This window comes from Bradyrhizobium sp. (assembly GCF_035570375.1).
Taxonomy (GTDB): Bacteria; Pseudomonadota; Alphaproteobacteria; order Rhizobiales; family Xanthobacteraceae; genus Bradyrhizobium.
In genome coordinates, this window is the sequence record NZ_DATMLW010000123.1 from 1 (window position 1) to 84284 (window position 84284).

78 protein-coding genes, 2 tRNA genes and 5 pseudogenes are annotated in these 84284 nt (G+C 62.5%); 51 read left to right on the top strand and 34 right to left on the bottom strand.

The window, feature by feature from the left end; genetic code table 11:
* The coding region (locus tag VNX23_RS12485) for a PhoH family protein (protein ID WP_325630427.1) at positions 1 to 993 on the top strand (993 nt) is incomplete at its 5' end.
* A gap of 120 nt (positions 994 to 1113) precedes the next feature.
* Here VNX23_RS12485 and VNX23_RS12490 read toward each other — a convergent pair.
* Positions 1114 to 1275, bottom strand: coding sequence for a hypothetical protein (locus VNX23_RS12490; protein ID WP_325630429.1), 162 nt, complete (start codon positions 1273 to 1275; stop codon positions 1114 to 1116).
* Positions 1276 to 1387: 112 nt separating this feature from the next.
* Here VNX23_RS12490 and ybeY point away from each other — a divergent pair, with 112 nt between their 5' ends.
* From ybeY to VNX23_RS12525, 7 genes are all read left to right on the top strand, one after another.
* A complete protein-coding gene (gene ybeY / locus VNX23_RS12495; protein ID WP_325630430.1) occupies positions 1388 to 1891 on the top strand; it encodes an rRNA maturation RNase YbeY in 504 nt (167 codons plus the stop codon).
* Position 1892: 1 nt separating this feature from the next.
* A complete protein-coding gene (locus tag VNX23_RS12500) occupies positions 1893 to 3008 on the top strand; it encodes a hemolysin family protein (RefSeq protein ID WP_325630432.1) in 1116 nt (371 codons plus the stop codon).
* Positions 3005 to 4618 carry an apolipoprotein N-acyltransferase gene (lnt, locus tag VNX23_RS12505; protein WP_325630434.1) on the top strand — a complete coding sequence of 538 codons (1614 nt, stop codon included), beginning with the start codon at positions 3005 to 3007 and terminating at the stop codon, positions 4616 to 4618. The genes VNX23_RS12500 and lnt overlap by 4 nt, the downstream gene beginning before the upstream one ends.
* Before the next feature lie 185 nt (positions 4619 to 4803).
* Positions 4804 to 5220 carry a helix-turn-helix transcriptional regulator gene (locus VNX23_RS12510; RefSeq protein WP_325630435.1) on the top strand — a complete coding sequence of 139 codons (417 nt, stop codon included), beginning with the start codon at positions 4804 to 4806 and terminating at the stop codon, positions 5218 to 5220.
* A gap of 141 nt (positions 5221 to 5361) precedes the next feature.
* Positions 5362 to 6495, top strand: a complete 1134-nt coding sequence (locus tag VNX23_RS12515; protein ID WP_325630437.1) for a M20 family metallopeptidase — start codon at positions 5362 to 5364, stop codon at positions 6493 to 6495.
* Positions 6492 to 7235, top strand: a complete 744-nt coding sequence (gene trmB / locus VNX23_RS12520; protein ID WP_325630438.1) for a tRNA (guanosine(46)-N7)-methyltransferase TrmB — start codon at positions 6492 to 6494, stop codon at positions 7233 to 7235. Before VNX23_RS12515 ends, trmB begins: the two co-directional genes overlap by 4 nt.
* 168 nt (positions 7236 to 7403) lie before the next feature.
* Positions 7404 to 7703, top strand: coding sequence for an SMI1/KNR4 family protein (locus VNX23_RS12525; protein ID WP_325630440.1), 300 nt, complete (start codon positions 7404 to 7406; stop codon positions 7701 to 7703).
* A 134-nt stretch (positions 7704 to 7837) separates the two neighbouring features.
* Here the strand turns inward: VNX23_RS12525 and VNX23_RS12530 are convergent.
* Positions 7838 to 8913 (bottom strand): annotated as a pseudogene (locus VNX23_RS12530) (DUF2336 domain-containing protein).
* A 374-nt stretch (positions 8914 to 9287) separates the two neighbouring features.
* Between VNX23_RS12530 and rimP the strand changes: the two are divergent.
* The 8 genes from rimP (at position 9288) to pnp (ending at position 19557) form a co-directional block, all read left to right on the top strand.
* On the top strand, positions 9288 to 10028 hold the full coding sequence (gene rimP / locus VNX23_RS12535) for a ribosome maturation factor RimP (protein ID WP_325630442.1): 741 nt from the start codon (positions 9288 to 9290) through the stop codon (positions 10026 to 10028).
* 3 nt (positions 10029 to 10031) lie between these two features.
* Positions 10032 to 11642 carry a transcription termination factor NusA gene (nusA, locus tag VNX23_RS12540; RefSeq protein ID WP_325630443.1) on the top strand — a complete coding sequence of 537 codons (1611 nt, stop codon included), beginning with the start codon at positions 10032 to 10034 and terminating at the stop codon, positions 11640 to 11642.
* A 22-nt stretch (positions 11643 to 11664) separates the two neighbouring features.
* The gene (locus tag VNX23_RS12545; RefSeq protein WP_325630445.1) at positions 11665 to 12390 is read left to right on the top strand and encodes an RNA-binding protein; all 726 of its coding nucleotides are present in this window, start codon (positions 11665 to 11667) and stop codon (positions 12388 to 12390) included.
* Between the two features lie 9 nt (positions 12391 to 12399).
* Positions 12400 to 15000 (top strand): translation initiation factor IF-2, encoded by a 2601-nt coding sequence (gene infB, locus VNX23_RS12550; protein ID WP_325630447.1) that lies wholly within the window; start codon positions 12400 to 12402, stop codon positions 14998 to 15000.
* 181 nt (positions 15001 to 15181) lie between these two features.
* A complete protein-coding gene (rbfA, locus tag VNX23_RS12555) occupies positions 15182 to 15616 on the top strand; it encodes a 30S ribosome-binding factor RbfA (protein ID WP_325630449.1) in 435 nt (144 codons plus the stop codon).
* A 3-nt stretch (positions 15617 to 15619) separates the two neighbouring features.
* Positions 15620 to 16711: a tRNA pseudouridine(55) synthase TruB gene (truB, locus tag VNX23_RS12560; protein ID WP_325630451.1), complete on the top strand. Its 1092-nt coding sequence runs from the start codon at positions 15620 to 15622 to the stop codon at positions 16709 to 16711.
* Positions 16712 to 16713: 2 nt separating this feature from the next.
* Positions 16714 to 16983: a 30S ribosomal protein S15 gene (gene rpsO / locus VNX23_RS12565; RefSeq protein ID WP_325630453.1), complete on the top strand. Its 270-nt coding sequence runs from the start codon at positions 16714 to 16716 to the stop codon at positions 16981 to 16983.
* A 420-nt stretch (positions 16984 to 17403) separates the two neighbouring features.
* Positions 17404 to 19557 (top strand): polyribonucleotide nucleotidyltransferase, encoded by a 2154-nt coding sequence (gene pnp, locus VNX23_RS12570; RefSeq protein WP_325630455.1) that lies wholly within the window; start codon positions 17404 to 17406, stop codon positions 19555 to 19557.
* Positions 19558 to 19640: 83 nt separating this feature from the next.
* Here the strand turns inward: pnp and VNX23_RS12575 are convergent, their stop codons facing one another.
* Positions 19641 to 20609: an ABC transporter substrate-binding protein gene (locus VNX23_RS12575; RefSeq protein ID WP_325630457.1), complete on the bottom strand. Its 969-nt coding sequence runs from the start codon at positions 20607 to 20609 to the stop codon at positions 19641 to 19643.
* Positions 20610 to 20889: 280 nt separating this feature from the next.
* On the opposite strand from VNX23_RS12575, the gene VNX23_RS12580 reads away from it, so the two are divergent.
* On the top strand, positions 20890 to 21351 hold the full coding sequence (locus VNX23_RS12580) for a GNAT family N-acetyltransferase (protein WP_325630459.1): 462 nt from the start codon (positions 20890 to 20892) through the stop codon (positions 21349 to 21351).
* Positions 21348 to 21943 (top strand): annotated as a pseudogene (locus VNX23_RS12585) (glutathione S-transferase family protein). Before VNX23_RS12580 ends, VNX23_RS12585 begins: the two are co-directional and overlap by 4 nt.
* A gap of 81 nt (positions 21944 to 22024) precedes the next feature.
* Here VNX23_RS12585 and fabI read toward each other — a convergent pair.
* The 3 genes from fabI to fabA form a co-directional block, all read right to left on the bottom strand.
* Entirely contained in the window at positions 22025 to 22828 is an 804-nt protein-coding gene (gene fabI, locus VNX23_RS12590; RefSeq protein ID WP_325630461.1) for an enoyl-ACP reductase FabI, read from the bottom strand.
* A 141-nt stretch (positions 22829 to 22969) separates the two neighbouring features.
* The gene (gene fabB, locus VNX23_RS12595) at positions 22970 to 24193 is read right to left on the bottom strand and encodes a beta-ketoacyl-ACP synthase I (RefSeq protein ID WP_325630463.1); all 1224 of its coding nucleotides are present in this window, start codon (positions 24191 to 24193) and stop codon (positions 22970 to 22972) included.
* A 49-nt stretch (positions 24194 to 24242) separates the two neighbouring features.
* Entirely contained in the window at positions 24243 to 24773 is a 531-nt protein-coding gene (fabA, locus tag VNX23_RS12600) for a 3-hydroxyacyl-[acyl-carrier-protein] dehydratase FabA (RefSeq protein WP_325630464.1), read from the bottom strand.
* A 351-nt stretch (positions 24774 to 25124) separates the two neighbouring features.
* Here fabA and irrA point away from each other — a divergent pair, with 351 nt between their 5' ends.
* Positions 25125 to 25616, top strand: coding sequence for an iron response transcriptional regulator IrrA (gene irrA, locus VNX23_RS12605; protein WP_325630466.1), 492 nt, complete (start codon positions 25125 to 25127; stop codon positions 25614 to 25616).
* Between the two features lie 132 nt (positions 25617 to 25748).
* Here irrA and VNX23_RS12610 read toward each other — a convergent pair whose 3' ends face one another.
* Positions 25749 to 26276: an SH3 domain-containing protein gene (locus VNX23_RS12610; protein WP_325630468.1), complete on the bottom strand. Its 528-nt coding sequence runs from the start codon at positions 26274 to 26276 to the stop codon at positions 25749 to 25751.
* 311 nt (positions 26277 to 26587) lie between these two features.
* Between VNX23_RS12610 and VNX23_RS12615 the strand changes: the two genes are divergently transcribed.
* A complete protein-coding gene (locus VNX23_RS12615; RefSeq protein WP_325630470.1) occupies positions 26588 to 27589 on the top strand; it encodes a D-glycerate dehydrogenase in 1002 nt (333 codons plus the stop codon).
* Positions 27590 to 27592: 3 nt separating this feature from the next.
* On the opposite strand, the gene VNX23_RS12620 is transcribed toward VNX23_RS12615, so the two are convergent.
* Positions 27593 to 28513, bottom strand: a complete 921-nt coding sequence (locus VNX23_RS12620) for a LysR family transcriptional regulator (RefSeq protein WP_325630472.1) — start codon at positions 28511 to 28513, stop codon at positions 27593 to 27595.
* Positions 28514 to 28633: 120 nt separating this feature from the next.
* Here VNX23_RS12620 and VNX23_RS12625 point away from each other — a divergent pair, with 120 nt between their 5' ends.
* The gene (locus VNX23_RS12625) at positions 28634 to 29638 is read left to right on the top strand and encodes an aldo/keto reductase (protein ID WP_325630473.1); all 1005 of its coding nucleotides are present in this window, start codon (positions 28634 to 28636) and stop codon (positions 29636 to 29638) included.
* Positions 29639 to 29753: 115 nt separating this feature from the next.
* Here the strand turns inward: VNX23_RS12625 and VNX23_RS12630 are convergent, their stop codons facing one another.
* Positions 29754 to 30554, bottom strand: coding sequence for a molybdopterin-synthase adenylyltransferase MoeB (locus VNX23_RS12630; protein WP_325630475.1), 801 nt, complete (start codon positions 30552 to 30554; stop codon positions 29754 to 29756).
* A 132-nt stretch (positions 30555 to 30686) separates the two neighbouring features.
* Here VNX23_RS12630 and VNX23_RS12635 point away from each other — a divergent pair, with 132 nt between their 5' ends.
* Positions 30687 to 32039 (top strand): serine protease, encoded by a 1353-nt coding sequence (locus VNX23_RS12635; protein ID WP_325630476.1) that lies wholly within the window; start codon positions 30687 to 30689, stop codon positions 32037 to 32039.
* A gap of 9 nt (positions 32040 to 32048) precedes the next feature.
* Here VNX23_RS12635 and mutM read toward each other — a convergent pair whose 3' ends face one another.
* Entirely contained in the window at positions 32049 to 32951 is a 903-nt protein-coding gene (gene mutM, locus VNX23_RS12640; RefSeq protein WP_325630478.1) for a bifunctional DNA-formamidopyrimidine glycosylase/DNA-(apurinic or apyrimidinic site) lyase, read from the bottom strand.
* A 571-nt stretch (positions 32952 to 33522) separates the two neighbouring features.
* Here mutM and ubiE point away from each other — a divergent pair.
* The 12 genes and pseudogenes from ubiE (at position 33523) to VNX23_RS12700 (ending at position 52010) form a co-directional block, all read left to right on the top strand.
* Positions 33523 to 34284 carry a bifunctional demethylmenaquinone methyltransferase/2-methoxy-6-polyprenyl-1,4-benzoquinol methylase UbiE gene (ubiE, locus tag VNX23_RS12645; protein WP_325630479.1) on the top strand — a complete coding sequence of 254 codons (762 nt, stop codon included), beginning with the start codon at positions 33523 to 33525 and terminating at the stop codon, positions 34282 to 34284.
* A complete protein-coding gene (ubiB, locus tag VNX23_RS12650) occupies positions 34281 to 35855 on the top strand; it encodes a 2-polyprenylphenol 6-hydroxylase (RefSeq protein ID WP_325630481.1) in 1575 nt (524 codons plus the stop codon). The genes ubiE and ubiB overlap by 4 nt, the downstream gene beginning before the upstream one ends.
* Before the next feature lie 58 nt (positions 35856 to 35913).
* Positions 35914 to 37344, top strand: coding sequence for a bifunctional phosphopantothenoylcysteine decarboxylase/phosphopantothenate--cysteine ligase CoaBC (gene coaBC / locus VNX23_RS12655; RefSeq protein WP_325630482.1), 1431 nt, complete (start codon positions 35914 to 35916; stop codon positions 37342 to 37344).
* Entirely contained in the window at positions 37341 to 37799 is a 459-nt protein-coding gene (dut, locus tag VNX23_RS12660) for a dUTP diphosphatase (RefSeq protein WP_325630484.1), read from the top strand. Before coaBC ends, dut begins: the two co-directional genes overlap by 4 nt.
* A 318-nt stretch (positions 37800 to 38117) precedes the next feature.
* Positions 38118 to 40640: a PAS domain-containing sensor histidine kinase gene (locus tag VNX23_RS12665; RefSeq protein ID WP_325630486.1), complete on the top strand. Its 2523-nt coding sequence runs from the start codon at positions 38118 to 38120 to the stop codon at positions 40638 to 40640.
* A complete protein-coding gene (gene tsaE, locus VNX23_RS12670; protein ID WP_325630488.1) occupies positions 40637 to 42160 on the top strand; it encodes a tRNA (adenosine(37)-N6)-threonylcarbamoyltransferase complex ATPase subunit type 1 TsaE in 1524 nt (507 codons plus the stop codon). The genes VNX23_RS12665 and tsaE overlap by 4 nt, the downstream gene beginning before the upstream one ends.
* Before the next feature lie 97 nt (positions 42161 to 42257).
* Complete coding sequence (locus VNX23_RS12675; RefSeq protein ID WP_325630489.1) at positions 42258 to 42575, top strand: PilZ domain-containing protein; 318 nt, start codon at positions 42258 to 42260, stop codon at positions 42573 to 42575.
* A gap of 275 nt (positions 42576 to 42850) precedes the next feature.
* Positions 42851 to 43573 carry a nucleotidyltransferase family protein gene (locus VNX23_RS12680; RefSeq protein WP_325630491.1) on the top strand — a complete coding sequence of 241 codons (723 nt, stop codon included), beginning with the start codon at positions 42851 to 42853 and terminating at the stop codon, positions 43571 to 43573.
* A 220-nt stretch (positions 43574 to 43793) separates the two neighbouring features.
* Positions 43794 to 46937, top strand: coding sequence for a double-strand break repair protein AddB (gene addB / locus VNX23_RS12685; protein WP_325630492.1), 3144 nt, complete (start codon positions 43794 to 43796; stop codon positions 46935 to 46937).
* Positions 46931 to 50453: pseudogene (addA, locus tag VNX23_RS12690) on the top strand (double-strand break repair helicase AddA). The gene addB and the pseudogene addA overlap by 7 nt, the downstream one beginning before the upstream one ends.
* Positions 50454 to 50523: 70 nt before the next feature.
* On the top strand, positions 50524 to 50844 hold the full coding sequence (trxA, locus tag VNX23_RS12695; RefSeq protein ID WP_325630494.1) for a thioredoxin: 321 nt from the start codon (positions 50524 to 50526) through the stop codon (positions 50842 to 50844).
* Between the two features lie 155 nt (positions 50845 to 50999).
* Positions 51000 to 52010 (top strand): ATP-dependent DNA ligase, encoded by a 1011-nt coding sequence (locus VNX23_RS12700; protein ID WP_325630496.1) that lies wholly within the window; start codon positions 51000 to 51002, stop codon positions 52008 to 52010.
* Positions 52011 to 52025: 15 nt separating this feature from the next.
* Here VNX23_RS12700 and VNX23_RS12705 read toward each other — a convergent pair whose 3' ends face one another.
* The 3 genes from VNX23_RS12705 to trpA form a co-directional block, all read right to left on the bottom strand.
* Positions 52026 to 53306 (bottom strand): bifunctional folylpolyglutamate synthase/dihydrofolate synthase, encoded by a 1281-nt coding sequence (locus tag VNX23_RS12705; RefSeq protein ID WP_414642986.1) that lies wholly within the window; start codon positions 53304 to 53306, stop codon positions 52026 to 52028.
* 56 nt (positions 53307 to 53362) lie between these two features.
* The gene (accD, locus tag VNX23_RS12710) at positions 53363 to 54304 is read right to left on the bottom strand and encodes an acetyl-CoA carboxylase, carboxyltransferase subunit beta (RefSeq protein WP_325630497.1); all 942 of its coding nucleotides are present in this window, start codon (positions 54302 to 54304) and stop codon (positions 53363 to 53365) included.
* 119 nt (positions 54305 to 54423) lie between these two features.
* Positions 54424 to 55260 carry a tryptophan synthase subunit alpha gene (gene trpA, locus VNX23_RS12715; RefSeq protein ID WP_325630499.1) on the bottom strand — a complete coding sequence of 279 codons (837 nt, stop codon included), beginning with the start codon at positions 55258 to 55260 and terminating at the stop codon, positions 54424 to 54426.
* A 75-nt stretch (positions 55261 to 55335) separates the two neighbouring features.
* On the opposite strand from trpA, the gene VNX23_RS12720 reads away from it, so the two are divergent.
* On the top strand, positions 55336 to 55680 hold the full coding sequence (locus VNX23_RS12720; protein WP_325630501.1) for an endonuclease domain-containing protein: 345 nt from the start codon (positions 55336 to 55338) through the stop codon (positions 55678 to 55680).
* A gap of 82 nt (positions 55681 to 55762) precedes the next feature.
* Here VNX23_RS12720 and trpB read toward each other — a convergent pair whose 3' ends face one another.
* The 8 genes from trpB to aroA all read right to left on the bottom strand — a co-directional run bounded on the left by trpB (position 55763) and on the right by aroA (position 64356).
* Positions 55763 to 56980 (bottom strand): tryptophan synthase subunit beta, encoded by a 1218-nt coding sequence (trpB, locus tag VNX23_RS12725; protein WP_325630502.1) that lies wholly within the window; start codon positions 56978 to 56980, stop codon positions 55763 to 55765.
* A 152-nt stretch (positions 56981 to 57132) separates the two neighbouring features.
* Positions 57133 to 57810, bottom strand: a complete 678-nt coding sequence (locus tag VNX23_RS12730) for a phosphoribosylanthranilate isomerase (RefSeq protein WP_325630504.1) — start codon at positions 57808 to 57810, stop codon at positions 57133 to 57135.
* 182 nt (positions 57811 to 57992) lie between these two features.
* Positions 57993 to 58385, bottom strand: a complete 393-nt coding sequence (locus tag VNX23_RS12735) for a LapA family protein (RefSeq protein WP_325630506.1) — start codon at positions 58383 to 58385, stop codon at positions 57993 to 57995.
* Between the two features lie 199 nt (positions 58386 to 58584).
* Positions 58585 to 58890, bottom strand: a complete 306-nt coding sequence (locus VNX23_RS12740; protein ID WP_325630508.1) for an integration host factor subunit beta — start codon at positions 58888 to 58890, stop codon at positions 58585 to 58587.
* A 173-nt stretch (positions 58891 to 59063) separates the two neighbouring features.
* Positions 59064 to 60044, bottom strand: a complete 981-nt coding sequence (gene sppA / locus VNX23_RS12745) for a signal peptide peptidase SppA (protein ID WP_325630509.1) — start codon at positions 60042 to 60044, stop codon at positions 59064 to 59066.
* A 313-nt stretch (positions 60045 to 60357) separates the two neighbouring features.
* Positions 60358 to 62061 carry a 30S ribosomal protein S1 gene (rpsA, locus tag VNX23_RS12750; RefSeq protein ID WP_325630511.1) on the bottom strand — a complete coding sequence of 568 codons (1704 nt, stop codon included), beginning with the start codon at positions 62059 to 62061 and terminating at the stop codon, positions 60358 to 60360.
* A 274-nt stretch (positions 62062 to 62335) separates the two neighbouring features.
* The gene (cmk, locus tag VNX23_RS12755) at positions 62336 to 62974 is read right to left on the bottom strand and encodes a (d)CMP kinase (RefSeq protein ID WP_325630513.1); all 639 of its coding nucleotides are present in this window, start codon (positions 62972 to 62974) and stop codon (positions 62336 to 62338) included.
* On the bottom strand, positions 62971 to 64356 hold the full coding sequence (gene aroA / locus VNX23_RS12760) for a 3-phosphoshikimate 1-carboxyvinyltransferase (protein WP_325630515.1): 1386 nt from the start codon (positions 64354 to 64356) through the stop codon (positions 62971 to 62973). Before aroA ends, cmk begins: the two co-directional genes overlap by 4 nt.
* A 285-nt stretch (positions 64357 to 64641) precedes the next feature.
* Here aroA and VNX23_RS12765 point away from each other — a divergent pair, with 285 nt between their 5' ends.
* The 6 genes and pseudogenes from VNX23_RS12765 to VNX23_RS12790 all read left to right on the top strand — a co-directional run bounded on the left by VNX23_RS12765 (position 64642) and on the right by VNX23_RS12790 (position 67860).
* Complete coding sequence (locus tag VNX23_RS12765) at positions 64642 to 65064, top strand: TIGR02300 family protein (protein ID WP_325630517.1); 423 nt, start codon at positions 64642 to 64644, stop codon at positions 65062 to 65064.
* Between the two features lie 135 nt (positions 65065 to 65199).
* Positions 65200 to 65275 (top strand) — tRNA-Ala (locus tag VNX23_RS12770).
* A 179-nt stretch (positions 65276 to 65454) separates the two neighbouring features.
* A pseudogene (locus VNX23_RS12775) lies at positions 65455 to 65692 on the top strand (GIY-YIG nuclease family protein).
* A 48-nt stretch (positions 65693 to 65740) separates the two neighbouring features.
* Positions 65741 to 66946 (top strand): CaiB/BaiF CoA-transferase family protein, encoded by a 1206-nt coding sequence (locus tag VNX23_RS12780; RefSeq protein WP_325630519.1) that lies wholly within the window; start codon positions 65741 to 65743, stop codon positions 66944 to 66946.
* A gap of 175 nt (positions 66947 to 67121) precedes the next feature.
* Positions 67122 to 67547, top strand: coding sequence for an Hsp20 family protein (locus VNX23_RS12785; protein WP_325630521.1), 426 nt, complete (start codon positions 67122 to 67124; stop codon positions 67545 to 67547).
* 49 nt (positions 67548 to 67596) lie between these two features.
* Complete coding sequence (locus VNX23_RS12790) at positions 67597 to 67860, top strand: DUF1150 domain-containing protein (protein WP_325630523.1); 264 nt, start codon at positions 67597 to 67599, stop codon at positions 67858 to 67860.
* A gap of 97 nt (positions 67861 to 67957) precedes the next feature.
* On the opposite strand, the gene ptsN is transcribed toward VNX23_RS12790, so the two are convergent.
* From ptsN to VNX23_RS12830, 8 genes are all read right to left on the bottom strand, one after another.
* Positions 67958 to 68419: a PTS IIA-like nitrogen regulatory protein PtsN gene (gene ptsN / locus VNX23_RS12795; protein WP_325630524.1), complete on the bottom strand. Its 462-nt coding sequence runs from the start codon at positions 68417 to 68419 to the stop codon at positions 67958 to 67960.
* A gap of 307 nt (positions 68420 to 68726) precedes the next feature.
* Complete coding sequence (hpf, locus tag VNX23_RS12800) at positions 68727 to 69329, bottom strand: ribosome hibernation-promoting factor, HPF/YfiA family (RefSeq protein WP_325630526.1); 603 nt, start codon at positions 69327 to 69329, stop codon at positions 68727 to 68729.
* A 70-nt stretch (positions 69330 to 69399) separates the two neighbouring features.
* Positions 69400 to 71031 carry an RNA polymerase factor sigma-54 gene (gene rpoN, locus VNX23_RS12805; RefSeq protein WP_325630528.1) on the bottom strand — a complete coding sequence of 544 codons (1632 nt, stop codon included), beginning with the start codon at positions 71029 to 71031 and terminating at the stop codon, positions 69400 to 69402.
* A gap of 129 nt (positions 71032 to 71160) precedes the next feature.
* Positions 71161 to 72150, bottom strand: coding sequence for an LPS export ABC transporter ATP-binding protein (gene lptB, locus VNX23_RS12810; protein ID WP_325630530.1), 990 nt, complete (start codon positions 72148 to 72150; stop codon positions 71161 to 71163).
* 185 nt (positions 72151 to 72335) lie between these two features.
* Positions 72336 to 73133, bottom strand: a complete 798-nt coding sequence (locus tag VNX23_RS12815; protein ID WP_414642985.1) for an LptA/OstA family protein — start codon at positions 73131 to 73133, stop codon at positions 72336 to 72338.
* Between the two features lie 4 nt (positions 73134 to 73137).
* Positions 73138 to 73890 carry an LPS export ABC transporter periplasmic protein LptC gene (lptC, locus tag VNX23_RS12820; RefSeq protein ID WP_325630531.1) on the bottom strand — a complete coding sequence of 251 codons (753 nt, stop codon included), beginning with the start codon at positions 73888 to 73890 and terminating at the stop codon, positions 73138 to 73140.
* A gap of 210 nt (positions 73891 to 74100) precedes the next feature.
* The gene (locus VNX23_RS12825; RefSeq protein ID WP_325630533.1) at positions 74101 to 74727 is read right to left on the bottom strand and encodes a ribonuclease D; all 627 of its coding nucleotides are present in this window, start codon (positions 74725 to 74727) and stop codon (positions 74101 to 74103) included.
* Between the two features lie 149 nt (positions 74728 to 74876).
* Entirely contained in the window at positions 74877 to 75035 is a 159-nt protein-coding gene (locus VNX23_RS12830) for a hypothetical protein (RefSeq protein ID WP_325630535.1), read from the bottom strand.
* Positions 75036 to 75201: 166 nt separating this feature from the next.
* On the opposite strand from VNX23_RS12830, the gene VNX23_RS12835 reads away from it, so the two are divergent.
* On the top strand, positions 75202 to 75450 hold the full coding sequence (locus VNX23_RS12835; RefSeq protein ID WP_325630536.1) for a hypothetical protein: 249 nt from the start codon (positions 75202 to 75204) through the stop codon (positions 75448 to 75450).
* A gap of 208 nt (positions 75451 to 75658) precedes the next feature.
* Positions 75659 to 76063 carry a hypothetical protein gene (locus tag VNX23_RS12840; protein ID WP_325630538.1) on the top strand — a complete coding sequence of 135 codons (405 nt, stop codon included), beginning with the start codon at positions 75659 to 75661 and terminating at the stop codon, positions 76061 to 76063.
* A gap of 107 nt (positions 76064 to 76170) precedes the next feature.
* Here the strand turns inward: VNX23_RS12840 and VNX23_RS12845 are convergent.
* Positions 76171 to 76257, bottom strand: a tRNA-Leu gene (locus VNX23_RS12845).
* 178 nt (positions 76258 to 76435) lie between these two features.
* Between VNX23_RS12845 and VNX23_RS12850 the strand changes: the two genes are divergently transcribed.
* Positions 76436 to 77404: a complex I NDUFA9 subunit family protein gene (locus VNX23_RS12850; protein WP_325630540.1), complete on the top strand. Its 969-nt coding sequence runs from the start codon at positions 76436 to 76438 to the stop codon at positions 77402 to 77404.
* Between the two features lie 153 nt (positions 77405 to 77557).
* On the opposite strand, the gene VNX23_RS12855 is transcribed toward VNX23_RS12850, so the two are convergent.
* Positions 77558 to 78364, bottom strand: a complete 807-nt coding sequence (locus VNX23_RS12855; protein ID WP_325630541.1) for an undecaprenyl-diphosphate phosphatase — start codon at positions 78362 to 78364, stop codon at positions 77558 to 77560.
* 234 nt (positions 78365 to 78598) lie between these two features.
* Here VNX23_RS12855 and VNX23_RS12860 point away from each other — a divergent pair, with 234 nt between their 5' ends.
* Complete coding sequence (locus VNX23_RS12860) at positions 78599 to 79291, top strand: glutathione S-transferase family protein (protein WP_325630542.1); 693 nt, start codon at positions 78599 to 78601, stop codon at positions 79289 to 79291.
* Between the two features lie 54 nt (positions 79292 to 79345).
* The gene (gene queG, locus VNX23_RS12865) at positions 79346 to 80491 is read left to right on the top strand and encodes a tRNA epoxyqueuosine(34) reductase QueG (RefSeq protein ID WP_325630544.1); all 1146 of its coding nucleotides are present in this window, start codon (positions 79346 to 79348) and stop codon (positions 80489 to 80491) included.
* 6 nt (positions 80492 to 80497) lie between these two features.
* Here the strand turns inward: queG and VNX23_RS12870 are convergent, their stop codons facing one another.
* The gene (locus VNX23_RS12870) at positions 80498 to 81223 is read right to left on the bottom strand and encodes an alpha/beta hydrolase (protein WP_414642987.1); all 726 of its coding nucleotides are present in this window, start codon (positions 81221 to 81223) and stop codon (positions 80498 to 80500) included.
* Positions 81224 to 81526: 303 nt separating this feature from the next.
* Between VNX23_RS12870 and infC the strand changes: the two genes are divergently transcribed.
* A complete protein-coding gene (infC, locus tag VNX23_RS12875; protein WP_325630557.1) occupies positions 81527 to 82066 on the top strand; it encodes a translation initiation factor IF-3 in 540 nt (179 codons plus the stop codon).
* A 105-nt stretch (positions 82067 to 82171) separates the two neighbouring features.
* Here infC and VNX23_RS12880 read toward each other — a convergent pair whose 3' ends face one another.
* The gene (locus VNX23_RS12880; protein WP_325630546.1) at positions 82172 to 82561 is read right to left on the bottom strand and encodes a hypothetical protein; all 390 of its coding nucleotides are present in this window, start codon (positions 82559 to 82561) and stop codon (positions 82172 to 82174) included.
* On the opposite strand from VNX23_RS12880, the gene VNX23_RS12885 reads away from it, so the two are divergent.
* The 3 genes from VNX23_RS12885 (at position 82560) to rplT (ending at position 83505) form a co-directional block, all read left to right on the top strand.
* On the top strand, positions 82560 to 82691 hold the full coding sequence (locus tag VNX23_RS12885) for a hypothetical protein (protein ID WP_325630547.1): 132 nt from the start codon (positions 82560 to 82562) through the stop codon (positions 82689 to 82691). The genes VNX23_RS12880 and VNX23_RS12885 overlap by 2 nt on opposite strands.
* Before the next feature lie 178 nt (positions 82692 to 82869).
* On the top strand, positions 82870 to 83070 hold the full coding sequence (gene rpmI / locus VNX23_RS12890; protein WP_298259510.1) for a 50S ribosomal protein L35: 201 nt from the start codon (positions 82870 to 82872) through the stop codon (positions 83068 to 83070).
* Between the two features lie 75 nt (positions 83071 to 83145).
* Entirely contained in the window at positions 83146 to 83505 is a 360-nt protein-coding gene (gene rplT / locus VNX23_RS12895; RefSeq protein WP_325630549.1) for a 50S ribosomal protein L20, read from the top strand.
* Positions 83506 to 83536: 31 nt separating this feature from the next.
* Here the strand turns inward: rplT and VNX23_RS12900 are convergent, their stop codons facing one another.
* A complete protein-coding gene (locus tag VNX23_RS12900; RefSeq protein ID WP_325630551.1) occupies positions 83537 to 83935 on the bottom strand; it encodes a hypothetical protein in 399 nt (132 codons plus the stop codon).
* 161 nt (positions 83936 to 84096) lie between these two features.
* Between VNX23_RS12900 and VNX23_RS12905 the strand changes: the two are divergent.
* Positions 84097 to 84284: pseudogene (locus VNX23_RS12905) on the top strand (phenylalanine--tRNA ligase subunit alpha); the annotation flags it as partial.

The following is an 84284-nucleotide window of genomic DNA, read 5'->3' on the forward strand; positions in this document are numbered from 1 at the left end:
CAGGTTCCGCCCGAGACGCAAGTCGTCATCGACTTCGACGACAATCGCGCGGCTTCCGCCCTCGTCGGCCCCTACGGGCAGAACCTCGCGCAGATCGAGCGCCGGCTCGGCATCGTCGTCGATTCCCGCGGCAACCACATCACCATTGCCGGCTCGCGCGATGGCTGCGACGCGGCGCGGCGCGTGCTGGAAACGCTCTATGCGCAGGCGGTGAAGGGCCAGGACGTTGCCCAGGGCGACGTCGAAGGTGCGATCCGCGCCGTGATCGCGCAGGGCTCGCTGTTCGAATACGACGCCAAGGCGGCGAAGTCGGCTTTCGAGATCATCAATCTGCGTAAGCGCCCGGTGCGGGCGCGCACCGCCGCGCAGGACTCCTACATCCGCGCGCTGAAACGCCACGAGCTGGTGTTCGGCGTCGGTCCCGCCGGCACCGGCAAGACCTGGCTCGCGGTCGCCCATGCCGCGCAACTATTCGAGCGCAAGGAAGTCGACCGTATCATCCTGTCACGGCCCGCAGTCGAAGCCGGCGAGCGACTAGGCTTCCTGCCGGGCGACCTCCGCGAGAAGGTCGATCCTTACTTGCGGCCGATCTACGATGCGCTTTACGACGTCATGGATGCGCGGATCGTCGAACGCGCGCTGCAGACCGGCGAGATCGAGATCGCACCGCTCGCCTTCATGCGCGGCCGCACGCTGACCAATGCCGCCATCATCCTGGACGAGGCGCAAAACACCACCTCGATGCAGATGAAGATGTTCCTGACCCGGCTCGGCGAGAACAGCCGCATGATCGTCACCGGCGATCCCTCCCAGGTCGACCTGCCGCACGGCCAGACCTCGGGTCTGGCGGAAGCGGTCAGGCTGCTCGACGGCGTCGAGGGTATTTCGCAGGTGACTTTCACCGCCGAAGACGTCATCCGCCATGAGCTGGTGGCGCGAATCGTCGCGGCCTATGAAGGAGTGCCGCAGCGCTCGGCAACCCGCAAGACTTGATGCCCAAAACTGCCGCTAGTGTCCCGATTCCAAAGTTCGCATCATTTTGCGGGCACCTCGTTTGCGAACTTCGGAATCGAAAGGACACTAGTAAGCCATTGTTTCTAGTGTGGCTTTGGTTCAGAAGTCCGCATGACCGAACTTGCGGCAATAATGATGCGGACTTCTGAACGCCACACTAGTGCCGCCGATTTGAAGTTCCTGCAGCGCAAGCGGCAAGCTCAATCCAGGAACTTCAAAATCGAGAAGCGGCACTAGAGCCATAGGTTTGCTGGTGCCCATGACTTTCCGAAATTCGTGAAAAGTGGTTGCTGCGATGGTAGACGAACTTCGGAAAGCGGGCACCAGAAGTGCACGGGGAGAGAATTCCCGTCGCGAACAGAATTCCGGACCGATGGCACAATCTGCCGTTCCCATATCGGAGGTTCTCGTCGTCGCCGAATGCTGGCAGACCGAGCCGGACTCCGAGGCCGTCATTCACCGCGCGATAGCGACCGCTGCCGGATTGGTCGCTGCCGATGTCGGAGAGACCGAACTCGCTATCATGCTGACCGACGACGCCGGCATCCGCACACTGAACAGGAACTGGCGCGGCATCGACAAGCCGACCAACGTGCTGTCGTTTCCCGCGCTGCAACCGACCGGCCCGCGCGGCCACACGGATGCGCCGCGCATGCTGGGCGACATCGCCATTGCCTACGAGACGACGCGAAGGGAGGCCGACGAGGAACAGAAGCCGTTCGACCATCATCTCAGCCATCTTGCGGTTCACGGTTTCCTGCATCTGGTCGGTTACGACCACGAAAAAGACGAAGAGGCCGGGACGATGGAAGAGCTCGAGCGGGAAATCCTCTCCCAACTCGGCATTCCCGATCCCTATGCGGAACGGATGGGCTGAGATGACGGACTCAGAACCGGTCCACGACAATCCGCGCACGACGCGCAACCTGCCGGCGGTGGTGCAGGAGGGCGAGGTCATGCGACCTGCGGCCGAGAATTGGCTCGCTCGCGCGATCCGCACCCTGTTCGGATGGAAACCGGGATCGGTCCGCGACGACCTTCAGGTCGTGCTCGATGCCAGCACGCCGGACGAGGTAGGCTTTTCGGCCATCGAGCGCACCATGCTGCGCAACATCCTTTCCCTGCATGAGCGCCGCATCGCCGACGTCATGATCCATCGCGCCGACATCGTCGCGGTCAAGCGCGACATTCCGCTCGGCGAACTGATGAGCCTGTTCGAGAGTGCGGCGCATTCCCGATTGGTGGTTTACAACGAGACCCTGGATGATCCCGAAGGCATGGTTCACATCCGCGATCTCCTGGCGTTCATGACCGCACGGGCGCGGAAAGCCGAGACCGGCAAGGCCAAACGCAAGAAGCCTCTCCCTGCGGGTCTTGACCTGCGCGCCGTCGACCTGGCGCTGCCGCTTTCGCAGGCCGACATCATCCGGAAACTCCTGTTCGTGCCGCCCTCAATGCGGGCGATCGATCTGTTGGCACAGATGCAGGCCTCGCGCATTCACCTGGCGCTGGTCGTCGACGAATATGGCGGAACCGACGGACTGGTCTCGATCGAGGACATCGTCGAGCAGATCGTCGGCGAGATCGACGACGAACATGACAGCGACGAGCCGCCGGCCATCGTACGGCAGGCGGACAATTCCTTCATCGCCGACGCCCGCGCCAGCCTCGATGACGTCCGCTCCGTCATCGGCGAGGAGTTCGTGACCGGTGAAGCCGGCGAGGAGGTCGAGACGCTGGGCGGCTTTCTCGTGACCCATGTGGGCCGGCTGCCGGTGCGTGGCGAGGTCATTTCGGGTCCGGGCAATTTCGAGATCGAGGTGCTTGACGCCGATCCGAGGCGCGTCAAGCGGCTGCGCATTGCCCCGCGCAAGGAGCGCAGCCCGCCTCGTACCCAGCGCGAGAACCGCCGCCGCGAATCCGCGAGCGACAGCGGATCGGCGCCAACCGGCAACCCTGCGAACCCGCCGAACGATGGAGCCGGCTCGTCGTGAGCGGCGCAAGCAGACTCCGCGCGGCCGGCCTTGCGATCATTCTGGCATGGGGATGGAAACGCGCGACCATCGCGCTGCTCGCCGGGGCGCTGTCGGCGCTCGCGATGGCGCCTTTCAATGCCTGGCCGGTGCTGTTTGCGACCTTTCCCGTCGTCGTCTGGTTGATCGACGGCGCGGGCGGCGGGCGGCTGCGCGGCGTGCCGGCCGCCGCGATCGCCGGATGGTGGTTCGGGCTCGGTTATTTCGTGTCGGGACTGTACTGGATCGGCTACGCCTTCCTGGTCGATGCGCCCACCTTCGCTTGGCTGTTGCCGTTCGCCGTGCTCGGCTTGCCCGCTTATCTTGCCCTGTTCACGGCGCTGGGCTTCGGGCTCGCGCGGCTACTCTGGGCGAAAGACGGCTCACGGGTGATAGCACTTGCGGCAAGTCTGACCGTCAGCGAATGGCTGCGCGGCCATGCGCTCACCGGCTTTCCATGGAATGCGTTCGGCTACGCGCTGACCGAGCCGCTGGCTCTGGCGCAGGCGGGCTCGCTGATCGGACTGTGGGGCATGACCTTTCTCGCCGTGGCGATCTTCGCAAGCCCGGCCATGTTGATTGAGGAAGGTTCGCGCGAGCGCAAGCCGTGGATCGCCCCTGCGTTGGCCCTGATGTTGCTGCTTGTCATGGGAATTTTTGGCGCGGTACGGCTGCAGACACAGCCGACCAGAATGCTTGCAAATGTCAAGCTGCGCATCATGCAACCCAATCTGCAGCAGGACGTGAAGTTCAACTACGCCGCCAAGGCGGAGGTGATGAGGAAATATCTGGCGCTGTCGGATCGCGCATCCACCCCGCAATCCACAGGCGTGCGTGACGTCGGCATTCTGATCTGGCCGGAATCGGCCTTCCCGTTTTTTCTGACCCGCGAAGCCGACGCGATGGCGCAGATCGCCGATCTGTTGCCCAAGGGGACAGTCCTGATCACCGGTTCGGTACGTGCGCCGGACCTGCCGCCGGGCACGCGGGTGACCCGTGCCTATAATTCGATCTACGTCATCGATCACGATGGCGGGGTGCTGTCGGTTTACGACAAGTTGCATCTGGTGCCGTTCGGCGAATTCCTTCCGTTCCAGCACTTGCTGGAAAAAATCGGCCTGGAGCAACTCACCAGGGTTCAGGGCGGCTTCATTCCCGGCACCAGACGGCGCACCATGGAGATTCCGAATGCGCCCCGGGCACTACCGTTGATATGTTACGAGGCTATCTTTCCCGGTGACGTTGTCGATCGCGGCGACCGCCCGGGCTGGATCGTCAACCTCACCAATGACGGGTGGTTTGGAATTTCAACGGGTCCCTATCAGCACCTGCAGCAGGCGCGATTGCGCGCGATCGAGCAGGGATTGCCGGTGGTTCGTGCAGCAAATACAGGCATATCCGCGGTGATCGATCCATGGGGACGGATCGTCGCGCGGCTCGGCCTCGGGCTCGAAGGCGTACTCGACTCCGGCCTGCCTGCGGCCATCCCGCCGACGATCTACGCACGCACCGGCGACATGCCCGTCGTCATCGTCATCATTGCTGCGCTGCTGTTGATTGCTGGACGCCGCTTTGCCGATCGATTCGCCTGACGATGACGCCGGTCCGCGGTTTGGGATGCGGCCAAAAGCTTAAACCACGCAAATCCGCCTGTTGACAGACCGACGGTGCAATTCGCATTCTGGCCCCATAAGGCAAAATAGCCCTCGGCACACCGAGGCAATCATCCGTCTTTTTGCTTCATCGCGCTAACGCAAAATCCCAGGGAGTGTCGACGATGGCGACCAAGGCGCCCAACCCTGTTGACAAATATGTCGGCAGTCGGGTGCGCATGCGCCGCATCATGCTCGGGATGAGCCAGGAGAAGCTCGGCGAAGCGCTTGGCCTGACGTTTCAGCAAATCCAGAAATACGAGAAGGGGACCAACCGGGTCGGCGCAAGCCGGATTCAACAGATCTCGGAAATACTTCAGGTGCCGGTGTCGTTCCTGTTCGAGGGCGGACCCAGCGGAACGCCCTCCACCGGAGGATTTTCCGAGGGGAGTTCGCCCTCCTATGTCTCGGATTTTCTCGCGACCTCGGAGGGGCTGGCGCTGACCCGCGCGTTTACGCGCATTACCGATGCCAAGCTTCGGCGCAGCATCGTGGAGTTGGTCGAACAGATCGCGGCGCGCGAACAGCCGGAAAAGCTCTGAAATCAACCATTCGCTTCGAACCCCCGAACAGCGCGAACCCGATCCGGGCCGGCTGTTGCCCGTCGGACAATGTTGCTATTGAACACGCGAGTTCGATGGCCGCGCGTCCAAAGGCCGCATGTCAATTGCAAAAGGCTGGAAATGCTGACCACGTCCTCCAACCCCTTCGATGCGAAAACCATTCTCGATGGCATCCGCCGCTGGGTCGAGATCGAAACTCCGACGGAAGCACCCGACCACATCAACAGGCTCGCGACCCTGGTCGCGGACGGCTATCGCGGACTGCCGGTCGCGATCGAGCGGGTCGCAGGGCGTTCCGGCTGCGGCGACCACCTCATCGTGCGGTCGTCATGGGGGCAGCAGCGCCCCGGAATCCTGGTGCTGAGCCACCTCGACACGGTTCATCCGCTTGGCTTCATCGAGCGTCTGCCGTTTCGCCTGGAAGGCGACAGTGCCTTCGGCCCCGGTATCTATGACATGAAGGGCGGGGCGTATCTGGCGTTTCACGCCTTCCGACTGCTTTGTGGGAAAGGCGAGCGACCGCCGCTTGGCGTGACCCATCTCTACGTCTCGGACGAGGAGATTGGCAGCCCGACGTCGCGCGCGATGATCGAAGCGGAGGGACGCAAGGCAAAATACGTGCTCGTGACCGAGCCCGCCCGCGACGGCGGCAAGGTCGTCACCAGCCGCAAGGGGGTGGCGCGCTTCGAGGTCTTCGTCAAAGGCGTTCCCGCCCATGCCGGCACGCGACCGGAGGATGGCCGCAGCGCGATCCGCGAACTCGCCAACGTCATTCAGACACTTCAGGCCATGAACGACCTCTCGCGCGGCGTAAGCGTCAATGTGGGCGTTGTCAGAGGCGGCACCAGGCCGAACGTGATCGCCGAGGAGGCCTATGCCGAGGTGGACATGCGCCTTCCATCGATTGCGGATGCCGACGAGATTATTCCGAAAGTGTTGAACCTGGCCTCGCAGACCGATGGCGTCGGCATCAGCGTGACGGGTGGATTGAATCGTCCGCCATATGAGAAGAGCAACGCCGGAGCGGCCCTGTTCGAGCACGCCAAAATGCTTGCCGCCGAGCTCGCCTTCGAGCTTTCGGACACTTTCACCGGCGGCGGTTCCGACGGCAATTTCACCGCAACCCATACGGCAACGCTCGACGGCCTCGGCGTCGACGGCCGGGGTGCTCACACCCATTACGAGCAGCTGTATATTTCATCGATCGAACCGAGGGCGCGGCTGATGCATCTCCTCTACCAGACGCTGCGATGAGCGCGGCGATCCGCAACCCCGAAAATCACGATGCCCGGTCCGGCGAGGATATCGCCGCTCGCAGGCCCGGCTCCTTCTTTGGCCGGCGCAAGGGTCACCGCTTACGCGCGCATCAGGCCGATTTGATGGAACATCTGTTGCCGCGGCTTTCCCTGAACATTGCCGGTCCGCCGCCGGCCGAAATCATTCGCCTGTTCGATGCGCCGGTCGACAATGTCAGGCTGGAGATCGGATTTGGCGGCGGTGAGCATCTGAGTGCCGAAGCGCGCGCCTTTCCCGACACCGGCTTCATCGGCTGCGAGCCCTACGTCAACGGCATGGCGAAGATCCTGGCAGCGATCGAGCAACACAACATCACAAATATCCGGCTGTTTGCAGGAGATGCGGCCGAGTTGCTGGCGTGGATGCCAAAACACTCGCTGGCGCGGATCGACCTTATCCATCCGGACCCATGGCCGAAACGGCGGCACTGGAAGCGGCGCTTCGTGCAGGACGCGACCATCAAAGCCATGGCGCGTGTGCTCAAAGCCGGGGGCGAGTTTCGTTTTGTCAGCGATATCGACGACTATTGCGGCTGGACGCTTTCGCATTTTTCGCGCTCGCCCGACTTCGTATGGACCGCGGAGCGTGCCTGCGATTGGCGCGAGCCATGGCCGAATTTCACGATGACGCGATACGGACTTAAAGCCGAACGCGAAGGTCGGCAGGCCACCTATCTGCGGTTTCGGCGCGTCGGCTAGCCCTTGAAATGAAAATGGAATCAAGGCTAACAGTCACTCGAAAGCCCGGAGATTGTGCGGCGTGCCTTTCAACCTCGACGAGCGCTTCATCGCCGCGGCGGAGCAAAAGCTCGGGGCGTCGCTACCCTATTCATATCGACAAGCAATGATGACGGATAACGGGGGGAGGTGTTTGCCCACGATGATGTTTGGAATTTGCATCCCATCCTGGATGCGTCCGATCGCAAGCGTGTGAAACGCTCCTGCAATGATATTTTGCGCGAGACCGCGTTGATGCATGATTGGCGAGGCTGGCCGGAAAACGCACTTGCTATAGGTAGCAACGGCGGCGGCGACAGATTAGTTCTGCTCAAGGTGAACCGACGCTATGAGCCTACCATCTATGTGTGGCTTCAGGACTCACGCGAATTGGTGGCGGTGGCAGACAGCTTTTCAGACCTGGAGCGCTTCCGGCCGAAGACTCCCTAGATCATGATGCGATTGAGCGGAATCGCTTCATGATCTCATCTCTTTGTTTGAGCATGATTTCCGCGCAAATGCCTTTCCGCGTTTGTCGCGAGGGAAAACCGGTTTCCACTTTTCCGGATCGTGCTCCAGGGTAGCTACGGCCGGCCCTTCCAGTAGTCGAGCATCCGCTCCGCGGTCGAAGGCATGAGATGCGCAAAGTTCGACCGCACGTTCTCGATGTCGGTTGGCGAAGCGATCCGGGTCGGCCCCAGCTGGAGCAGAACCAGGGCGCGCACGGTTGCCCATTGCAGTCCGATCGCCTTGCCGACGATCAGGATCGGGTCGTGACGCTCGCCGCCCATCAGACGATCGAGCGTTGCGATCTGCACACCCGACATCGCCGACAAGGCCGCCACCGTTTCCTCATATCTGTACTCCTTGGCAAAGCCGAGAAGCGCCGCTTCGTTCAGGTTGCCGGCGCGATGAAGCGCAAGCACGGTGCGTTGCGCAGGCACAAAATCCGTGCCGCTGTCGATCCCGCTGTCGCCGCCGGCAATCTCGCTCATCGCCCGGCCGATGGCGGCTTGCCTTTCGGGCGCGGCCATTTCGAACATGCGGCGGCGGACAACCTCGATCGAACCCGCCAGGAGTTCCCTGAGCAACCGATCCGGCAGATCTTCGCGCTGGCCGAGCTTGAGCGTCAAAACGCCATCGGTGCCGGCACGCCTGATCAACGCGGAATATCCGCTGCTTGAAAAAAGCGCTCCCGCATTGGCCGCCGTGCGCCTGACGACGTCGCGGTCGCCGCGGCGAAGGATCACGTCGGTAAGGCCGGCAGACAGCGTCGGCCGCTCCGTGATCGCCATGAGATGCCCCTGACCTTTCATGCGCGCGATTTCGATCAGCATCTGCTGATCGAGCGCAGGCGAACGCCGCAACACCGGGGCGGCGACCGACAGCTCGTCCTCGCGGGCGAGTTGGCCGAGCAAGATTTTGGGTCCATTGGCAAGCGCGGAAAGTTGCCAGGCGAGATCGGCGCGGGCAACAATCCCGGTGTGCGGCACGAGATCGATCAGGACCCGGTCGAACAGTTCGACATGATCCGGCTGGAAAGTCGCGGCTCCCTGCACCAGCAGTTCGGCGATCCGGCGGACCGCATCCGCCAAGCGCCTGGGATCGCCTGCCTGACGATTTCATCGAGACCGGGGATCAAGGAAGCTGCGACCGACATGAAATTCACTCAAACCCGGCGCCGTCTGCGGGTTTTCGAGCAATCTAGGCGGGCGTGGTGAAGGAAGAGTTAGGCTTGAAATCGGCCCTTTCGGATGCGCCCAAAATCGCGGTCCGCGCGTTTGCCGGGCCTTGCCGGAGCTCTGAAAAAACGCTATATCAGCGGCAACTTATAGTTCTCATACGATCGCGTATTGAGAGTGGGCCCCCCGGGACCCGCTCTTTTTTATTACCCGAACGGGCCCGGCGAAAGCTAAGCGCAAGGGACCGGCTCGGGCACACCGGCGGGACCCGAGCGCTTTTTGGCCCGCCCAACGCAAAGCCGTCAGAACACCGCATTCGAGACCGCCAAAAAGGCAACGTTTGACACTGGAAATGACCGATCCAACCGCTGGTTCCGTGGACATCGAGCTGCTTGCCGAGCCGCGCCTCGTCATCGAGCCGGGTGTGGCGGCGCGGGTGTCGGCGATCGCCACTCCAGTCCTGCAGGGAATGGGGTACCGGCTGGTGCGGATCAAGATATCGGGCGAGGCCGGCTGCACCGTCCAGATCATGGCGGAGCGGCCCGACGGCTCGATGCATATCGAGGATTGCGAGGCGATCTCGCGGGCGTTGTCGCCGGTGCTCGACGTCGCCGACCCGATCGACCGTGCCTACCGGCTGGAAATTTCCTCGCCCGGAATCGACCGGCCGCTGGTGCGGCGCTCCGATTTTGAGCGCTTCGTCGACCATCTCGTTAGAATCGAAATGGCGATCGCTCATCAGGGCCGCAAGCGGTTCCGCGGCACGCTGGCTGGCGTCGAGGGCAATGCCGTTCGGCTGCATCGCGACGACGCGAAGGCAGGCGAAGAAAGCGATATTCTTCTTGTGATGGAGGAGATCGCGGAGGCGCGGCTCGTGCTCACCGACGAATTGATCGCGGAGTCGATGCGGCGCGGCAAGGCCGCCGAGCGGGAACTCAAGCGCAGCCTCGGATTAGAGCCGCCGCCCGCCGCGCATGTCCGCAATCGCACGACAAGACCGGCGAAGAAACCGGTTCCGAACAACAGCAAACAGCATCGCCTCGCCGCGGAAAGAGCACGCAGAGGCGAAATCGATCCTGATAGAGGAGACTAAGCCATGGCAGTCAGTGCCAACAAACTCGAATTGCTGCAGATCGCCGACGCGGTCGCGCGCGAGAAATCGATCGACCGCGGCATCGTGATCTCGGCCATGGAAGACGCCATCGCCAAGGCGGCGCGCGCCCGCTACGGAAGCGAGACCGACGTCCACGCCGAGATCGACGCCAAAAAGGGCGAGCTTCGACTGTCGCGCCACATGCTGGTGGTCGAGAACGTCGAGAATTCGGCCAACCAGATTTCACTCGAGGATGCCCGCCGCGCCAATCCGGGCGCGCAGATCGGCGACACCATCGCCGACACGCTGCCGCCGCTGGAATATGGCCGCATCGCCGCGCAATCGGCCAAGCAGGTGATCGTGCAGAAGGTGCGCGAAGCCGAGCGCGACCGGCAATATCAGGAATTCAAGGACCGCATCGGCGATATCGTCAACGGCATCGTCAAGCGCGTCGAATATGGCAGCGTCATCGTCGATCTCGGCCGGGGTGAGGCCATCATCCGTCGCGACGAGATGCTGCCGCGCGAAGTGTTCCGCAACGGCGATCGCGTCCGCGCCTATATTTTCGACGTGCGGCGCGAAACGCGGGGGCCCCAGATTTTCCTCTCCCGCACCCACCCGCAATTCATGGCGAAACTGTTCGCGCAGGAAGTTCCCGAGATCTATGACGGCATCGTCGAGATCAAGGCGGTGGCCCGCGATCCCGGCTCGCGCGCGAAGATCGGCGTGATTTCGCGCGATTCCTCGGTCGATCCGGTCGGAGCCTGCGTCGGCATGCGCGGATCGCGCGTGCAGGCGGTCGTCAATGAATTGCAGGGTGAAAAGATCGACATCATTCCCTGGTCACCGGATATTGCAACCTTCGTCGTCAATGCTCTCGCACCCGCCGAAGTCTCCAAGGTGGTGATCGACGAGGACCGCGAGCGGATCGAAGTCGTGGTTCCCGACACCAACAACCAGCTCTCGCTGGCGATCGGCCGGCGCGGGCAGAACGTGCGCCTCGCCTCGCAGCTGACCGGATGGGATATCGACATTCTGACCGAGCAGGAGGAATCCGAACGCCGTCAGGCCGATTTCGAAAACTCCACGCGGGTTTTCATGGAATCGCTCAATGTCGACGAAGTCGTCGGCCAATTGCTCGCCTCGGAAGGCTTTACCTCGGTTGAGGAACTGGCGCTGATCGATGTCAGGGAACTGGCCGGCATCGAAGGCTTTGACGATGAAACCGCCAACGAGTTGCAGAATCGCGCCAGGGAATACCTGGAACGGCTCGAGACCGAACTCGAGAACAGGCGCAAGGAACTCGGCGTTGACGATGCATTGAAGCAGGTGCCCGGCGTAAGTTCGAAGATGCTGGTGAAATTCGGCGAGAATGACATCAAGACGCTGGAAGATCTGGCCGGCTGCGCTACCGACGACCTCGTCGGCTGGACCGAACGCAAGGAAGGCGGCGAGCCGACCAGGCACGCCGGCATTCTCGACGGCAACGAAGTCTCGCGCAACGACGCGGAGAACATGATCATGCAGGCGCGCGTTCTGGCCGGCTGGATCACCCAGGCCGATCTCGACAAGACGACCGAGGGGGCCGAGGCCCCCGAAGGCCAGCCGGCCTGATCATTGGAGCCATGCCTTCCCGATGCTCGCGCTTGCTGACCTCGAACTCGATCATGGGCCGCGGACGGATAAGTCCGCGACCATGCGAATGTGCGCGGTCAGCCGAAAAGTGCAGCCGATCGGGGAACTGATCCGGTTCGTGGTCGCTCCGTCCGGCGAGGTGATCGCGGATCTGAAACGCAAGCTTCCCGGCCGGGGGCTTTGGGTTTCGGCCAGCCGCCAGGCGGTTGCGGAAGCGGTCCGGCGTCACCAATTCGAGCGGGGATTCAAGCGCGACGTGCGCGTGGCGCCGACGCTTGCCAGTGACACCGAAGCCGTGCTGGAACGTTTTGCGGTCGAGGCTCTCGCTGTTGCCGCCAAGGCGGGACGGGTGGTTTCCGGTTTTGCCAAGGTGGCCGACACGCTCGGGCGACAGGGACCAATCAGGGCTCTGATCCACGCTTCCGACGGCGCCGCCGAGGGAATTCGCAAATTGGACGCCATGGTCAGGCAAAATGGCCAAAATCGCGACAAAAAGGCGGATATCCCCGTGGTTAACGCGCTGACCTCGGAACAATTGGATTTGGCACTTGGCCGCTCAAATGTGATACATGCTGCGCTGCTCGCGGGCCCCGCGAGCAGCACCTTCCTGTCGCGCAGCCATATGCTGGTCCGATACCGGATGGCGGGCGACGACGGAGCGGCCGGCAAGCCGGCCAAGAATTCGCCGACACACACTGTGCAGACACGCACGATGAGAGAAGATTAGGACTGCTGAATGGTTGATACGAAAACCCCTGGCGACAAGACACTCAGTGTCCCGACCAAGACCTTGACGCTCAAGCCGCGCGTCGAGACGGGCACCGTGCGCCAGAGCTTCAGCCACGGCCGGACCAAGCAGGTCGTGGTGGAGAAGCGCGGCAAGCGCCGGGTCGCCGGAGAGGCGCCTGCCGCGGAGACGCATGCACCGGAACCGGTGGCGGTCAAGGCGGCAACGCCGGCCCCGGCACCGTTGACCCGCGCCGCGCCCCCTCCGGCGGCGCCTCGCAGAAATTCCGGTTTGGTTTTGCCCACGCTCACCGAAGACGAGCGCACCGCACGCGCCAGCGCGCTGGCGGATGCAAAGCTGCGCGACATCGAGGAGCGGCGGCTCGCCGAAGAGGAAGCCAAGCGGCGCAGCAGCCGCGAAGGCATCGAACAAGCCGAGCGCGAAGCCGCCGAGGCGCGCCGCAAGGCCGAGGAAGAACGTCACCGTCAGGACGAGGAGGCCAAGCGAAAGGCTGAGCTCGAAGCCAAGAAGCGTTTTGGCGAGGCCGAGGCCCAGCCGCAACGTCCGGTCCGCCCCGCGATACCCGTGGCGCGGGCGCCCGGGATTGCCGCCGACATTTCCGACGAAGACGAGGGACCGCGTCAGGTCAGGCGCGGCGCCGGCGGCGCTGCCCGCTCGGCCACCGCCCCGAAGGCGGCCAAGCCCGCGCCGCAGAAGCAGCGCGGGCGGCTGACGCTCGTCACCGCACTCAATGCCGACGACGTCCGCGAGCGCTCGATCGCCTCGTTCCGCCGCCGTACCCAACGCCTGAAGGGACATCAATCGAACGAGCCGAAGGAAAAGCTCGTTCGCGAGGTCGTCATTCCGGAAGCCATCACGATCCAGGAACTCGCCAACCGGATGACCGAGCGCGCCGTTGACGTCATCAGACTGCTGATGAAGCAGGGCGCCATGCACAAGATCACCGACGTGATCGATGCCGATACCGCGCAGCTGATCGCCGAGGAAATGGGCCACACCGTCAAGCGCGTCGCCGCGGCCGACGTCGAGGAGGGCCTGTTCGACGTCGTCGACAACTCTACCGATACCGAGCCGCGTTCGCCGGTGGTGACCGTGATGGGCCATGTCGACCACGGCAAGACGTCGCTGCTCGACGCGCTTCGCCACGCCAATGTGGTCTCCGGCGAAGCCGGCGGCATCACCCAGCATATCGGCGCCTATCAGGTGACCTCGCCGGAAAGCGGCAAGAAAATCACCTTCATCGACACGCCCGGTCACGCCGCGTTTACCGCGATGCGCGCCCGCGGCGCCAAGGTGACCGACATCGTTGTGCTGGTGGTGGCCGCCGATGACGGCGTCATGCCGCAGACGGTGGAGGCGATCAATCACGCCAAGGCGGCGAAGGTGCCGATGATTGTCGCCATCAACAAGATCGACAAGCCGGACGCCAGGCCCGATCGCGTTCGCACCGAGCTGCTGCAGCACGAGGTCCAGGTCGAATCGCTTGGCGGCGAGGTTGTCGACGTCGAAGTCTCCGCCAAGAACAGGACCAATCTCGACCGGCTGCTCGAGATGATCGCGCTGCAGGCCGATTTGCTCGACCTCAAGACCAATTCGTCGCGCCCCGCCGAAGGCACCGTGATCGAAGCCAAGCTCGACCGCGGCCGCGGTCCGGTCGCGACCGTGCTGGTGCAGCGCGGAACCCTGCGGGTCGGCGACATCGTGGTCGCAGGCGCCGAGATGGGCCGCGTGCGCGCGCTGATTTCCGACCAGGGCGATACGGTGGAGGAGGCCGGTCCTTCGGTGCCGGTCGAGGTGCTCGGCTTCAACGGGCCGCCGGAGGCGGGCGATCGCCTCGCGGTGGTCGAGAACGAAGCCCGCGCCCGTCAGATCACGAGCTATCGCGCGCACCAGAAGCGCGAGAACGCCGCCGCCAGCATTTCCGGAATGCGCGGCTCGCTCGAACAGATGATGTCGCAGCTCAAGACGTCGGGCCGCAAGGAATTCCCGCTGGTCGTCAAGGCCGACGTGCAAGGCTCGCTGGAAGCGATCCTCGGCTCGCTGGAAAAGCTCGGCACCGAGGAGGTCGCCGCCCGCATTCTGCACGCAGGTGTCGGCGGCATTTCGGAATCCGACGTGACGCTCGCGGAAGGCTTCAACGCCGCGATCATCGGCTTCTCCGTCCGCGCCAACAAGGAAGCGGCGGCGGCAGCCAAGCGCAACGGCATCGAAATCCGCTACTACAACATCATCTACGACCTCGTGGATGACGTGAAGAAGGCGATGTCCGGCCTGCTCGCGCCGACGCTGCGCGAGACCATGCTCGGCAACGCCCAGATCCTGGAAGTGTTCAACATTTCCAAGGTCGGCAAGGTCGCCGGATGCCGCGTCACCGACGGGACCGTGGAGCGCGGCGCCAATGTCCGCCTGATTCGCGACAACGTCGTCGTGCATGAAGGCAAGCTGTCGACGCTCAAGCGCTTCAAGGACGAGGTGAAGGAAGTGCAAGCCGGTCAGGAATGCGGCATGGCGTTCGAGAACTACGGTGACATGCGGGTCGGCGACGTTATCGAGTGCTATCGCGTGGAATCGATCCAACGCAGCCTGTAAGTCCAAATCTTGCGAAGCGCGTGGTTTTTATTGACTGAAAATGCAGCGTCATGGCCGGGCATAGGCGAGCGAAGCGACGCCGTTCTTCGAACGGCTACCGGCCATCCACGTCTTGGCCAATTCAACAGGAAAGATGTGGATGCCCGCGACAAGCGCGGGCATGACGAATCGAGAGACGACGATGCCCCGCCACCAGAAAAGGAGTTCCGCCGCCGGCGGCTCGCAACGCCAATTGCGCGTCGGCGAGATCGTGCGTCACGCCATGGCGGACATCCTGGCGCAGGGCAGCACCCATGATGTCGAGCTCGAGGGCCACATCATTACCGTTCCCGAGGTGAAGATGTCGCCGGACCTCAAGCTCGCGACGATCTTTGTCATGCCGCTTGGCGGACGCGACACGCAAAGAGTGCTCGCGGCGCTCGAGCGCAACAAGAAGTTCCTGCGCGGCGAAATCGCGCAGCGCGTTAACCTGAAATTTGCCCCCGATATCCGCTTCCGGCTCGATGATCGATTCGATGAAGCGGAGCGCATAGAGAAATTGCTGCGAACGCCGGCGGTGCAGAGAGACCTCGCGCCAGACGCGCGCCGATCCGGCTCGCACGAATCCGATGAGTGATTGATGATCATGACGAGCGCAAACAGCCTGATCCAACCACCGACCGGCGATTCGGACGAGCTTGCAACAAACCATTCAGCGCGCCGTGAGGGCGATCACGCCCCTGCGGGCAGGCAGCCACGCCACCACAATCAGCCGCGCCGCGAAAAACGCGACGTCCACGGTTGGGTCGTGCTCGACAAGCCGATCGGCATGACCTCTACCCACGCGGTCGCGATCGTGAAGCGGCTGTTCCAGGCCAAGCGCGCCGGACACGCCGGCACGCTCGATCCTCTTGCCTCGGGCGGACTGCCGATCGCGCTCGGCGAGGCCACCAAAACCGTCCCATTCGTGATGGATGGCCGCAAGCGTTATCGCTTCACCGTGGCCTGGGGCGAGGAACGCGACACCGACGACACCGAAGGCCGCGTGGTCAAAACCAGCGAGATCAGGCCATCTGCGGAAGCAATTTCGGCCCTGTTGCCGCGCTTCACCGGCGTGATCGAACAAATCCCGCCGCAATATTCCGCAGTCAAGGTCGAGGGCGAGCGGGCCTACGACCTGGCACGTGACGGCGAGAGGGTCGAGCTGAAACCGCGCCGCGTCGAGATCCACCAATTAACCCTTGTAGAACAATCAGATAGCAGTCATTCCGTGTTCGAGGCCGAGTGCGGCAAGGGAACCTATGTCCGCGCGCTGGCCCGCGATATCGGGCGGATTCTGGGCTGTTTCGGTCACATCTGCGCGTTGCGTCGGACCGTCGTCGGCCCGTTCGGCGAAAACGACATGATTCCGCTGGAACAGTTGGAGGCTTTGTGCGATAGAGCCGCGTCCGGCGAGGGCAGCCTCGCCGACGCGCTGTTGCCCGTTGAGACCGCGCTGGACGACATCCCGGCACTGGCCGTCACACGGGCGGATGCGGCAAGGCTCCACAGGGGCCAGGCCGTTTTGTTGCGCGGACGGGATGCGCCCAATTGTAGCGGCACAGTCTATGTCACGGTCGCAGGCCGGCTTTTGGCCCTCGCTGAAATTGGCAATGGCGAACTCATCCCCAAGCGCGTGTTCAACCTGACCGGGCTGACTGCCAGTCCGGCTCGCAACAATGAAAGTGTCTGACGATGTCGATTACCGCCGAACGCAAAGCGGAAGTCATCAAAACCAATGCCAAAAAAGCCGGCGACACCGGCTCCCCCGAGGTTCAGGTCGCGATCCTCTCGGAACGCATCAACAACCTCACTGACCATTTCAAGAGCCACGTGAAGGACAATCATTCGCGTCGGGGCTTGCTGAAAATGGTCGCGACGCGCCGTTCGCTTCTCGATTATCTCAAGAGGAAGGACGAGGCGCGTTACCTGGCGCTGATCGAAAAGCACAACATTCGGCGCTGAGCTTCGCGCGCGCATGTTTGCGCGCGTGGTTGCGCGTGGTTGCGAAAATGGCGGCTTTTCGGCCTTTCGAGCAAGGTCACGCGCATATGGGGTGGGAGCCTTTGCTGGTTCGCACCAGGGCATGATCTTCGAAGCCGTTATCTTCGAAGCCATTGTTCGATCGTGCCCGCACAGAAGTTCGTCCAGCAGCACTCCGGCGACTGGACGATGACGGGCAAGGTGCCCGTCGCGCGGGTCCAAGGCGAGGACGCCTTCAGTCCCGTTCCAAATCGCAAAGGATGAATGCCATCCCGCATATCAAGACCATGGCAGGATCGCCGGGCGCTGATCGGAAATCGCGATCAGCGTCCCGCAATCTTGCGCATGGTTTTTGTGTGCCGGACTTTCATGCCTTGCGTGAACCCATGAAAGAAGACCGCAATGTTCGATATTCATACAGTCGAGATCGACTGGGGTGGACGACCCCTCAAGCTTGAAACCGGAAAACTGGCCCGTCAGGCCGACGGGGCTGTCATCGCAACCTACGGCGAGACCGTGGTGCTCGCCACCGTCGTCGCCGCCAAGACGCCCCGCGAGGGCGTCGACTTCCTGCCTTTGACCGTCGACTATCAGGAGAAGAGTTACGCCGCAGGCCGCATACCCGGCGGCTACTTCAAGCGCGAAGGCCGGCCCACCGAGAAGGAGACGCTCGTCTCCCGCCTGATCGACCGCCCGATCCGCCCACTGTTCGTGGAAGGCTGGCGCAACGAAACCCAGGTGATCGTGACGACGCTGTCGCACGACATGGAAAACGATCCCGACATTCTTTCCATGGTGGCGGCTTCCGCGGCGCTGACCCTGTCGGGCGTGCCGTTCAAGGGCCCGATCGGCGCCGCCCGTGTCGGTTTCGTCAATGACGAATATGTGCTCAATCCCACGCTCGACGAAATGGTCGACACCCAGCTCGACCTCGTCGTCGCCGGCACCTCGGATGCCGTGCTGATGGTGGAATCGGAAGCCAGAGAACTCAACGAAGACATCATGCTCGGCGCCGTGATGTTCGGACATCGGCATTTTCAGCCGGTGATCAGCGCGATTATCGAACTCGCCGAAAAGGCCGCGAAGGAGCCGCGCGAGGTTCAGACCGCCGACGAAAGCGCGCTGGAAAAGGAAATGCTGGCGCTGATCGAGACCGATCTGCGCACGGCCTACGCCATTCCCGTGAAGCAGGAGCGTTACGCTGCGGTCGCCAACGCCAAGGAAAAGGTGATGGCGCACTACTTCCCCGAAGGCGAGGAGCCGAAATACGACAAGCTCCGCATCGCCGCGGTGTTCAAGGAACTGGAAGCCAAGATCGTTCGCTGGAACATTCTTGATACCGGCAAGCGCATCGATGGCCGCGACGCAAGGACGGTTCGCAACATCATCGCTGAAGTCGGTGTGTTGCCCCGCGCCCACGGATCGGCGCTGTTCACCCGCGGCGAGACCCAGGCGCTGGTGGTGACCACGCTCGGCACCGGCGAGGACGAGCAGTACATCGACGCGCTGTCGGGAACCTACAAAGAGACGTTCCTGCTGCACTACAACTTCCCGCCCTTCTCGGTCGGCGAGACCGGCCGCCTCGGCGGCACCAAGCGGCGCGAGATCGGCCACGGCAAGCTAGCCTGGCGCGCGATCCATCCCGTTCTGCCGCCGCATCACGAATTCCCCTACACGGTCCGCGTGGTTTCCGAGATCACAGAATCGAACGGTTCGTCCTCGATGGCGACGGTCTGCGGTTCGTCGCTGGCGCTGATGGATGCGGGCGTTCCGCTGAAGCGGCCGACCGCCGGCATCGCCATGGGCCTTATCCTGGAAGGCACGCGCTACGCCGTGCTCTCCGACATTCTCGGCGATGAGGATCATCTCGGCGACATGGATTTCAAGGTGGCCGGCACCGATCACGGCGTCACCTCGCTGCAGATGGACATCAAGATCGCAGGCATCACCGAGGAGATCATGAGGGTGGCGCTTGCCCAGGCGAGGGAAGGCCGCATCCACATCCTCGGCGAAATGGCGAAAGCCCTGACCGCGGCGCGGGCGGAGCTTGGCGAATACGCGCCACGCATCGAGACCTTCAAGATCGCAACCGACAAGATCCGCGAAGTGATCGGCACCGGCGGCAAGGTGATCCGGGAGATCGTCGAGAAGACCGGCGCCAAGGTCAACATCGAGGACGACGGCACCGTGAAGGTCGCTTCAAGCGACGGTGAGTCGATCAAGGCGGCGATCAAGTGGATCAAATCGATCGCCTCCGATCCGGAAGTTGGCCAGATCTACGACGGCACCGTGGTCAAGGTGATGGAGTTCGGTGCTTTCGTGAACTTCTTCGGCGCCAAGGACGGCCTCGTCCACATCAGCCAGCTTGCGCCCAATCGCGTTCAGAAAACCTCCGACATCGTCAAGGAAGGCGACAAGGTCAAGGTCAAGCTGCTGGGCTTCGACGATCGCGGCAAGACGCGTCTGTCGATGAAGGCGGTCGACCAGGCGACCGGAGAAGATCTCGAGGCCAAGCAGAAGGCCGAGGCGCCGCCGCGCGAAGCCGCCGGCGAATAACTCCTTACGGTAAAGAAGACAAAAGGGCGGCCGTTCAGCCGCCCTTTTTGTTTGCGTGCCGAACAGGCGAACGCTGCGGATCGCTATTCAACGACCTCGTCAGCACCCACGAGTATTGAAGGTTGCATCGGAATGCCGAGGTCCCTTGCCGTTCTGGCGTTGATCGCCAGTTCGAATTTTGTAGGTTGCTCGATCGGCAGATCGGCCGGTTTGATTCCCTTGAGAACCTTGACCGCGATGGTCCCCGCCTGTCGCCACAGTGCCGTGAGACTGGGCCCATACGAGAGCAGCCCTCCCGCATCCACATGTTCTCGCCACTGATAGATCGCCGGCAACCGATGCTCTGCGGCGAGATCGATGATTTCGCGAGAAAGGGATGAAAGCGATGGTGAAGCCAGCACATTCAGACCATCGACTCCGCCGGCTCGCGCCGTGCGGAAAGCATCGATCAAATCCTCGCTTTTCTGCACTTCGATGACCTGCAGATCGAGATTCAACGATCGCGCCGCCTTTTCCGTCGCCCCAACCTGCGACGCACCCGTTGTCGGGTCCCACAACGCTGCGACCCGCGAGATTCCCGGAACCATCTCCCGCAACACCGCCAATCGCTTGGCACTGAGCTCGGGAGACATGATCGTCAATCCGGTGGTGTTGCCGCCAGGGCGGGACAGAGAATCGACCAACCCGGTTGCCAGGATGTCGTCGCTGACTGCCACGATCGGAATGGTTCTCGTCCGCTCCCGAACCATTCTTGGGGCGAGATCGCCGAACGCCAGAATGGCGTCCACATTTGCCCGAACCAATTCTCCGGCGAGTTCGGAGAGTTGTTTCGGGCCTGCGCGTGCGTAGCGCAGTTCAATTGCAAGATTGCGGCCCTCTGTGAATCCGAGCTGGCGCAGCGCCAGCGTCAGAGCGGGCATGCGAGGAGGCGCGGGGTACGCTGCGCCAGGCCACAGCACCCCAATCGTAGCACTGGCCAACTGCTGGCCACGCGCCGGGCGTGCCCACATTGCCGCCCCGCCGAGCAGGGCGATGAATTCCCGCCGCCTCATCGGATTTCCCAGCTCAATGTCTGCTCTCACATATCACGCCTGGGGTCACCGAGCGAATCTCGGAGCATCCTCTCGGGCGCTGGCACGTGCGCACCCGCCCCAGGCAGGGACTTCAAACGCAAGCGACAACTTCGGGCCATCGAAAATTTGTCAGCGCTTCATTGCGGGTGCGTCGAACTGGCCTGGATTACCGGCGCGTGATAAATCTCGCCTCTCGCTGCGACGTTGCGTCGCGCATGAGGATCTCCGTGGCAGCGTTCGCACGCCAAGCTTGGAGTACTTGATGTCGCCAACCATCCGTCCCGCCCGCATCGATGAGCATGAAGAGATCGCCCGGGTCTGGATGAACAGCTGGGTCTCGACCGGGCTCGAGAGCGCCAGCAATTTTCTGCTGGCGAAATTGCGCGCGCGTATTTCGCTCGAAACCGAGCAAGGCTGGAGCCTCTTTGTGGCCGATCAGGATGGCGCCATCGCCGCCATGCTGGCGCTGCATTTGCCGAAAAAATATCTCGACCAGCTGTTCGTGGCGCCGGAATATCAGGCGCTGGGCCTCGGCCGTCGCCTGCTTGCTTTCACAAGGCAGCAATTGCCGAATGAAATCTCTCTGCGCTGCGTGCGCGAAAACGAAAAGGCCTGGCGCTGGTATGAGCGCGAGGGCTTTACCTTCGAGACGGAGCAGGTCGAGCCGATGACCGGCTTTGTCATGAAATATTATCGGTGGAAGAAGGAAACCACACCATGATGAAACTCTACTGGTCGCCGCGGTCGCGCTCATTCTCCGCACTCTGGCTGATGGAAGAGACCGGCCAGGCTTACGAGCGCGTGCTGACCGACATCTCCAAGGGCGCGCAGAAGACGCCGGAATATCTGCCGTCAATCCGATGGGCAAGGTACCTGCGCTGCAGGACGGCGAGGTCACGCTTGCCGAGGTGGCCGCGATCTGCGCCTACGTCGCCGAGCTCTATCCGCAGGCGAAGCTTGCGCCGCCGGTGGGCGACCGCTTGCGGGCAAAATATCTCTATTGGCTGTTCTTCGGACCGAGCTGCGTCGAGCCCGCCATGGTGCAGGTCGCAACCAAAATCGAGATGAATCCGACCGCCGCCGGCTGGGGCACCGCCGAGCGCGTATTCGATGTGCTGGACACCGCGCTCAAGCAAGGAAGGTGGATTCTCGGCGAGAATTTCTCGGCCGCCGATATCGTCATCGGATCGGGGCTGAATTTCGCGGTGCGGCTTTTCAAGATAATACCGGCGCGGACCTCATTCGACCGCTACATCGATGCCTGCGCGGCGCGCCCCGCCTTCCAGCGCGCCAGCGCCATCGCCGCGGGATAAGCATGATCCGAAAAAGCGGGGATCGGTCTTTTCGGACAGACCATTCGTAAATGACAAGGCAAGGTGCGGGCCACAGCCCAGTCAATCCGCATCCTTGAGCGCTTCCGGCCGCGGCATCGAAATGACGTTGTAGCCGGAATCGACGAAATGCGTTTCGCCGGTGACGCCGCCCGACAGGTCGGACAACAGATACAGCGCCGAACCGCCGAGCTCGTCCAGCGTCACGCCGCGGCCAAGCGGCGAGTGTTTTTGCTGAAAGGCGAACATCGCCCGTGCATCGCCGATGCCGGAACCGGCAAGGGTGCGAACGGGGCCTGCCGAAATCGCATTGACGCGAATGCCGCGCGGACCGAAATCGGCGGCGAGATATCGCACGGAGGCTTCCAGCGCCGCCTTGGCAACGCCCATGACATTGTAGTTCGGCATCACGCGTGTCGACCCGCCAAAGGTTAGCGTGATCATCGCGCCGCCGGCATCCCCCATCAGCTCCGCGGCGCGCCTGGCAAGCTCGGTGAATGAAAAGCACGAGATGAGCATGGTGCGCGAAAAATTCTCGCGCGTGGTGTCGGCATAACGGCCCTTCAGCTCGTTTTTGTCCGAGAAGGCGATGGCATGGACCAGGAAATCCAGCCGGCCCCATTTGGCGCGCAGCGTTTCGAACGCGGAATCGACGCTGGCGAGATTTTCGACGTCGCAGGGGAGTACCAGATCGACGCCAAGGGACTCGGCCAGCGGCTTGACGCGCTTGCCGAGTGCCTCTCCCTGATAGGTGAAGGCCAGTTCAGCCCCGTGAGCGGCGAGCGTCCGCGCGATTCCCCAGGCAATCGAATGATCGTTGGCAACGCCCATGATCAATCCGCGCTTGCCTTTCATTAAGTCGTTCATTGTACCTGCGCTCCGCCCATCTCTCACGTCATCACCCGCGCAAGCGGGTGATCCAGTATTCCAGAAGCGCCCGTAATCTAGTTGAAAGGCCGCAGTGTACTGGATGCCCCGCTTTCGCGGGGCATGACAACCAATCAGAAGCTACGCGTCCAGCCGCCTGAACACCAGCGTGGCGTTGGTGCCGCCGAAGCCAAACGAATTCGAAAGCACGGTGCCGATCCTGGCGTTATCGATACGCTTGCGCACGATCGGCATGTCGGCGAACACAGGGTCGAGTTCGCTGATATGGGCGCTTTCGCAGATGAATCCGTTGTTCATCATCAGGAGCGAGTAGATCGCCTCCTGGACACCGGTGGCGCCGAGCGAATGGCCGGTCAGCGCCTTGGTCGCGGAAATCGGTGGGCATTTTTCGCCCGTGCCGAACACTTTGCGGATCGCCTCGATTTCGGGTGGATCGCCGGCCGGCGTCGAGGTGGCGTGCGGATTGATATAGTCGATCTTGGTATTGACGGTGGAGAGCGCCATGCGCATGCAGCGCTCAGCGCCTTCGCCCGAAGGCGCGACCATGTCGTAACCGTCGGAAGTCGCGCCGTAGCCTACGACCTCCGCGTAGATGCGCGCGCCGCGCGCCTTGGCATGTTCGAGTTCTTCAAGCACCATCACGCCGGCGCCGCCGGCAATGACAAACCCGTCGCGGCTGATGTCATAGGGCCGCGACGCGGTCGCCGGCGTATGGTTGTATTTCGAGGACATCGCGCCCATCGCATCGAACAGGACCGACAACGTCCAGTCGAGTTCCTCGCAGCCTCCGGCGAAGATGACGTCCTGCTTGCCCATTTGAATGGTCTCGTACGCATTGCCGATGCAATGGTTCGAGGTGGCACAGGCCGACGAGATCGAGTAGTTCACACCCTTGATCTTGAACCAGGTGGCGAGCGTCGCCGATGCGGTGGAAGACATCGCCTTTGGCACCGCAAACGGGCCGACCCGCTTCGGACCCTTGCTGCGAGTGACATCGGCGGCTTCCACGATGGTGCGCGCCGATGGGCCGCCGGAACCCATGATGATCCCGGTACGGATATTGGAGACTTCATTTTGCTCGAGGCCGGCGTCCTGGATCGCCTGCTCCATCGCGATATGGTTCCAGGCGGCGCCTTCGCCGAGAAACCGCATTGCACGCCGATCGATGACGCCGGACGGATCGAGCGTGGGAGCGCCCTGCACCTGGGAGCGGAAGCCAAGTTCGGCATATTTTTCCGCACGGGTAATTCCGGACTTCGCCTCATGAAGACTCGCAAGCACTTCCTGGGTGTTGTTACCGATGGACGAGACGATGCCCATCCCCGTGATGACAACCCGCTTCATGATCGCCTCGTCCTGTCCTTGTGTTGTTGTGTGATGCCGGAGCGCGTGTTCAGGTTCCCGGCTGCAATGGCGAGTCCTGCTTGAACAGCCCGACCTTCAAGTCCTTCGCGCGATAGATAATCTCGCCATCCATGGAAAGCCAGCCGTCAGCAATACCAAGCCAGAGCTTCATACGCATCACGCGTTTGATGTCGACGTTGTACACAATCTTGCGGACGTTCGGCAGCACCTGCCCGGCCAGCTTCAACTCGCCAAGACCCAGCGCCCGGCCGCGGCCCGCGCCGCCGGTCCAGCCCAGGAAGAAACCGACCATCTGCCACATCGCATCCAGGCCAAGGCAACCCGGCATGACCGGATCATTCTTGAAATGGCAGCCAAAAAACCAGAGGTCCGGCTTCACGTCGAGCTCGGCCCGGACGAGCCCCTTACCATATTCCCCACCGGTCTCGGAAATTTCACTGATGCGGTCGAACATCAGCATCGGAGGCAGCGGCAATTGTGCGTTGCCCGGGCCAAACAGTTCGCCGCGGGCGCATGCCAGCAAATCCTCGTATTCGTAACCGCCGCGCCTTTCGAGCATGGAGTCAGCCTTTTCAAAAATTGGGATGAAGCACTTTTGGCAAAATGAACCCGTTTTGGGCGGCAAGCCAGCCGATCGTGGTCAGCACTTGGTTGCCACCCGCAGGCCAGAAACCTCACGGAAACCGGCGCTTGACGCTTGCCTCTTCTCGCGTCGGGCAATCGCGCGGGGCTCTCTATCACAGGGCCTGCGGGGGGCAAAGCATATGGCGGTAAATGGACGATTTTACCCATTCCGAGGGCATCCGGCCTTGGGGCTCCTTGCCAGTTGCGAAAAACTTGCATCTGTCGGAATTCCTTCTTATATCTCGCGGAAATGCCTTAGTGCCTCGCCTGAAGCATCCGGGTGGAAATGCGCGACAACGATCGAGTTCTTAACGAAGAAGCCGTCGGTTCCGAGCCCCATGCAAAGGGGCGGCAACCGGCTTTGACCGGCTGTCCGTGGCACGATGTCAACGAAATGCTGCAGGCTGCCGGCCTTCGCCCGACCCGCCAGCGCATGGCGCTTGGCTGGCTGTTGTTTGGCAAGGGCGCGCGCCACCTGACCGCGGAAATGCTCTACGAGGAAGCGACGCTGGCGAAAGTCCCGGTGTCGCTCGCGACCGTGTACAACACGCTCAATCAGCTCACGGACGCCGGCTTGCTGCGTCAGGTGAGTGTCGACGGCACCAAGACCTATTTCGACACCAACGTGTCGGCGCATCACCACTTTTATCTCGAAAACAATCACGAACTGGTCGACATTCCGGACCCGCATCTGGTGTTGCAGAAGATGCCCGACGTACCCGAAGGCTACGAGATCGCCCGGGTCGACATGGTGGTTCGACTGCGCAAGAAGCGCTGAGCCGTCGTCCCGCCCAAGCGGAGCGCGTGCCGGACCCATAGCCACAAATGTTCGAGGAAGGCGTCGGCCCGATTGCCTTGTTGAGAAGTCACGGCGTATGGGTCCCGCTTTCGCGGGGACGACCGGCCGAGATCAGTTCACCTTTTCGTCGGCATAAACGCCCCACAGCCGCTGCTGCTCGATAAAGCCGTCGAAGCCATTGCCGGCGACGCGACACCAGCCGGAGGCGCACTGCCTGACCTGGGCCACGACGCCCGCCTGCAGGCGGGCGGTGACCGAACTGGTCGAATCCGCACGCTCGTAAAGCAAGGCAAGATCGTCCCTGCTCTTCATGGTGATCACGGCCGTGCGCCGACCCGACAGCAGCGAATGATAGACCCAGCCTTCGGCGCCTTCGGAATCGCGAACCCGGCGCCAGTTCTCGAACTCGGCAGTGATCTCAACAGGCAGGCCCGAACGGGTGTAGACCCAGGCCACGTCATTGTCCTTGGTTGGACCGGCGCGAACGTTCACATGATCGGATTTGAGGCTGACATAGCGCGGGACTGGCAAGCCGCTGGTGGTTGGCGCTGCATCCTTTGCCAAAGCCGCCGTGGTGATCGCCGAGAGACAAGAAACGCAAGCCGCAAACACCACAGAACGAAAACGCCCCAACCCCATCCACGCGCCTCCTGCCGAGTGCCAGCTCAATTGTTCGAGCTCAAACACCGGACGACCACCCCCCAAAACCCCTGCACCCCGCCCCATCGCCTTCAGACCCGTGAATGCCAGGTCCTCTCGGGTTCTTGTCTTGGCCCCGCCTTCTGCTAGAGAGGACGGAAAGCCAGAGAGCCAAGAACAGCCCGAAAGTGATCCGCGGCAAACCAGCGGAGATGTCGGGGAACCCACGGGAAAAACGCCCCCGGGCCATGCGGCAGCGCAGTGTCGAATACCCGGGTTAATGAGGTCTGAACGCCTCATGAGAGCAAAATATGTCGGTTAAGAAAAAGCCTCTCGTTGTCGTTACTCGGAAGCTGCCGGACTCGACCGAGACCCGCATGCGCGAATTGTTCGACGCACGGCTCAATCTCGACGACACGCCGATGACCACGGAGCAAATTGCCGACGCCATTCGCTCGGCCGATATCCTGGTACCGACCGTTACCGACGAGATCACCGAAGATCTTATCAAGCAGAGCGACTGCAAGGTGAAGCTGATCGCCAATTTCGGCAACGGCGTCGACAATATCGATGTTGTCGCAGCCCATGCGCGCGGCATCACCGTCACCAACACGCCGAAGGTTTTGACTGAAGACACCGCCGACATGACCATGGCGCTGATACTTGCCGTGCCGCGCCGGATGATTGAGGGCGCTTCCATTCTCACCGAAGGCAAGAATTGGGAGGGCTGGTCGCCGACCTGGATGCTTGGCCACCGTATCGGAGGAAAACGGCTCGGCATCGTCGGCATGGGCCGCATCGGCCAGGCGGTCGCGCGCCGCGCGCATGCTTTCGGCCTGCAGATCCATTATCACAACCGCCGTCCCGTCGCGCCGCGCATCGCCGAAGAACTCGGCGCGACTTATTGGGAGAGCCTCGACCAGATGCTGGCGCGGATGGACATCATCTCGGTGAACTGCCCGCATACGCCGGCGACGTTCCATCTGTTGTCGGCACGACGTCTAAAACTTATCCGCAAGGATGCCTACATCGTCAACACCGCGCGCGGCGAGGTGATCGACGAGGATACGATGATCAAGCTGATCGAAACCGGCGATATGGGCGGTGCCGGCCTCGACGTGTACGAGCACGAACCCGCGGTCAATCCAAAACTGGTACGGCTCGCAAAGCAGGGCAAAGTGACGCTGCTGCCGCATATGGGCTCGGCCACCATCGAGGGCCGCGTCGAGATGGGCGAGAAGGTGATCATCAACATCCGCACCTTCCTCGACAATCACAAGCCGCCGGACCGCGTGTTGCCGAGCATGCTGTGAGCGTCACGCCACCTTCGTTCTCTGTCGCTCCTTCTTGCGCCACGCTGCGACGAACGCCACGAAGGCGGCGAGCGCCGGCGGCGGCTGACGGCGGCTTGGGTAATACAGAAACGGCCCCGGAAACGGCTCACACCAGTCATCGAGCACGCTGACCAGCGCGCCGGACCTGATCCCCTCGCTCGCATATCCCTCGAAAGTCATCCAGAAGCCGATGCCGTCGCGCGCGGCGCGTTGCGCAAGCCCGGGATGGTTCACGATCAGTTTGGTCGGAGGCGATACCTTCACCACCTGTCCCGCTTTTTCGAACTCCATATCCAGCAACGTGCCCCTGCCGAAGCGGATGCGGATGCAGCCGTGATCGAGCAGGTCCTTCGGATGCCTGGGCTTGCCGTGCCTTGCGATGTAGTCGGGCGAGGCCACCACCACGTAGCGCTGCGGCGGCCCGAGGGAGACAGCGATCATATCCCGCGCCAGATGCTCGCCGTAACGTATGCCGGCGTCGAACCCATGCGCGACGATGTCGACGAACGAGCTTTCACCGACGACCTCAAGGTCGACCTGCGGATAGGCTTCAATGAACGGCGCGACCATCGGCGCCAGCACCAGATCGATCGCCGGAGGCGGTGCATTGATGCGCAGCCGCCCCGAGGGCACCGCGCGCAGGCCGCGCACATCCTCCATGGCGCCATTGACGGCCGCTATGGCCGGGCCGACGCGGGCGAGCAGCAGTTCTCCTGCCTCGGTCAGCGCGACGCTGCGGGTCGTGCGGTTGAGAAGCCGGATGCCGAGCCGCGCTTCGAGATCGCGCAGGCGCTGGCTGAGGCTTGAGACGGAAACGCCTCGCTCCAGCGCCGCGCGCCGGAAGTTCCCGGTGCGGGCGATCGCCACAAAAGCATTGAGATCGCGCAGGTCGAGATCGCTCATTGTTCGATATTGTGAACAATCTATTCAAAATTGTCCAGCTTATCACGGCAATGAAACGGCTTCATATCGGATGGGCAATCAACGCGCGGGATGCCCGCCGCCATTTCAGGGAGAGCCATCATGAACACCCGCAAGCTCGGCAAAGCCGGCCCCGCTGTCTCGGCCATCGGACTTGGCTGCATGGGAATGTCGGATTTTTACGGACCCGCAGAGCGTAGCGAGAGCATCGCGACGATTCACGCCGCATTGGATGCAGGAATCACGTTGCTCGACACCGGCGATTTCTACGGCATGGGTCACAACGAAATGCTGATCCGCGAGGCGCTCTCCGGGCGCAATCGCGACAATGTGCAGATCAGCGTCAAGTTCGGCGCGCTGCGTGCGCCGGACAGGAAGTGGCTCGGCTATGACAGCCGGCCCGCCGCGATCTGGAACTTCATGGCCTATTCGCTGCAGCGGCTCGGCGTTGATCAAATCGATATCTACCGTCCGGCGCGGCTCGATCCGGCAGTGCCGATCGAGGAAACCATCGGCGCCATGGCCGATTTGGTGAAAGCTGGCTACATCAGACATATCGGGCTCTCCGAGGTCGGCTCCGACACCATTCGCCGGGCGCATGCCGTGCATCCGATCGCCGATCTGCAGATCGAATATTCGCTGCTCTCGCGCGGCATCGAAAGCGACATCCTCAAAACCTGCCGCGAGCTTGGCATCGGCATCACTGCGTATGGCGTGCTGTCGCGCGGGCTGATCAGCGGGCATTGGACCAGGGATCGCTCGACGACGCTGGATTTTCGCGCGGCGAGCCCGCGCTTTCAGGGCGAAAATCTCGATGCCAATTTGGCGCTGGTGAATTCTCTGCGGCAGATCGCCCGCGACGTCGGTGCGACGCCGGCGCAGGTCGCAATCGCCTGGGTCGCGGCGCAGGGCAACGACATCGTGCCGCTGGTGGGTGCGCGGCGCCGCGATCGGTTGACCGAAGCGCTCGGCGCGCTTGATGTGAAGCTGACGGGCGCCGATCTTGCGGCCCTTGCCAAAACTTTCCCGCCCGGCGCGGCCTTCGGAAGCCGTTATCCCGACGCACAGCTTGCGCATATGGACAGCGAGAAGCGCGCGAGGGCGTGACTCGTGTCTAAACCTCCCCTTGAAAAGGGGAGGACGGTTTGCGGAGCAAATCGAGAGGGGATCGCGTGACCCCCTCCCCGACCCTTTCCCTTCCAGGGGGAGGGAGTAAACACCCTCACCTGTGTCCGCTCAGATCGGTGATGACGAGCACATCGCCGTTGAGCGGGTTGAGGGGATCGCGCTTGTAGCGCACGGTCTCAAAGCGCATGGTGCGCGCATCCAGCATCAACAGACGCCCGACCAGGCCTTCGCCGAAGCCGACGATTTCGCGGATCGCTTCCAGCGCCATCATCGATCCCATCACGCCGGCGAGCGCACCCATGACACCAACTTCCGCGCAGGTCGGTATCGTGCCCGGCGGCGGCGGTTCGGGAAACAAACACCGGTAGGTCGGATTGAACTCGCCTGCCGCATTCTTCTCATGCGCGCGTATCGTGGTCAGCGAACCGTCGAACATGCCGAGCGCCGCCGTGATCAACGGCCTCGCCGCCAAAAAGCAGGCATCCGATACCAAATAGCGCGTCTCGAAATTATCCGATCCGTCCAATACCAGATCATAGCCGCCGATCAGCTCCATGGCATTGCCGGCATTGAGCCGCGTCGCATGCGCCGCAAATTTCACATGTGGATTGAGGGCCGCGATGCGCTCGGCCGCGCTGTCGACCTTCCGCTTGCCGATATCGGGTGTTTCGTGAATGATCTGGCGCTGCAGATTGGACAGTGAAACGACGTCGTCATCGACCACGCCGAGCGTACCGACGCCTGCGGCGGCGAGATACATCAGCGCGGGCGCCCCCAACCCGCCGGCGCCGACCACGAGCACGGAGGCCTCCTTCAATGCCGCCTGGCCTGGGCCGCCAACCTCGCGCAGCACGATGTGGCGGGCGTAACGCTCGAGTTCGTCCGCAGTCAACATCTGGCAAACATATCCTTTGGTCCGGTCGTCATTGGCTGAACCCTTTGCCTGAACCCTTGGCCCCTTGGCCTGCTGTTGCCGACCAAGCAGATGTGATCAATTGTGGCTTCGTCAATGGATGGAAAAGTTGTCATGAGATCGGTGCTGACGGCAACATTGATATTCGTGGCAACAGGCGCTGCGGCGCAGGCCCAATCGACGCCGGCCCCCGCGGCACGGGCGAAGCAGGTCGCGACCTCGCCTGGCCGGCCCGCCGTGCAGAAGCCCGCCGACACCGCCAATGCGATGCCCCAGGCCGAACGTCAGGCGATCCAGTCCGACCTCGCCTGGGTCGGCCAGTATAACGGCGCCATCTCCGGCGACGTCAGCGAACGCATGGTCGAGGCGATCAAGGAATACCAGAAGGTTTTGAGCGACAAGCCGACCGGCGTGCTCAATCCGAAACAGCGCAGCGTGCTCGCCGAAACCGCCAGACATCGGCAGGACAATGCCGGCTGGAGAATCGTTACCGATGCCGCCACGGGCGCCCGGCTCGGCATCCCGACCAGGCTCGTGCCCCAGCAGACTTCCGACGCCGGCGGCACGAAATGGAGTTCGGCCACCGGAACCATCCAGATCCAGCTGTCCCGCCGCAAGGAGGCAAGTCCGACCACGGCAAAACTCGCCGAACGGGAGAGAAAAGAGCCAGCCGGGCGCAACGTCGATTACACCGTGGTCAAGCCGGATTTCTTCGTGCTGTCGGGGTTGCAGGGCCTGAAGAAATTCTATGTGCGCGGCACCTTCCAGGGCGATGAAGTCCGCATCCTCACCATTCTTTATGATCAGGCCACCGAGAATATCGTCGAGCCGGTGGTGATCGCGATGTCGAGCGCCTTCAATCCCTTCCCCGTCAACGCCGGGCCGGCGCCTCGCAAGAGCGTCGAATACGGCACCGGCGTGATCGTCAGCGACGACGGCGCCGTTGTCGCCGACCGCCAGATCACGGATGGATGTCTCGCCATCGTGATTGCGCCTTACGGCCATGCCGATCGCGTCGCCGAGGACAAGGATCATGATCTCGCGCTGCTTCGCGTCTATGGCGCGCCCGGCCTGAAGCCGCTCGCCCTTGCCGGCGATCGTTTGGCCGGGAATGGCGTCGAACTTACCGGCATCGCCGATCCGCAAAACCAGGGCGGAGCCAACGCGACCAGCAGCGCCAAGGCGCAAGTCAGCCCGATCGGCGTCGGCAATGATCTCGCGCTGTCACCGCCGCCGCCGCCCGGTTTTTCCGGCGCCGCCGCGCTTGATGCCGACGGAAGATTCGCCGGCATTGCCTTGCTGAAGCCGGTGGCCGTCGCAGGACCGGCCTCTGTGGCGCCGCTGCAAGCCGTGCTGATCCCACCCCAGATCGTGCGCGACTTCGCAACATCCAATGGCGTGAATGCAACTGGCGGATCGGCCGGTGCGAAGACCTCGGTCGTTCGCGTGATCTGTGTCAGGAAGTGAGCGGAAGAATCATTTCTGGCATTTCAAACACCAGAAGGTCGAGCGCCCATTCTGGTTAAATCGCCGCACGATGCCGCCGCAGCCGGGGGTGAGGCATTTTTCACCCTCGCGATCGTAGACCTGGAACGAATGCTGGAAGTAACCGAGTTCGCCCGAAGTCTGGCGATGATCCCTTAACGACGAGCCGCCGGCCCTGATCGCCTGATTGAGCACAGCGTGAATCGCTTCCACCAGACGCCTGGCATGCTCGGTCGGCGCGCCGCCGGCGACGCCCTTGCGCTGTGCGGCCTTGGTGGCAAGTGTCGCGGCCAGTCTGCGCGGCGACAGATGCGCGCGGAACAACGCCTCGCAGACATAGATGTTGCCGAGCCCCGCAACCACGCGCTGATCGAGCAGAGCGGCCTTCAGGCTGGTCTTCTTGTTGGCGCATGAGCGCGCCAGCATGGCAGCGTCGAACTCGTTGCCGAGCGGCTCCGGACCCAAGCCCTTGAGCAGCGGCTCACGGTCGAGCGCGTTGCGGGCGATGACCTTCATGTAGCCGAAGCGGCGAGGATCGTTGAACACAATGGCCGCGCCGGACGACATCTGGAACACGACGTGGTCATGGGCGCGATCCTCGTTTCTTGAAAAATGAAATTTGCCGGGCGTCTTCTCGTCATCATTGCGGACGCGGAACGATCCCGACATGCCCAGATGCATCAAGAGTACGTCACCGGAGGCGAGATCGGCCATCAGATATTTGGCGCGGCGGCCCAGCCCGGTCACGGTCTGGCCTTCGAGCCGCGCCACAAAATCCTTCTGGAACGGAAACCGCAGGTCTTTGCGCCGCAGATCGGCCTTCATGATCCTCGCCCCTTCCATGGCCGGCTGCAGGCCGCGGCGGACGGTCTCGACTTCGGGTAATTCAGGCATAGGCGGCATTCACATCAGTGTGGCGACACTGACGTTCCTTTCAGTTTTTCGGCGGCCTCTTGCAAGGAACATCAGAGTTAAAGCCACACTGAAATTCAAGGGTGGTTGGTGTCTCTTTGGTTCTGACATTCGTAAAAGAGGCCGCCGCAGTATGATACGAATGTCAGAACCGGGACACTAGTGCGGTGGATTTGACATTCGCTTCAGTATAGCCACGACTCCTCAGGGCGAATGTCAAATCCGAAACCGCCCTGGTGTGGCGGTTCAGAAGTCAGCATCATTTGTAGCCCGTGAGTTCGTCATGCGGACTTCTGAACCAAAGCCACACTAGAAAACAATGACTTGCTAGTGTCCTTTCGATTCCGAAGTTCGCAAACGGGGTCGCCGCAAGATGATACGAACTTCGGAATCGGGACACTAGTAACCATATTTACGAGTGTCTTTTTGGTTCTGACATTCGTAAACGAGCCCGCAGCAACATGATACGAATGTCGGAACCGGGACACTTCAGTATCGTGTGATAGCGCCATTGCGGCGAGCACGCTATGGTCGGGCAGCGGAGACGTGTTGAATGAGCGGAGCGGATCAAACCACGCATTTTGGCTTCAGGGACGTGCCCCTGAACGACAAGCAGACGCTGGTTAACGACGTGTTTCACAGCGTGGCCCAGCGCTACGACCTGATGAACGATTTGATGTCGGCGGGTCTGCATCGGCTCTGGAAGCAGCTGATGATCAATGCGCTCGACCCGTCACGCGGCGATACGCGGTTTTGCCTGCTCGACGTTGCCGGCGGTACCGGCGACATCGCGTTCCGCGCCGCGCAAGCCGCAGGACCTGGCTTTCGGGCGACCGTCTGCGACATCAATTCCGACATGCTGGCGGTCGGTCGCGAGCGCGCGGTTGCGCAACACCTTGACGACCGTGTTTCGTTCGTCGAGGGCAACGCCGAGGCGCTCGCCTTTTCCAACAATACATTCGACGCCTACACCATTGCGTTCGGAATCCGCAACGTGCCGCGAATCGATTGCGCGCTCTCCGAGGCGTTTCGCGTGCTCAGGCCCGGCAGCCGCTTCCTGTGCCTTGAGTTTTCCACCGTCGACGTGCCCGGCCTCGACCGCATCTATGATCTGTTTTCCTTCAATGTAATTCCCCCGCTCGGGCGCGCGGTGACCGGCGATGCCGAGTCCTATCGCTATCTCGTGGAATCGATCCGGCAATTCCCAAGGCCGGCCGCTTTCGCCGACATGATCCGTTCTGCCGGCTTCTCGCGGGTCGGCTGGCAAAGCTTCTCTGGCGGCATCGTAGCGTTGCATTCGGGCTGGCGTTTGTGATTGCCGCAATAACCCACATCGCCCGGGTTGCCCGCGCCGCGTTTGTGTTCGCGCGCGAGGGCGTGTTCGGTGTTGTCGATCCGATACTGGTGCCGCCGCCGGGCCAATGGGCGCTACGCCTGGCGCGCGTCATCGAGCGCCCCGGCGCCAAGTCCGGCCCGCGGCTGTCGCGGGCGCTGACCCGGCTGGGTCCGGCTTACCTGAAGCTCGGACAATTTCTCGGCACCCGGCCCGACGTGGTCGGCGTCATCCTGGCGCGCGACCTGGAAAGCCTGCAGGACAGGCTGCCGCCGTTTCCGCAAAGCGAGGCCGAGGCCGTCATCGCAGCGTCGCTGGAAAAGCCGTTGTCACAGGCGTTTGCAAGCCTGGGTCCTCCGGTTGCCGCGGCCTCGATCGCGCAGGTGCATCGCGGCGAAGTCGAGCGCGACGGCGTCCGTATCCAGGTGGCGGTGAAGGTCTTGCGGCCCAACGTGGCCGCCCGCTTCCGGCGCGACCTCTCCGACTTCTTCTTTGTCGCACACCAGGCCGAAATCTATTCGGCGGAAGCGCGGCGGTTGCGTCTGGTCGAGGTCATCAACACCATGTCGCGCTCGGTGTCGATGGAGATGGACTTGCGGCTGGAAGCGGCCGCGCTGTCGGAAATGGCGGAAAACACCCGCGGCGATCCGGACTTTCGCGTGCCCGCAGTGGACTGGGATCGTACCACCCACAATGTCCTGACCATGGAATGGGTCGATGGCATTGCGCTCTCCGACCATGCGCGGCTTGAACAATCGAACGTCGATCTGCCCGACCTGGGCCGCAAGGTGATCCAGAGTTTCCTGCGGCACGCGCTGCGCGACGGCTTTTTCCATGCCGACATGCATCCCGGCAATCTGTTTCTCGACGAGTCCGGCCGGCTTGTTGCCGTCGACTTCGGCATCATGGGGCGGCTGGGCCTGAAAGAGCGGCGTTTTCTCGCCGAGATTCTTCTGGGCTTCATCACCCGCGACTACCGCCGCGTCGCCGAAGTGCATTTCGAAGCTGGTTATGTTCCGCCGCATCACTCGGTGGAGAATTTCGCACAAGCCATCCGCGCCATCGGCGAGCCGATCCACAACCGCACCGCCGAAGAAATCTCGATGGCAAAGCTGTTGACGCTGTTGCTGGAGGTGACGGGCTTGTTCGACATGCGCACGCGCCCTGAATTGATCCTGCTGCAGAAGACCATGGTGGTGGTGGAAGGTGTCGCCCGCGGCTTCGATCCCAGGCTCGACATCTGGAAGGTCGCCGACCCCGTGGTCCGCGAGTGGATCGAACGCAACCTCGGTCCGGTCGGTCGCATTCAGGGCGCAATGGTCGGCGCCGGAGAACTCGGCCGCCTCATGGCCGACCTGCCTTCGATCGCGACGCGGGCCGTCAACGTGGTCGGGCAACTCGAAACCATGACACGGGAAGGCCTGACGCTCTCGCCCGACACCATCGCGGCGATGGGGCGGACCGAAGGCCGCAAGAGCCGTTGGCGGGCGATTGCCCTCTGGGTTATCGCGCTGACCTTCATTGGGATCCTGTTCGCCATCCGCCAGCTTTGATTGCAGTGCAATCAAATTGATGATAGCATTGCTATCAATCTGGACGGAGCCACTTAAAATGGCGAGCCTGACGATTCGAAAGCTCGACGAGGCGATTCGCGATGCGCTGCGGCTGCGGGCGGCCCGCAACGGCCGCTCGGTCGAGGACGAGGTCAGGGTAATCCTGCGGGACGCCTCGCAGAATGGCCCATCCAGTGCCTCCCCTGCCCCGCCGGAAGCCCCACGCTTGTCCAGCAGCCCGACAGCTTCGCGCCCCGATGCTGCCTTGCCGCGCATCACCCTGATCATCGGCGGCGGCATCGCCGCCTACAAGGCGCTGGACCTGATCCGGCGATTGAAGGAGCGGCATACTCATGTCCGCTGCGTGCTGACAAAGGCGGCGCAACACTTTGTCACCGCGCTCACCGCAAGCGCGTTGTCGAACGCGCGCTGCTACACCGATTTGTTCGATCCCGAGAGCGAATTCGACGCGGGCCACATTCGCTTGGCGCGTGATTGCGACCTGATCATCGTGGCGCCGGCAACCGCCGACCTCATGGCCAAGATGGCGCATGGCGCTGCCGACGATCTTGCGACGGCCATTCTGTTGGGCGCAAACCGGCCGATCCTGCTCGCGCCTGCAATGAACCCACTGATGTGGCATAATCCCGCCACCAGGCGCAATCTCGCGCTACTTGAGCGCGACGGCGTCACCATGATCGGCCCCAACGCCGGGGAGATGGCGGAGGCCGGCGAAGCCGGAATCGGCCGGATGGCGGAGCCCCTGGAAATTGCCGACGTCGCCGAGCGCTTGCTGCGCCCGCCGAAGCCACGGCCATTGGCCGGCCATCGCATCCTGATCACGGCAGGCCCAACCCACGAGCCGATCGACCCGGTGCGCTACATCGCCAATCGCTCCTCCGGCAAACAGGGTTTTGCGATCGCAGCCGCAGCGCAAGCGGCGGGTGCGCGGGTCACCCTGATCTCGGGCCCCGTCGATCTCGAAGATCCGCCGGGCGTCGCCGTGATCCATGTGGAATCGGCGCGCGAGATGCTTGCAAAGGTGGAGGCATCCCTTCCCGCGGATGTCGCGATCTTCGCGGCTGCCGTGGCCGACTGGCGCGTCGCCAGTGAAGGGGCGCAGAAACTCAAGAAAACACCGGCCGGCGTGCCGCCGCTGCAGCTCGTGGAAAATCCGGACATTCTGGCGACGATCTCCAAGCTGAGGGACAGACGGCCGCCGCTGGTGATCGGCTTTGCCGCGGAGACCGAGCATCTGATCGAGAACGCGAGCGCCAAGCTCGCGCGCAAGGGCTGCGACTGGATCGTCGCCAACGATGTCTCGCCGGCGACAGGGGTGATGGGCGGCGACCGCAACACCATTCATCTGCTCACCCGGGACGGCCACGACATCAAGGTCGAATCCTGGCCGGTGATGACCAAGGAGGAAGTCGCCAGCGCGCTGGTGGCGCGGGTCGCAGAGGCCGTCAACGCGGAGAAGCGATCGTGACTACCAGCATCAAAATCGAAATCCGGCGATTGCCGCATGGCGAGGGTCTCGCCCTGCCCGCCTATCAAAGCGCGCTTGCCGCAGGTCTCGACCTCGTTGCCGCCGTGGCGGAAGACGCCCCGGTGATGCTCGCGCCGGGAACATATGCGCTCGTTCCGACCGGCCTGACGATCGCACTGCCTGAAGGCTTTGAGGCCCAGGTGCGTCCCCGCTCCGGACTTGCGGCCAAGCACGGCGTTACCGTTCTCAACGCGCCGGGCACGGTGGATGCGGATTATCGCGGCGAAATCGGCGTGCTTCTGATCAATCACGGCGATACGCCATTTCTGGTCAGGCGCGGCGAGCGGATCGCGCAGTTGGTGATTGCGGCCGTGGTTCGCGCCGAGTTCACGCTCGTGGCCTCGCTTTCCGCAACCGAGCGCGGCGGCGGCGGCTTCGGTTCGACCGGCCGCTGACCGACCCGCCAGAGCGTGATCCGGACCCGAAGGGCCGCGTTAGCGCAAAGTTGAAACCGGTTTTCCGAAAAGATCATGCTCAAACAAAGAGATGAGAGCATGATGCGTTTCCACCTAATCGCGTCATGATCTAGCGTTCGATGATTCGCCTTTGGTAAAAATGGCCGGAGTGAGGGGCCCTTAATCCCCAAATTTCTGCCATGCCATTCGCGTTCACGGTCTGGACTCTTACCCAATCGAGTCCGCTTGGCGATATTGTCTCTTGATTCGCGCCCGGCGGGGGAAGCCGGGCGCAGCTTCGTGCGTTTGGGGCAAACCATGTCGGGCGTGATCGCGGCGATGCGTCGGACCCTGCTGTCGTGCTCATCACTGGCGCGCAGCGGCCTGACTGTCGCTGCAACTTCCGTTGCCGCCACCGTACTGATTTCGGTCTACCCGGCGGAGGCGAGCGATCTGCCGCATCTGCATCACAGCATCACCTCCTTCATCGACTTGAGCCATCAGGAGATCGCGGTACTGACGACCGCGTTGTCGCTGGTCGGTTTTTCAGTCCTCTCCGCCATCCTGCTGATGCGCACGCGGCTGCGCGCGGCACGAAGCGAGACGCGGCTGCGTGCCGAAATCCAGAGTCTGCAAAGCGAGGCCGACCGTTTCCGCGCTCTGCTGTTCGCCGAACCGCAGGTTCTGATCTCCTGGACGGCAGGGGACAGTCGCGCGCAGGTCAGCGGCGATACCTCGCTGCTCGCCTCGCCGGAAGCCCCAGTGCGCTGTCTGGCATTCGGTACCTGGCTGCCGGCAGAGGCCGCCCGCCAGATGGATCGCGCGGTCGAGGCCTTGCGCGAGACGGGCGAGGGTTTTCTGCTCAACCTGACCACATCGGGCGGGACCGCCGTGGAGACGATGGGTCGCGCCATCGGCGGCCAGGCCGTGGTGCGGATTCGAGAACTTTCCGGGGTGCGGCGGGAATTGGCCGAGACCAATCTCCGCCACAAAGCGCTGCTGGATGAGACCGAAATGCTTCGGGCCTTTGCGGCTGCCGCGCCCTGGCCGATCTGGACCAGACGCGCGGGCGGCGGGCTCGTTTATGCCAACAGCGCCTACGCGCGCGCGACGGAAGCCGCGAGCGTCGCCGACGCGATCGATCGTAAACTGGAACTGCTCGACAGTGCGGACCGCAGCAACATGGAACGCGCCCTGAACGAAAAGGCGGTATTTGCGGCAAGGCTGCCGATCGTGGTCGGCGGCGAGCGGCGTTTCTACGACGTGCACGGGCTCAATCTCGGCGGCGGCAGCGTCGGCGTGGCGATCGATGCTTCGGAAGCCACCGCGCTGAGTTCGGCGCTGGTGCGGATGGCGGAAGCGCACCGTCGCACGCTCGATCAACTGTCCTCCGGCGTCGCCGTCTTCGACGGCCATCGGCGGCTTGCTTTCTACAATGATTCCTATCGCCGTCTCTGGGATCTCGACCGCGGCTTTCTCGACGGCAACCCCGACGATTCAAGCGTGCTCGACCGGCTTCGCGCCGCGCGCAAACTGCCCGAACAACCGGATTTTCGCGCCTGGAAGGCAAAGCTCCACGAGGCCTACCGCGCCGTCGAGACCAAGAAGGATGTCTGGTACCTGCCTGACGGGCGCGCTCTCGGCGTCGTCACCACGCCCAATCCGGAAGGTGGCGTGACCTATCTGTTCGACGACGTCACCGAAAGCCTCGATCTGGCGCGCCGGTTCGACGGCCTGATCCGCGTCCAGCGCGAAACGCTCGACAACCTCGCCGAAGCGGTTGCCGTGTTCGGCAGCAATGGCCGCGCCCAATTGTTCAACCCGGCCTTTGCCAGGATGTGGAAGCTGTCGCCGGAGGCGCTGGGCGAGCAGCCGCACATCGAGACGGTGGACGCCTGGTGCAGGCCGCTGTTCGATGACGCGGCGACCTGGCGCACCATCCGCGACGCGGTTACGCGGATCGACAACCGCGTCCAGGTGCCGCTGAAACTGGAGCGCAAGGACGGCAGCGTGCTGGATGGCATGACCATGCCGCTGCCCGACGGCGCCACGATGCTGACCTTCCAGGACATCACCGACACCGAAAATGTCGAGCGCGCGCTGCGCGAGCGCAACGAGGCGCTGGAGACGGCCGATCAGATGAAGGTCGATTTCGTCCATCACGTCTCCTATGAACTGCGCTCGCCGCTGACCACCATCATCGGCTTCGCCCACCTCCTGAACGATCCGGCGACCGGCCCGCTGGTTGCCAAGCAGGCCGAGTACCTCAATTACATCACGACCTCGACCAACTCGCTGTTCGCCCTCATCAACAACATTCTTGATCTCGCCAGCATCGACGCCGGCGCGATGACCCTGGAACTCGGCCCGGTCGATATTCGAAGGACCATCGACAATGCGGCGGAGGGGATTCAGGACCGGCTCAAGCGTGACCGCATCAAACTGAGAATCGAGGTCGATCCCAACATTGGAACCTTCGTGGCCGACGGCGGCCGCGTGGTGCAGGTGCTGTATAATCTGTTGGCGAATGCGGTCGGCTTCTCGCCCCAGGATTCCACGATTACGCTGAGCGCCGGACGTACCAAGCACCATGTGGTGTTTGCAGTGACCGATCTCGGTCCGGGCATTCCGCCCGACGTCAAGGACAAGGTGTTCGACTGGTTCGAGAGTCATTCCAACGGCTCGCGGCACCGCGGCGCCGGCCTCGGATTGCCACTGGTGAAATCATTCGTCGAACTGCACGGAGGCAGGGTGCGCGTCGATTCGACCGTCGGCAGAGGAACGACCGTCACTTGCGATTTTCCGGTCGATCAGGCCGCGCATCGTAACGCCGCGGAATGAGCGAGCTCGCGACCATCCAGGTTGCGCTTTCGAACGAAACCGCGACCGCAGGCCTGATGGCCGATCTTGCGCTCTTGATCGGCCCGGGCGACGTCATCACGCTGTCGGGCGATCTCGGCGCCGGCAAGACCGCGGCGGCGCGCGCCATGATCCGCTACCTCGCCGGCGACGATTCGATCGAGGTGCCAAGCCCGACCTTCACGCTGGCGCAAAGCTACGACCTGCCGGCGCTTGGCGTTCTTCATGCCGACCTTTACCGAATCAACGGCGCTGCCGAACTGGAAGAGATCGGCCTGTCGCCCTTGCCCGAGGGCGTGGTGGCGCTGATCGAATGGCCCGAGCGCGCGCCCGAGGCGCTGCCGCGCGACCGAATCGAGATTGCGCTGAGCCATCGCCCGGCATTCGGATCGACCGCGCGTGCCGCTGAAATCATCGGCTACGGGAAAGCCGCCGCCCAGGTCACAAGGTTAAAGGCACTGCGGGAATTCATCGCCGGTGCCGGCTTCATGGATGCCAGACGCCGGCACATGGCCGGCGACGCCTCGATCAGATCCTATGCGCGGCTGGTGCGTGACGATGGCGTCTTCATCCTGATGAATTCGCCGCGGCGTCCCGACGGACCGGCGATCTATGACGGCAAGAGCTATAGCGCGGCGGTGCATCTGGCCGAGGACGTCAAGCCGTTCGTCGCCATCGACAAGGGCTTGCGCGAACGCGGCTTCTCCGCACCGGCGATCTATCACGGCGATCTCGATGCGGGATTTCTCATCACCGAGGATTTCGGCCTGGAAAGCTTTGTCGAAGGCAATCCGCCGAATCCGATCTCCGAACGCTATGAAACAGCCGTGGACCTGCTCGCGGCGTTGCACCGCGATCGGCTGCCCGAACTTCTGCCGCTGGCGCCGCATATCACCTACGCGATCCCGACATTCGAGATCGAGGCCATGCTGATCGAAATCGGGTTGATGCCAGAATGGTATTTGCCTGATCGCGGCATCGAGCTCGCCGACCATTCGCGTGCCGAGTTCGTCGCGCTGTGGCGCGATCTCCTGGGCAAGGCCACGGCCACCGCAAAAACCTGGATGCTGCGGGACTTTCACTCTCCCAACCTGATCTGGCTTGCCGAACGGTCGGGAATTTCAAGAGTAGGCATCATCGATTTCCAGGATGCCGTGCTCGGCCCGGCCGCCTACGACCTCGTCTCTCTGCTGCAGGATGCGCGCGTCGACATACAAGAGCAGCTCGAGCTTGCGCTATTGACGCGTTACATCAAGGCAAGGCACGCGGCCGACGACGGTTTCGATCCGGCCACCTTCGCCGAAATCTATGCGGTGATGTCGGCGCAGCGCAACACGCGCCTTCTCGGCACCTTTGCGCGGCTCAACCGGCGTGACGGCAAGTCGCAATATCTGCGACATCAGCCGCGGATCTGGAGCTATCTGGAGCGTTCGCTGGCGCACCCGGCGCTGTCGCATCTTCGAGACTGGTATTCCGCCAATGTGCCTGCTCCGGAGGCATGATTTACCGGTTGTTAGCCGTCTTCGCCTTAATCTGCGGCGGACCCCTGTGCTTTCCAAAGGCACGGGGAAGCGGCTGCTTTGAGGGCGGAGCCAGACCATGGTCACAGAACGGCGCAAGGGAGAACGCGTCACATTCGAGCGCGGCATCGCGGCACATATGATGGGCATCGACGGCACGTGGCGGCGCGATTGCACCATGGAGGATATTTCGGAGACCGGCGCCAAGCTCACCATCGAAGGTTCCGTCGAGGGTTTGCATCTGAAGGAGTTCTTTTTGCTGTTGTCCTCGACCGGGCTTGCCTACCGTCGTTGCGAACTGGCCTGGGTCAATGGCGACCAGATCGGGGTCAACTTCCTGAAGACCGGCGACAAGAAGAAGAAAGCAGCGGCGCGGCGTAGCAACGCCGATGCGTGAAACACCGGTCATCGCGGCCGTTTCACCACCCTCACGTCGGACGATTATGCAGTCCACCAATAGTGCGTCGCCTGAATCACCGTGCTATGATTCGCGGCAAGTTCGAATTTTCGCGAGCATGATCCGGACCCGGGGCCGCGTTAGCGCAAAGTGGGAACCGGTTTTCCGATAGGATGATGCTCAAACAAGGAGATGGGGTCATGATGCGATTCCACTTGATCGCATCATGATCTACGGAAAACAGGGAATAACGGTTCGGGAATGTTCTAAAACAGATGTCCGTCAAGCCCACCAAAGCCATGGTCCTCGCCGCCGGCCTCGGCTTGCGCATGCGGCCCCTGACCGACCGAATGCCAAAACCGCTGGTTCAGGTAGCCGGCCGCACGTTGCTCGATCATGTGCTGGACAAGCTCAAGGACGCCGGCGCCAGCGAAGCTGTCGTCAATGTCCATTATCTGCCCGACCAGATCATCGATCACGTCGCACCCCGCAAGAAGCCGCGCGTGATCGTCTCCGACGAACGCAATCATGTGCTCGGCACCGGGGGCGGAGTTGTCAAGGCGTTACCTTTGCTGGGAGACGCGCCGTTTTTCCTGGTCAATGCCGACACGCTGTGGATCGACGGCGTGCGATCGAATCTGGCGAGGCTCGCCGAGACCTTCAATCCGGCGCGAATGGATATTCTCCTGCTGATGGCGCCAACCGCCAGCAGCATCGGTTATGAAGGCAGCGGCGATTATGCGATGCTGCCCGACGGTGCCTTGCGCAAGCGGAAGGAGCACCAAATCGTTCCCTTCGTCTATGCGGGTGCTGCGATCATGTCGCCTTCGATCTTCGCCGGCGCTCCATCGGGAGAATTCTCGCTGACGAAAATGTTCGATGCGGCCAACGAGCAGGAGCGTTTATTTGGTTTGCGGCTCGACGGCATGTGGATGCATGTCGGAACCCCCGACGCCGTTGGCGCCGCCGAAGAAGCCTTTCTCGAAAGCGTGGCCTGAATTTCCCGCTCAATTCCTCCCTTCCCGTCGCCGCTCATGCCATGATGCTGCGCGGTGCGGCGAATCATGTTGCCGCGATCTCGTTCGGGAACTTCAAATTCCAAGTCGCACTAGAAATTTGCTATTGCTGAAGCTGCTTTGATTCCGAAGTTCGCATCAGGGGCGCCGCGATGACTTGCGAACTTCGGAATCGGAGCTCCAGTACAAAATCGGGAAGCCCATGCGCGTATTTAGTGTTCCAGCATCCGTGCCGTTCTTGCGCGCCGTCATCGCCGCGCTGGTCGATGGCAGGCTGGTCGGGAATTTCGCGGCCCGGGCGCATCCGGAGCGACTGGCGGAAGCCACACTTTATCTGCCGACCCGCCGCGCCGGACGATTGGTGCGCCAAATCTTTCTCGACGAGCTGAACACGCGAGCTGTACTGCTGCCGCGCATCGTCGCGCTCAGCGATATCGACGAGGACGAACTGGCCTTCGCGGAAGAAGCCGATTCGCTGGGTGGAACAGTTTCGCTCGACGTTCCGCCGCAGCTTGGCGAGCTCGAGCGCCGGCTGACGCTGGCGCGGCTGGTGGCGATCTGGGCGAAAAGCCCGGTCTCGGCGCCGCTTGTGGTCGGCGGGCCGGCATCGACGCTGGCGCTGGCAGGCGATCTGGCGCGCCTGATGGATGACATGGTCACAAGGGGGGTCGGGTGGGACGCGCTTGACGCCCTGGTGCCGGATCAGCTCGACAAATACTGGCAATATTCGCTCGAATTCCTGCGGATCGCGCGCCAGGCCTGGCCCGCTTATCTCCAGGAGATTCAAAAAATCGAGCCCGCGGCGCGGCGGGATCTTCTCATCGAAGCCGAAGCCAGACGTCTCTCCGCGCGCCACGCAGGTCCCGTGATCGCGGCGGGTTCGACCGGATCGATGCCGGCCACGGCGAAATTCCTGCATGTTATCGCACAGCTTCCGCAAGGTGCGGTCGTGCTGCCGGGATTGGATACCGATCTCGAAGACGATGCCTGGCAGATCATCGGCGGCGTCCGCGATGCGCAAGGCAGGTTCACGACACCGCCTGCGTCGAACCATCCGCAATACGCAATGCACGCGCTTCTGCAGCGTTTTGCTATCAAACGCAGCGACGTCGAAATCCTCGTCCCGCCTGCACCGCACGGCCGCGATCTCCTCCTCTCCGAGGCGATGCGGCCTTCGAATGCGACCGCGCAATGGCAGCGGCGATTGGCCGAGGGTGAGATCGCCGGGAAGATTGCGATCGGCATGACCAATCTCGCTCTGATCGAAGCGGAGAATACCGAGGGCGAAGCGCTCGCCATCGCGGTCGCAATGCGCGAGGCGCGACATCTCGACAAGTCGGCTTCGCTGGTCACGCCGGATCGCGCCTTGGCACGCCGCGTGGCTGCGGCGCTTCTCCGCTGGAATCTGGCCTTCGACGATTCAGGCGGTGACGCGCTGATGGATACGCCGGCCGGAATTTTCGCGCGGCTTGCCGCTGAAGCGGCAGGAAAACAGCTTGAACCGCCGAATTTGCTCGCGCTCTTGAAGCATCCGCTGTGCCGTTTGGGGGCGGCGACCCGCGCTTTTGCGAGAGCCGCCGAGGTGCTCGAACTGGCGCTCCTGCGCGGCACAAGGCTGCAAGGCGGAACAAACGGGCTTGAGCAAGAGCTGGTCCGCTTTCGCGCCGAGTTGAGGAAATTACGCGACGGCGAGACGTCTTCGCTGCACCGGTCCGAACCGCGGACTCGCCTGACGGACGCGGAGCTCGAGCAGGCAACTCGGCTGATCTTTTGTCTGCGGGATGCGCTGGCGCCGCTCGAAGGTCTCGATCCGGGCAAGCCCCACGATTTTGCGGAACTCGCCAGACGCCATCGCGACGTGTTGATCAAATTGTCGCACGACGACCATGACGTCGCATTTGTGTTCGAGGGTCCGCAAGGCGCTGCGCTCGCATCCGCCTTCGATGACCTGCTCGGCGCGAAATCGCCAAGCGGCCTGACGGTTCAGCTTTCGGACTACGCGGAAGTGTTCCAGACCGCCTTTGCCGACCGCACGGTGCGGCGGCCGGAGGGCGCCAACGTTCAACTGAAGATCTACGGCCCGCTCGAAGCGCGGCTGACGCGGTCGGACCGCGTCATCATCGGCGGCCTGGTCGAAGGTGTCTGGCCGCCTGCCCCGCGGATCGATCCGTGGCTGAGCCGGCCGATGCGGCACGAGCTCGGACTCGATTTGCCGGAGCGGCGCATCGGCCTTTCCGCGCACGACTTCGCGCAATTGCTCGGCGCCGACGAAGTCATCCTGAGCCACGCTGCGAAGGTGGGCGGCGCGCCAGCGGTGGCCTCGCGCTTCCTGCACCGGCTGGAGGCGGTGGCAGGCGCAGATCGCTGGAAAGCCGCGAAGGCTGCAGGGCAAAAATACGTTCAATTCGCGGGTCAGCTCGATGCCCCCGACAAGGTCGTACCCGTCGCGCAGCCCGCGCCGCGGCCTGCACGCGCGGTCCGGCCGTTGCGATTGTCGGTGACAGCGATCGAGGACTGGCTGCGCGATCCCTATACGATCTATGCCAGATATATCCTGCGGCTTGCCCCGCTTGATCAGGTCGACATGCCGCTCTCGGCCGCCGACCGCGGTTCGGCGATTCACGACACGATCGGTGAATTCACTCAGAGCTTTGCTCACGCGCTGCCGGGTGATCCCGCCGGGGTCTTGCGCGGCATCGGAGCGAAATATTTCGCGCCGCTGATGGAACGCCCGGAGGCTCGCGCATTGTGGTGGCCGCGCTTCCTGCGCATCGCGCGATGGTTCTCGGACTGGGAGGTCGCGCGACGCGATCACCTTGCGGCGATCCATGCCGAGATCAGTGGTGAGATTCCGATCTCGCTCGGCAATGAACGTACCTTCGTGCTGTCGGCGCGCGCCGACCGCATCGAACGGCGCCCCGATGGCAGCTTCGCCATCCTCGATTACAAGACCGGCCAGCCTCCGACCGGCAAACAGGTGCGGATGGGATTGTCGCCACAGCTCACGCTGGAAGCCGCGATCCTGCGCGAGGGCGGCTTTGCCGGCATTGCCGCGGGCGCTTCGGTGCGCGAACTCACCTATGTACGCCTTTCCGGCAATAACCCGCCCGGCGAAGAGAAGCGGCTGGAGTTGAAAGTCAAGAATGAAACGGCGCAGCCGCCCGACGACGCGGCGGATTACGCGCGCGCGCAGCTTGAGGCGTTGATCAGGAAATTCGAAGACGAAAACGAGCCCTACACCTCCCTCAATTTGTCGATGTGGTCGAACCGTTACGGCGAATACGATGATCTCGCCCGCATCAAGGAATGGTCGGCGGCGGGTGGCCGGGGGATCGAGGAATGGTGAATGTGCCGCGCCTGATTCCGGATGCGGTTCGCGCCACGCAGGCGCGCGCCTCGGACCCGACGGCTTCCGCTTTTGTTTCGGCCAATGCCGGTTCCGGCAAGACACATGTGCTGGTGCAGCGGGTGATCCGCCTGCTGCTCGAAGACGTGCCGCCGGAAAAAATCCTTTGCGTCACCTTCACCAAGGCGGCGGCAGCCAACATGGCGGAGCGGGTGTTCTCCACACTCGGCCATTGGGTCACGCTCGATGACGATGCGCTTGACAATGCGATCACCGAAGTCGGCATCGAGCGCCCCGGCGCGAGGCTGCGCAGGATTGCCCGCAAATTGTTTGCCTGCGCGCTGGAGACGCCCGGGGGCTTAAAGGTGCAGACCATCCACGCGCTCTGCACCCGGCTTTTGCAGCAATTCCCGTTCGAGGCGAATGTGCCGGCACGCTTTGCCGTACTCGACGAGCGCGACCAGAACGACATGATGGAGCGCGCGAATCTGAGGGTGCTGCTCGATGCCTCGCGCGACCCCCAAAGCGCGACCGGCAAGGCACTGAGTATCGCGATGGCGAGCGCCGCCGACGTCACCTTCAAGGACGTCGTGCGCGAGGCTTGTCTTTCCCGCGATCACTTCATGGCCTTTGCCGACGCGGCGGGAAGTACAGAGGTCGCCGTCGCACAGATGTCGACGGCGCTTGGCGTGGGTCCCACCGACCGCATCGAGGACGTCGAGCGCGACGTTCTCGACGGGCCCTATGTGCCGCGGTCGCGCTGGGAGGAGATCGCGCTCGTCCTCGAGACCGGCAACAAATCCGATGGCGAGCAGGCAGCCCGGCTGCGCGAGGCGCTGGCGCTTACCGGTTCGGCGCAAGTGGACGAATATCTCGGGGTGTTCCTCACCGATGAGCGAATACCGCGCAAAACGGTGCTGACCAGGAAATTCTGCGACGCCAATCCGGCGATTGCGCACCTGTTCGAGCAGGAGTTCCTGCGTCTTTCTTCGCTGATCGAGCGGCGCCGCGCGCTGACGGTCCGTGACCGCAGCCAGGCGCTGTTGCACATCGCAACCGCCGCGTCCGCGCACTATCGACGAGAGAAAGAGGAGCGCGGCCTTCTCGATTATGATGACCTGATCGACAAGACGCTGGAAATGCTCGACCGCGTTTCCTCCGGCTGGGTACACTACAAGCTCGACCGCGGCGTCGACCACGTCCTGATCGATGAGGCGCAGGACACCAGCCCCCGGCAATGGGAGATCATCGCCCACATCGTATCTGAATTCACCTCCGGCGAGGGGGCGCGCGACGGCGTGGTCCGCACGGTCTTTGCGGTCGGCGACGAGAAGCAGTCAATCTTTTCGTTTCAGGGTGCCGCCCCGCGTGAATTCGATGCCCGCCGCCGCGAACTGCATCGGAAATTCACCGATGCCGGACTGAAATTCGACCCGGTCAGCTTCACCTATTCGTTCAGATCAGGCGCGGCCATCTTGCAATCGGTCGACCATGTGTTCCGCGACCAGGACATCTATCGCAGCATTCACGCGGAAACCACCTATCCGCTGCACGAGTCGCTTGCCGATGCCGGGCCGAGCCTGATCGACTTCTGGGAATTGCAGCTGCCGGACGGCAAGCAGGACATCGAGGGCTGGCGAGCGCCGTTCGATGCTATTTCCGTAACCTCGCCCGAGGTGCGCCTTGCCAAACGCATTCAGGCCGAGATCAGGTCGCTGGTGGAGCGCGGAGTCACGACGGGCCGGGCCGGCGATCGCCGCCCGCTTCGTTACGGCGACATGCTGGTGCTGGTGCGGCGGCGCGGCAACGCGTTCGACGCCGTGATTCAGGCGCTCAAGCACGCCAACATTCCCGTCGCCGGCGCCGACCGGCTGAAATTGACCGAGCACATCGCCATCATCGACCTGATGAATCTCGCCGACGCGTTGCTGTTGCCGCAGGATGATCTCGCGCTCGCCGTGGCGCTGAAGAGCCCGTTGTTCGGCCTTGACGACGACGACCTGTTCAAGCTGGCGTGGCAGCGCAGGGCATCGCTGCACGACGCCTTGCGCCTTCACGCCGCAACCGACGAGAAATTCAGAACTGCACTGCAGCGCCTGGAAGCCTGCGCGCAGCGTGCGAGACACGAGACGCCGTTTGCGTTCTATGCCTGGCTGCTTGGCGGCGATGGCGGCAGGAAGCGGATCCTGCGCCGGCTCGGAACCGAGGCCAATGACGCGCTCGATGAATTTCTGGAACTTGCGCTTGGATATGAGCGCAAGGCGCCGGCCTCGCTGCAAGGTTTCATGGCGTGGCTGCGCACCGCCGACCTCGAGGTCAGGCGCGACATGGAGATTTCGCGCGACGAGGTACGCGTGATGACCGTGCACGGCGCCAAGGGACTGGAGGCACCGGTGGTCTTTTTGGCGGACACCGCCTCCTCGCCAACCGACACGCAGCGCTTGAGGCTCATTCATCTGCCGCCCGACAAGGCAACGCCGCATCTGCCGGGCGCGGTGGTGTGGGCCGGCAAGAAGATGGACGATCCGCGTGCCGTGGCAGAGGCCCGTGCCTTGATGCTTCGCGAAACCGAGGACGAATACCGACGCCTGCTTTACGTGGCGATGACACGTGCGGCCGACCGCCTGATCGTCGGCGGCTGCCTGCCCGGCAACATGAACACGGTGCGCAAGGGCTCGTGGTACGATCTGATCGTCAAGGGTCTCGAAAATTCCGGACTTCTGGTTTCCGGAATCGAGACCGCCAGCGGTGCGGCGAAACGCTTCACGAGGCCTGAAGATGCGGCTGCAGAAACAGGAGCCCCCGCCACCAGCAAAGCTGCACCGATCGAGCTGCCGTCATGGCTGCGCGGATCCGCGCCGCCGGAGGCTTCGCTTGATATCCCTTTGCGCCCCTCCGAGCCCGGCGAAGATCAAGGCCGCGGCTTCCGCGCCGGCGAATCCGCCCACGCGCGCGCCGATGCGCTGCGGCGCGGCACGCTGGTGCATCGATTGCTGCAATCCTTGCCCGATCTTGCAAGCGAGCGCCGCCGCGAGGCGGCAGTGAAATATCTCGCGCGCAACGCAGCCGACTGGAATGAAGCCACGCGCCATGCCCTTGCGGAACGATTGTTGGCCCTGATCGGAGATGCGCGATTCGCACCGGTTTTTGCGACCGGCAGCCGCGCCGAGATCTCGATCGTGGGGCGGCTCGAGCGTCCGGGCCGCCTTCCCGTACTGGTTTCCGGGCAGATCGACCGCCTGTCCGTGACCCCTCACGAAGTCCTGATCGTGGATTTCAAGACCAACCAGGCCCCGCCGGCCAGTCCGGAGGATGCACCCTTGGTCTATGTCCGCCAGCTCGCACTCTACCGCGCCGTGCTGCAGAAGCTTTATCCCCAATTGGTGATCCGGGCAGCAATACTATGGACCGAAACCCCGGAATTGGTGGAGATTTCTGCTCCTGCGCTCGACGCCGAACTGGCATCCATCGTCCGGGGGACGGTCGGAGCTTGACCCGGCAAGGCCGCGTTCCTAGGTTGAACGCCATGATCCCGGCGGCGATTCCCTTTTCGCCGCCTCTTTGAACAAGGAAACGAGGTATTCCAATGGCCGTTGGCAAGGTTTCTGACGCCGATTTCGAAGCCGAAGTGCTCAAAGCGCAAGGCCCTGTCGTGGTCGATTTCTGGGCTGAATGGTGCGGTCCATGCCGCATGATCGCGCCAGCACTCGACGAGATTGCCGGCGCCATGGGCGACAAGGTCAAGATCGTGAAGCTGAACGTCGATGAGAGCCCGAAGACGGCGTCAAAATACGGCGTGATGTCGATCCCGACGCTGATGATCTTCAAGGGCGGCGAAATGGCCTCGCGCCAGGTCGGCGCAGCGCCGAAGGCTAAACTGCAGCAGTGGATTACGGCTGCGGTCTGACCGCCTTCTGCAGATTTTTTTTCGAACGGCCGGCCAACAGCCGGCCGTTTTTGCGTTGGTTCGATATGTTCAATGTTCGAAGACGGGTTTGAGCCTTGCGACCTTCGCAACGACAAATCGCGCGCAAAACTTCTCGCCCGCAGCGCCTGGCGGCGATGGAAGCACGCGCGGTCCGGACGATTCCGCAAGGGGCTTGTTGGCAGTATGAGCCGAAATGGGATGGCTTCCGATGCCTGTTGTGGCGCGATCGTGACAAAGTCGATCTACGCTCGAAGTCGGGCGAGGATCTGGCCCGCTATTTTCCCGAACTGGTCGAAGCCGCGCTGCAATTGAAGACGGACGCGTTTGTGCTCGACGGCGAAATCGTCGTGCCGCGCGGCAAGGCGTTTTCATTCGACGATTTGTTGCAGCGGATTCATCCGGCGGCGAGCCGCGTGCGGAAATTATCGCGGGAAACACCGGCGATCTATATCGCCTTCGATCTTCTCTCGACCGCACAAGACAAGACATTGTCGGCGCAGCCGCTAGCGAAGCGGCGACCAGTACTGGAGGCCTTCGCCAGAAAACTGTTCAAATCCAACCCGGCATTTCGGCTTTCGGCGGCGACGACAAGTTACGCGAGGGCGAAACAATGGCTGGCTCAGGCCGGCGGCGGCTGCGATGGCGTGATCGCCAAGCGCCTCGATCTGGCCTATCAAGCCGGCAATCGCGATGGCATGCAGAAGATCAAGAATTTCCGCAGCGCCGACTGCGTGGTCGGCGGCTTCCGTTATGCCACGCACTCCGTGTCCGGAAAAAAGGTCGTCGGCTCGCTGCTGCTTGGCCTCTACGATCGGGGCGGGTTGTTGCACCATGTCGGATTTACCTCGGCCATCAAACGCGAGGAGAAGCTGGCCTTGACAGAGAAACTCGAAGCGCTCGTTGCCAAGCCGGGCTTCACCGGCAACGCGCCGGGTGGCCCGAGCCGATGGTCGACCGAGCGTTCGGCCGAGTGGTGTCCGTTGAAGCCGAAGCGCGTGGTCGAGGTGGCCTACGATCACTTCAGCGGCGACCGCTTCCGCCATGGCACCTCGATCCTGCGCTGGCGGCCGGACAAGTCGCCGAAGCAATGCACGTTCGACCAGTTGAAGCAGAAGGCCGCCGATCCGATGAAACTGCTGGATTGACCGATGCATCGCGCTCTAACGCGGCAGCACGCCATTGAGCGACAACACATGGCCGGCGAGGTAGAGCGAACCCGTGATCAGGATGCGCGGCGGCACTTCGTAGGCGAGCCGCGCCAGCGACCGCAACGCCGCTTCGACGCCGGCGGCATTTTCGACACGCATACCGAGTGCGCGGGCAGCGTCGGCCAGTCTGTCCGGCGGCATCGCATTTTCGCGATCCGGAATCGTCACCGCGACGATGTGCCGCGTCAGCCCGGCGAAGTTGGCAAGAAACGACCCGGCGTCCTTGTTCGCCATCATGCCGACGATGACCACGAGCGGACGCGACACGCGTTCCTCGAGATCGCCGAGTGCGGTCGCCGCGACGCGCCCTCCGTCGGCATTGTGGCCGCCATCGAGCCAGATTTCGCAACCGCCCGGCCCCTGCTCGACCAGCGGGCCCGAGGCCAGGCGTTGCATGCGCGCCGGCCATTCCGCATTGACGATGCCGGCTTCGAACGCGGAAGGCTCGATCCTGAAGCTGGGAAGCGCACGCAGCGTCGCAATTGCAAGACCCGCATTGTCGAACTGATGGCGGCCGAATAGTCTCGGCGCCACGAGATCCATCAGTCCGCGATCGTCCTGATAGACAAGCCGTCCGCGCTCGACATTGACATGCCAGTCCTGCCCCGCTGCATGCAGCGGCGCATGCATGCGGCGGGCGGACTGTTCGATCACGGCGGCCGCCTCCGCCGTCTGTTCGGCGCAGATCACCGGCACATTGGGCTTGATGATGCCGGCCTTCTCGCGCGCGATCTTCGCGAGCTCGTCGCCGAGGAATTCGGTGTGATCCATGCCGATCGGCGAGATCACGCTCGCCAGCGGCGTCTCTATCACGTTGGTGGCATCGAGCCGGCCGCCGAGACCGACTTCAAGCAGCACCGCGTCGGCCGCGTGCTGTGCGAAAAGATGAAATGCCGCCGCAGTCTCGATTTCGAAAATCGTGATCGGCTCTCCGGCATTGACGCGCTCGCAATGCTCCAGCACCCGACGCAATTCATCGTCCTCAACCAGAGTTCCGCCGCCGGCACCGCCGAGCCGATAGCATTCGTTGATCCGCACCAGATAAGGCGACGTGTAGACGTGAACGCGATGGCCCGCCGCTTCCAGGATCGCGCGCAGATAGGCGATGGTCGAACCCTTGCCATTGGTCCCGGCAACATGGACCACCGGCGGCAGCTTGCGTTCGGGGTGGCCGAGACGTTCCACCAGCCGCTGCATGCGCTGCAGACCGAGATCGATCCGCCGAGGATGCATGGCGGAGAGCCGCGCCATCAGATCGCCGAGCGGGCCCGGCCTGGCCGCTGGCGCGTTCACGCTGGCGGCGCGGTCGGCGCGATTTCCGCGGCCGAGACGACAGGCGCCGAAAAGGCGGCTTGCGGCACAGGCCTCGTTGCGGTCTGGATCGCAGGCGACTTGGTCAGCAGGCGACAGAGCCGCGCCAGTGTCGGGCGCAGATCGTGGCGATGCACGACCATGTCGACCATGCCGTGGTCCTTGAGGTATTCGGCGCGCTGGAAGCCATCGGGCAGTTTCTCGCGGATGGTCTGTTCGATCACCCGCGCGCCGGCGAAACCGATCAGCGCACCGGGCTCGGCGATCTGCACGTCGCCCAGCATCGCATAGGAGGCGGTGACGCCGCCGGTGGTCGGATTGGTCAGCACGACGATGTAGGGCAGTTTTGCCTCGCGCAGCATCTGCACGGCGACCGTGGTGCGCGGCATCTGCATCAGCGACAGGATGCCTTCCTGCATGCGGGCACCGCCGGAAGCGGCGAACACGATAAACGGCGATTTCTTTTCGACCGCGAGTTCAAGGCCGCGAACGATGGCTTCGCCGGCGGCCATGCCGAGCGAGCCACCCATGAAATCGAAATCCTGCACCGCGATCACCACGGCCGCGCCTTCGAGCTTGCCGTATCCGATCTTGATGGCGTCGTTGAGCCCGGTCCTGGCGCGCGCGTCCTTGACGCGATCGGCATATCGGCGTTCGTCGCGGAATTTGAGCGGATCGGCAGCGACCTCGGGCAGCGCCACGTCAAACCAGGTCTCGTTGTCGAAGATCGACTTGAGGCGCGCCACCGCACCCATGCGCATGTGATAGTTCGAGCCGGGAATGACGAACTGATTGGCCTCGACGTCCTTGTAGAACACGAGTTGCCCCGAATCCGGGCACTTGATCCACAGATTCTCCGGCGTCTCCCGCCGCAGCATGTTGCGGATCTTCGGCCGGACGACGTTGGTGAGCCAATTCATTTTTCGCTCCGCATCTTTCGCTCCGAACTGCCTGCAAGCAGGAAGCCTTCAAATATATGGCGCTCCGGAACGTCGCCGGCAAGCAGCCGAAGTGGACCTATCCACCCCGCAATTGCGGTTTATTCGGCGACGAGCTTCGCTCCCCGAACACCCATCGCCAGCGAGGCGGCAAGGCCAGCCACAGCGTCGACGGTTTTGGCGCCCGCCTTGCCGTCGGCATCAAGGCTACGCCGCAAGGCTTCGACCAGCGCGCTGCCGACGACGGCGCCGTCGGCATTGGCCGCAATGGCGCGGGCCGCTTCCGGCGTGCGAATGCCGAAGCCGACACAAATGGGGAGTTTGGTGTGCCGCTTGATCCGGGCAACCGCCTGCGCGACCGCGGCCGAATCGGCGCCTGCGCTGCCGGTGATGCCGGTGACGGAAACGTAATAGACAAAGCCGGAGGTGTTGGCGAGCACGGCAGGCAAGCGCCTGTCGTCCGTGGTGGGCGTCGCCAAGCGGATGAAGTTGAGCCCGGCCTTCATCGCGGGCAGGCACAACTCGGAGTCTTCTTCTGGCGGCAGATCCACCACGATGAGACCGTCGACACCGGCGGCTTTCGCATCGACGAGGAATTGGTCGACGCCGTAAATATAGATCGGATTGTAGTAGCCCATCAGCACCAGCGGCGTGGCGTCGTCGCCCTTGCGGAACTCGCGCACCACGGCAAGCGTCTTTTTCAAGGTCATGCCGGCCTTGAGCGCGCGCAGTCCCGCGGCCTGGATCGATGGGCCATCGGCCATCGGATCGGTAAAGGGCATGCCGACCTCGATGAGGTCGCTGCCTGCCCCGGGCAATGCCTTGATGATTTCGAGCGAGGTTATGGGATCGGGATCGCCCGCCATCACAAAGGTAATGAAGGCGGAGCGTCCTTGCTTCTTCAGCTCGGCAAAGCGGGCGTCGATGCGCGTGGTCATTGTGCGGCAAACGCTGTACTGTACCTCTCCCCGGTGGGGAGAGGTCGGATCGCGCTAGCGATCCGGGTGAGGGGGATGGACAAGTTTAGAGCGAGGGCGCGAGCCCTTCGCACTTCGCAGACAAGCGCAGAATCAAGGCTCTGGCAGGCGCTGCGCAATCGCAAGCCGGCACGCTGGAAATTCCGCCGCCAGCACCCGATCGACCGGTATGTCGTCGATTTCGTGACTCTCGACGGAAAACTAGTCGTAGAGGTCGACGGTGTAACGCATTCGACCCCGCTAGAAGTCCGGCGCGACAAAGCCAGATCAGACGCCCTCGAGGCCTGCGGTTTTCTCGTCGTTCGGGTCTCGAATGTGGACGTGTACGACAATCTCGAAGGAGTTCTCGAAATGATCGAAGGCCATCTTCGATTCGATTGATCGACAAGCCCCCTCACCCGGCTGCTACGCAGCCGACCTCTCCCCAACGGGGAGAGGTAAAAGAAACCCGTTTCAAGCGTGGTCACTTCGTCTTCCCCCGCAAGATTTCCGCCACTTGCGGAATATCCTTGTCGCCGCGGCCGGAGAGGTTGACGACCATCAGATGATCCTTGGGGCGCTGCGGCGCGAGCTCCATCACCTTGGCGATGGCGTGCGCTGGTTCGAGCGCCGGAATGATCCCTTCGAGCCGCGACAGCAATTGAAACGCGGCGAGCGCCTCGTCGTCGGTGGCCGAAAGATATTTCACCCGACCGGTTTCGTGCAGCCAGGAATGCTCGGGCCCGATGCCGGGATAATCGAGCCCTGCCGAGATCGAATGCGCGTCCTGGATTTGGCCGTCGTCGTCCATCAGCAGGTAGGTGCGGTTACCGTGCAGCACACCGGGCCGCCCGCCGGCGATCGAAGCGGCGTGCAGCTGCGTCAGTCCATGGCCGGCGGCCTCGACGCCAAAAATCTCGACCGACGGATCGTCGAGGAAGGGGTGAAACAGCCCCATCGCGTTCGAGCCGCCGCCGATGCAGGCAATCAGCGAGTCCGGCAGGCGGCCTTCGGCCTCCTGCAGCTGCGCGCGGGTCTCGTTGCCGATCACCGACTGGAAATCGCGCACCATCATCGGATAGGGATGCGGGCCCGCCACCGTGCCGATGCAGTAGAACGTGGTGTGCACATTGGTGACCCAGTCGCGCAGTGCCTCGTTCATCGCGTCCTTGAGCGTGCGCGTGCCTGACTGAACCGGCACCACCTTCGCGCCCAGCATTTCCATGCGGACGACATTGGGCTGCTGCCGCTCGACGTCGACGGCTCCCATATAGACGACGCAATCGAGCCCGAACCGCGCGCACAGGGTAGCCGTGGCAACGCCGTGCTGGCCGGCGCCGGTCTCCGCGATGATGCGCTTTTTGCCCATGCGGCGCGCCATCAGGATCTGGCCGAGCACGTTGTTGACCTTGTGCGAGCCGGTGTGGTTGAGCTCCTCGCGCTTGAAATAGATTTTGGCGCCGCCAAGATGCCCGGTCAGGCGCTCGGCGAAATACAGCGCCGACGGCCGACCGACATAATGCTTGAGATGGCCGTTCCTCTCTGCCTGGAACGCCGGATCAGCCTTGGCCTCGGCGTAGGCCTTCTCCAGATCGAGGATCAGCGGCATCAGGGTTTCTGCGACAAAGCGGCCGCCGAAAACGCCGAAATGCCCGCGCTCGTCGGGACCGCTTCGGTAGGAATTGGGTAGTGCTCGAGTCATTTTCACCTTTCGTCATGGCCGGGCATAGCCGTCCGAAGGACGGCGTCGCTTCGCTCGCCTATGCCGGCCATCCACGCCTTACTTACTTTGAATTTCAACAGACGTGGATGCCCGGGACGAGCCCGGGCATGACGGTGCTGAGCGAACTGCCATCATCGACCACCCTGAGCGGCCATCGTAGCCTCGTGCGCGATCCTGCGCGCCGCCTTGATAAAGGCGCGGATCATCTCGGGGTCCTTGTGACCCGGCGCACGCTCCACACCGGAGGAAACATCGACGCCACCGGCACGCGTCACGCGAACCGCTTCAGTGACATTGCCGGCGTGCAGCCCACCCGAGACCATGTAGGGTATCGCAAGCTCCAGATTTTCGAGAATGTGCCAATCGAACACCGCGCCCAGACCGCCCGGACGGGTGGCCTCCCTGGGCGCGCGGGCATCGAACAGGATGCGATCGGCGACGCCAGCATATTCCGACAGGCTTGCGAGGTCGGAAACGGTCTCGACCGCGATCGCCTTCATCACGGGCAGGGAAAATTTTTGCCTGACGTCGCCGATGCGCGCCACGCTCTCATGGCCGTGAAGCTGCAGGATGTCGGGCTGCAAGGCTTCGACGATATCGGCAAGCGTGGCATCGTCCGCGTCGACCGTGAGCGCGACCTTTTCGGCGCGGCCTTTGACGAGCTTGCCGAGGTCGCGCGCGGTTTCAAGGGCGAGATGGCGCGGCGACGGCGTGAAAAACACGAACCCCACCATATCGGCGCCGGCGTCCAGCGCGACGCTGAGCGTCTCGCGCGTGGACAGGCCGCAAATTTTGACGATCAGGGACATCTCTTCTTGCATCATCTGAGAAACCGCGACTAATGCTCCGATTCCGAAGTTCGTGAGCATATGCGGCGCACTCTTATGCGAACTTCGGAATCAAAGGAAAAACGCCTCTGGTTTGAGGCATGATCTGTTTGGAAAACCGGTTTCCACTTTTCCGGATCATGCCTTGCGCCTGGCCGCGGGTTCTACAACGTCGCGCCCTGCTTGTCTCGCCCGCCTGCGCCATAACCGCCCTGCGGCGGGACGCCGAGCGGCCGGGAATCCAGCCGATGGACCGCACCGGCGCCGGCACGCAGATCGGCCAGCTGGGCCCGCGCGGCTTGCGCGTCGGCCTCGTGCTGGCGAGCGGCGCGACGCCAGTGGCGCTGCCGGAACCAGGTCGCCGCACCGCCGGCCACGACTCCGAGCATTGCCACCGCGATGATGACCACGAACAGCGGCAGGGTGAACCCGAGCGAGGGATCCTTCGAATTGAACGGATCAAACGAAACCGTCACCAGATGCCGGTTGGCAATTGCAAAGGCGATGAAAATCAGGCCCAGCGGAATCAAGATCACCGCGTTGAGGAATTTTCGCATGACCCTCTCTCGCCTCGAAAAGAGAACGGATCAGCTCTAGTGCGCCGAATTCGAAGTTCCTATCGATGTCTCTGCACCACTCTCATAGGAACTTCAAATTCAAAGCCGCACCAGAAACCAATAATTGCCAGAGCTGCCTTGATTCCGAAGTTCGCCTCAGAGGTCGCCGCGATAGGTTGCGAACTTCGGAATCGGAGCTCTAGGTGCCGGCGTCCGGTCCCCCGCTGTCGCGGTTCAGCCGTTCGCGCATTTCCTTGCCGGTCTTGAAGAACGGCACGCTCTTCTGATCCACCGGCACGTGCGCACCGGTGCGCGGATTGCGGCCGGCCCGCGCCGGGCGATGCTTCACCGAGAAAGCGCCAAAACCGCGCAGTTCGACCCGATCGCCCCGCGCCAGGGCCGCGACGATTTCGTCGAGGATCGCGTTAACGATATTCTCGACATCCCGCTGGTAGAGGTGCGGGTTATGTTCGGCGATACGCTGAACGAGTTCGGATTTGATCATCGAGACTTGGGATCCGTGAAGGTACGGACACGCATTTCCGTGAAAATACCCTGAACTGTCAAGACGCTAAATGAAATTCGGTACCAGCGAAAATGCGTGACAAACCCCCCTTTTGGGTGTTGCGACCACCTCACGACCGGCCGGCGGCCACTCCAAAACCGTCATTTGGCGCTTCAATTGGCCGCTACCGGATGCCACAGCGCCAGCATGCCGTCGAGACCGAAACGATCCACCGCCTGGGCCATGCCGGACTGCTCGATTTGCCGGGCGATCGCGCTCAGGCCGAGCGCGTCCAGCGTGACCGCAGCCGCCGATCGCAGGAAAGTCAGATCGCCGAAACGCGGCGAGAGCTTGTAGTCGCGCACCGGTAAATCCGCCTTGACGCCCTTCTGCGATACCAGCCAGGCAATCGCGATTTTTTCGTCGCCGAGCTGGTCAACCAGCTTGAGCTCGATTCCCTGACGGCCGGTGAACACGCGCCCATCGGCGACCTTTTCGAGCTGCGCGTCGTCCATGCCGCGGCGCTCTTTCACGAGTCCACGGAACCAGGCGTAGGAATCCTTGACCAGCGATTCGAGCGCGGCGCGCGCTTCCGGACTGGTCGGCTCGTAACCATTCGGCGCGGCCTTCAGCGGCGACGACTTCACTTCCTCCACCTTGACGCCGACGGTCTTCATCAATTCGGCAAAATTCGGAATCTGGAACAGCACGCCGATGGAGCCGACAAGCGAACTCTGTTTGGCGACGATGTGGTCGGCCGCAATGGCGGTGATGTAACCGCCGGATGCCGCCAGGCCTTCGACCACCACAACGAGCGGCTTTTTCGCCTTCAACCGCGACAGCGCGTCATAAAGCTGCTCGGAGCCCGCCGTGGTGCCGCCGGGAGAATTGATGTGAACGACCACCGCCGCCGCCTGCGAATTTTCCAGCCGCTCGAGCGCTTCAACCCGGTTCTGATCGCTGCGGATCAGGCCTTCGATATTGACCCGGGCGATCGAGCCCGCCGTCGTCAAGGTGCCGCGGCCGCCCGGCGTTGCGACCAGGCCGACGATGACGATCGCTCCGATCGCAATCAGGGCGGCCATCACGCGCCAGAACGTCAGCTTGCGCCGTATCCTGCGGCGATCGACGATGACATCTGAATCGAGCGACATCGAGAACTCTCCCGGAAATGGTCGTAACAGGCGCGCACGCTGTTTCGCGGCATGCCCCCTAAAATCCCGTATTCTAATTACATCAATTGCGGCCCAAGATGAAGAAAGCAAGGCCCGCCCTCTTCTTCCTTCTCCCCTTGTGGGAGAAGGTGGAGCGGACGAAGTCCGCGGCGGATGAGGGGTTTTTCTCCGCGCATAAAGACCCCTCACCCGCCTCGCTTTGCTCGGCACCCTCTCCCGCAAGGGGAGAGGGAAAAAAGGCCCCGGTCGAAGCCGGGGCCGGTCTGTTTCGGCCAGCAAAGGCCGGAAAGCGTTACTTGTCGGTGCGCTGCTTGAGCGCGGTGCCAAGAATGTCGCCCAGCGTCGCCCCCGAATCGGAGGAACCATACTGCGCAATGGCTTCCTTTTCCTCAGCGACCTCCAGTGCCTTGATCGAGACCTGCACCTTGCGGGCCTTCTTGTCGAACTGGATCACCCGCGCATCGACCTTTTCGCCAACCGCGAAGCGGTCGGCGCGCTGATCGTTGCGGTCGCGGGCGAGTTCGGACCGCTTGATGAAGGTGTTGAAGTCGGTGCCGACGATCTTCACCTCGATGCCGCTGTCCTTGACCTCGAGCACTTCGCAGGTCACGACCGCGCCCTTCTTGACGTCGCCCGGCTCGGCGAAGGGATCGCCTTCAAGCTGCTTGATGCCGAGCGAGATGCGCTCCTTCTCTACATCGACGTCGAGCACCACGGCCTTGACCATGTCGCCCTTCTTGAAGTTGTCGATCACCTGCTCGCCTGGAAGCTTCCAGTCGAGGTCGGAAAGATGGACCATGCCGTCGACGTCGCCTTCGAGCCCGAGAAAAAGGCCGAATTCGGTCTTGTTCTTGACCTCGCCTTCGACCGTGGAGCCGACCGGGAATTTCTCGACAAACACTTCCCAGGGATTGCGCATGGTCTGCTTGAGACCGAGCGAAATCCGCCGCTTGACGGAATCGACCTCGAGCACCTGCACTTCGACTTCCTGCGAGGTCGAAACGATCTTGCCGGGATGCATGTTCTTCTTGGTCCACGACATTTCCGAGACATGGATCAGGCCTTCGATGCCCGGCTCGAGCTCGACGAAGGCGCCATAGTCGGTGATGTTGGTGACGCGGCCGGTGAAGCGGGATCCGAGAGGATATTTCGCTTCGATCCCCTGCCACGGATCGTCCAGGAGCTGCTTCATGCCGAGCGAGATGCGGTGGGTCTCGTGATTGATCTTGATGATCTTGACCTTCACCGTCTGGCCGATGGTGAGAACCTCGGTCGGGTGATTGACGCGCCGCCAGGCGATATCGGTGACATGCAACAGGCCGTCGATGCCACCGAGGTCGACGAACGCACCGTAATCGGTGATGTTCTTGACGACACCGTCGATCACCTGACCCTCTTCCAGATTCTGCACCAGCTCCTGGCGCTGCTCGGCACGGGTCTCTTCCAGCACCGTGCGGCGCGACACCACGATGTTGCCGCGGCGACGATCCATCTTGAGGATCTGGAACGGCTGGGAATTGTTCATCAGCGGCGCGACGTCGCGGATGGGGCGAATATCGACCTGCGAGCGCGGCAGGAAGGCGACTGCGCCGTCGAGATCGACGGTGAACCCGCCCTTGACCTGGTTGAAGATGACGCCGTGCACCTTCTCATTGTTGTTGAAGGCCTTCTCGAGCTTGCCCCAGCTTTCCTCGCGCCGCGCCTTGTCGCGTGACAGCACCGCTTCGCCGAGCGCGTTTTCGATCCGGTCCAGAAACACCTCGACCTCATCGCCGACCTTGAGATCGCTTTCGCGGCCGGGCCCGGCGAATTCGCGCAGCGCCACGCGGCCTTCTGTCTTCAGGCCGACGTCAATGACGGCCATGTCCTTCTCGATCGCAACAACCTTGCCCTTGATGACGGAACTTTCCTGCAAATTGCCGCCGGCGAAGGACTCATTAAGCATGGCGGCGAAATCTTCACGGGTAGGATTATAGGTACTAGCAGTCGAAGCCATTTGTTCTCCAAATGCGGTGTCTTGCCGGCCGTCGGGGTTAAAGGGCGCATCGGACGCGAAGGGTTAGAGGTCCGCAAACTCTAACGACCGCCTCGCAAAAAACCGCGAGAGCGGGCCGGCAGCTTGCCTTCCACGTTCGGTACGTTGATGGCGCGCACTCCGCAAAAGAGGGTACCGGTTTTGCGAAAGAATGCGCGTGACTTTGATGTCCGGGACTTTGAGCGTGTCGATCTCGAAGCCGGTCGCGGGCTTTTCCTCCAATGACGGCAGAGGCTCAAACCTTTTGCCGGCCCGCTCGGACGGCCTCGACAATGTCGATGGCAGCCCGGACGCCGCCTTCTATATCCAAATGGGAGGTATCGAGCAAGTAAGCATCCGGGGCCGGTTTTAAAGGCGCAACGGCCCGATTCCGGTCGCGCTCGTCCCTTTTCAGGATATCGGCCAACACAGCGGCCTCGTCCGCGTCCTCTCCCCGCGCCCGCGCCTCGAGCGTGCGGCGGTGGGCACGCACTTTTGGGTCGGCCAGGACAAAGATTTTGACGTCGGCGTGCGGACAGATCACGGTTCCGATATCGCGTCCATCCAGCACTGCCCCCGGCGGGTCGGCGGCGAACTGCCGCTGAAAGTTCAAGAGCACTTCCCGTACTTTCGGATACGCCGAGACCACCGAGGCGGCGTCGCCCACGGCTTGCGTCTTCAGCGCTGGATCGCCGAATTTTTCCGGATCGAGCTCCATTGCCGCGGAGACAGCGATCATCTCGTTGGTCAGGTCGGCGCCGGCGTCGAGCAAGGCCTTGGCGACCGCGCGGTAAATCACCCCGGTATCGAGGTGGCGATAACCGTAATGCTTGGCGAGCCGCTTGCCGAGCGTGCCCTTGCCCGAGGCGGCTGGTCCGTCGATGGCGATGATCATGAAAACTCCGCCCCAATTCCACGCATCATCGGGATGAAATCCGGAAAGCTGGTGGCGATGAAGGCGGTGTCATCGACCTTGACCGGCTTGTCGGAGGCAAGCCCCATCACCAGCGCCGACATCGCGATGCGATGATCCATGTGGGTGGCGACAAGGCCACCGCCAGGTACATGGCCTTTCCCCTCCACGATGAGATCGTCGCCCGATATCTCGCAGCTGACGCCGTTGATCCGCAACATCGCGGCGGTAGCTTCGAGACGATCGGATTCCTTGACCCGCAACTCCTGCAAGCCGCGCATGATGGTGGTGCCTTCGGCAAAGCCTGCGGCCACCGCCAGCACCAGATATTCGTCGATCATCGAAGGCGCGCGCTCGGGCGGCACCTCGACCCCACGCAGTTTTGACGCACGTACCCGAAGCTCGGCCATCGGCTCGCCGGCATCGCCACGAACATTGCTCTCTTCGATCACCCCGCCCATCTCGCGCAACGTCGTGAAAAGCCCGGTGCGAAGCGGATTGGTCATCACATCTGGCAGAACGAGGTCCGAACCTTCGACAATCAAGGCCGCCACGATCGGAAATGCCGCCGAGGAGGGATCGGCCGGCACCATGACTTCTTCGCCATGCAGTTCGCCCTGGCCTGTCAGCGCAATCTTGCGGCCGTGTTTACCTTCCTGCGCCGAAACGATATCGGCGCCGAAAAACCTGAGCATCAATTCGGTGTGGTCGCGGCTCGCCTCGCTTTCGATCACGGTGGTGACACCGGGCGCGGCGAGCCCGGCGAGCAGCACCGCGGACTTGATCTGCGCCGAGGCGACCGGCGTGCGATAAGTGATCGGCAACAGGTCGCGCGCGCCTTTCAGCGTCAGCGGCAGGCGGCCGCCCTCCCCGCCTTCCGCGACCCTTGCGCCCATCAATTCGAGGGGGTCGAGCACCCGCCGCATCGGGCGCGCGCGCAGCGACGCGTCGCCGTCAAAAATGGCCGTGATCGGGCAGCCGGCAACCGCGCCCATCACCAGCCGGCAGCCGGTGCCGGAATTGCCAAAATCAAGCGGAGCACCGGGCTCGGCGAACCCAGAGACGCCCACGCCCCAGACCTTCCAGGCGAAATTGCCCGTTCGTTCCACTTTTGCGCCCAGATCGCGCATCGCCCCGGCGGTATTGAGGACGTCTTCGCCTTCCAGGAGGCCAGATATCCGGGTTTCGCCCACCGCCAGCGCACCCAAAATCAGGGCACGGTGCGAGATCGACTTGTCTCCGGGAACACGGACCTTTCCGGCCAACGGACCGCTGACGCGGGCCTCAAGGGGTGTTTTGTGATCGGCACGGCGATCGGAATGGGCCAAGATCCTGTCCTCTGACGTAGCCTGCTTGCAGGACATCCATAATTCTAGTGTGGCACTGGATTTGATGTTCCCATAGCGCACCCGCGGCGAGACTGATAGGAACTCAAATCCCAAACACTGGCAAATATTGGATTCCAGTGTGGTTTTGGATTTGACATTCGCCGCCCCGGAGTTCACGGCGGTGCCCGAAGGAACGTCAAAATCGGCCACGACAGCCGTCATGCCAGCCGGCGCAAAGTTTGCGCAACGCACTATTGACAGCGGCGCGCCAACTAGCCAAGTGAAACACCGATTTTTCGAAAAATTCGCTAGGACCCCACCGTGGCCAAATCCGATCTCGGAACCAAACGCGTTTGCCCGACGACGGGCAAGAAATTCTATGACCTCAACAAGAGCCCGGTGATCTCGCCCTACACCGGCGAGGTCGTGCCGATCGCGCCGGTCGCCCCGGCGCGCTCCCGCGGCAGCGCCGCAGGCGCCGCCGCCGCTACTGCCGCTTCCACCGCCGAGGCGGCGCCGGAGCCGATGGAGGCCGAAGAGTTGGTGTCGCTCGAGGAAGCCGACGCCGAGGAAAACACCGGCAAGGTCAAGGCGGTCGTTCCCGAATCCGAAGACGATATCGAGATCGACGAGACCATTGAAGACGACGATGACGATGATTCCACCTTCATCGCCGATGAAGAGGAAGGCGATGAAGACGTCACCGACATCATCGGCGACGTCAGCGGTGACGAGGAAACTTGAGCCGGTCAAAGACTGTGATCAGGGTTTTGACCCGCGCGTCGCCCAAGGCGCACGGGTCACGATCCGAAGGGGATCAGGCTCAAGATTTCAGTAGAGCGTGAGGGCGATCTGATCTAAAGCCATCACCGGTAGTAAGGGGCCATAGCTCAGCTGGGAGAGCGCTTGCATGGCATGCAAGAGGTCGGCGGTTCGATCCCGCCTGGCTCCACCACGCTTCGCCCTTCGGGCTTCGCGTGGCGCAGCCACAAGATGCCCGAAGAATGAAGCGTGCCCGGCATTGCCCGAAGGGCGAAGACGGGCCGTGGCAAGCCCTATCGTAGCGAAGGCTGTCACGCCGAAGCTCGAAGAGCGCAGGCTGACCCTCGCGAGGGAGGGCTATAATCTACGACAATGAAGTACATCTACATCCTCGAAAACGAGAACGCTGAGCATTTTTACCTCGGACTCACCGACGATTTGCGCGCCCGCCTCGCAAAGCACAATGCGGGTGAGGTGCCACACACCTCAAAATACCGGCCCTGGCGGATCAAAACCTACGTTGCGTTTTCGAATACCGAACGGGCGATCCGCATTTGAGCGATATTTAAAGTCAGGGTCCGGCCGCGCGTTTGCGCGCAAACGGCTCTGATGCTTAAAGCAATCCGAAAGCCTCCCCTAACCTTGCAAGAATCGAGCGATGGTCACCGATAGTATTGTTGGCGCCATGACCGGGTTGCGCGTGATCGATCTGACGCGCGTTCTCGGCGGACCCTACTGCACCCAGATCCTGGCCGACCATGGCGCCGACGTGATCAAGGTCGAGCCGCCGGCCGACGATGAGGTGCGCGACTGGGGACCGCCTTTTCATGGCGAGGACGCGGCCTATTTCGTCGGCATCAATCGCAACAAGCGTTCGATCGGGCTCGACCTCGCTTCCCAAGGCGGTCGCGCCGTGCTGATGAAGATGCTTGAGCGCGCCGATGTCCTGATCGAGAATTTCAAACCCGGCACGCTCGACAAATGGTGCATCGGCAACGAGGCCTTGCGCGCCAGATTTCCGAAGCTCGTGCACTGTCGCATCTCCGGCTTTGGTGCGGACGGCCCGCGCGGCGGCAATCCCGGTTATGACGCGATCATTCAGGCGATGACGGGCATGATCGCCGCGACCGGCTCGCCGCAATCCGGACCGATGCGGATCGGCGTTCCGCTGGTGGACATCACCACCGGGCTGTATGCGGCGATCGGCATCCTGATGGCGCTCTCGGAGCGGGAAAAATCCGGGCTTGGGCAGTTTCTCGAAACCACGCTGTTTGAGACCGGGCTTGCGATCATGCATCCGCACGCGGCGAACTATTTCATGCACGGCAAGCCGCCCGCGCTCACCGGCAATGAGCATCCCAACCTCGTGCCGTATACGATCTTCCCGACGCGCACCGACGACATCTTCATCGGGGTCGGCAATGACGGGACCTTCCGCAAGCTCGCCAAAGAGATCGGCAAGCCCGAGCTTGGCACCGACCCGCGCTTTGCGCGCAACAAGGACCGCATCGCCAACCGCGAGGCGCTGCGCACAGAGCTTGCCGCCGTGTTCAGCCAGCACGACGCCGGGCCGTTGTGCGATCGCCTCCTCGCCGCCGGGCTGCCGGCGGGACCGGTGCAGTCGATCGACCAGGCCCTCACCAGTCCGCATGCCGCCTACCGCGGCGACGTCATCGAGAGCGATTGGTACAGGGGCGTGGCGAGCCCGATCCGCCTCGAGCGCAGCAAGGCGAGCCTGCGCGGCGTCCCTCCCACCTTCAGCCAGCACGCGGCCGAGGTGCTCTCGGAATTCGGCTATTCGGAAGATGAAATTAACGCTCTGGTAGCCAAGGGGGTGGTTTGCGGCGCGGAACGCCGGCGCTGAGGCCGATGCGAAACCGCCCCTGGAGCCAGGCCCCTGCCACACTTCTTGGGGTGCTTGAACACCCCCAGATGATGCCCATATTGGAGATCGGTCGGAGGTTCCATGGAACTTCGGATCGATTGGGGTGCCGCAAGGGCCCCGAACTTCAAAGTCGCTTCGAGAGGACTTTGCGAAAATGTCTCGTGTTCCCTCGTTATCCAGTCCGTTCCTGCTGGGCTTCGACGAGATTGAGCGTGCGCTCGATCGCGTCGTCAAAGGCGCCGACGGCTATCCTCCTTACAACATCGAGCGGTTTGACCGTGCCAATGGCCAGCCCGAGCGGCTGCGCATCACGCTGGCGGTCGCCGGGTTCACCCGCGATCAACTCGATGTGACCATTGAGGAAAATCAGCTCGTGATCCGCGGGCGCCAGCAGGACGACAAGGCCCGGCAATACATCCATCGCGGCATCGCCGCGCGCCACTTCCAGCGCACCTTCGTGCTGGCGGAGGGGATGCTCGTGCTGGGCGCGGACTTGAAAAACGGGCTGTTGTCGATCGATCTCGCCCGGCCGGAACCGGAAAGGGTCGTTAAGACAATTGCTATCAATGAGCACGAATAATGGAACGAGTAGCGGACTCGACCGCTTGGACTCAGAAGGAGTCGAGACGATGACCGAAGTTAATATTGCGTTAGAACCGCGCGTCTCCCTGGAGGCGCTGGCAAGCCTCGGCGAGGGCCATATCGCCTATGTGAAGCAGATCCGATCCGAAGACGTGCCGGACCTGTTCCCGCAGGCGCCGAAGATCGCGCCCGGACTGAAGCTGTTTGCGCTCCACGCCGCTGACGGCACCCCGATCATGCTCACCGACTCGCGCGAAGCCGCGGTCGCGAATGCCTGGAGCAATGAACTGCAGGCCGTGAGCGTGCACTGACGGCGTCAGCGCCGCACAGATGCGGATCAATCAAGCGCGGACAGCGCCCGGGAGATCGGGCGCTACCGGCGTTTTCCGACAAAAGCGATAAGCGATATCAGGCGGCGCTCGCCGGCGGCAGCGCCAGCACCGAATAGATCGCCTGGGCCTCGCGCGAGGCTCTCAACTTCTTCGCCACATCCTGGTCGCGCAACAGCCGCGCGATTCGCGCAAGCGCTTTCAGGTGATCGGCGCCCGCGCCTTCCGGCGCCAGCAGCAGGAAGACGAGATCGACCGGCTGTCCGTCCATCGCCTCGAAATCGATCGGGCGTTCCAGCCTGGCGAACAAGCCAAAAATCTTTTCCAGTTTAGGAAGCTTGCCGTGCGGGATCGCAACGCCGTATCCGACCGCCGTTGTCCCGAGCTTCTCCCGCTGCAACAGCACTTCGAAGATCGAGCGCTCGTTCTGTCCGGACAGCGTTGCCGCGCGCGCTGCCAATTCCTGCAGTGCCTGCTTCTTGCTGTTGACTTTTAAAGCCGGGAGAATCGCCTCGGGTGCGACCAGATCGGTAATCGTCATGGGGCGTTCCGAGGTAAATCGAGCGTCAGGTTGCGAAAAGACTTCGGCGGGCGAATGAGGTGGAAAGGCGGCCGCCCACCACCCCGTTGCTAATTGGGTGGGCTTCTACTCCAACGCAAGAGCGGTGCCAACACCTGCGGAGTTTCCCCCGAGCCGTATCGTTAAGGGCGCGGACCATAGGGTCGCTCCCGGTGGCCGTCAATGCCGAACAGCACCCTTGCTTGCGATAGTTTTGGATAGAGCTGTCTCATGCCTAGCGTGTTGTTTCAGCACCATCTTTTGGGAGGGCGCCGGTTCCACCGGGCCGCTAGCCCGCCGCCTGGAGCGTAGGGGGATCGATCCATCCGACATTACCGTCGGGGCGGCGGTAGATGACGTTAACCCGGCCGCTTGAGCCATGGTGGAATACCAGGCAGGCGGCGCCGGTCAGGTCCAGTTCCATCACCGCTTCGGAGACCGAAAGGCGCTTCAGGGACGTCGTGGCCTCGGCGATGATGACAGGACTATAGCCTGACATCTCTTCATCGCTCTCGGCAGGCGCCTCGATCACATAGCTCAGTGCGTCGAGCGCTTCCATTCCCGCCAGCGCCTCTGAAGCCGCGTGGGCCTTGCGGGCAGAGCGATCCTTCAACCGGCTCTTGTAGCGGCGCAGCCGTTTCTCGATCATCAGTAGCGCCTGGTCGGCGCTGGCATAGGCGTCGGCCGCGCTCGAATCCGCTTCCAGCGTGATGCCCGAATCAAGATGCAACGCGCAATCGGTTCGGAAGTCGGAGCCGTCCTTGCTGAGCGTGATATGGCCGGAATAATTGCCGTCGAAATATTTGCGCAGCACTTCGTCGGTGCGCTCCGAAACACGTCCGCGCAAGGCGTCGCCGACACTGATGCTTTTTCCAGAGATCCGGAGAGTCATGGTGTGCCTCGATCGTTCGTGTCGTTATCGTTGCGCACACCGACACTAATCCGATTTCAGCAGGACGCAATCAGGCGGGCTGAGGGTCCCGGGATCGATCGGATGCGGCGGGCGCCGACAGGGCATTGCCGAGCATACTTTGCTTGTCGCGCCGCCGCTGAACCGACGATGGAATCCGCATGGCCTCACGGTACTTGGCGACGGTGCGACGGGCGATATCAATGCCGGTGGCGCGCAAACGTTCCACGATGGTGTCGTCGGAAAGGATCAGCGCCGGATCTTCCGCATCGATTAGCTGCTTGATGTGGTGGCGCACCGCCTCCGCCGAATGGGCCTCGCCGCCATCGGCCGAGGCGATCGAAGCGGTAAAGAAATATTTTAGTTCGAATATGCCGCGATTGGTCGCCATGTATTTGTTGGCGGTGACGCGCGAGACCGTCGATTCATGCATCTGGATCGCGTCGGCGACAGCTTTCAGATTGAGCGGCCTCAGGTGCGCCACGCCGTGTGTGAAGAAGCCGTCCTGCTGGCGGACGATTTCGCTCGCAACCTTCAAAATCGTGCGGGCGCGCTGATCGAGCGCACGAACCAGCCAGGTCGCATTCTGCAGACAGTCGCTGAAATAGGATTTGTCGCCGTCCTTGCGAATCGTCTTCGATAGTTCGGTATAGTAGGTCTGGTTGACGAGCACGCGCGGCAGCGTCTCGCTGTTGAGTTCGACATGCCATCCGCCGTCCGGACCCGGACGCACATAGACATCAGGCACCACGGTCTGCGCGCGGGCCGAGCCGAACTTCAGGCCCGGCTTCGGATCGAGCCTTCGAATTTCTCCGATCATGTCGGTGATGTCTTCGTCGTCGACGCCGCACAGCTTGCGCAGGCTCGCAATATCGCGCTTGGCCAGAAGCTCGAGATTTTCGACCAGCGCCCGCATCGCAGGATCGTAGCGATTGAGATCGCGCAACTGGATCGCCAGACACTCGCTCAACGAGCGCGCGCAAACTCCGGGCGGATCGAATTTCTGCAACACCGCGAGCACCGCCTCGACGTCGTCAGCCGAAGCGCCGAGGCGTTCGGCGGCCTGTCCAAGATCAGCCGGTAAATAACCGGCTTCATCGACCAGATCGATCAGGTACTGGCCGATCATGCGCTGGGCGGGCGCGGTGAAAGCCACCGCCAACTGCTCGGCCAGATGTCCGCCCAGCGTCACTTCGGCGGCGGCAAAGGCTTCGAGATTGTAGCCGTCGTCGTTGGATGCGCCGCCACCCCATTCGGTATAGGTGGTGGGGGCGGCGTCCTGCGCGTTGCGCGCGGCCGCTTCGGCGGGTTCTTCCGAAAACACGTTATCGAGCGGTGTATCGAGGGTCTGTTCGATCTCGGCGCGGCTGCCGAGATCGCGATTCATCCATTCTTCCTGGGCCGGCTCGAAGCCGTCGGCGCCGGACCCTTGCGAATCACCCGAAAATTCCTCGCCAAGACCGCTCTCGGAACCCTCTGCGTGCCCTGCCGCCGGCTCACCGGCGACGGGCGCCTCCGGACCGTCGCTTTCGCGCTCAAGCAGCGGATTTCGCTCCAATTCCTCTTCAACGAAGGCCGAAAGGTCGAGATTGGACAGCTGAAGCAGCTTGATCGCCTGCATCAACTGCGGCGTCATCACCAGCGACTGTGACTGGCGGAATTCTAGTCTCTGCGTCAGCGCCATGGAGGCAAGAACCGATTCCCAAAACTTGGTCCGATTCTTGCTTAAACTAGTCCTGTGCCGATGTACACGCCTTGACTTTGCGGAAAGAAGCGCGGGAGCGGCCGGTTAGATGCCCCCTCAGTTCCCCGATCAGAGGCGGAATTCTTCGCCGAGGTAAAGCCTGCGCACATCCGGATCGCTGACAATCTCGTCCGGACTGCCTTCCGTCAGGATTTGGCCGGCATAAACGATATAGGCACGGTCGGTCAGACCGAGGGTTTCCCGCACATTGTGGTCGGTGATCAGGACGCCGATACCGCGATTGGTGAGGTGTCGGACCAGGTCCTGAATGTCGCCGACCGCGATCGGATCGATGCCCGCAAAGGGCTCGTCGAGCAGCATGTAGTTCGGATTGGTGGCGAGTGCGCGTGCGATTTCAACGCGACGCCGTTCGCCGCCGGATAGCGCAATGGACGGCGTCTTTCGCAGCCGCGTGATGTTGAATTCATCGAGCAGGGAATCGAGTTTGGCCTCGCGTTTTTTGCGCGAGGTCTCGACCACCTCGAGCACCGCGCGGATATTCTGTTCCACGGTGAGGCCGCGAAAGATCGAGGCTTCCTGCGGCAGGTAGCCGATGCCCAATCGCGCGCGCTGATACATCGGCAGCTTGGTGACGTCGTGGCCGTCGAGTTCGACGGCGCCGCGATCGGCCTTGATCAGGCCGGTGATCATGTAGAACACTGTCGTTTTACCGGCGCCGTTCGGCCCCAACAGACCCACGGCCTCGCCGCGCCGGACATAGATGCTGACCCCGCGCACGACCTGGCGGGTGCCGAAACTTTTTTCCACGCTATGCACAGCCAGATATCCCGCCCGCGGCGCCTGTCGTGGGGCGGCAGCACCGTTGGTTCTGGGTGCGGGTTTGGCGGGAGCCGGGCGGGGCGCAGGGTTTTCGGTGCGCGGCAATTCCAACGCGGGCGAGGGGGCGGTGCGCGCCAGCGGAGGCGCATCGCGCACCGGGCTCGTCAGCATTTCGCCCATGCGGTCGCCGAGCGAGGTAATGTCATCGCGCGAACGCGCAAAACCGCCTTTGCCGCGGTTTGCGGGGCGCCGCCGGAACATGCCGAGTAAATCCACCATCCCCGCTTCGTCCGAACCCTTCGAGAAGTTCCGCGGCGATTGATTCGCCCGCCCAACATGAATGACCGGATGCCCCTTGCCCAGCGGACCAGTCTCAAGTTCCCAGGCGACCCCGCCCGCTAGATACAGGCTCAGACCCTCGGCTTCAACCGCGGCCCAGCCGTTCTTTCATTAAAGTATTGACGCTACTTTGGTTTATTTGGGGTCAGAGACTGCGGTGCACCGGGCGGGGGCGCCAACGGCTGGGGACCCGGCGGCGATGCACCGGGGAGCGCGGGTCCAGTCCCGTTCTGGTTGGACGACTGGAACAGGCCCTGCACCCTGCCGGAATCCGATTCGACCCGGGAAACGCCGGTGGTCATATCCACCAACAATCGATCGCCCCGCAGAACGTTCTTGCCTTGGGTCATCACAACGGGACCCCCGCCGCCCAGCATGGTGATGAGGTTGGTCTTGGTGTCGAACACAGCCGACTCGCCGGTCACGACCTGATCCTTTTGCGTCACGACCACATTGCCTTTGGCCTCGAGCCGCTTGATCGACGATGCGCCTCCCGGGCCAGGCGTTGCAGATTGCATCGGTGCGGGTTGAGCAGGCGCAGGCGCCGGTTTGGCGGCAGCCTTGGCGTTGGCATTGGTGGCCGAAGCTGCGGTTGCCGGCGCGGCGTTCTGGCCCGATGATTCATAGAAGACCACCAAAACCTTCGAGGTCATGGTGGTGTCGCCCTGCACCACCTTCACGTTGCCGGTGAAGGTCGCTTCTTTTTTCTTGTCGCGCATCTCAAGCGAGGCCGCCTCGATCTGAATTGGCTGATCGCGATTCTGCGAAAAGCCCTGCATGGCATTCGGCACGCCGGTCACCGTGCTTTGGGCGCTTGCATCGCCCGCAAGCAACATCGCCAAGAACATCACCAAGGCAAAGCCGGCACGAGCGGCGCCAACGATGAAGCGGCCTTTGAGGATTTCCCAGTGAAACAGCTTCATCGGATCATTTCACGTTGGAGGTCGCGTTAGAGGACTTGGCGTTCGGCCGCGTCTTCGCAGGCTTTACCGGCGCCGGAGCCGGCTCAGGAGCGGCTTCGGCAGCCGGTGGCGGCATCTTGTCGATATTCATCACGACATTGCCGTCGAAGCGGACGACCTCGCCGCCACCCGTGATCTTCAGCCGGTCGGCAGAAATTTTTCCGTCGGCCCATTTGACATCGACGTGCTCGTCGGAGGTCACTATTCCCTTGCCCATGTCGACGAAAGCCTGGCTGAGCCACGCTTCATAGCCTGTGGTGGTCTGCAAATAGATGTCCTTGTGCAAATCAAGCAGCGACTGCTTGGTGTCCATCAATCCGTTGACCGCCTCCAGCGTGACGGTCGATTGATCTTCCATCAACACTTTGCCCCGCAGCGTCTTCAGTTCGACGTGATCCGGATCGGTCACATCCTGGGTAGCGGTTTTGGCCCAGACCTCATAGGGCCGCTGGTCCTGCGAATAGCCCGCCAAATGTGGCGATTCCATCGTGATCTTGGTGCCGGAAATGACCATGCTTCCCATGTCCAGCGGCAATTTCGGCAGCAGCATTTGAAACGGATTGAAGACCGACGACACCAGAATGATGGTTGCAAGCGACAGAATGACGGCGGCGGGCACGGCGATCCGCAAGATGCGCACCATCCGGCTGTGGCGCGCTGCGATGGCAAAGCGCGCCTCCATTCCGGCTTGATAGGCGGGATTCTGAACCGAGCTCACCAAATCTCCGATTTTCTGGAGCAATATCTGGATTGTTTTACCCTGACGGCAAGGCCCAGCCCACACTCCTTTCGGGAGTGTGTCCGAAAAGGGGCGCGGCCAACCGCTCGATCGTCAGCGACTAGGGCTCCGATTCCGAAGTTCGCGAACGACTGCGGCGACCTCTTGCCTCGACACTGAACTTCAAATTCACCGCACTCTTATCGCGCATCAGGAATGGGCGAAAATGTCCTCGGCTTCCCAGCCCTGCAGATCGAGCTTTGCCCGTGTCGGCAGGAAAGTGAAGCAGGCCTGCGCCAGTCCAAGCCGACCCTCGCGCGCGAGCATCGCATCAAGGCGTTCGCGCAACGCATGCAGATGCAGCACATCGGAGGCCGCATAAGCGAGTTGCGCTTCGCTCAGGCCCGGCGCGCCCCAGTCACTCGATTGCTGCTGCTTCGACAGCTCGATGTTGAGCACTTCGCGCACTAGGTCCTTCAGACCGTGGCGATCGGTATAGGTGCGGGACAGCCGCGAGGCGATCTTGGTGCAATAGACCGGTTCGGGCATCACGCCGAAAGCATTAAAGAGCGCGGCGAGATCGAAGCGGGCGAAGTGAAAAATCTTGGTGATCTTGGGATTGGCAAGCAGCGCTTTCAGATTCGGCGCGTCACTCGGCCCACTCCCACGATCTTTCGGGATTTGCACGACGTCGGCGCTGCCATCGCCATTCGACAGTTGCACCACGCAGAGCCGGTCGCGATGCGGATTGAGCCCCATGGTCTCGGTATCGATCGCCACGGCGTCGGTGTAGCGGGTGAGGTCGGGCAGATCGCCGCGATGCTGGCGTATGGTCATCAATAAGGGGCCTCTGGTCGATTCGGAGGAGAACCAACCTAACCTTCAAGCTCGCAAGAGGCGAGCGGCGGGACGCGGCTTTCGTCAGCAAAATGCTGCAAGGCGCTTCGGGCAGCGGAGCCGCATGTCGGGCGGCTCGAACCGTGGGATCAGGCCGTCTGGCTGTCCGGCAATTTCGGCGGCTGCAGTTCGCGACTGTTGGCCCAGCGATCCAGGTTTTCGATGATCTTCTGATGGCTCGGACGCAGCGGCTGTCGCGCGTCGGGCTCCTCGGAAAGTGCACGTGGCAGCTTGAGACGGTCGGCCATGGGAAGTCCTCCCTTGGGATAGGATTATCACTCCATCCAAACCGAAAAATCAACCATAAACTATTGTTTTTATTGTAATATTTTACTAAAACCGCTTAGTTGTGGGAACTTTTGCTGCCTCAGTGAATTGAGTAAATTACTCAACTATCTCAATTTGGTGAGTTCCATGAACGACCTACGCGACGAGCGACTGCAGGTGATGCTTTCCCCCGAAGAGCTGACGGCGCTGGACGATTTCCGGTTCAAACACCGGATGCCGACGCGTGCGGCCGCCGTGCGCGAGCTTTTGAAGCTCGGCCTGACGGTCGCCACGACCGATGCGAATGCCGGCCTGAAATCCAGCAATTACGGCGTTTTCAACCGTGGTCCGGCCGGACACAGGCATGACGACTCAGGGCCGGATAGCGCCGCATAGGGTGGGCCAGGGCCTGGAGCCGGATCGGGAATGGCGGCGCAAACCCGTGATTCATCGTTGGCCTGCGATGATTATCTTCGAATTTCACAATTTTTGCCGGGTTTTTGAGCCATTCCAGTGACCGGCTGTGTACCGGTTTTCGCGTCTGAAAAATCGCAGCGCTCCGCGCGTGATAGAGTGCCTCCACATATCCGGAGCACATTGCGCCATGATCGAAGTCCATTGTAGGCCGGCCATCGAACGTCACCGCAAGGGCGGGTGGGAACTTGTCCTGTGGACCGGGGATGCATTCGACTATTCGACGCCCTTTCGGGAAATGCTGTCCGATATCGCCGCGCTGCTCAACCGGGAAGCGCCGACGTCCCTGGAATTGCCGGCGTACGAAACCTCGGAGGATGACGTCGAAGGCGAACTTCAGTTCGGCAGTCAGACAATCCGGATCTATTACGAGCACACGCTAAGCTATCTCGCCCTGATCAGCGACAGCGAGCCTATGCTTCAGAAGATCGCCAACCGGCTCCAGCCGCTGTTGGCGCTTGTCATTACGGCGCCGCTCGCCTTCGATGCACAGGGGCGCCTTCGTGCAGCCGTTCACGCCTCGCCTGCAGCATAAGCCGGGCGCGCGGGTTCGAATTACAGATATTGTCCCGGTTCGGCGTCTTCCCCGGAATTGACCGGCGCGAGCACCTTCGCCAACTTCGTGATGCAATACTGCGGGAGTGGTGCCCAGGAAAGGACTCGAACCTTCACGACTGTTAGGTCACTGGCACCTGAAGCCAGCGCGTCTACCAATTCCGCCACCTGGGCATGGGGCGGTTTGTTAAGGTTCGGTCGCGCGCTTGTCAAATTGGCGCGCCTACCCCCGAATAGATTATTCAAATAGGCTGTACAGAAATCGGGCGATGGCGTATCGGCAAATCGCCGAAATATCCGCCCGATCAACCGAATCCGCCCCGCGCGGAATGGACTTAAAAGGCATTCGAACATGGCATCGAACCTAGAAACCCTGGTGACGGTTTTCGGCGGGTCCGGCTTTTTGGGAAGAGCCGTGGTGCGGGCGCTGTGCAAGCGCGATTATCGCATCCGCGTGGCGGTGCGGCGGCCGGAGCTCGCCGGCCACCTCCAGCCACTTGGCAAAGTCGGGCAAATCCACGCGGTCCAGGCCAACCTGCGTTACCCGGCCTCGGTCGAGGCCGCGATGCGTGACGCCGATATCGCCATCAACCTCGTCGGCATCCTGGCGCCATCAGGCGCGCAGACCTTTGACGCCGTGCAGGCAGAAGGCGCGGGCACGGTCGCGAAAGCGGCAGCTCACGCAGGCGCGCGGATGGTTCACGTTTCGGCGATCGGCGCCGACGCCAATTCCGTCTCGCGCTATGCGCGTTCCAAGGCTGCCGGCGAAGCGGCCGTGCTGTCCGCCGTTCCCGCCGCGACCATCCTGCGGCCATCGGTCGTGTTTGGCCCCGAGGATGATTTCACCAACCGCTTTGCGGCGCTGGCGCGGATATCGCCGGCCTTGCCGCTGATCGGCGGCGGGGCCACCAAATTGCAGCCGGTCTATGTCGGCGATGTCGCCACAGCGGTAGCCGACGCAGTGGACGGCAAGATCAAGGCGGGCGCGACCTACGAACTCGGCGGACCCGAAGTGCTCTCCATGCGCGAAATCATGGAGATCATCCTTTCGATCACCGAACGCGACCGTATGCTGGTGTCGCTGCCGTTCGGGATCGCGAAACTGCAGGCGCTGTTTTTGCAGTTTGCACCCGGCGCTTTCAAGCTGACGCCCGATCAGGTCGAACTACTGCGGAGCGACAACGTGGTGTCGGAGGCGGCGAAGGCTGCCGGCCTCACGCTGGAGGGGCTCGGCATTGCGCCGGATTCGCTCGAGGGCGTCGCGCCGCAATATCTCTGGCGCTTCCGCAAGGCCGGCCAGTTCACGCACAAGAGCGCGTGACTCCGTAAGTTTGAGCACGTCCCCATCCTGAGGAGCGGCCGATGGAGTTTATCATCGGGCCGCGCTTTGCGGACCCGTTGGCCGCGTCTCGAAGGATGAGTTGCCCCTCATGGTTCGAGACGGCGCAAGCGCGCCTCCTCACCATGAGGAATCTTACCGTCCCATCGCCAGTGCAATCAGGCCAAGCGTGCCGACGACGACGCGCCACCACGCAAACAATCCGAATCCCCGGCGGGTGACGTAGTTTAAGAACGTTTTCACCACGATGATCGCGACGACGAACGACACCACAAAGCCGATCGCGATGATGCTGAGGTGGTCCGACGTCATCTCGGCGCGGTTCTTGTAAAAATCATAGGCGAACGCACCGATCATGGTCGGAATCGCCAGGAAGAACGAGAATTCGGCCGCCGCGCGCTTGTCGGCGCCCAGCAGCATCGCCGCGACGATGCTGGCGCCGGAGCGTGACACGCCGGGAATCATCGCCAGGCACTGCGCAACGCCGATCCACAAGTAAGTGAGCAGCGGGAATTTCGTGGCGTCATGTTCGTGCGGCTTGTGATCGAGTTGGTCGACCCAGAGCAGAATCGCGCCGCCGACGATCAGCGAGAAGCAAACTACCCACGGATTAAACAGAACTTCCTTGATGTACTTGCCGGCGATCAGTCCGATGATCACCGCCGGCAGAAACGCCACCAGGATGCCGATGACAAAGCGACGGTCATCGGCATTGGAAAACATCCCGAGCGCGATCTTCCACAATTTGGCGAAATAGATCACGACGATCGCGAGAATCGCACCGAGTTGGATCAGCACCACGAAACTGTCCCAGAAAGCGCCCTCACCGAGCCCGAAGAAGCGCTTCACGAGCAGCATGTGGCCGGTCGAGGAAACCGGCAAAAATTCGGTGATGCCCTCGACGATACCGAGAATGACCGCCCGCAACGAATCAGACAGCATGATTGAGCGTCCTTTTAATAAGGTTGGGATGACACGACGGCGATCCGGCCCGGACCATTCCAAGCAAATACGGCCGAAAACGGCCGGATTCTTCTCGCTTATTCGGGTGTAGGCCGCAACGGCAAAAACGCAAAAACCCTAGTCGGGTGGATTTGACATTCGCCAACCGCCTAGCCAAAAGCTCAGAAAGCGGATGTCGAATTCTAAACTCCACCGGCACTTCTTCAGGGCTTCATGTTCACGCTGTTTCATCATCCCTTCTGCCCGCACTCGCGCTTCGTTCGCCTCGCGCTCGGCGAAATCGGCGTCGATCTGCAACTGATCGAGGAACGGGGTTGGGAACGGCGCGAAGCTTTTCTCGCATTGAATCCAGCCGGCGCCACGCCGGTCCTGGTTGCCGAAGGGCCGTCGGTGATCCCCGGCGCCGCCATCATCGCGGAATATCTTGACGAAACTCTCGGTGATGCCCTGGCCGAGCGGCGATTATTGCCGTCTTCGGTCGGCGAACGCGTCGAGGTGCGGCGGCTGATGGCGTGGTTCAACGAAAAGTTTTTCAAGGAAGCCTCCAACCCACTGGTCACCGAACGCATTTACAAACGCTTCATGAGCGAGGACGAGGGCGGCGGCCCGCCATCGGCCGATGTGATCCGCGCGGCGAAGGCAAATGTGCGCTATCATCTGGCCTATATCGGCTGGCTGGCGCGAACGCGTAATTACCTGGCCGGCGACCGGATCACCTATGCGGACCTCGCCGCCGCAGCGCATCTTTCGGCGATCGATTATCTGGGTGACGTGCCATGGGCCGAGGACGATGCGGCAAAGGCCTGGTATGCACGGGTGAAGTCCCGGCCCTCTTTCCGTCCGCTGCTCAGCGAATGGCTCGCGGGCGTGCCGGCGTCACGCACCTATGTGGATCTCGACTTCTGATTCCATCGATCGGCATTGTTCTCGAAATCCTCGTAAGAATCTTTGGGAGAAGCGATGCGCGCTTCTGCCGCCATGCATGACGATCTCAAGGAAACGCTGACCCGGGAGGCGCACGCACTCGGCTTCGACTGCGCCCGCGTGACCGATCCCGGCGCAATCGCGCAGGCCGGAAAATATTTTCTGGAATTTCTTCAAGCAGGCGGCCACGGCGACATGGACTGGCTCGCGGCCAATCCCGAGCGCCGCAGCGATCCGCGAACCTTGTGGCCCGGCGTTCGTTCCGTGATCATGCTCGGCGTCAATTACGGTCCCGATGAGAATCCGCTCGCGATTTTGGAGCAGCGGACGCACGGTGCGATTTCGGTGTACGCACAGGGCGACGATTATCACGACGTGATCAAGAAGCGGCTCAAGGCGCTAGCGCGATGGCTGGCGGCAACCGCCTCGTGCGAGGTCAAGGTGTTCGTCGATACCGCGGCCGTGATGGAAAAGCCCTTGGCTCAGGCCGCGGGCCTTGGCTGGCAGGGCAAGCATACCAACCTTGTATCGCGCGAGTTCGGCTCGTGGTTGTTTCTCGGCGCGATCTTCACCGATGCCGATCTGCCACGCGACGAAGCCGATCGCGATCACTGCGGTTCATGCCAGGCTTGCCTCGACATCTGTCCGACATCCGCGTTCCCGGCGCCCTACAAGCTCGATGCGCGCCGCTGCATTTCCTACCTCACCATCGAAAACAAGGGGCCGATCCCGCGCGAATTCCGCCAGGCCATCGGGAATCGCATCTATGGCTGCGACGATTGCCTGGCGGTCTGCCCATGGAACAAGTTCGCGAAGGCCGGCCATGAGGCGAAACTGTCGCCGCGCGGGGAACTGCGCGCGCCCAACCTTTCGACGCTGGTGCGGCTCGACGACGCGGCGTTTCGGAAACTGTTCGCGAAATCACCAGTCAAGCGCATCGGCCGCGACCGCTTCATCCGCAATGTGCTGATTGCGATCGGCAATTCGAATGATCCATCACTGGCAACGGAAGCCGAGCGTCTGCTGGCTGATACAAGCCCGTTGGTTCGTGGCGCTGCCGTGTGGGCACTGTCGCAATTGCTGGAGCCTTCAGCTTTGACGGTGCTGGCGTCGCGCGCCGCGGTGGCAGAGACAGATGTGACCGTGCAAACGGAGTGGGACGCAGCACATCTCCCGTCGTGACGGTCGTCAGCCCATCTCCGCAACAGCAGCCAGGATCCGCGCAATGTCCTGTGGCCGCGACAGGCGATGATCGCCGTCCTGGATCATCGTCAGCACCACATCGTCGGCCGGCAGCCGGTGCGCCAGCGCAAACGCGTGCTTCCACGGCACATCGGGGTCCTGCGCGCCTTGCAGGATATGCACCGGACAGCCGACCTCGATCGTGCCGCCGAGCAGGAGATGCTGGCGGCCCTCCTCGATCAGGTTGCGGGTGATCGGATAGGGGTCGCCGTATTCGGACGGACGCAGCCAGACGCCCGTGGTCTCGATCTGGTGGCGAATGTCGGACGAAAACCCCTTCCACATCAGCTCCTCGGTGAAATCGGGCGCCGGCGCAATCAGCACAAGCCCCTTCAGCGAGACGCGGGGGGCAGGACGCCTGGCGAGTTCCCGCGCCAACAGCAGCGCCATCCACCCGCCCATGGAGGAGCCGATCACCACCTGCGGGCCAACGCAAAACTGCTCGAATACCTCGACGCTTTCTTCCAGCCAGCGCCCGATCGTACCCTCGACGAAATCGCCACCGGATTCGCCGTGGCCGGAATAGTCGAACCGGATACAGGCGCGGCGACGCTCGGCCGCCCACGCATCCAGCGCCAGGGCCTTAGTGCCCCGCATGTCCGACTTGAAGCCTCCGAGCCAAAAAAGCCCCGGTAAATCGCCTTCGCGGGCACGGACCGCGATGCGGCGCATCGCATCGGTCCGGCCGACCTCGATCGTCAGGGGTTTCTCTGGGTTTGCGGTGGAACCGGTCATGGCGTCGTCACTCCACGCCCTCTCTGCGTGAGCGGATGATGTCCGTCAACGAAAAGCCGGTTAACGCGTTATGATGCTTGCGTCGGGTGAACTTGCGCCCTATCTCGGCGGTCCAAGCATCCGCGTGGCCGAAAAGCATCGCATTTGATGCTTTTTCGCTTCCCAAGGGTGAGTTTGCTTGCCCGCAGGGCCTTATTCCTTCAAACTACAACCTTCGTTCACAATTTTGGAGAACTACCCATTCGCCGTCCCAATAGAGCCCCGCCCACCGTTGCCAAAGATGGGCCGCGCACCAACGATGAAATCCGCAACGCAACGGTTCAGCTAATCGACCAGCACGGCACGAATCTCGGCACCGTCGAAACGATCCTCGCGATCAAAATGGCGACTGAAGCCGGAATGGATCTCGTTGAGATTTCGCCCAATGCCGCTCCTCCCGTTTGCAAGATCATGGACTACGGGAAGTACAAGTATTCGGCGCAGAAAAAAGCGGCAGAAGCCCGCAAAAAGCAGAAGACCGTCGAAATCAAGGAGATCAAGCTTCGGCCGATGATCGACGATCATGATTACGACGTGAAGATGCGCGCTATGCAGCGCTTCTTTGAGGAAGGCGACAAGGTCAAGATCACTTTGCGTTACCGCGGCCGCGAAATGGCGCACCAGGAAATCGGCACCAAACTTCTCGACAAGATCAAAACCGACGTCGCGGAGTATGCCAAGGTCGAGCAGGACGCCCGCTTCGAAGGCCGCCAAGTCGTGATGGTTCTAGCACCGCGCTGATCCCCGGTCGCCATTCTCTAAAAATCCGGTCGTCCACTGTCCCCGCTTCAGACGCGCGGGGACGGTGCTGTCTTGGGTTTAAGGGCACCGGACGTCAGAAAGACTTCAGGTTTTGCTCGCCTGCCAGGTCCCGCTGCAGCGGTCGCCGGAGATGACGCCGCTCCAGCGGCCCGTTCCCGAGCTGCCGACGAGACGGCCCTTGCCGTCCGCCGCCGACAAGCCGACCGAAATGTGAACGGAAACAGCGCCGCCCGGGGTGACGCCGCCGGTCACCTTGCCACCGCCGGCCGAGGAAACCTGCGTGCCGGAGACGTTGAAGGGGGCGCTGTTGGTCGAGCTGCAATTGCCGGCGCGAGTGGTGAAGGTCACGTTCCAGTTCCCGTCATAGGCGCCCGGCCGCGTCCCGGCCGCCGCCGGGCTCAACATTCCCGCGGCAAAGGCGATCGCGGTGAGGGCAAGGATTCCCCGCACCGGGCGGATCGGTTTGAAATTCATGAAAGAAATGATTGATTGGGCTGAAATGCTCATGTTGTCCTGCCGTCCTAATGAAGCGGGCGATGCCAATGACCGGCATCCTGTCATCAGTCGGGGAAGCGGATTTGACGGTTCGTCGTTGCCAAAATGAACTTGTTCTGCCATAAGCGCGGCCTTCATCGCCCGGCTGATCAAGGGCTGCCGTGTCGGTGACCGTGCGGGTTTTGTCGAAAGACATAAGAACCTGAGCACTTTCAACGCTCTAACGAGCATTTTAGCCGGGAAAGCGCCGTTTTTGGCGGGATTTTCTGCGGCAACAGGAGAGCCAAATGCCCAAGCTGAAGACCAAGTCGGGCGCTAAAAAGCGCTTCAAGGTGACTGCCACTGGCAAAGTGCTGCACGCCCAGCGCGGCAAGCGCCACGGCATGATCAAGCGGACGAAGAAGCAGATCAGACAGCTCCGCGGCACCCGCGTGCTGTTCAAGACCGACGGCGACAACATCAAGAAATACTTCCTGCCGAACGCCTGATCGCGCGCTGCTTCCGCTGCGCCGCGTCCCGCGCGGCGACCGTCATTCAATTTTCAGAGATGAAGGAGATCTGTCATGGCTCGCGTCAAACGCGGTGTGACCTCTCACGCCAAGCACAAGAAAGTCTACAAGGCCGCCAAGGGCTTTTACGGCCGCCGCAAGAACACGATCCGGGCCGCCAAGCCCGCGGTCGAAAAGGCCGGGCAATATGCCTTCCGCGATCGCAAGCGCAAGAAGCGCACCTTCCGCGCGCTGTGGATTCAGCGTCTTAACGCTGCCGTCCGCCCGTTCGGCATGACCTACAGCGTGTTTATCAACGGCCTGTCCAAATCCGGCATCACCGTCGACCGCAAGGTGCTCTCGGATCTCGCGATCCACGAGCCGGCAGCGTTCCAGGCGATCGCCGAGAAGGCCAAGGCGGCGCTCGCCGCCTGACGCGGTGAGACGGCGGAGCTGATCGGCTCCGCTATTTCGCCATCCGGCGCGCATAGCGTTGCGAAACCGCAGCCCGGCACATCGCCGTCGCCGAGCGCCACATGGTCCCCTGCTTGTCCGCGTATTTTTCATCGCAGCGGCCAAGCTGGTCCTGGTAGGTGCGCTTTTGCGGTGTTTTCAACCGGGAGAGAAACGCAGCCTCGCATTTCTTTTCGACGGCGTCGCCGAACTGGATGTCGGCCGTAGAGCCCATCTGGCAGGCCTCGAACACTTTCATCGAGGCGTCGCAGCTTGATGCGGCGTTCACCGTCGCGATGATGCCAGCCATCTCGAACGATTTGACCGGACAGTCTTCGGCGGCCGCAGGAACCGAACCGGCGGACAGCAAGACGGCCAGAAAGACGGCCGACGACAATTCCAGACGCATCATGGGCTCCATACATCCAACGGCTATTGGTGCGATGCTGGTCCGAAGGGTTCAAGGGGCGATCAGCGCGGTCCTTAACAGGCTTTTGTTCGAGGTTTGGCCTTGACGTTCCGGCCCCGGGGCGGCCACAACCAGCCGCATTTCCGCGGGAGAAATTGATAGCCGTGTCCGACCTCGCAGCGCTTGAACAGGAAGTCCTCGCCCAGATCGCCGCGGCCGGCGACGAAGCCGCCCTCGAGACCGTGCGCGTCTCGGCGCTCGGCAAGAAAGGCTCGATCTCGGCGCTCCTCGCGACTTTGGGTAAAATGTCGCCCGACGAACGCAAGACCCAAGGGGCGGCGATCAATCTCGC

Bases quoted from the DNA above. Each gene is read 5' to 3' on its own strand.
- VNX23_RS12490 (WP_325630429.1), bottom strand. From the start codon at position 1,275: ATGGGCACCAGCAAACCTATGGCTCTAGTGCCGCTTCTCGATTTTGAA.
- ybeY (WP_325630430.1), top strand. From the start codon at position 1,388: ATGGCACAATCTGCCGTTCCCATATCGGAGGTTCTCGTCGTCGCCGAA.
- VNX23_RS12500 (WP_325630432.1), top strand. From the start codon at position 1,893: ATGACGGACTCAGAACCGGTCCACGACAATCCGCGCACGACGCGCAAC.
- VNX23_RS12510 (WP_325630435.1), top strand. From the start codon at position 4,804: ATGGCGACCAAGGCGCCCAACCCTGTTGACAAATATGTCGGCAGTCGG.
- VNX23_RS12515 (WP_325630437.1), top strand. From the start codon at position 5,362: ATGCTGACCACGTCCTCCAACCCCTTCGATGCGAAAACCATTCTCGAT.
- trmB (WP_325630438.1), top strand. From the start codon at position 6,492: ATGAGCGCGGCGATCCGCAACCCCGAAAATCACGATGCCCGGTCCGGC.
- rimP (WP_325630442.1), top strand. From the start codon at position 9,288: ATGACCGATCCAACCGCTGGTTCCGTGGACATCGAGCTGCTTGCCGAG.
- nusA (WP_325630443.1), top strand. From the start codon at position 10,032: ATGGCAGTCAGTGCCAACAAACTCGAATTGCTGCAGATCGCCGACGCG.
- VNX23_RS12545 (WP_325630445.1), top strand. From the start codon at position 11,665: ATGCTCGCGCTTGCTGACCTCGAACTCGATCATGGGCCGCGGACGGAT.
- infB (WP_325630447.1), top strand. From the start codon at position 12,400: ATGGTTGATACGAAAACCCCTGGCGACAAGACACTCAGTGTCCCGACC.
- rbfA (WP_325630449.1), top strand. From the start codon at position 15,182: ATGCCCCGCCACCAGAAAAGGAGTTCCGCCGCCGGCGGCTCGCAACGC.
- truB (WP_325630451.1), top strand. From the start codon at position 15,620: ATGATCATGACGAGCGCAAACAGCCTGATCCAACCACCGACCGGCGAT.
- rpsO (WP_325630453.1), top strand. From the start codon at position 16,714: ATGTCGATTACCGCCGAACGCAAAGCGGAAGTCATCAAAACCAATGCC.
- pnp (WP_325630455.1), top strand. From the start codon at position 17,404: ATGTTCGATATTCATACAGTCGAGATCGACTGGGGTGGACGACCCCTC.
- VNX23_RS12575 (WP_325630457.1), bottom strand. From the start codon at position 20,609: ATGAGGCGGCGGGAATTCATCGCCCTGCTCGGCGGGGCGGCAATGTGG.
- fabI (WP_325630461.1), bottom strand. From the start codon at position 22,828: ATGAACGACTTAATGAAAGGCAAGCGCGGATTGATCATGGGCGTTGCC.
- fabB (WP_325630463.1), bottom strand. From the start codon at position 24,193: ATGAAGCGGGTTGTCATCACGGGGATGGGCATCGTCTCGTCCATCGGT.
- fabA (WP_325630464.1), bottom strand. From the start codon at position 24,773: ATGCTCGAAAGGCGCGGCGGTTACGAATACGAGGATTTGCTGGCATGC.
- irrA (WP_325630466.1), top strand. From the start codon at position 25,125: ATGCGCGACAACGATCGAGTTCTTAACGAAGAAGCCGTCGGTTCCGAG.
- VNX23_RS12610 (WP_325630468.1), bottom strand. From the start codon at position 26,276: ATGGGGTTGGGGCGTTTTCGTTCTGTGGTGTTTGCGGCTTGCGTTTCT.
- VNX23_RS12615 (WP_325630470.1), top strand. From the start codon at position 26,588: ATGTCGGTTAAGAAAAAGCCTCTCGTTGTCGTTACTCGGAAGCTGCCG.
- VNX23_RS12620 (WP_325630472.1), bottom strand. From the start codon at position 28,513: ATGAGCGATCTCGACCTGCGCGATCTCAATGCTTTTGTGGCGATCGCC.
- VNX23_RS12625 (WP_325630473.1), top strand. From the start codon at position 28,634: ATGAACACCCGCAAGCTCGGCAAAGCCGGCCCCGCTGTCTCGGCCATC.
- VNX23_RS12630 (WP_325630475.1), bottom strand. From the start codon at position 30,554: ATGTTGACTGCGGACGAACTCGAGCGTTACGCCCGCCACATCGTGCTG.
- VNX23_RS12635 (WP_325630476.1), top strand. From the start codon at position 30,687: ATGAGATCGGTGCTGACGGCAACATTGATATTCGTGGCAACAGGCGCT.
- mutM (WP_325630478.1), bottom strand. From the start codon at position 32,951: ATGCCTGAATTACCCGAAGTCGAGACCGTCCGCCGCGGCCTGCAGCCG.
- ubiE (WP_325630479.1), top strand. From the start codon at position 33,523: ATGAGCGGAGCGGATCAAACCACGCATTTTGGCTTCAGGGACGTGCCC.
- coaBC (WP_325630482.1), top strand. From the start codon at position 35,914: ATGGCGAGCCTGACGATTCGAAAGCTCGACGAGGCGATTCGCGATGCG.
- VNX23_RS12665 (WP_325630486.1), top strand. From the start codon at position 38,118: ATGTCGGGCGTGATCGCGGCGATGCGTCGGACCCTGCTGTCGTGCTCA.
- tsaE (WP_325630488.1), top strand. From the start codon at position 40,637: ATGAGCGAGCTCGCGACCATCCAGGTTGCGCTTTCGAACGAAACCGCG.
- VNX23_RS12675 (WP_325630489.1), top strand. From the start codon at position 42,258: ATGGTCACAGAACGGCGCAAGGGAGAACGCGTCACATTCGAGCGCGGC.
- VNX23_RS12680 (WP_325630491.1), top strand. From the start codon at position 42,851: ATGTCCGTCAAGCCCACCAAAGCCATGGTCCTCGCCGCCGGCCTCGGC.
- addB (WP_325630492.1), top strand. From the start codon at position 43,794: ATGCGCGTATTTAGTGTTCCAGCATCCGTGCCGTTCTTGCGCGCCGTC.
- trxA (WP_325630494.1), top strand. From the start codon at position 50,524: ATGGCCGTTGGCAAGGTTTCTGACGCCGATTTCGAAGCCGAAGTGCTC.
- VNX23_RS12700 (WP_325630496.1), top strand. From the start codon at position 51,000: ATGGAAGCACGCGCGGTCCGGACGATTCCGCAAGGGGCTTGTTGGCAG.
- VNX23_RS12705 (WP_414642986.1), bottom strand. From the start codon at position 53,306: ATGCATCCTCGGCGGATCGATCTCGGTCTGCAGCGCATGCAGCGGCTG.
- accD (WP_325630497.1), bottom strand. From the start codon at position 54,304: ATGAATTGGCTCACCAACGTCGTCCGGCCGAAGATCCGCAACATGCTG.
- trpA (WP_325630499.1), bottom strand. From the start codon at position 55,260: ATGACCACGCGCATCGACGCCCGCTTTGCCGAGCTGAAGAAGCAAGGA.
- VNX23_RS12720 (WP_325630501.1), top strand. From the start codon at position 55,336: ATGGACAAGTTTAGAGCGAGGGCGCGAGCCCTTCGCACTTCGCAGACA.
- trpB (WP_325630502.1), bottom strand. From the start codon at position 56,980: ATGACTCGAGCACTACCCAATTCCTACCGAAGCGGTCCCGACGAGCGC.
- VNX23_RS12730 (WP_325630504.1), bottom strand. From the start codon at position 57,810: ATGTCCCTGATCGTCAAAATTTGCGGCCTGTCCACGCGCGAGACGCTC.
- VNX23_RS12735 (WP_325630506.1), bottom strand. From the start codon at position 58,385: ATGCGAAAATTCCTCAACGCGGTGATCTTGATTCCGCTGGGCCTGATT.
- VNX23_RS12740 (WP_325630508.1), bottom strand. From the start codon at position 58,890: ATGATCAAATCCGAACTCGTTCAGCGTATCGCCGAACATAACCCGCAC.
- sppA (WP_325630509.1), bottom strand. From the start codon at position 60,044: ATGTCGCTCGATTCAGATGTCATCGTCGATCGCCGCAGGATACGGCGC.
- rpsA (WP_325630511.1), bottom strand. From the start codon at position 62,061: ATGGCTTCGACTGCTAGTACCTATAATCCTACCCGTGAAGATTTCGCC.
- cmk (WP_325630513.1), bottom strand. From the start codon at position 62,974: ATGATCATCGCCATCGACGGACCAGCCGCCTCGGGCAAGGGCACGCTC.
- aroA (WP_325630515.1), bottom strand. From the start codon at position 64,356: ATGTCCTGCAAGCAGGCTACGTCAGAGGACAGGATCTTGGCCCATTCC.
- VNX23_RS12780 (WP_325630519.1), top strand. From the start codon at position 65,741: ATGGTCACCGATAGTATTGTTGGCGCCATGACCGGGTTGCGCGTGATC.
- VNX23_RS12785 (WP_325630521.1), top strand. From the start codon at position 67,122: ATGTCTCGTGTTCCCTCGTTATCCAGTCCGTTCCTGCTGGGCTTCGAC.
- VNX23_RS12790 (WP_325630523.1), top strand. From the start codon at position 67,597: ATGACCGAAGTTAATATTGCGTTAGAACCGCGCGTCTCCCTGGAGGCG.
- ptsN (WP_325630524.1), bottom strand. From the start codon at position 68,419: ATGACGATTACCGATCTGGTCGCACCCGAGGCGATTCTCCCGGCTTTA.
- hpf (WP_325630526.1), bottom strand. From the start codon at position 69,329: ATGACTCTCCGGATCTCTGGAAAAAGCATCAGTGTCGGCGACGCCTTG.
- rpoN (WP_325630528.1), bottom strand. From the start codon at position 71,031: ATGGCGCTGACGCAGAGACTAGAATTCCGCCAGTCACAGTCGCTGGTG.
- lptB (WP_325630530.1), bottom strand. From the start codon at position 72,150: ATGGTGGATTTACTCGGCATGTTCCGGCGGCGCCCCGCAAACCGCGGC.
- VNX23_RS12815 (WP_414642985.1), bottom strand. From the start codon at position 73,133: ATGAAGCTGTTTCACTGGGAAATCCTCAAAGGCCGCTTCATCGTTGGC.
- VNX23_RS12825 (WP_325630533.1), bottom strand. From the start codon at position 74,727: ATGACCATACGCCAGCATCGCGGCGATCTGCCCGACCTCACCCGCTAC.
- VNX23_RS12830 (WP_325630535.1), bottom strand. From the start codon at position 75,035: ATGGCCGACCGTCTCAAGCTGCCACGTGCACTTTCCGAGGAGCCCGAC.
- VNX23_RS12835 (WP_325630536.1), top strand. From the start codon at position 75,202: ATGAACGACCTACGCGACGAGCGACTGCAGGTGATGCTTTCCCCCGAA.
- VNX23_RS12840 (WP_325630538.1), top strand. From the start codon at position 75,659: ATGATCGAAGTCCATTGTAGGCCGGCCATCGAACGTCACCGCAAGGGC.
- VNX23_RS12850 (WP_325630540.1), top strand. From the start codon at position 76,436: ATGGCATCGAACCTAGAAACCCTGGTGACGGTTTTCGGCGGGTCCGGC.
- VNX23_RS12855 (WP_325630541.1), bottom strand. From the start codon at position 78,364: ATGCTGTCTGATTCGTTGCGGGCGGTCATTCTCGGTATCGTCGAGGGC.
- VNX23_RS12860 (WP_325630542.1), top strand. From the start codon at position 78,599: ATGTTCACGCTGTTTCATCATCCCTTCTGCCCGCACTCGCGCTTCGTT.
- queG (WP_325630544.1), top strand. From the start codon at position 79,346: ATGCGCGCTTCTGCCGCCATGCATGACGATCTCAAGGAAACGCTGACC.
- VNX23_RS12870 (WP_414642987.1), bottom strand. From the start codon at position 81,223: ATGCGCCGCATCGCGGTCCGTGCCCGCGAAGGCGATTTACCGGGGCTT.
- VNX23_RS12885 (WP_325630547.1), top strand. From the start codon at position 82,560: ATGAAAGAAATGATTGATTGGGCTGAAATGCTCATGTTGTCCTGCCGT.
- VNX23_RS12880 (WP_325630546.1), bottom strand. From the start codon at position 82,561: ATGAATTTCAAACCGATCCGCCCGGTGCGGGGAATCCTTGCCCTCACC.
- rpmI (WP_298259510.1), top strand. From the start codon at position 82,870: ATGCCCAAGCTGAAGACCAAGTCGGGCGCTAAAAAGCGCTTCAAGGTG.
- rplT (WP_325630549.1), top strand. From the start codon at position 83,146: ATGGCTCGCGTCAAACGCGGTGTGACCTCTCACGCCAAGCACAAGAAA.
- VNX23_RS12900 (WP_325630551.1), bottom strand. From the start codon at position 83,935: ATGATGCGTCTGGAATTGTCGTCGGCCGTCTTTCTGGCCGTCTTGCTG.